This is a genomic window from Kribbella sp. NPDC005582, from assembly GCF_040605415.1.
GTDB lineage: Bacteria > Actinomycetota > Actinomycetes > Propionibacteriales > Kribbellaceae > Kribbella.
Genome location: NZ_JBEXCU010000003.1, coordinates 684,390 through 798,198, shown reverse-complemented (window position 1 = coordinate 798,198; position 113,809 = coordinate 684,390). Strand labels below are relative to the sequence as shown.

The 113,809-nt window shown below is 67.3% G+C and carries 110 protein-coding genes and 2 pseudogenes (2 of these 112 only partly in view); 54 read left to right on the top strand and 58 right to left on the bottom strand.

Annotated elements, in window-relative coordinates; translation table 11 throughout:
* From ABZS29_RS21405 to ABZS29_RS21395, 3 genes are all read left to right on the top strand, one after another.
* Positions 1–791: the 3' portion of a SidA/IucD/PvdA family monooxygenase gene (locus ABZS29_RS21405; RefSeq protein WP_355464020.1), read on the top strand. Its footprint begins 610 nt before the window's first position; 791 of the gene's 1,401 nt are visible here — the last part of the coding sequence; its start codon lies beyond the left edge, outside the window; the stop codon is at positions 789–791.
* Between the two features lie 227 nt (positions 792–1,018).
* On the top strand, positions 1,019–1,585 hold the full coding sequence (locus tag ABZS29_RS21400) for a hypothetical protein (protein ID WP_355464019.1): 567 nt from the start codon (positions 1,019–1,021) through the stop codon (positions 1,583–1,585).
* A 122-nt stretch (positions 1,586–1,707) separates the two neighbouring features.
* Entirely contained in the window at positions 1,708–2,031 is a 324-nt protein-coding gene (locus ABZS29_RS21395) for a hypothetical protein (RefSeq protein ID WP_355464018.1), read from the top strand.
* 667 nt (positions 2,032–2,698) lie between these two features.
* On the opposite strand, the gene ABZS29_RS21390 is transcribed toward ABZS29_RS21395, so the two are convergent.
* The 3 genes from ABZS29_RS21390 to ABZS29_RS21380 form a co-directional block, all read right to left on the bottom strand.
* Entirely contained in the window at positions 2,699–3,415 is a 717-nt protein-coding gene (locus ABZS29_RS21390) for a hypothetical protein (protein ID WP_355464017.1), read from the bottom strand.
* Positions 3,416–3,439: 24 nt separating this feature from the next.
* Entirely contained in the window at positions 3,440–3,634 is a 195-nt protein-coding gene (locus ABZS29_RS21385; RefSeq protein ID WP_355464016.1) for a hypothetical protein, read from the bottom strand.
* Between the two features lie 61 nt (positions 3,635–3,695).
* A complete protein-coding gene (locus tag ABZS29_RS21380) occupies positions 3,696–3,923 on the bottom strand; it encodes a hypothetical protein (RefSeq protein WP_355464015.1) in 228 nt (75 codons plus the stop codon).
* 324 nt (positions 3,924–4,247) lie between these two features.
* Between ABZS29_RS21380 and ABZS29_RS21375 the strand changes: the two genes are divergently transcribed.
* From ABZS29_RS21375 to ABZS29_RS21365, 3 genes are read left to right on the top strand one after another with little or no spacing between them, the layout of a single operon-like run.
* Positions 4,248–5,480, top strand: coding sequence for an ATP-binding protein (locus ABZS29_RS21375; RefSeq protein ID WP_355464014.1), 1,233 nt, complete (start codon positions 4,248–4,250; stop codon positions 5,478–5,480).
* On the top strand, positions 5,464–6,540 hold the full coding sequence (locus ABZS29_RS21370) for a hypothetical protein (RefSeq protein WP_355464013.1): 1,077 nt from the start codon (positions 5,464–5,466) through the stop codon (positions 6,538–6,540). The genes ABZS29_RS21375 and ABZS29_RS21370 overlap by 17 nt, the downstream gene beginning before the upstream one ends.
* Positions 6,525–7,175 carry a response regulator gene (locus tag ABZS29_RS21365; protein WP_355464012.1) on the top strand — a complete coding sequence of 217 codons (651 nt, stop codon included), beginning with the start codon at positions 6,525–6,527 and terminating at the stop codon, positions 7,173–7,175. Before ABZS29_RS21370 ends, ABZS29_RS21365 begins: the two co-directional genes overlap by 16 nt.
* Before the next feature lie 7 nt (positions 7,176–7,182).
* On the opposite strand, the gene ABZS29_RS21360 is transcribed toward ABZS29_RS21365, so the two are convergent.
* A complete protein-coding gene (locus ABZS29_RS21360; protein WP_355464011.1) occupies positions 7,183–8,289 on the bottom strand; it encodes a LuxR C-terminal-related transcriptional regulator in 1,107 nt (368 codons plus the stop codon).
* A 110-nt stretch (positions 8,290–8,399) separates the two neighbouring features.
* Here ABZS29_RS21360 and ABZS29_RS21355 point away from each other — a divergent pair, with 110 nt between their 5' ends.
* The 4 genes from ABZS29_RS21355 to larA all read left to right on the top strand — a co-directional run bounded on the left by ABZS29_RS21355 (position 8,400) and on the right by larA (position 13,373).
* The gene (locus ABZS29_RS21355) at positions 8,400–9,188 is read left to right on the top strand and encodes an SDR family oxidoreductase (protein ID WP_355464010.1); all 789 of its coding nucleotides are present in this window, start codon (positions 8,400–8,402) and stop codon (positions 9,186–9,188) included.
* A 12-nt stretch (positions 9,189–9,200) separates the two neighbouring features.
* On the top strand, positions 9,201–9,995 hold the full coding sequence (locus tag ABZS29_RS21350; protein ID WP_355464009.1) for an alpha/beta fold hydrolase: 795 nt from the start codon (positions 9,201–9,203) through the stop codon (positions 9,993–9,995).
* Between the two features lie 214 nt (positions 9,996–10,209).
* The gene (locus ABZS29_RS21345; RefSeq protein WP_355464008.1) at positions 10,210–12,102 is read left to right on the top strand and encodes a beta-L-arabinofuranosidase domain-containing protein; all 1,893 of its coding nucleotides are present in this window, start codon (positions 10,210–10,212) and stop codon (positions 12,100–12,102) included.
* Complete coding sequence (gene larA / locus ABZS29_RS21340; protein WP_355464007.1) at positions 12,102–13,373, top strand: nickel-dependent lactate racemase; 1,272 nt, start codon at positions 12,102–12,104, stop codon at positions 13,371–13,373. Before ABZS29_RS21345 ends, larA begins: the two co-directional genes overlap by 1 nt.
* A gap of 185 nt (positions 13,374–13,558) precedes the next feature.
* On the opposite strand, the gene ABZS29_RS21335 is transcribed toward larA, so the two are convergent.
* Positions 13,559–14,443 carry a hypothetical protein gene (locus ABZS29_RS21335; RefSeq protein ID WP_355464006.1) on the bottom strand — a complete coding sequence of 295 codons (885 nt, stop codon included), beginning with the start codon at positions 14,441–14,443 and terminating at the stop codon, positions 13,559–13,561.
* Between the two features lie 241 nt (positions 14,444–14,684).
* On the opposite strand from ABZS29_RS21335, the gene ABZS29_RS21330 reads away from it, so the two are divergent.
* Entirely contained in the window at positions 14,685–16,256 is a 1,572-nt protein-coding gene (locus tag ABZS29_RS21330) for a hypothetical protein (protein ID WP_355464005.1), read from the top strand.
* 299 nt (positions 16,257–16,555) lie between these two features.
* On the opposite strand, the gene ABZS29_RS21325 is transcribed toward ABZS29_RS21330, so the two are convergent.
* The 5 genes from ABZS29_RS21325 to ABZS29_RS21305 form a co-directional block, all read right to left on the bottom strand.
* Complete coding sequence (locus ABZS29_RS21325; RefSeq protein WP_355464004.1) at positions 16,556–17,554, bottom strand: family 43 glycosylhydrolase; 999 nt, start codon at positions 17,552–17,554, stop codon at positions 16,556–16,558.
* A gap of 28 nt (positions 17,555–17,582) precedes the next feature.
* Entirely contained in the window at positions 17,583–18,455 is an 873-nt protein-coding gene (locus ABZS29_RS21320; RefSeq protein ID WP_355464003.1) for a hypothetical protein, read from the bottom strand.
* A gap of 43 nt (positions 18,456–18,498) precedes the next feature.
* Complete coding sequence (locus tag ABZS29_RS21315) at positions 18,499–19,077, bottom strand: hypothetical protein (RefSeq protein ID WP_355464002.1); 579 nt, start codon at positions 19,075–19,077, stop codon at positions 18,499–18,501.
* A gap of 144 nt (positions 19,078–19,221) precedes the next feature.
* Positions 19,222–20,535: a helix-turn-helix transcriptional regulator gene (locus tag ABZS29_RS21310; RefSeq protein WP_355464001.1), complete on the bottom strand. Its 1,314-nt coding sequence runs from the start codon at positions 20,533–20,535 to the stop codon at positions 19,222–19,224.
* Between the two features lie 26 nt (positions 20,536–20,561).
* A complete protein-coding gene (locus tag ABZS29_RS21305; protein WP_355464000.1) occupies positions 20,562–21,608 on the bottom strand; it encodes a LacI family DNA-binding transcriptional regulator in 1,047 nt (348 codons plus the stop codon).
* 89 nt (positions 21,609–21,697) lie between these two features.
* Between ABZS29_RS21305 and ABZS29_RS21300 the strand changes: the two genes are divergently transcribed.
* Positions 21,698–22,054 carry a beta-galactosidase gene (locus ABZS29_RS21300; protein WP_355463999.1) on the top strand — a complete coding sequence of 119 codons (357 nt, stop codon included), beginning with the start codon at positions 21,698–21,700 and terminating at the stop codon, positions 22,052–22,054.
* A 2-nt stretch (positions 22,055–22,056) separates the two neighbouring features.
* Entirely contained in the window at positions 22,057–22,614 is a 558-nt protein-coding gene (locus ABZS29_RS21295; RefSeq protein ID WP_355463998.1) for a beta-galactosidase, read from the top strand.
* Here ABZS29_RS21295 and ABZS29_RS21290 read toward each other — a convergent pair.
* Entirely contained in the window at positions 22,593–24,095 is a 1,503-nt protein-coding gene (locus ABZS29_RS21290; protein WP_355463997.1) for a family 43 glycosylhydrolase, read from the bottom strand. The genes ABZS29_RS21295 and ABZS29_RS21290 overlap by 22 nt on opposite strands.
* Positions 24,096–24,122: 27 nt before the next feature.
* Positions 24,123–25,454 carry a right-handed parallel beta-helix repeat-containing protein gene (locus ABZS29_RS21285; RefSeq protein WP_355463996.1) on the bottom strand — a complete coding sequence of 444 codons (1,332 nt, stop codon included), beginning with the start codon at positions 25,452–25,454 and terminating at the stop codon, positions 24,123–24,125.
* A gap of 231 nt (positions 25,455–25,685) precedes the next feature.
* Between ABZS29_RS21285 and ABZS29_RS21280 the strand changes: the two genes are divergently transcribed.
* The 3 genes from ABZS29_RS21280 to ABZS29_RS21270 all read left to right on the top strand — a co-directional run bounded on the left by ABZS29_RS21280 (position 25,686) and on the right by ABZS29_RS21270 (position 30,758).
* On the top strand, positions 25,686–27,101 hold the full coding sequence (locus ABZS29_RS21280) for a BNR repeat-containing protein (RefSeq protein WP_355463995.1): 1,416 nt from the start codon (positions 25,686–25,688) through the stop codon (positions 27,099–27,101).
* A gap of 376 nt (positions 27,102–27,477) precedes the next feature.
* The gene (locus tag ABZS29_RS21275; RefSeq protein ID WP_355463994.1) at positions 27,478–29,667 is read left to right on the top strand and encodes a family 43 glycosylhydrolase; all 2,190 of its coding nucleotides are present in this window, start codon (positions 27,478–27,480) and stop codon (positions 29,665–29,667) included.
* Between the two features lie 44 nt (positions 29,668–29,711).
* Positions 29,712–30,758, top strand: coding sequence for a rhamnogalacturonan acetylesterase (locus ABZS29_RS21270; RefSeq protein ID WP_355463993.1), 1,047 nt, complete (start codon positions 29,712–29,714; stop codon positions 30,756–30,758).
* On the opposite strand, the gene ABZS29_RS21265 is transcribed toward ABZS29_RS21270, so the two are convergent.
* Positions 30,727–31,092: a helix-turn-helix domain-containing protein gene (locus ABZS29_RS21265; protein WP_355463992.1), complete on the bottom strand. Its 366-nt coding sequence runs from the start codon at positions 31,090–31,092 to the stop codon at positions 30,727–30,729. The genes ABZS29_RS21270 and ABZS29_RS21265 overlap by 32 nt on opposite strands.
* A 90-nt stretch (positions 31,093–31,182) precedes the next feature.
* On the opposite strand from ABZS29_RS21265, the gene ABZS29_RS21260 reads away from it, so the two are divergent.
* Positions 31,183–32,043 carry an MBL fold metallo-hydrolase gene (locus tag ABZS29_RS21260; protein WP_355463991.1) on the top strand — a complete coding sequence of 287 codons (861 nt, stop codon included), beginning with the start codon at positions 31,183–31,185 and terminating at the stop codon, positions 32,041–32,043.
* A 12-nt stretch (positions 32,044–32,055) separates the two neighbouring features.
* Here ABZS29_RS21260 and ABZS29_RS21255 read toward each other — a convergent pair whose 3' ends face one another.
* Positions 32,056–32,655, bottom strand: coding sequence for a hypothetical protein (locus tag ABZS29_RS21255; RefSeq protein ID WP_355463990.1), 600 nt, complete (start codon positions 32,653–32,655; stop codon positions 32,056–32,058).
* A gap of 233 nt (positions 32,656–32,888) precedes the next feature.
* Here ABZS29_RS21255 and ABZS29_RS21250 point away from each other — a divergent pair, with 233 nt between their 5' ends.
* The 5 genes from ABZS29_RS21250 to ABZS29_RS21230 all read left to right on the top strand — a co-directional run bounded on the left by ABZS29_RS21250 (position 32,889) and on the right by ABZS29_RS21230 (position 36,061).
* Positions 32,889–33,188, top strand: a complete 300-nt coding sequence (locus ABZS29_RS21250; RefSeq protein ID WP_355463989.1) for a TraR/DksA family transcriptional regulator — start codon at positions 32,889–32,891, stop codon at positions 33,186–33,188.
* Between the two features lie 35 nt (positions 33,189–33,223).
* The gene (locus tag ABZS29_RS21245; RefSeq protein WP_355463988.1) at positions 33,224–33,595 is read left to right on the top strand and encodes a TraR/DksA C4-type zinc finger protein; all 372 of its coding nucleotides are present in this window, start codon (positions 33,224–33,226) and stop codon (positions 33,593–33,595) included.
* Positions 33,596–33,840: 245 nt separating this feature from the next.
* Positions 33,841–34,479 carry a rod shape-determining protein gene (locus ABZS29_RS21240; RefSeq protein WP_355464419.1) on the top strand — a complete coding sequence of 213 codons (639 nt, stop codon included), beginning with the start codon at positions 33,841–33,843 and terminating at the stop codon, positions 34,477–34,479.
* A complete protein-coding gene (locus ABZS29_RS21235; protein ID WP_355463987.1) occupies positions 34,449–35,405 on the top strand; it encodes a HAMP domain-containing sensor histidine kinase in 957 nt (318 codons plus the stop codon). The genes ABZS29_RS21240 and ABZS29_RS21235 overlap by 31 nt, the downstream gene beginning before the upstream one ends.
* Positions 35,402–36,061 (top strand): response regulator transcription factor, encoded by a 660-nt coding sequence (locus tag ABZS29_RS21230; RefSeq protein WP_355463986.1) that lies wholly within the window; start codon positions 35,402–35,404, stop codon positions 36,059–36,061. Before ABZS29_RS21235 ends, ABZS29_RS21230 begins: the two co-directional genes overlap by 4 nt.
* Positions 36,062–36,073: 12 nt before the next feature.
* Here the strand turns inward: ABZS29_RS21230 and ABZS29_RS21225 are convergent, their stop codons facing one another.
* Positions 36,074–36,508: a universal stress protein gene (locus ABZS29_RS21225; protein WP_355463985.1), complete on the bottom strand. Its 435-nt coding sequence runs from the start codon at positions 36,506–36,508 to the stop codon at positions 36,074–36,076.
* A gap of 854 nt (positions 36,509–37,362) precedes the next feature.
* Between ABZS29_RS21225 and ctaD the strand changes: the two genes are divergently transcribed.
* Positions 37,363–39,006 carry a cytochrome c oxidase subunit I gene (gene ctaD / locus ABZS29_RS21220; RefSeq protein ID WP_355464417.1) on the top strand — a complete coding sequence of 548 codons (1,644 nt, stop codon included), beginning with the start codon at positions 37,363–37,365 and terminating at the stop codon, positions 39,004–39,006.
* 50 nt (positions 39,007–39,056) lie between these two features.
* Here the strand turns inward: ctaD and tal are convergent, their stop codons facing one another.
* The 3 genes from tal to ABZS29_RS21205 form a co-directional block, all read right to left on the bottom strand.
* Complete coding sequence (gene tal, locus ABZS29_RS21215; RefSeq protein ID WP_355463984.1) at positions 39,057–40,223, bottom strand: transaldolase; 1,167 nt, start codon at positions 40,221–40,223, stop codon at positions 39,057–39,059.
* A 54-nt stretch (positions 40,224–40,277) separates the two neighbouring features.
* Positions 40,278–41,030 (bottom strand): hypothetical protein, encoded by a 753-nt coding sequence (locus ABZS29_RS21210; protein WP_355463983.1) that lies wholly within the window; start codon positions 41,028–41,030, stop codon positions 40,278–40,280.
* A 243-nt stretch (positions 41,031–41,273) separates the two neighbouring features.
* A complete protein-coding gene (locus tag ABZS29_RS21205) occupies positions 41,274–42,506 on the bottom strand; it encodes a helix-turn-helix domain-containing protein (protein ID WP_355463982.1) in 1,233 nt (410 codons plus the stop codon).
* 178 nt (positions 42,507–42,684) lie between these two features.
* Between ABZS29_RS21205 and ABZS29_RS21200 the strand changes: the two genes are divergently transcribed.
* From ABZS29_RS21200 to ABZS29_RS21180, 5 genes are all read left to right on the top strand, one after another.
* The gene (locus ABZS29_RS21200) at positions 42,685–43,677 is read left to right on the top strand and encodes a universal stress protein (protein ID WP_355463981.1); all 993 of its coding nucleotides are present in this window, start codon (positions 42,685–42,687) and stop codon (positions 43,675–43,677) included.
* Positions 43,674–46,382 carry a pyruvate dehydrogenase (acetyl-transferring), homodimeric type gene (gene aceE / locus ABZS29_RS21195; RefSeq protein ID WP_355463980.1) on the top strand — a complete coding sequence of 903 codons (2,709 nt, stop codon included), beginning with the start codon at positions 43,674–43,676 and terminating at the stop codon, positions 46,380–46,382. Before ABZS29_RS21200 ends, aceE begins: the two co-directional genes overlap by 4 nt.
* 122 nt (positions 46,383–46,504) lie before the next feature.
* On the top strand, positions 46,505–46,960 hold the full coding sequence (locus ABZS29_RS21190) for a hypothetical protein (protein WP_355463979.1): 456 nt from the start codon (positions 46,505–46,507) through the stop codon (positions 46,958–46,960).
* Entirely contained in the window at positions 46,957–47,943 is a 987-nt protein-coding gene (locus tag ABZS29_RS21185) for a slipin family protein (RefSeq protein WP_355463978.1), read from the top strand. The genes ABZS29_RS21190 and ABZS29_RS21185 overlap by 4 nt, the downstream gene beginning before the upstream one ends.
* 80 nt (positions 47,944–48,023) lie before the next feature.
* Positions 48,024–48,389, top strand: coding sequence for a DUF488 family protein (locus tag ABZS29_RS21180; protein WP_355463977.1), 366 nt, complete (start codon positions 48,024–48,026; stop codon positions 48,387–48,389).
* Here ABZS29_RS21180 and ABZS29_RS21175 read toward each other — a convergent pair.
* Positions 48,386–48,760 carry a hypothetical protein gene (locus tag ABZS29_RS21175; RefSeq protein ID WP_355463976.1) on the bottom strand — a complete coding sequence of 125 codons (375 nt, stop codon included), beginning with the start codon at positions 48,758–48,760 and terminating at the stop codon, positions 48,386–48,388. The two genes, ABZS29_RS21180 and ABZS29_RS21175, sit on opposite strands and share 4 nt — an antisense overlap.
* Positions 48,750–48,911, bottom strand: coding sequence for a DUF2249 domain-containing protein (locus ABZS29_RS21170; RefSeq protein WP_355464415.1), 162 nt, complete (start codon positions 48,909–48,911; stop codon positions 48,750–48,752). Before ABZS29_RS21170 ends, ABZS29_RS21175 begins: the two co-directional genes overlap by 11 nt.
* A gap of 138 nt (positions 48,912–49,049) precedes the next feature.
* Here ABZS29_RS21170 and fdxA point away from each other — a divergent pair, with 138 nt between their 5' ends.
* The 4 genes from fdxA to ABZS29_RS21150 all read left to right on the top strand — a co-directional run bounded on the left by fdxA (position 49,050) and on the right by ABZS29_RS21150 (position 50,941).
* On the top strand, positions 49,050–49,376 hold the full coding sequence (gene fdxA, locus ABZS29_RS21165) for a ferredoxin (RefSeq protein WP_355463975.1): 327 nt from the start codon (positions 49,050–49,052) through the stop codon (positions 49,374–49,376).
* A gap of 4 nt (positions 49,377–49,380) precedes the next feature.
* Positions 49,381–50,088, top strand: coding sequence for a helix-turn-helix domain-containing protein (locus ABZS29_RS21160; protein WP_355463974.1), 708 nt, complete (start codon positions 49,381–49,383; stop codon positions 50,086–50,088).
* A gap of 62 nt (positions 50,089–50,150) precedes the next feature.
* Complete coding sequence (locus ABZS29_RS21155) at positions 50,151–50,456, top strand: cupin domain-containing protein (protein ID WP_355463973.1); 306 nt, start codon at positions 50,151–50,153, stop codon at positions 50,454–50,456.
* Positions 50,457–50,509: 53 nt separating this feature from the next.
* Positions 50,510–50,941 (top strand): hypothetical protein, encoded by a 432-nt coding sequence (locus tag ABZS29_RS21150; protein WP_355463972.1) that lies wholly within the window; start codon positions 50,510–50,512, stop codon positions 50,939–50,941.
* Here the strand turns inward: ABZS29_RS21150 and ABZS29_RS21145 are convergent.
* From ABZS29_RS21145 to ABZS29_RS21125, 5 genes and pseudogenes are all read right to left on the bottom strand, one after another.
* Positions 50,843–51,061: pseudogene (locus ABZS29_RS21145) on the bottom strand (hypothetical protein); the annotation flags it as partial. The gene ABZS29_RS21150 and the pseudogene ABZS29_RS21145 sit on opposite strands and share 99 nt — an antisense overlap.
* Complete coding sequence (locus ABZS29_RS21140) at positions 51,031–51,273, bottom strand: hypothetical protein (protein WP_355463971.1); 243 nt, start codon at positions 51,271–51,273, stop codon at positions 51,031–51,033. The gene ABZS29_RS21140 and the pseudogene ABZS29_RS21145, both read right to left, overlap by 31 nt.
* 293 nt (positions 51,274–51,566) lie before the next feature.
* Positions 51,567–52,034, bottom strand: a complete 468-nt coding sequence (locus tag ABZS29_RS21135) for a TraR/DksA C4-type zinc finger protein (RefSeq protein ID WP_355463970.1) — start codon at positions 52,032–52,034, stop codon at positions 51,567–51,569.
* Positions 52,035–52,203: 169 nt separating this feature from the next.
* The gene (locus tag ABZS29_RS21130) at positions 52,204–52,374 is read right to left on the bottom strand and encodes a hypothetical protein (RefSeq protein WP_355463969.1); all 171 of its coding nucleotides are present in this window, start codon (positions 52,372–52,374) and stop codon (positions 52,204–52,206) included.
* 2 nt (positions 52,375–52,376) lie between these two features.
* Positions 52,377–52,829, bottom strand: a complete 453-nt coding sequence (locus ABZS29_RS21125) for a universal stress protein (RefSeq protein ID WP_355463968.1) — start codon at positions 52,827–52,829, stop codon at positions 52,377–52,379.
* Positions 52,830–53,074: 245 nt separating this feature from the next.
* On the opposite strand from ABZS29_RS21125, the gene ABZS29_RS21120 reads away from it, so the two are divergent.
* Positions 53,075–53,650, top strand: a complete 576-nt coding sequence (locus ABZS29_RS21120) for a helix-turn-helix domain-containing protein (RefSeq protein WP_355463967.1) — start codon at positions 53,075–53,077, stop codon at positions 53,648–53,650.
* Between the two features lie 252 nt (positions 53,651–53,902).
* Here ABZS29_RS21120 and ygiD read toward each other — a convergent pair whose 3' ends face one another.
* Entirely contained in the window at positions 53,903–54,760 is an 858-nt protein-coding gene (ygiD, locus tag ABZS29_RS21115; protein ID WP_355463966.1) for a 4,5-DOPA dioxygenase extradiol, read from the bottom strand.
* Here ygiD and ABZS29_RS21110 point away from each other — a divergent pair.
* The 11 genes from ABZS29_RS21110 (at position 54,722) to ABZS29_RS21060 (ending at position 74,591) form a co-directional block, all read left to right on the top strand.
* The gene (locus tag ABZS29_RS21110) at positions 54,722–56,785 is read left to right on the top strand and encodes an FAD-dependent oxidoreductase (protein ID WP_355463965.1); all 2,064 of its coding nucleotides are present in this window, start codon (positions 54,722–54,724) and stop codon (positions 56,783–56,785) included. The genes ygiD and ABZS29_RS21110 overlap by 39 nt on opposite strands.
* Before the next feature lie 629 nt (positions 56,786–57,414).
* A complete protein-coding gene (locus ABZS29_RS21105) occupies positions 57,415–57,681 on the top strand; it encodes a hypothetical protein (RefSeq protein WP_355463964.1) in 267 nt (88 codons plus the stop codon).
* Positions 57,682–57,915: 234 nt separating this feature from the next.
* On the top strand, positions 57,916–59,043 hold the full coding sequence (locus ABZS29_RS21100) for a sensor histidine kinase (RefSeq protein ID WP_355463963.1): 1,128 nt from the start codon (positions 57,916–57,918) through the stop codon (positions 59,041–59,043).
* Positions 59,040–59,702 carry a response regulator transcription factor gene (locus ABZS29_RS21095; protein WP_355463962.1) on the top strand — a complete coding sequence of 221 codons (663 nt, stop codon included), beginning with the start codon at positions 59,040–59,042 and terminating at the stop codon, positions 59,700–59,702. Before ABZS29_RS21100 ends, ABZS29_RS21095 begins: the two co-directional genes overlap by 4 nt.
* A gap of 195 nt (positions 59,703–59,897) precedes the next feature.
* A complete protein-coding gene (locus ABZS29_RS21090; RefSeq protein ID WP_355463961.1) occupies positions 59,898–63,173 on the top strand; it encodes a LamG-like jellyroll fold domain-containing protein in 3,276 nt (1,091 codons plus the stop codon).
* A 44-nt stretch (positions 63,174–63,217) separates the two neighbouring features.
* On the top strand, positions 63,218–69,352 hold the full coding sequence (locus tag ABZS29_RS21085; protein ID WP_355463960.1) for an RHS repeat-associated core domain-containing protein: 6,135 nt from the start codon (positions 63,218–63,220) through the stop codon (positions 69,350–69,352).
* A gap of 232 nt (positions 69,353–69,584) precedes the next feature.
* Positions 69,585–70,577 carry an AraC family transcriptional regulator gene (locus ABZS29_RS21080; RefSeq protein ID WP_355463959.1) on the top strand — a complete coding sequence of 331 codons (993 nt, stop codon included), beginning with the start codon at positions 69,585–69,587 and terminating at the stop codon, positions 70,575–70,577.
* Between the two features lie 53 nt (positions 70,578–70,630).
* Complete coding sequence (locus ABZS29_RS21075) at positions 70,631–71,131, top strand: DinB family protein (RefSeq protein ID WP_355464413.1); 501 nt, start codon at positions 70,631–70,633, stop codon at positions 71,129–71,131.
* A 50-nt stretch (positions 71,132–71,181) separates the two neighbouring features.
* Positions 71,182–72,366, top strand: coding sequence for a hypothetical protein (locus tag ABZS29_RS21070; RefSeq protein WP_355463958.1), 1,185 nt, complete (start codon positions 71,182–71,184; stop codon positions 72,364–72,366).
* A 93-nt stretch (positions 72,367–72,459) separates the two neighbouring features.
* Complete coding sequence (locus ABZS29_RS21065) at positions 72,460–73,380, top strand: MurR/RpiR family transcriptional regulator (protein ID WP_355463957.1); 921 nt, start codon at positions 72,460–72,462, stop codon at positions 73,378–73,380.
* Positions 73,377–74,591: a hypothetical protein gene (locus ABZS29_RS21060; protein WP_355463956.1), complete on the top strand. Its 1,215-nt coding sequence runs from the start codon at positions 73,377–73,379 to the stop codon at positions 74,589–74,591. The genes ABZS29_RS21065 and ABZS29_RS21060 overlap by 4 nt, the downstream gene beginning before the upstream one ends.
* A 186-nt stretch (positions 74,592–74,777) precedes the next feature.
* Here the strand turns inward: ABZS29_RS21060 and ABZS29_RS21055 are convergent, their stop codons facing one another.
* A complete protein-coding gene (locus ABZS29_RS21055) occupies positions 74,778–75,491 on the bottom strand; it encodes an SDR family oxidoreductase (RefSeq protein WP_355463955.1) in 714 nt (237 codons plus the stop codon).
* Between the two features lie 65 nt (positions 75,492–75,556).
* Between ABZS29_RS21055 and ABZS29_RS21050 the strand changes: the two genes are divergently transcribed.
* Positions 75,557–75,961, top strand: a complete 405-nt coding sequence (locus ABZS29_RS21050) for a MerR family transcriptional regulator (protein WP_355463954.1) — start codon at positions 75,557–75,559, stop codon at positions 75,959–75,961.
* Here ABZS29_RS21050 and ABZS29_RS21045 read toward each other — a convergent pair.
* Positions 75,958–76,296, bottom strand: coding sequence for a hypothetical protein (locus ABZS29_RS21045; RefSeq protein WP_355463953.1), 339 nt, complete (start codon positions 76,294–76,296; stop codon positions 75,958–75,960). The genes ABZS29_RS21050 and ABZS29_RS21045 overlap by 4 nt on opposite strands.
* Positions 76,297–76,898: 602 nt before the next feature.
* Here ABZS29_RS21045 and ABZS29_RS21040 point away from each other — a divergent pair.
* Positions 76,899–78,158 carry a glucuronoxylanase gene (locus ABZS29_RS21040; RefSeq protein WP_355463952.1) on the top strand — a complete coding sequence of 420 codons (1,260 nt, stop codon included), beginning with the start codon at positions 76,899–76,901 and terminating at the stop codon, positions 78,156–78,158.
* Positions 78,159–78,173: 15 nt separating this feature from the next.
* Here ABZS29_RS21040 and ABZS29_RS21035 read toward each other — a convergent pair whose 3' ends face one another.
* From ABZS29_RS21035 to ABZS29_RS21020, 4 genes are all read right to left on the bottom strand, one after another.
* The gene (locus tag ABZS29_RS21035; protein ID WP_355463951.1) at positions 78,174–79,214 is read right to left on the bottom strand and encodes a hypothetical protein; all 1,041 of its coding nucleotides are present in this window, start codon (positions 79,212–79,214) and stop codon (positions 78,174–78,176) included.
* A gap of 103 nt (positions 79,215–79,317) precedes the next feature.
* On the bottom strand, positions 79,318–81,915 hold the full coding sequence (locus ABZS29_RS21030) for a S8/S53 family peptidase (RefSeq protein ID WP_355463950.1): 2,598 nt from the start codon (positions 81,913–81,915) through the stop codon (positions 79,318–79,320).
* A gap of 155 nt (positions 81,916–82,070) precedes the next feature.
* Positions 82,071–82,559, bottom strand: a complete 489-nt coding sequence (locus ABZS29_RS21025) for a hypothetical protein (protein ID WP_355463949.1) — start codon at positions 82,557–82,559, stop codon at positions 82,071–82,073.
* 137 nt (positions 82,560–82,696) lie between these two features.
* Positions 82,697–83,290, bottom strand: coding sequence for a hypothetical protein (locus ABZS29_RS21020; protein WP_355463948.1), 594 nt, complete (start codon positions 83,288–83,290; stop codon positions 82,697–82,699).
* 171 nt (positions 83,291–83,461) lie between these two features.
* Between ABZS29_RS21020 and ABZS29_RS21015 the strand changes: the two genes are divergently transcribed.
* The 4 genes from ABZS29_RS21015 (at position 83,462) to ABZS29_RS21000 (ending at position 86,312) form a co-directional block, all read left to right on the top strand.
* Complete coding sequence (locus ABZS29_RS21015) at positions 83,462–83,656, top strand: hypothetical protein (RefSeq protein WP_355463947.1); 195 nt, start codon at positions 83,462–83,464, stop codon at positions 83,654–83,656.
* Positions 83,653–84,000 carry a metalloregulator ArsR/SmtB family transcription factor gene (locus ABZS29_RS21010; RefSeq protein ID WP_355463946.1) on the top strand — a complete coding sequence of 116 codons (348 nt, stop codon included), beginning with the start codon at positions 83,653–83,655 and terminating at the stop codon, positions 83,998–84,000. The genes ABZS29_RS21015 and ABZS29_RS21010 overlap by 4 nt, the downstream gene beginning before the upstream one ends.
* Complete coding sequence (locus ABZS29_RS21005) at positions 83,997–85,691, top strand: SulP family inorganic anion transporter (RefSeq protein ID WP_355463945.1); 1,695 nt, start codon at positions 83,997–83,999, stop codon at positions 85,689–85,691. Before ABZS29_RS21010 ends, ABZS29_RS21005 begins: the two co-directional genes overlap by 4 nt.
* Positions 85,692–85,823: 132 nt before the next feature.
* Complete coding sequence (locus ABZS29_RS21000) at positions 85,824–86,312, top strand: pyridoxamine 5'-phosphate oxidase family protein (protein WP_355463944.1); 489 nt, start codon at positions 85,824–85,826, stop codon at positions 86,310–86,312.
* On the opposite strand, the gene ABZS29_RS20995 is transcribed toward ABZS29_RS21000, so the two are convergent.
* Positions 86,254–86,799 (bottom strand): hypothetical protein, encoded by a 546-nt coding sequence (locus tag ABZS29_RS20995; protein ID WP_355463943.1) that lies wholly within the window; start codon positions 86,797–86,799, stop codon positions 86,254–86,256. The two genes, ABZS29_RS21000 and ABZS29_RS20995, sit on opposite strands and share 59 nt — an antisense overlap.
* A gap of 201 nt (positions 86,800–87,000) precedes the next feature.
* Here ABZS29_RS20995 and ABZS29_RS20990 point away from each other — a divergent pair, with 201 nt between their 5' ends.
* On the top strand, positions 87,001–88,347 hold the full coding sequence (locus ABZS29_RS20990; RefSeq protein WP_355463942.1) for a sigma 54-interacting transcriptional regulator: 1,347 nt from the start codon (positions 87,001–87,003) through the stop codon (positions 88,345–88,347).
* On the opposite strand, the gene ABZS29_RS20985 is transcribed toward ABZS29_RS20990, so the two are convergent.
* From ABZS29_RS20985 to ABZS29_RS20940, 10 genes are all read right to left on the bottom strand, one after another.
* The gene (locus tag ABZS29_RS20985) at positions 88,344–88,976 is read right to left on the bottom strand and encodes a hypothetical protein (RefSeq protein ID WP_355463941.1); all 633 of its coding nucleotides are present in this window, start codon (positions 88,974–88,976) and stop codon (positions 88,344–88,346) included. The genes ABZS29_RS20990 and ABZS29_RS20985 overlap by 4 nt on opposite strands.
* Entirely contained in the window at positions 88,973–89,758 is a 786-nt protein-coding gene (locus ABZS29_RS20980; protein ID WP_355463940.1) for an amidohydrolase family protein, read from the bottom strand. Before ABZS29_RS20980 ends, ABZS29_RS20985 begins: the two co-directional genes overlap by 4 nt.
* Complete coding sequence (locus ABZS29_RS20975) at positions 89,755–90,810, bottom strand: aminotransferase class I/II-fold pyridoxal phosphate-dependent enzyme (protein ID WP_355463939.1); 1,056 nt, start codon at positions 90,808–90,810, stop codon at positions 89,755–89,757. Before ABZS29_RS20975 ends, ABZS29_RS20980 begins: the two co-directional genes overlap by 4 nt.
* Positions 90,807–92,432, bottom strand: coding sequence for a hypothetical protein (locus tag ABZS29_RS20970; RefSeq protein WP_355463938.1), 1,626 nt, complete (start codon positions 92,430–92,432; stop codon positions 90,807–90,809). Before ABZS29_RS20970 ends, ABZS29_RS20975 begins: the two co-directional genes overlap by 4 nt.
* Before the next feature lie 22 nt (positions 92,433–92,454).
* Positions 92,455–93,759, bottom strand: coding sequence for a hypothetical protein (locus ABZS29_RS20965; protein ID WP_355463937.1), 1,305 nt, complete (start codon positions 93,757–93,759; stop codon positions 92,455–92,457).
* A gap of 9 nt (positions 93,760–93,768) precedes the next feature.
* Positions 93,769–94,611, bottom strand: coding sequence for a hypothetical protein (locus ABZS29_RS20960; protein ID WP_355463936.1), 843 nt, complete (start codon positions 94,609–94,611; stop codon positions 93,769–93,771).
* Positions 94,612–94,638: 27 nt separating this feature from the next.
* Complete coding sequence (locus ABZS29_RS20955; RefSeq protein WP_355463935.1) at positions 94,639–95,196, bottom strand: hypothetical protein; 558 nt, start codon at positions 95,194–95,196, stop codon at positions 94,639–94,641.
* Positions 95,197–95,327: 131 nt separating this feature from the next.
* Entirely contained in the window at positions 95,328–96,605 is a 1,278-nt protein-coding gene (locus ABZS29_RS20950; RefSeq protein WP_355463934.1) for a hypothetical protein, read from the bottom strand.
* Positions 96,606–96,653: 48 nt separating this feature from the next.
* A complete protein-coding gene (locus ABZS29_RS20945) occupies positions 96,654–97,649 on the bottom strand; it encodes an alpha/beta hydrolase family protein (protein ID WP_355463933.1) in 996 nt (331 codons plus the stop codon).
* Positions 97,650–97,700: 51 nt separating this feature from the next.
* The gene (locus tag ABZS29_RS20940; RefSeq protein ID WP_355463932.1) at positions 97,701–98,762 is read right to left on the bottom strand and encodes a LacI family DNA-binding transcriptional regulator; all 1,062 of its coding nucleotides are present in this window, start codon (positions 98,760–98,762) and stop codon (positions 97,701–97,703) included.
* 111 nt (positions 98,763–98,873) lie between these two features.
* Here ABZS29_RS20940 and ABZS29_RS20935 point away from each other — a divergent pair, with 111 nt between their 5' ends.
* From ABZS29_RS20935 to ABZS29_RS20925, 3 genes are all read left to right on the top strand, one after another.
* Positions 98,874–99,953 (top strand): substrate-binding domain-containing protein, encoded by a 1,080-nt coding sequence (locus ABZS29_RS20935; protein ID WP_355463931.1) that lies wholly within the window; start codon positions 98,874–98,876, stop codon positions 99,951–99,953.
* A gap of 1 nt (position 99,954) precedes the next feature.
* Positions 99,955–100,986, top strand: coding sequence for an ABC transporter permease (locus ABZS29_RS20930; protein WP_355463930.1), 1,032 nt, complete (start codon positions 99,955–99,957; stop codon positions 100,984–100,986).
* Positions 100,987–101,098: 112 nt separating this feature from the next.
* A complete protein-coding gene (locus tag ABZS29_RS20925) occupies positions 101,099–101,896 on the top strand; it encodes an ATP-binding cassette domain-containing protein (RefSeq protein ID WP_355463929.1) in 798 nt (265 codons plus the stop codon).
* On the opposite strand, the gene ABZS29_RS20920 is transcribed toward ABZS29_RS20925, so the two are convergent.
* The 15 genes and pseudogenes from ABZS29_RS20920 to ABZS29_RS20850 form a co-directional block, all read right to left on the bottom strand.
* Positions 101,889–102,743: a hypothetical protein gene (locus ABZS29_RS20920; RefSeq protein WP_355463928.1), complete on the bottom strand. Its 855-nt coding sequence runs from the start codon at positions 102,741–102,743 to the stop codon at positions 101,889–101,891. The two genes, ABZS29_RS20925 and ABZS29_RS20920, sit on opposite strands and share 8 nt — an antisense overlap.
* Entirely contained in the window at positions 102,712–103,137 is a 426-nt protein-coding gene (locus ABZS29_RS20915) for a VOC family protein (RefSeq protein WP_355463927.1), read from the bottom strand. Before ABZS29_RS20915 ends, ABZS29_RS20920 begins: the two co-directional genes overlap by 32 nt.
* A gap of 27 nt (positions 103,138–103,164) precedes the next feature.
* The gene (locus tag ABZS29_RS20910; RefSeq protein WP_355463926.1) at positions 103,165–103,857 is read right to left on the bottom strand and encodes a DUF2461 domain-containing protein; all 693 of its coding nucleotides are present in this window, start codon (positions 103,855–103,857) and stop codon (positions 103,165–103,167) included.
* Positions 103,847–104,185 (bottom strand): TfoX/Sxy family protein, encoded by a 339-nt coding sequence (locus ABZS29_RS20905; RefSeq protein ID WP_355463925.1) that lies wholly within the window; start codon positions 104,183–104,185, stop codon positions 103,847–103,849. Before ABZS29_RS20905 ends, ABZS29_RS20910 begins: the two co-directional genes overlap by 11 nt.
* 43 nt (positions 104,186–104,228) lie before the next feature.
* Entirely contained in the window at positions 104,229–105,686 is a 1,458-nt protein-coding gene (locus tag ABZS29_RS20900; RefSeq protein WP_355463924.1) for an MFS transporter, read from the bottom strand.
* A gap of 22 nt (positions 105,687–105,708) precedes the next feature.
* A complete protein-coding gene (locus tag ABZS29_RS20895) occupies positions 105,709–106,041 on the bottom strand; it encodes a YciI family protein (RefSeq protein WP_328993734.1) in 333 nt (110 codons plus the stop codon).
* A gap of 14 nt (positions 106,042–106,055) precedes the next feature.
* Positions 106,056–106,838, bottom strand: coding sequence for a methyltransferase domain-containing protein (locus tag ABZS29_RS20890; protein WP_355463923.1), 783 nt, complete (start codon positions 106,836–106,838; stop codon positions 106,056–106,058).
* Between the two features lie 32 nt (positions 106,839–106,870).
* Positions 106,871–107,200: an SCP2 sterol-binding domain-containing protein gene (locus ABZS29_RS20885; RefSeq protein WP_355463922.1), complete on the bottom strand. Its 330-nt coding sequence runs from the start codon at positions 107,198–107,200 to the stop codon at positions 106,871–106,873.
* A 167-nt stretch (positions 107,201–107,367) separates the two neighbouring features.
* Positions 107,368–107,592, bottom strand: a pseudogene (locus tag ABZS29_RS20880) (ferredoxin family protein); the annotation flags it as partial.
* The gene (locus ABZS29_RS20875) at positions 107,592–108,836 is read right to left on the bottom strand and encodes an NAD(P)/FAD-dependent oxidoreductase (protein WP_355463921.1); all 1,245 of its coding nucleotides are present in this window, start codon (positions 108,834–108,836) and stop codon (positions 107,592–107,594) included. The pseudogene ABZS29_RS20880 and the gene ABZS29_RS20875, both read right to left, overlap by 1 nt.
* A 15-nt stretch (positions 108,837–108,851) precedes the next feature.
* Positions 108,852–109,778, bottom strand: a complete 927-nt coding sequence (locus ABZS29_RS20870) for a DUF1702 family protein (protein ID WP_355463920.1) — start codon at positions 109,776–109,778, stop codon at positions 108,852–108,854.
* Positions 109,775–110,764: a DUF1702 family protein gene (locus ABZS29_RS20865; RefSeq protein ID WP_355463919.1), complete on the bottom strand. Its 990-nt coding sequence runs from the start codon at positions 110,762–110,764 to the stop codon at positions 109,775–109,777. Before ABZS29_RS20865 ends, ABZS29_RS20870 begins: the two co-directional genes overlap by 4 nt.
* On the bottom strand, positions 110,761–112,089 hold the full coding sequence (locus tag ABZS29_RS20860; protein WP_355463918.1) for a cation:proton antiporter: 1,329 nt from the start codon (positions 112,087–112,089) through the stop codon (positions 110,761–110,763). Before ABZS29_RS20860 ends, ABZS29_RS20865 begins: the two co-directional genes overlap by 4 nt.
* A 10-nt stretch (positions 112,090–112,099) precedes the next feature.
* Entirely contained in the window at positions 112,100–113,029 is a 930-nt protein-coding gene (locus tag ABZS29_RS20855) for a DUF1702 family protein (RefSeq protein ID WP_355463917.1), read from the bottom strand.
* Positions 113,026–113,809, bottom strand: partial view of a DUF1702 family protein gene (locus tag ABZS29_RS20850; RefSeq protein WP_355463916.1) — the 3' portion only. 170 nt of this gene lie beyond the right edge of the window; 784 of the gene's 954 nt are visible here — the last part of the coding sequence; the start codon falls outside the window, past its right edge; the stop codon is at positions 113,026–113,028. Before ABZS29_RS20850 ends, ABZS29_RS20855 begins: the two co-directional genes overlap by 4 nt.

Sequence of the window (113,809 nt, the reverse complement as noted above, 5' to 3'; positions counted from 1 at the left end):
ACTTCACCCGGCTCGCGGGCCGGACCGTCGCCGTACTGGGAGCTGGATCCTCCGCTCTGGATGCTGCGGCCATGGCGCTCGACGCTGGCGCGCACGAGGTCCACGTCTTCACCCGCCGATCCGAACTTCTCGTTCAGGGACCAAGCCGCAACATCGGGCGTAACGTCGGCGCCAAGGAGAACTTTCACCGGCGCAACGACGCCGACCGATGGAGAGCCCAAGTCCTGGCAGCCCGCACCGGGCGCAGTTGCACGCTGGAGTCTGTGACGCGAGCCGTCGCCTTCCCGGGGTTCCGAGTCCACCTGTCGGCACCGTGGCGGCACGCGCGAGCCGACGGTGGCGCGGTCCGGGTCGACGCGGCCGACGGCTCACACGTGTTCGACTTCGTGATCGCCGGAACGGGCTATCAGTATGATCCACGAACCCGGCCCGAACTGGCCGAGATCGCTCCGCACATCGCCTTGTGGCGAGACCGGTACGAACCGCCGGCCGATCTCACCCACGAAAGTCTGGGCTCGTTCCCGTACCTCGGTTCCGGCTACGAGCTCGTCGAGAAAGAGCCGGGCACCGCCGGCTTCGTCGGACGTGTTCACGTCTTCACCGCGGCGGCAGGTCTCAGCTTCGGTATTCCCGCGGGAGACGCACAGAGCCTGGCGACCGGGATCCCTCGACTGGTCGATGCTCTGAGCCGAGATCTGTTCTTCGAAGACCAGGAACACCCACAACCCGCCAAGCCGCGCCCGACGGACACTCACCGATCGGTCTACGAAAACGCCATCTGGACCCCATGAGCCGCCTCGGGTGGAGATCTGAGGACACCGCAGTCTCTGTCAAAGTCTGTAGCTAGTTGGTCACGACGTAGCGCCGGTACGTCGGCCTGCCGATCCGTGCGTAGGTATCCAGTCCCGTCAACTGGGGCCTTTCGGGATCCGTCGGCGGGTCCCTTGGCCCTGACCGCGGTCCGGCCCCGACGACGACGATGGAGGCATCATCCAGATCCGTTGAAGGACCAGAGACCATGACGCTGATGGGCCACCGGCCGCACCACACCACTGACAACACCGTCGCCGCCACGACCGGCAACAAGCCGGCCCGCATCACCACCGCCGCTGCTCGCGCACTCGCCGTGCTGCGGATCGTCTTCGGCCTCACCTTCTTGTGGGCCTTCGTCGACAAGGTCTTCGGCCTGGGCTACGCCACTCCGGCCGGCAAGGGCTGGATCGACGGCGGCGACCCGACGGCCGGATTCCTGGGCAAGGGCACCAGCGGCCCGTTCGCCGGCTTCTACCACTCGCTGGTCGGTGACTTCTGGGTCACGCCGCTGTTCATGCTCGCCCTGGCCGGCATCGGTCTGGCCCTCACGCTCGGGATCGGCATGCGCATCGCCGCCGTGGCCGGCACCGTTCTGTACCTGATGATGTGGAGCGCCGCCCTTCCGCCGGAGAACAACCCGGTCCTCGACGATCACATCGCCGGCGCCGTCACCGTCGTCGTACTCGCCCTCGTTGCCGCCGGCAACACCTGGGGCCTCGGCAAGATCTGGACCGGCACCAACCTGGTCCGCCGCTTCCCCTGGCTGCAGTGACCATCTCGATCCGAGAAGCCGTGAGCCTCGCCGAGGTCACGGCTTCTCGCTGTCTCCGGCCCCTACCCCGAGGAGCGCCGCGATGAACGGAACCGTCAGCCGACTTCTGCAAAGGTGGGCCCGTGGTCGAAGGCTCGCAGGGCGGACGTGGGAGCTGGGACGAGGGGGCGCTCGAATTTGCCGGTCTGTCCCGGGTGCGTCTCGATGCCCTGTTGCAGGAGCTCCTCGGCCGCGTCGACGAGATCATGGACCACCAGGAACGCCTGCGCGCCCTCCTCGACGCGGTGGTCGGGATCGGCGCCGACCTCAATCGGAACAGCACCCTGGACCGCGTCGTCACCGCCGCGTGCGAGCTCGTCGGCGCCCGGTACGGCGCTCTCGGCGTGGTCGGCCGTGACGGCAAGCGGCTCGTCCGGTTCATCCCCGCTGCTGCAACGGAGAACTGAGAGGACCGGGGAGCAGCGCCGCATCATCTCGAGCACTCCGAGACGTTCTCGACGACCGAACCGCCCTTCGAGGTCAGGATGCACACGGTCAGGACTTCAATCCCTCTCGGTCTGGGCCAACGCACCCCGCGATGCGGATCCTCGGCCCTGCCTGGACCGCCAACCTGGTGGTCATCGTCGGCACGGTCCCCAAGGTGCTGCTCCGCGAGGCGTCGTCCGCTCATCTCCTGGTCCTGGCCCGCACGCAGGAATCGAGGCGGGCTGGCGACTTTGGTGGCAGCGCTCAGCAGGTCTTGCGATCGCTCCCGAGCGATACGGCGACCCTTGCGTGCCGGGTAATATCTGAGAAGAGGTCCCGGATTCCCGCTCGATATCCCGCCGCGATCTTCTCACTTCTGGCGTCAGTAGCCGTTACGGCGTGAACCGCGAACAATGTCCCTCTGGCAGTGAAGGGCGCAACTGGCCCAGCTTTTGCTGCTCCGTTCTTCTCAGCATAGATATTGGCGGCACCCGTAATGACCGCGGCCACGAGCACGACCACTACAGCTGGCGAAAGCCATCCGTGCCCGCGGGATCCAGAACCTCCCGTTGGTCCATTGATCCAGTCGTCATGTTCCCCCACTGTTGATTCACTTGTCCACGCGCGTCATCACGTCCGCCGCCGCCGTCACGCCGACTCAGTGCGCGGATAGGCCGTCGAGGGCATCGCATTCCACGAGGTGGGCATGGTGAAACTGGCGAACTTCTTCGGCTGTGGTCGCGGAGGATTCGAGGCCTCCAGCGCCCTGAAACCGGCCTGCTCAGCTTCGTTCAACTCTTCGTGCGTCGTGCGGTAGGCCACAGCACGAAGCATGATCGCTCGGGCGATGGCTGCCGAGTCGGCCGTCTTGGGAAGGGCCAGGTCGACAAGCAGCAGCCGGCTGGGGCTCGCGGTGCCGTCCCTCACGACGAGCCGCAGCGTTTCTTCGTCGAGCCAGCCTTGCTTGGGGCTGAAGGCAACTGAGCTGAGCCACGGGTACCGGACATGTCCGACCAGGACTGTGCCGCGACTTCGCCTCGAGGCCAGGACCTTGCTTACGGCGTTCAGCGCCAGCGCCATGCCCGGACTCCCGAACCAACCCCCGCCCTTGTCATATTTCGCACACATCATGATGAGGCGTGCATCCGTGATGAAGAGGTCCGCCTGAATGTCGCTCAACTCCATGATGCTGCGCGTTTGATTCGCACCGACTTCCCGAACGGCGATCGAGGTCGCCACCAAGTGCTGGGATCGGTCCCCGTCCAATTGTTCGCGACCGACTTTCCCGTCATCGTTGAGAGCCGGAAACATTGCCCCGTCGGCAGTCTCTCCGACGGTTCGGGTGCTGAAGACGTTGAAGGTCATCTCGCCGTCCAATCTCCGAGTGAATCACCAGAACCAGACGACGATTCGACCGCCCCGGAACAGATAAGTCGAGTACAGGCCACACAAGATCGCGGCCAGTAGCCCACCCCAGCCTGCAGCTGGGATACCTGCCAGCGCGAGGACGGTGAGAATTGCGTAATAGATCCAGGCCTTGGAACGCCGAGCGTGCGGGGTCGCCGAAATGCCATCTGATTCCATGAGTTGGTCAACTCCCAAGTCGTTGGTCGTGGTCGTGATGTGCCGTCTGCGGGCGACGGGCCTAGAGGCTCAGGCCGAGAGGATGGCCACAGACCTCCGCGATGGCGATCGTGGCGTTGCGGAGCTCATTGACAGTCGTCGACTTGCTTTTGGCGATTTTCCGTATCCCAGAAGCTGATGCCTGGACCTGCGCCGAGGCCTCATAGCGCGTGGCAGTGCCCGCGAGATCGCCGGCCGCACGGAACACTCCGTTGTCGTTGAACACTCCGCGGTAGAGCTCTTTACTCACCGAATCGAAGCTCGCGCAAAGCTCATCCTTCGTGGCGGGACCGTCCGCGACACACCCGCTCACTCCTGGTACGACCAGCGGCAGTACCAGCGCCCACACCCAAGTCATCCTGCGCCGTGTCATGTCTCCCCCTACTGACGTGGTCTGGCAATGACCACCATGTGCCGCAGGCTAAGACCGCCCGAAGGAGACCGGGGACCCCCGATCGGGGGTCAAACCCGCGACGACCGTCCGAACACACAGCGTGGTCGAATTTGCGCTCTGTCATTGACGGCGAGGTCGGCGGCCTGCATCGTGATGGTGCGGGACAGCCCAGGGGGGCAGATGATCCACCACGACAGGCTCCTTGCCGGCGCGGGAGCCGTATCAACGCGCGCGCAGGTCACCGAGAGGGTCGCCTGGACACTCGGTGCTCCCGATCGTGCACTCGATCGGTTCGCGACCTTGTACGGCGTCGCTTTACGACTTGCGACGGTCAGCCTGGGCGGGGTCGCAGCATTCATGAGCCTTGCGCCGCCGGCGTCGGCCGGCTGGTTGTTTCCTGTGATCGGTGCGCTCGGAATCTGGTGCCTGATCTTCCTCTCCATCGCAGTCAGACATGGTCTGACCCATCGTTTGGTGATTGCCGACAGCCTGATCGTTTGCGGCATCGTGCTCCTGCAAAAACACCTCGTGGCGCCTGCGGATATCCCCAACAGCTCGGCCTGGCTGATGCCGATAGCGACCGCAACAGTCCTCTTGGCGCAACTTCGGCTCCACCCGGGCATCGGGGTTCCGCTCGGCGTACTCGTCACGGCCGCCTATGTCACCGGCCAGATGCGCGCAGTGCCTCTACATCCGGCAATGCTGATCAGCGCAGGGATCCTCCTGATCCAGACGGCGCTCTCGGCGGCGACCGTGCAGCTCCTCCGGCGGGCCGGCCGAGCTGCAGAACTGGAATGTGAAGCTCAGGCAGCGGAGGATCAGAAGGCAGGGCTCGCTGCCGCCCAGCGCGCGGAGGAGCGCGAACACTTCCGCCACCTTCACGACACTGCACTCGCCACCTTGACCATGGTCGGCTCGGGCTCGGTCCAATCGGGTTCCCCGATTCTGCAGGCGAGGGCGGCATCCGACGCATCAGCCTTGCGGATCCTGTCGGGCGAACGCCCCAGGGCCAGCGGGCTGCAACGGCTCGACACCCGCCTGCGGACAGTCGTCGACGCTGAAGCAGCCGGTCTTGAGGTAACAGCTACCCTGCCGTGCGTCTCGATCCGCGGCGACGCGCTGGAGGCGATCGCTGGTTGCGTCGGTGAGGCGCTGCGGAACGTCGCACGACATGCCGGAGTCGATACCGCGACCGTCGATGTATCGGTGAATGAGGACGGACGCGTGCTGGTGGACATCCGCGATCGCGGCCGCGGCTTCGACCCGAACACTGTGGACCTCCACAGCCGCGGCGTCCGCGAGTCGATCGTCGGCAGGATGGCCGACGCCGGCGGGGACGCCGAGATCCGGTCCGCGCCGTCGGAAGGTACTCACATCGTTCTTCGATGGGGTGACGATGAGCGACGGCGTTGACCAAACCACGGTCGTCCGGACCGAATTCGCTCGGGCCCTCGATATCAGCGTCATCGCCATCGTCGGCGTCTGGCACTTCCTCTATGTTCTACCCGCACTTGTCGTCAGCGCAGACGCGTACCGGCTGCTTTCGCTCGAGATGCTCGCCTGGACAGGTCTGACGGCTCTTCTGGTAGGCGGAGCCATCCGGACCCTCGCGGGTCGCGACACCTTCACAAGTTGGTGGAGGACGCTGTCAGCGCTACTTGCAACCGGCGCCGTCGCTGTTGCAATGGTCCCTGGCGACCAGGTCACCGGGGCCGCGAACTGGGCCTTCGGCGATGTCGTCCTCGTCGGCATCCTGCTCCTTCTCCGCGAACGGCTCATGGCCTTCGCCATCCTGTTCCTTGGAAACATTCTGATCAATTTGTCCGCGATGGTGATCCTCGCCGACCACGTCGGCCTGACCATCGCTACGCGATTCATCGTGATCGCCTGCGCGGGCGGAGCCCTGGTGCCAACCGCAATTCTCCTGGCGGCCAGAGCGCTCGACAACGCGGCGGCCGACGCAGGAGCCTCGATATCGAGGCGGACCGCATCGCACGCCGAGCGGCTGACAGCGGATGCATTGCACCGGGTCCGTCGAGATCGCTACGGATCGCTCCACAGTCGGGTCGAACCACTGCTTGTCGGTCTGGCCAACGGATCCCTGGACCCGCGGTCCGCCGACGTACAACACCGCTGCGCGATCGAGGCGGCTCGGCTTCGCCGGCTGTTTGCCGAGTCCGATGATGTACCGAATCCGCTCATGCACGAGTTGCGTGCCTGTGCCAGCACGGCGGAGTGCCGCGGAGTGCTCGTCGAACTCGCCGCCGTCGGCCAACTTCCCGATCTACCTCTCGGGGCGCGGCGAACGCTCACCGAACCAGTGATAGAAGCGCTGGCCTCAACCAATGCTTGGGCTCGGCTCACTGTATTCGCCAGCCCCGACGAGGTCGTCGTCTCCGTCACAGGCGACGGCAACCACCCGAACGAACCCCGACACCCACTGTGGCTGGAGGCACGATGGCGGCACCCGTGACCGTCGCAGTCGTTGACGATCATCCGGTAGTGATCGAGGGCGTCAGCACCTGGATCGCGCAGGATCCCGCAGCGAGAGTAAGGCTGGTGTCTGCCGGTTCAAGTGTGGAAAGCGCCACCACCGGCGCCGGCTGCCATGCTGACGTGGTCGTCCTCGATCTCGAACTCGATGGCAGGCTGATGATCGAAGAACTCGCCAAACTGGTCGACGGTGGCCGCCGGGTCATCGTCTTCTCCCAGCATGCAGGCGAGGATCTTGTGCGGTCTGCTCTCGATGCCGGCGCGAGCGCATATCTCACCAAACAGGAAGGTCAGCGCTACTTGGTGGATGCGATTGTCGCTACCGCGCAGGATCGCCCCGCCGTTCCCCCAGCGATGGCCGGAGTGATACTCGCCGATCATCGCCCGAAACTGGCGCCGCAGGAAAGAACGGCACTACTGCTGTGGTTCCAATGCAGATCAAAGGCCGCCGTCGCCGAGCGCATGGGTATCCGCGAGACCACAGCAAAGCAGTACATCGACAGGGCACGAGTGAAGTACGGACAGCAAGGCAGACATGCGGCCAGCAAGGCTGCCTTGCTCGCCCGGGCTATCGAAGACGGACTCATCCGCGCCGACGAGATCGCCGATCGGTAGCCGGCTGTCAATCGCGGGGGGTGGCTTCGTCGAGGGCTCTGGCCAGCTGGATGCGGGAGTCGATGTCGAGTTTTCGGAAGATGTGGCGCAGGTGGTAGTCGACGGTGTGTGGGGAGATGAAGAGTTTCGCGGCCGTTTCGCGGTTCGTGAAGCCGGCGACGACGAGGTCTGCGACGCCGCGTTCGGAGTCGGTCAATCGTGCCAAGGCGGTTTGGAGGGCCGGCCTTCCCTGGTCGGGCGGTGAGAATCGCACAATCGCTCCGACGAGTTCGGAACCGTCGTGGATCGCTTCGCAGGACGCCATCGTCGGCCCGATCGGGAGTTGCAGAACGGCGGTGTCGCGGGAAGCGAAGCGTTGCTGCGCCCAGGCCCAGAGTGTCTCGCGGTCCGTGGATGCGACGTACTGGCTTCCCGCGGTGTTGATGTACAGCGCACTGCCGTCGACGGCCGCGATCGGGCCTCTGGTACGGCGGCGCGCCTGCAGGAAGGACTCGTACAACGCGCTCGCCCGGGATCCCCCCTCGTCGAGCAGCCGTTGCTGCGTTTCGTGAACGATGCGGCCGACCAAGGCACCCATCAGTTCCCAGTGCGCCGGATCGGCGACGGTCATGTTCACCACGCCGGCAACCTGTCCGGTGAAGGGATCGAGCACCGCCCGGGAGGCGCAGGTGATGTGCGTGAACGCGTCGGCATAGTGCTCGAAACCGCGCACGAGCGCCGCGCCTCGGGTGCTCGCCGCCATGCCGATCGAGTTCGTCCCCACGACAGCCTCATCGCAGAAGAAGCCCGGCGCCGCGCCGACGGCGTCCATCTGCGATGCCGTACGGGCGGTACGCGTCCACCGCTGAATGACGTGGACTCGACGGTCGGTCAGCAGAAGGGCGCAGCGGATGTCCGGCAGTTCCGCGCTGACGGCTGTCATCGCCGGCGCGGCCGCCCACTGCAGCTTGCTGTCGTCGTCGACGTTCGCGTCGAACGGCGCATGGATCTGATCGGGCTCGAGACCCGCCGCCGCCGAGCGGTGCCACGAGGCCAGGACTGCGGAGCTGACCGTCTCGTTGTGGAACGGGCTGTTCTCGACCCGCGCGAACACGTACTCCAGAGCGCCGGCCACCGCGTCCCCCTCTCCCCCGGTCGAGGATTCCAGGTTCTGTCCCCGAACGGCAAGAAGAACTACGCGTTCGCGTGGGGTGCCGCAGGCTCCGCGGACCCTAGCTTGACGCCATGGAGCTGAATCTCACCGGGAAAGTCGCACTCGTCACCGGGGCGAGCAAGGGTATCGGCCTGGCGATCGCCCGCAGACTCGCCGAGGAAGGCGCCTTCGTGGTCGCCGGCTCGCTCCGTGGCAGCCCAGAACTGGATCTGCTCGCGGAGCGCTGGCATGTGCATCCGGTACGAGTCGACCTCACCACCGAGACCGGCCCGGCGGCGCTCGTCGCCGAGGCGATCACGCAGTACGAACACCTGGACATCGCGGTCAACAACGTCGGCGCCGTACGTCCCCGCCCTGACGGCTACCTCTCGGTGACCGATCAGGACTGGACAGACATCTTCGCGGTCAATTTCTTCGCGGCGGTTCGCACCATGCGGGCCGCGATCCCGCACTTGATCCGGCGGCCCCGGTCCTCGATCGTGACGGTCGGCTCGGTCAACGCGTTCCTGCCGGACCCGCTGGTCATCGACTACAGCGCCGCGAAGGGCGCGCTGGCCAATCTCTGCAAGTCCCTGTCGAAGGAGTTCGGTCCGATGGGCGTCCGCGTCAACACGGTCAGTCCGGGTCCGGTGGAAACCGATCTCTGGCTCGGCAAGGACGGCGTCGCCGCCACGCTCGCCAAGGTGCAGGGAACCCAAGCCGCGGACATCCAGGCGGGTGCGGCCTCGCAAAGCGTCACGGGCCGCTTCACCCGTCCCGACGAGGTCGCCGATCTCGTGCTGCTGCTGGCGAGCGAACGGTCCGCCAACATCACCGGCGCCGACTTCGTCATCGACGGCGGCCTCATCACCACGATCTGAAAGAGGAGCACCATGCCCAGACCAGTTGTCTTCATCCATGGACTGTGGTTGCACGCCACCAGCTGGCAGCCCTGGATCGAGCACTTCACCACTGCCGGCTACGAGCCCGTCGCCCCCGGATGGCCGCACGAACCGCCGACCGTCGACGAGGCCAGGGCGAACCCGGACGCGGTCGCCGACCTCACCATCGACGACATCACCAACCATTTCGCGGACCTCATCACCGAACTCGACCAGCCACCCGTCATCATCGGTCACTCCTTCGGCGGCCTGTTCGCCGAGAAGCTCCTCGGCCAGGGGTACGGCGCGGCGGCCGTGGCGATCGACCCGGCCCAGATCAAAGGCGTCCTGCCCCTCCCGCTCGCCCAGCTACGGTCCGGACTCCCGGCCCTGGGCAACCCGGCCAACCTCCACCGCTCGGTCGCGCTCACCGAGAAGGAGTTCCGGTACGGGTTCGGCAACGCCGTCAGCGAAGAGGAATCCGCCGAGCTGTACGCCAAGTGGACGATCCCCTCCCCCGCCCGGCCGCTCTTCCAGGCCGCCGCCGCAAACTTCGTCATGCACGCCCAAGCCGCCGTCGACACCGCCAACAACGAACGTGGCCCGCTGCTGCTCATCTCGGGCACCGCCGACCACACCGTGCCCGACGTCGTCACCAGATCGACTTTCAAGCAGTACCGCGACTCCACTGCCGTCACCGAGCTCAAACAGTTCGAAGGTCGAGGCCACTCCCTCACCATCGACAACGGCTGGCAACAAATCGCCGACGCCGTCCTCGACTGGCTGAAGACCCACAACCTCAGCTGAGTGCTACGAAGAGGGCCGGATCTACGCAGAGCGAGGGGGCTCGATGAACCCCGGGGAATGTCGGCGCTGGGTTCGTCGCTCCGAACCCTGTCGGCCATAGATGGGATGTTTTGGCCGCATTGACTTCGTTCAGTCTGGACCACAGGCGGGGGCAACGCTAAGATCCTCGAAATTCATGGGACTTAGTTCCCCTCTTTGGAGCGAGGTCGCCGTGATGTCTGAAGCGAGAGTGCTGCAGACGGTCGTCGGATCGGGTGGGCAGACGAGGCTGACGGACGGACCGGCCAAGGATCGCTGGCACCTGAACGCGCGCTACCTGCGGAGTCTCCGTACCGACAACCTGCTGCGGCCGTACCGTTCGGAGGCCGGCCTGTGGAGCTACTCCGGGTCGTGGGGTACGACGGTCGGCACGGCAACCAGCGACGGACCGAAGGACTGGCACTGGGGCTGGGAGTCGGTCACCTGCGAACTGCGCGGCCACATGCTCGGACATTGGCTGTCCGCGGCGGCACGAATCGGCCGCCAGGACGCTGAGGTGGCCGCTCGAGCCGGCACGATCGTCGCCGAGCTCGCTGCGTGCCAGCGCGCCAACGGCGGCCGATGGGCCGCGTCCATCCCATCGGCGTACTTCGATCGGCTTGTCGCGGGCAAGCCGGTGTGGGCACCGCAGTACGTCGTCCACAAGACGCTGATGGGATTGCTCGACCAGTACCGGATCGCCGGCAACGAAGAGGCCCTCAGCGTGACCTCGGCCTTCGCCGAATGGTTTCACGCCTGGAGCGGGAAGCTGTCGCGCGAGCAGCTGGACGACGTACTCGACCATGAGACGGGCGGGATGCTCGAGGTCTGGGCGGAACTGCTCGCGATCACCGGCGACCAGCGCGCCGCCGATCTCGTCGAACGCTACGACCGCCCGCGGTTCTTCGAGCCGCTGCTCGCCGGCGTCGATGTGCTGACCAACAAACATGCGAACACTCAGATCGCCGAGATCCTGGGCGCCGCGCGGGCGTGGGAGGTCACCGGCGTGCAGCGCTGGCGCGACATCGTCGAAACCTTCTGGGACGCCGCCGTGGAGACGCGTGGAACCTACTGCACCGGCGGCAGCAGCTGCGGCGAGGTCTGGCAGCCGCCCGGTGAACAATCCGCGCGTCTGCACGCGGTGCAGGAGCATTGCCTTGTCTACAACATGATGCGGCTGGCCGACGTCTTGTTCCGTTGGACCGGCCATCACCGGTACGCCGACTACTGGGAACGCAACCTGGTCAACGGCATCCGGGCCCAGCAGCACCCGGAGACCGGCATGCCGGCGTACTTCTTGCCATTGGCCGCCGGAAGCCGCAAGCAGTGGGGCCGGCCGACCGAGGACTTCTGGTGCTGCCACGGAACGTTGCTTCAGGCAAACGCCTCGATCGACGAGGCCGCACTGTACGTCGACCCCGCCGGGATCTCGATCAGCCAGTATCTGAACTCGGTCACGACCTGGCCCGGGCTGTTCGGCACCAGCGTGCAGATCACCATCGCCGCGGACCTCGAGGAAGGGGTCGTGCTCGGCCAACGACAGACCGTCCACGGTGCCGCCGGAATCCAGGAACTGCTGTCCCGCCCGCTGCCGCCGCGGCGACCGAACCACCACGTCTACGTTGTCGACGTGCACTGCGATCGACCATCCAGGTTCGAGATCAGGCTTCGGGTTCCATCGTGGTCAGCCGGAGCACCAGTGCTCCAGATCAACGGCAAGTCGGCGCCGGCCGTTGCGGACAACGGCTGGATTGTCATCGCACAGGTCTGGAGCAGCCAACAGCTCCGGCTGACCGTGCCGTCAGGACTGAGCACAGTGCCGTTGCCCGATCAACCCGGCACGGTCGCGGTACTCGACGGCCCAGTGGTCCTCGCCGGTCTGACGAGCCAAGAGTCCATCCTGTACGGCGATCCTGGTGAACCGGCGAATTTCCTCACCGCCGACCAGGAACGGCACCACAGCTGGTGGCGGACCGGCACCTACCGAACCACCGGTCAGCCCACAGCCATCCGATTCGTGCCGCTCGCCGAAATCCGCGACGAGCCGTACACGGTCTACTTCCCCCTGACGGATCAGGAGACGCCTTGATGACCGACGTGCGATTGGCGTACGGCGAGAGCGGGTTACGCCTCACGGTAGACCCGGCAGTGACGACGATTGTCGAACCTGTGCACACCGTCGCGGCCACCGACCAAACGCGGGCCCTTCGCAGGGCGCTGCGGGAGCCGGTGGCGGGCCCGCCGTTGCGTGAGCGGGTTCGCCCCGGACAGTCGGTCGCCATCTCGGCCTGTGACGGTACCCGGCCACAGCCGCGGCAGTTGATGATTCCGGCCATCCTCGAGGAGCTGGACGGAATCGTGGCCCTGGAGGACATCGTCGTCCTCGTTGCCACCGGCACCCACCGGGGAAACACCGAGGCTGAACTCCGGCTCATGTTCGGTGCCGAGATCGCGAACTCGGTGCGGATCGTGAACCACGACAGCCGGGATTCGTCACAATTGGTCTGGCGTGGCACCCACGGCAACGACGTACCGGTGTGGCTCAACCGGGAGTGGACCGACGCTGACGTCAGGATCACCACCGGATTCGTCGAGCCGCACTTCTTCGCGGGCTTCTCCGGGGGACCGAAGCTGGTGGCGCCGGGGCTGGCCGGCTTGGAGACGGTCCTGGTCCTGCACGACGCGTCGAGGATCGGTGACCCGATGGCGACCTGGGGGGTCACGACGGGCAACCCGGTTCACGACGACGTCCGGGCCATCGCCGAAGCCACCGGCGTGACGTTCGCCCTGGACGTCGTACTGAACCGGGACAAGGACATCGTCGCGGCGTTCGGGGGTGATCTGCTGCCGATGCACGCGGCCGCGGCGTCCTTCGCGCGCCAGATCGCGATGCGGCCCGTCGACAGACGGTTCGACGTCGTCGTGACCACGAACTCCGGGTTCCCGCTCGACCAGAACCTGTACCAGGCCGTCAAGGGCATCTCAGCCGCCTATCAGGTCGTCCGGCCGGGCGGAACGATCATCTGTGCGGCCGAATGCCGTGACGGCTTCCCGGACCACGGCCAGTACCGCAAGACCCTCGAGGCGGCTCCTTCGCCGCAAGCGCTGCTGGCGGCGATCGCTTCCCGGCCCGTGACCGTTCCCGATCAATGGCAGATCCAGATCCAGGCCAAGATCCAGGCGGCGAATCGCGTCGTCATGCACACCGGATTCCTGACCGACGCGGAGCTCGCCGCCGTCCAGCTCGAGCAGACGCACGACATCTCGGCAACCGCCGCCGAGGCCGTCGCGACCGCCGGCCCCGGCGCGACGATGTGCGTCCTCCCGGAAGGGCCACAAACCATTCCGTACCTGGCCTGAGAGCAAGGGCCACCCGCCCAGCCAAGCCCTGGAGACACGGCGGCTGGGCTGTCGTGCGCTGACGTAAAGGCGGCCGTCGCCCCCCTGGTGCTGCCCGCCATCCTCGTGACAACTGCTCATGTCACCGTTGCCGGTGCCGTCGCTCCAGGTCCTCCGACTACCTGGCCAGGTGCTGTCTGCGATCTTCACGATCCCGACTGCGCGATGTCTGATGGGTTCATCGTCAGCGGATCACCGACAAACGAGTAGCGGCCGCTCTTCCACACGAGGATGGATTCGTCAGTCTGCTCGTTGTGCCACCAACTCTCGTCCCACGAATGCTTGTCGTCGAAAATCCAGGAGACTCGGGTGCCGGGTTCGTACTGCCGGTTGCTTGGCCAGACTCGGTCTTCGGGATCGTCGGCCGGTGTCTTCTGGGTCCTGATCAGCACCGCATGGATGTCAGGCCGCGGCTGCGTGCGCTCGCGATCGATGTACACCGGCAGGCGTGATGCCAGGACTGTGCTTGTCCGCTTGGGGATCGACCGTACATAGGCATGCACTCGCAGCCCGACGCGCATCGTGCGGAGGAGATCACCCGGGCGGAACTCCGCCCGTTGCGTGAGGGATGCGTCCAGCAATTCCGAGAACAAGAACAGCGCCGGCAACGAGTCCTGTTGGGAACTGTTGAGCTGATGGATCCGCAGCAACTGAAACCACAGATCACTCGGGCCTTTCGCGAGATCGTCGACCCAGCCGTTGGTCAGGGCGAGCATACTGATCTCCGCCCGGATGGCCGAGTCCAGTTCCGACAGCCCGATGAACGGATCGGCCTGCGCACGATCCATCAAACGGCGGTGCAGATCCCCCTGCGGCCCGTTGTCCGGCAGCTTCTCCGCGCGTTCCATCTGACCGATCAGTTTGTCCAGTACGTCTAGCCGTTCCCGGGCGATCCGGATCGACTGCCCCGCGATCTTCACCTCGGTCGCGTTGTCCAGCGCCCGAATCAACGGCCGCCGGAACACCAGCACCACCAGTGCGACGATGAGCGGCCAGGTCACCAACCGCACGATCTCGATCCAGTCCCCCACCGCCGCAGCCCTTCTCGACGACGTCACCCCCGCGACGTTCCCCTGCTCCGATGGTGGCCGTGAGACAGGGATGGCGCAATGCATGGACCCGGCTGAATCGTCGAAAGGCGATGCTCCGCATCGATCGCGAACTCCGCCCCGCCGTACGCCGTCATCCTCCGACGGCCCTGTATCAGACCCAGACCGGCAGGACTCTGAACTGGTGACTGCTTCTGTGTGCAGCAGCACTAGGGGGAACGAGATGTCTGAGGATTTCGAGGTTGTCGTTGAGGCTTTTGAGGACGAACTGACCGAGCGGGTGCAACGCCGGAGGGAAGTTCTCCCCCGTCATGACCGGGTTCGTGAGCAGTTCGGTGAGGTCGACCCAGCCGCTCTCAGGGTTCTCGGTCCCACCTTGCTGGGGCGTAAGCGTGACGAGAACCCACCGTTCGTGGCGACCGTCTTCGACCCACGGGACAACCGGTCGATCCAGGTCACCGGACTACTCGACGGCGACGACCTCGACGTGGAGCCGAGCGCGTTCCGGCCGAACCCGACCAGCGACGAGCTCGGCGCTGCTTTCGAGATACTGAGCGACGACCGCGGATTCGCCGACCTGCGAGATCGCGAGGACGTCATCGTCTACCAGCCAATGCCACCGCTGGCCGACGTCGAACGCGACGATGGAACGACGGTACGGCGGATCGCACTGGGCATCCTCGACCCGCGGGCCGAACGTCCGCACCGCTACGCCGCAGTCGACCTGAGCGAGGGTGCCGTGGAATGGGACCCGGAGCTCTTCCAGCTGCTGGAAGGGGACTGCGAGGAACGACTGCCGGTCGGCGTCAACAGCATGCCCGACGCCGGCGGCCGCGACTGGGTCCGGGTTCGCGTGCTGCGTGGCGGCGTCGAACTGTGGAACCTCGTCGTCGTCCGCCCGCGCGCGTCCGAACCCTCCCATTTCGGCAAGGGATCCGGCGTCGAGCTGAAATACGTGACCTACCGCGGCCGACTCGTGCTGTGGCAGGCGCACGTACCGATTCTCAACGTCCTGTACGACGATGGTGTCACCTACCGGGACTGGCAGAACCAGGAAACGCCGTTCATTGCCAACGGCTACGACCCGGTGGGACCGGGCTGGCGGGTCTGTACGTCGCCGCCGGCAACGATCCTGGAGTCCGGGACCGACGCCGGCAACTTCCAGGGCGTTGCGCTCTGGTACGAGGACGGCGAGCTGCGAATCGTGAGCGAGGTCCAGGCCGGCTGGTACCGGTACATGTCGGACTGGCGACTCCGCGACGACGGGACCATCGCGCCGCGGTTCGGCTTCGCCGGCACCCGCAACGCCCGGACCTGCATGCCGCACCAGCACCACGTGTACTGGCGCCTGGATTTCGACATCGACGGCGCGGGCAACGACGTCATCGAGGAACGCGGCCTGTTGTTCCCCAGCGTTCCGCTGTGGTGGAAACTTCTCCGGGAAACCCGACGGACCCGCTCGTTCTTCGCCCGTCGTTGGCGCGTCCGCGACGCCCGGACCGGCCACGGCTACACCATCAACCCCGGGCCCGCCGACGGCACTGCCGACGCGTACGGCGTCGCCGACCTGTGGTTCCTGCGCTACCGCTACTCCGAACTCGACGACGGCGTCAGCGTCGTCGGCGGTTCCCAGGCCGACACCCGCTGCCGCCTCGACCAGTACCTGACCGCGGAATCCATCGATTCCACCGACGTCGTTGTCTGGTACGCCGGCCACTTCCGCCATGACGAGGCCCATCCGTCCGTCCACCACGGCCACATCGTCGGCCCTGAACTACGCCCGATCAACTGGTAATGCCGAGAGCCCGCCGCGGGCGGCGACGTGAGCTGTTCGACGGCCTTGGTGTACCGATCGGTGATTTGCCCTTCCTGCGTCGCTCTCAAGGCCCGCGCGGTGTACACCAGCCCGGTCACCACCTGGAAAGGCCGCTGCCGGTGCGCGTCCCGGGACCAACGTCGGCAACTGCCAGTACTCCATCGATCGGGCGCGCGAGGCCCATCCGGATCCTCGAGTCGCCCGCGCCGCGGACGGCCCGCCGGGAGCGATGATCCCGGCAAGGCCGCCCTGACGCCCTTCTCCGTCTGCCTTTCTCGCTAGGCGCCCTTGACCACGCCGGTGGCGACGTCGATCGAGATCCGCTCGCGCCCGTCCATGGCCAGACTGGTACTGGATGGGAACTGCAGCGGGAGCCAGACGTAGCGGGACTCGTTCACGGGGCGATTCCAGGCGCCGGCCCACCGGTCGCCCATGTACAGGTACGAGGGGGCCTGGGTGCCCTGGATCGGAAGCACGAACGCCGTCTGCGAGCGGTATCCAGTCGAGTCGCCGACAGCGCGCCACGCACTCCAGGGACCGGCGATGTTGGTCGCGGTGGCGTACCGCTGCTGGTTCGGATTCCACCAGGTTGCACCCGAGGTGACCATGAAATAGACGCCGTTGCGCTTGAACAACGCCGGCGCCTCCCGGTGACTGCCGTCCCAGCGATACACCCGTGCCGCCACGTTGGTGTAGTCGGAGGTCAGCCGGTAGATGTGCAGATCGGCGTTGTCGTCCGCCGCGGAGATCATGTAGCCGGTGCCTTGGGTGTCGACGAAGGCGGTGATGTCACGGGACATGTGTCCCTGCGGCCGGAAGCTGCCGAGATACCGGTAGTTGCCGTCCACGGTGGACGAGACCGCGACCGCGGCCCGGGCCTCGGAGTAGTTGCTGCCGTACTCCTTGTGCATCCACATCACGAACTGCTTCGTCGCCGCGTTGTAGATCACCTTCGGCCGTTCGATCTTCGCGTAGCCGAGTTCGGGCGCGGAGCTCTCTCGGAGTACGTGGTTGCGGAACTCCCAGGTCTTCAGATCGGTCGATCGGTAGGCGGACACATACCGGAAGGAGTCGTCCGCGTTCCGGTTCTCTCCGAACCAGTAGTAGTACTGATCCACCTTGATGACCCCGCCACCGTGTGCGTGGATCGGCGCTCCAGCGGTGTCCCTCCAATCCGCGCCGTTGACGACCGTCACCGGCGCCGCCTGAGCGCCGGTAGGAACGCCTGCCACCACCATCGCTGTCACCAAGGCGACCGCTGAAAAAATCTTGTGCATCGTGACTCCTCTCACGGCTGCTCGACGGTCAGAGGCGGGATTCCCACCGGACGTTGCGGCCGGATGCGTCGGCCGGGAGCCGGTCCCGCGCGGCAGTGTCGCCGTACATGGTCCAGCGCGCCCAGTCGACAACGGTCTTCGGGAAGCGCTGGTCGCTCCAGAAGCTGGTGTGGCTGCCACCGACGAACGTCATGAACGCCTTGGGCCAGGTGATCTCGTTGTACGCCGCCCGCGCCGAGGAGTAGGCGCAGGTGGTGTCCCGGTCGCCGTGGACGAACAGGACCTTGGCCTTGACCGATCCGGACGGGTTGCCCATGTCCACGCAGGACTGCGGGTTGGCCGAGATGATCCGGCTGTCCGGCCAGCGGGTCAGCAGGCCGTGGGTGACCATGCCGCCGAGCGAGTGCCCGGAGACACCGACACCGATGGCGGTGTTGAGGTGCCCGGCCAGCGGTCCGCTCGTGTTGAGGGCGAGGGTGTTGGTGAGGATCTGCGAGACGTCCTTGGAGGTGTTGCCGTTGTTGACGTCGCTGAAGTTGTGGTTGAAGTACGGCGCCGGTACGACGAATCCCGCCGCGGCCAGCGCCTTGATGATGAACAGCGAGTTCTGCGGGCTGCTGCCGAAGCCGTGGGTGAAGTTGTAGATCGGAAAGACCCCGTTGGCGACCGGAGCGTTCGTCACCGGGTTGCCCCCGGCGGTACCGGTCGCGGGGTAATAGACGTACGTCGTGCATTTCCGGCTGCCGCGGGTCCAGTCGTACCGGCGCACCCCGACCGCGAACGGCGTGGCCGGGGCGGGGGCCAGCAGCGTGGGCGCCGCGGCGAACGCTTGCTGCGCGCCGAATGCCGTCAGACCGGCGCCTGCGGTGACCTTGAGGAACGTGCGACGTTGGATGGCCATTGATGACTCCTTGGGGCGAAGGTGGATGTGGACGAACAACCCGTTAGCCCTTGATTCCGGACGTGACCACGCTCCGGATGAAGTACCGCTGGGCGAACAGGAAGATCAGCAGAACCGGAATCATGTACAACGCAGCGCCGGCGGCCTGGACGGTCGGGATCGCGGAGCCGCGCGGATCGCGGTACCACGAGGTGATCGCGACCGACAAGGTCGTGTGGTCGACGTCGGGCAGCAGCGCCGGAGCAATGTAGTCACCCCAGGTCCAGCTCAGCGTTGCCGGCGCGCTCGGGCTGGCAGTGCTGCTGAACCGGCGGCTGAAGGCGGTCGGGCTGTGGCGGACGATCTTCTTCCTGCCCTCGGTCGTTCCTGTGGTTGAGCCGGGTGGCGTCGGTCTGGATGAACTCGACCCGGATGCCCGGGTTGGCTTCTCGAACCCCGCGATGTGTTCCTTGGTCAGCTCGTTGTTGGTGTACATCACGGTGAGCGTCACGGTCGCTCCGGAGTCGCCGTTCGCCGACGAGCCGGAGGTGCCGGCGTTGCAGCCGCTCGGCACGGTTGCCACCCCACCGGCGGTCAGTGCCGATCGGGCCAGGAACCGGCGCCGCGTGATCTCAGGGTTCATTCCGATCCTCCACCATGACACGCGGCGATCTGTGCACGTTCACACCCTCCGGTGCACAGCTGATGAAAGCGCATGGTCATCGGCCTGACAAGAGTTCAACAACGGATTTGTGCACGTGCACAGCGACTGTCAAACTTTGTCAAGTCAGGCGCGCAGGTCCTCGCGCTGGGTTCCGAGCCGCAGCCGCAGCCGGTCGAGCTCGTTGTCGACCAGGACGCTGCCGGCGGCCCGGGCCGCCGAGAGGACCGGACGAGCCAGGTCCACGGCCGCGTCCACGGCCCCACCGCACGCGTGGCTGTCGGCCAGCCGCAAGGTCAGCATCAGGCGGCTCGACGGCATGCCGGCCGGCAGGTTGGCCAGCGCCGACTCGGCGAACGTCACGGCGCGACGCGCGCTCGCCGGGTCTTCGGTCGCCTCCGCCAGGTCGCGCATGGCACCCGCGAAATGCGACGCGAGGTACGTCGCTCCCTCGGCGTCGAACAGCCACGGTGCCTCGAACCGGTCACTGTCACCGAGCCGCTCAGCGGCCCGCTGGACGTCACCTGACATCCGTGCGACCTGTTGCCGGTCCCCGAGCAACGCCAACCCGCGGAGCTCGCCAAGCCCAGCCTGTACGGCGATCCACCGGCGCCTGCCCTTGACCGCCGCCGCAGCCTGCGCGTAGGCCACCGCAGTGGCGCCGTCCCGCTCCAGCAAAGCCAAGCTGCTCATCGAACTGAGGGTCGAACACGCTGCCGCGTGGTCGCGCGACGCGGCAGCCCATTCCACGCTTCGATGCAGCCACGCCATGCCGAGGGCGCGCTGGCCGCGGTCGACCCGTAGCCACGCGGCCCGATCGGCGTACCGGGCGGCTAGCCGGAGCAAGACCGTCGCCATCGACTCGGGTGCCTTTGGCAACAAAGCCATCGTCGCTCTGAGCGTCTGCTCCAGGGGCGCGAGGAACTCGCCGCCGCGCCCCTGCAGATCCGCCTCGATCGCGACGACCAGCATCGCGGCCAGGACATGCACCGCATCGGTGCCGACTGATTGCAGTTCGCCGCCGACCATCCCGGCCAAGCCGTCGGCGGCCGTGGCTACCGTGCAACCGTCCGTCCCGTGCACCGGGCAGATGACGCCGTACGCCGGTAGCCGGAACTGCCGGGGCGGTTGCGGATACACGGTTTCGGCCAGGGCGGGCGGCCGCGGCAGTGGTACCCCGACCGGCTGCTCGCATTCGTCCTGACGCCGCGCTCGGGCATTCGTCGCCAGCGTGACCAACGAACCACCCGCACCGAGCAGCTCGTCAGCCCCGCCGGCGAAGGCGATCCGGGGTACCCGGGCACCGCTCTCCAGCTTCGAGACGTACGTGTGGCTGTAGCCGAGACGAGTGGCCAACTGGACCTGCGTCAGTCCCGCCTGTTCCCGCAGACGGCGGAGTTCCCGCCCGAACCGCTCGTCGTCCGTTCCAGCCGCGCGCATACCTCGTTATATCCCCGGCGCGGCACTCAGGCCGATTCGCGGACGACCAGTTCGGTCGGCAGAATCACGGTGGCCGTTCCCTCACCGCTGATCTGGGCCAGCAACTGGCGCACCATCGACTCACTGATCCGGTCCCAGGGCTGCCGGATCGTGGTCAACTGCGGCTGAACGGCGGTCGCGACCGGTGAATCGTCGAAACCGGCGACGGCGATGTCGCCCGGAACGTTCAGGCCGGCCCGCCCGATCGTGGTCAGCGCACCGTCGGCCATCAGGTCCGACGCCACGAAGACGGCGTCGAGGTCCGGTGTCCGGCTGAGCAGTTGCTCCATGCACGCCGCACCGCTCGCCCGGCTGTAGTCGCCGATCGTCACCAGGTTCTTGTCGTGGCGTACGCCGTACTCGCTCAGCAGTTCGCGATAGCCGGTCAGCCGTTCCAGCCCGCCGGGGGTGTCCTGTGGGCCGGCGATGGTCGCGATCCGGCGCCGGCCGGAGTCGAGCAGGTAGCGCATCATCGTGCGGGCACCCTCGCGGTCATCGGCCCCGACGTACGACACCGCGCCGTGCCGGCCGAGCGGTTTGCCGCAGCAGACGAACGGCAGGCCGGCTCGCTGCAGGTGCTCGATCATCGGATTGCCGCGGTGCGACGAGAACAACAGGACGCCGTCGACGTGGTGCGCGGAGAAGTACGGGATGATCCGCCGCCGCTCGGCCTCGGTTCCGGCGGTGATCAGCACGAGCGGTACGTCGTACTTGGCCAGCGCCTGGGTGCAACCGAGCAACAGGGTCATGAAGTTGGGATCCTCGAACAACACGTCCTGCGTCTCCGAGACCAGGAACGCGACCGTGCCGGCCCGCTGGGTGACCAGGCTGCGGGCCGCGAGATTCACGACGTACCCGAGTTTGCGAATGGCCGCGTTGACCGCGTCCTGGGAAGCCGGGCTGACGTTGCGCCCACCCTGCAGGACGCGCGACACCGTGCCGCGGGAGACTCCGGCCTCCGCCGCCAGGTCGTGGATCGTGGGCGGTCGCCCGGAACCCGCGCGCCTGCTCCGGTTCGGTGCCGTATCTGTCATCGATCCCTCGTCTGCCGGCCTGGAACGAACTTCGTCCGAACTCTACTGTGTACGTTCACAGCAGGGGTGACAAGTGAGGCGGGGGATCCATGGAACGAGATTGGCCGGTCGGGCTGGAAGCGCTGGCCTATGGTGGCGACTACACGCCGGAGCAGTGGCCGGCCGAGGCGTTCCGGCGCTGGCTGCGTGACCGCTACACGACCGTCAAGGAGCTCAACGAGGCCTGGGGCACCATTTTCTGGGGCCAGACCTACAACTCGTGGTCGCAGGTGGAACCGCCTCGGCCGGTCCCTCCGGTCGCCAATCCGAGCCAGCAGCTGGACTGGGCACGGTTCACCAGCGATGCGCTGCTGGCGAACTTCAAGCGGGAGCGCGACGTCCTGCACGCCCTCTCCCCACAGGTGCCGGTGACAACCAACTTCCACGCGGGTAACCACTCGGCCTAGCGATGGCTGCGGACATCACCCGCTCGTTGGCGGGCGGCAGGCCGTGGCTGCTGCTCGAACATTCCACCGGCGCAGTGAACTGGCAGCCACGCAACCTCGCGAAGCAGCCGGGCGAGATGGCGCGCGACAGCCTCGCGTACGTGGCGCGCGGTTCGGACGGCGCCATGTTCTTCCAGTGGCGGGCTTCGCGGTTCGGTGCGGAGAAGTTCCACTCGGCGATGCTTCCGCACGCCGGGACGGACAGCCGGATCTGGCGCGAGGTCGTCCAGCTCGGCCAGGACATGGCCGCGCTCACGCCGGTCCGCGGCAGCCGGGTGGTCGCCGGCATCGCAATGCTCTGGGACTGGCAGTCGTGGTGGGCGCAGCGTCTGGAGTGGCGGCCGAGCGCCGACCTCGACGCCCGCGAACGCGCCGACACCTGGTACGCCGCCGCCTACAACCGCCACCTGACCGTCGACTTCGCGCATCCCGGAGCCCAACCACACCACCGGCAGCGTCGTCGCCCTGGACGGGTGACGACGCCCGCCGCACCTGATGGTCAGGAGCGAACCAGGGTGTAGTCGTCGACGTTCACCCAGTTGCCGGCGTTCGCGTCGGACTGCACACCGACCTGTATCGATCCTGCTGTCACGGTGATCCCGGAGATGGTGACCTTCGTCCAGCTGCCGATCGAGCGGTTGATCGACGAGCTCAGCTCGCTGCCGCCGAAGTTCCTGGCGAAGATCGTCGCCTTCCGCTGGCCGCCGCTGCTCTTCACCCAGGCCGACAACGTGTAGGTCCCGTTCGGGACAGTGATGTTCTGGTACCGGCTGGCGCTGTAGGCCGACGACGAGCTCTGGCTGAACGACCAGCGTCCGGTGTGACCGCCGAGCTTGTTGTTGTTCGCGGAACCGGAGTTGGTCCAACCGGCCAGGTCGGTCTGCGCGACCCGGTCGGCCTCGGCGCTCGGGTTGAGCACGTAGTTGTTGCCGCTGCCGACCGACCAGGTGCCGGCCGCGGCGTCGACGTTCCACTGGCTCACCGAGTGGAAGGTCGGCGTCGTACCGTCGAAGGTGACCGGCATCCATTGGTGGTAGCCGATGCCGTTACCGGCGAAGTCGCTCCAGCGGTCGCCGCCGAACATCACGAACGATCCCGCCGAACCGGTCACGCTGAAGGCCAGGCCGGTCTGCGTGACGTGCGAGAAGTCGGCGCTCGTGCCCTTCAGCACGAACTCCGAGGAGTACGGGCCCATGATGTTGCGCGACGAGATGCAGTAGGTCTGGGACGAGTTCCAGCCGTGCAGGTCGGACGAGCAGAAGTAGTACGTGCCGGCGTTCTTGAACATGATGTTGCCTTCACGACCGCCCGCCGAGCTGTTGTAGATGTTCTTCGCGGGTTCGACGTGCAGGTAGTCCGAGGAGCGCAGCGCCGAGACGTACAGATGTGACCGGCCGCTCTTGTTGCTGAAGATCACGTATGCCTTACCGTCGTCGTCGGTGAAGATCGACTGATCACCGGACATGCCGGTGGTGACGTTCGCAATGTTCGACTGGGTACCGGCCCGGGTGAAGCGGCCGTTCGGCGTACTGCTGGTGAGGAAGACCAGGCCGCTGTCGAGCTGGGAGACCAGCACGTACTTTCCCGTGGCCGGGTTGCGAGCGACGCCGACCCGGCCGATCCAGCCGCCGTTCAGCTCCGACGACGTGATCGCGTTGCCTTCGAACTTCCAGTTCGCGAGGTCGGTCGACGAGTAGATGGTGATCGCGCTGAACCCCGTGTTGCCGTTCTTCCCGCCGGCAGGGTTGTTGTAGTAGGTGACCGCGCCGTTGTACTTGACGCCGTACCAGTAGTAGACGTTGCCGACCTTCAGCACGCCACCGCCTTGTGAGTAGATCGGGTTCCCGGCGGTGTCCTTCCAGAACACGTCGTTCTGGATGGTGGCGCTCGCGGCGAGGTCCTGCATCGGCGCGGAGGCGCCGGCGGCGCCACCGCCGGCCAGGGTCAGTGCGAGGGGAAGCGCGAGCGCCGCTGTCAGTCGTCCGGCAAGTTTTCTCAGCATGGTCAGATCCTTTTGATGGGGCGGGGGTCAGGACTCGAAGGCACCGAGATCCGGCGCGCTTCCGTGGTACGGCAGACCGACGTTCGTACCTTTGTCGATCAGCGTGCTGTTCGCGGCCGGGCGGAGGGCGGGCCGCGCCGGCAGACTGCCATCGGCTTGCCGGGGTGCGTGCCAACCGGAGGTCGAGACGCTCTGGAACTGCGCGTCGTTGAGTGTGAGGCCCAGGTTCCAGGAGTTGTAGGCGGCATTGGTACCGGACATGTTCGACAGGAGAGTGCCGCCGTACGCGATGTTGTTGCGGAGGTTGCCCTTGCCGGTCGCCGCGCCGCTCGACGTGACTCCGAGCATGTTGTAGTCGGGGCGGTTGTTGTAGCTGGTGTTGTTGAAGTAGTCGTTGGCCAGCGGGTGGTGGTTGGCGTAGACGCCCGCCGCCTTGTTGTTGAAGGCCACCGACGAGCGCAGGGTGTGCTTCGCGGCGTTGCTGACGTACTTGCCGCCGTAGCCACCGACCTTGAAGCCGTTGCCGTTGCCGGACGGCGTGGTGGTCCCCGGCAGGTAGCCGTTCCGCCAGGCCCACGAGTTCTCGATGGTGACGGACGAGTAGGCGCTGATCAGGTCGAACCCGTCGTCGGAGTTCCACCACGCCCGGCAGCCACGGAACACGTTGCCGGGGTGACCGGCGGGAATATGCGCGCCGAAGCCGTCGGCGCTCTCGCCGGCCCCGTTCGAGGTGCGCGGGTCGTAGTTGTCGTGCGAATCGGAGTTGAGCACGAGATTCCCGCCGCCGTCCTGGATGAACAGGCCGGGTCCCATGTTGTGGTGGGCGTTGATCAGCTCGAAGACGTTGTTGCTGCCCGAGATCCAGATCCCCCACGACTCGTGGTTCAGGTTGTTGTTCTGCGGAACGCCCTTGACCTCGAGACCTTTGAGGTGGATCCAGTTGCCGGTGACATCGAATCCCTTGATCCGGCAGTTGTCGCCGACCCGGGCGAAGTCGAACACCGGCGTCTCCCCCGGAAAGGCCCAGTAGCGGATCAGCTGGCCCGCGGCACCGCTCTTGTTCAGGGTGATGGCGTCCACCCGATCGGTGCCGCTCTGGCATCCACGGTTGGCTCGGGTGTAGGCATAGGTGCCACCGCGGAAATAGACGGTGTCACCAGGCTGGGCGACCGCCTGGGCATGGGCGATCGAGGCCCAGGGCGCGGACTGACTGCCCGCGGCGCTGTCACTCCCGGCCGGGGCAACGTAATAGGTCTTACCCGCCAGGGTGTTCCCGGCGGCCGGTCCAGCGCCGATCGCCGTGGTCGCCGAGACGGCGATCGCAGCGGCGACCAGCGCACGAGTCATAGCTGGTTTCATGGGCGGCACTCCTTACAGATTGTGCACGTGCACACTTTGATCACGGAGCGTTCTGCTAAGGGATGGAAGCGCATACCGGCCGAGATGACAAGGCCTGAGCGCCAGATGCTGGGAACGTGCACAAGTACGGCGTACGAACCCGGTCGAGTGTGATCGTTCGTGTTCGCAGCGTTGACCCGGCCCTTCGGCACGCACTGCCATGGACTTCCGCCCCCACTGAAGGACAGCCCCATGGACTCATCAGGAAAGCTCGGCCTCCGCACTCTGATCGCCACCGTCGTTCTTGCCAGTGCGGTGATCCAGCCTGGCGTCGCGCACGCAGGGCCGGGTGTCACCGTGTTGTCGGACACCCTGCTGGACCAGTCCGCGCTCTACTTCGTGTCGTACGACGGGTTGGTCAACAACAACGCGTTCCAGGACGCACTCGTCACCTACAACGGCTACCAGTACGCGGCGTGGTACTCGTCCAACCGCAACGCCGTGGTCGCGCGGCGCGCGTTGGGCAGCACCAGCTGGGAGAAGGCCGTGCTGCCGCACCGCCTGAGTGTCAACGACTCGCACAACGTGATCTCGCTCGGGATCTCCCCGCAGGACGGCACCCTGCACGTGGCGATGGACACGCACAACACGCGTTTGTACTACACGAGGTCGGTCGCCGGGCTCGCCACTCAGCCCGGGACGCATCCGTGGTCCGCATCGGTCTTCGGAGCGGTACAACGAACTCTGGGCGGCGCCGAGCTCGGAGACATGACCTACCCGCAGTTCGTCGTGACGCCGGAGGGCAGGCTGCAGTTCAGCTACCGGACGGGCGGATCTGGCAACGGTGTGAACGAACTGGCGGAGTACTCCGGTGGCAGTTGGCGCAAGCTCGGCGGCTGGTCGTCAGCGACCGGCAACTACACAGGCCCGAACGGCGTCGTCTCCACGGCGCGGAACATGTACTTGCACGGGCTGACCTACGACCAGCGCGGACGCCTGCACGCCGCCTTCACCTGGCGCGAAGGAAACTCCCGCGTGCTGTGCAACGCAGGCGGCCTCACCAATCACGACACCGGCTACATCTACAGCGACGACCGCGGCCGGACCTGGCGCAACGGCGCCGGCGCGATCGTGGGCACCACCGGCGGCTCGCGGGTCTCGATCTCCTCCCCCGGGGTGATCGCCGATCCTCTGGACCCGAACCACGGCCTGATGAACCAGGAGGCCCAGGCCGCCGACTCCACGAACAGCCCGCACGTCGTGATCAGCTACGTGCCGGGCCGCTTCACGCAATGCATCACGAACTACGCCCAGCAACGCGCCCAGGACGGCCGCACCTTTCACCTGGTCCGCAACACCAACGGCACCTGGACGAAGCACGAGATCCCGATCCCGCCGGGAAGCACCCAGCGAACCAAGATCGTCTTCGACCGGCACGACAACGCCTACCTGATCATGCCGCGCGGCCGGATCGTGTCCGCCAGTAAGAGCACCGGCTGGACCGACTGGACGCTCGTTCTCGACCGCCCGTCGCTCAACGCCTTCGGCGAGGTCAACGTGGACGCCTCCAGGATGGCAGCCGACGGCGTCCTCTCCTTCCAGTACCAGCAACGCTCCACCGGTACCACGCCCTCCCCAATCCGGGTCCTGGACATCCGTCTGGGCTAGCGACCCGTGTCACTCCACGGCGACCGAGCATTGTTTCAGAAACCACCTACGGAATCAGCAGCTGCGGTTGTCAAGTCTTGGCAAGGGGAATTCTGGCTTCCATTCTTGACGCATTCGGCCATTCTTTGATTCTCTGCCGCTACTCCTGTAAACGCTTTGACACAGGCGCTGCCCGCCCCCAGGACTGTGTTGCGTTCGCTCAGTCCTCCAGCCTTTCAGCCGTTCGCCGCAGGCGCTCTCGCGCCTGGCGCCCGGCCGGTGATCACCGCCCCGATCCCGCACGTGGAGGTGCTATGAGACAACCCTTCAAAGCGACGAAATTCACTGCGCCCGCCTTTGTGCTTTCGCTGCTCGCGGCCGGCACCCAGGCGGCGCCGTGGGCATCGATCGCTCGCGCACAGTCGGTTGCCAAGCCGGGCGACACGGTCTACTTCCGCGGCGGCCGGTACTCGTCCTCAACTCGGACTCGCATCACAACTACGACCTGCGCAGCAGTGACGGACCCGGTGAGAACGCCGATGGGTTCGATCTGATCTCGACGTACTCGCCGGTGCTGATCGAGAACTCGTGGGCCTGGCGCAACGGATACGTGCCGGGTACGACGACGCCGTCCGGAAACGGCAACGGCAACGGCAACGGCAACGGGTTCAAGGTGGGCGGGTTCGGCGCCGAGTCCGAGGCCAACGCGCCGAAGCACACCGTCCGGTTCTCGGTGGCATTCCTCAACAAAGCGGCCGGGTTCTACTCCAACCACCATCGAATCCACGAAGGAGAAGTCATGATGCGGACAGCGCGCAGGGCGCTGAAGCGAGGTGGCCTGATCGGGGCCGCATTACTGCTGGTGTCAGTTGCGGCGCCGAAGTACGCGGCCACGGCGGACGCCACTGCCGAGCCGCGCGCGAACGAGGTTTCGCAGTACTCCGAAGCCGCGGCCGACGAGACGCAGGTGGTACACGGGTTCAACGACCTGGTCGCCGATTACAAGACGCGCACGCCAACCAAGTACACACGCGCCTCGTGGGCTCCGTTCGCGAAGGCGCTGACCGCCGCAGACGACGTCGTCGCGAACCGGTCGGCATCCGGGCGCGACGTCGCCGCTGCGAAGACCGCCCTGATGAAGGCCGCCGGTGGACTGCAGGCCGTTGACGAGGGAACGTTCCAGACCATCACCAACAACACCTTCTGGAACGACACCAGCGGCAACCCGATCTACTCCCAAGGCGGCGGCGTCTTCAAGTTCGGCGACACCTACTACTGGTACGGCGTGCACTACCGCGGCGCCGAGCTCTATCGGGCCAACCCGACCAGGAAGTTCGACGGCGACGTCACCTTCCAGTCGATTCCCGTGTACTCGTCCAAGGACCTGGTGAACTGGAAGTTCGAGAACCGGATCGCTACACGTTCCACCAGCGTCGGCAGCGGCGCGAACCTGGGTGGCGCCGGCTGGGTCGGGCGGCTCGGGGTCGGGTACAACGAGAACACCGGCAAGTACGTGCTCGCCGTACAGATGTGGCACACGGGCAGGGGCGGTCACGGCGTTCTGCTTCTGCAGGGCGACACTCCGACCGACACCTTCGACTACGGCTACTTCCAGACCCAGATCGTCAACTCGCCGACGACCGGCACCGGTGACCAGACCGTCTTCACCGACGACGACGGCAAGGACTACCTGATCTTCTCCAACCGTGAAGGACGTTCGCGCGGCTTCGTGGCAAAGTTCCGCGAATCCGACTCGCTGCGACTCGAGGCGGCGAAGGAGATCCGCCGCGGCAGCGGTCGTGAGGGCAACGCGATGTTCAAGCTCGACGGCAAGTACTACCACGCGGCGTCGGACCTGCACGGCTGGAACACCTCGGTCAACTACGTCAACGAGTCGACCGGCTCCGGCGTCCAGGGCACCTACTCGAGCGAGTACGTCATGGCCGGCACCGAGATGGACTACAGCCACGTGACCCAGACCGGCTTCTTCGTCACGGTCAAGGGCACCAAGCAGAACACCGTGATCTACGCCGGCGACCGGTGGGCCGACTTCGCGTGGAACGGTCTCGGCTACAACCAATGGGTCCCGATCACCAAGAGCGGCACCCGGCCGCGGTTCCACTCGGTGAGCCAGTGGCAGTTCAACGCGACGACCGGTGAGTGGCGGGCCGGGCCCGCGAACAACTACATCCTCAACCCGGACATCCAGGCCGATCGCGTCATCGTCTCCGGCGTCCGCGGATTCCGCACCCTCGGCGGTTCGGTGACGAATGTCAACGGCGGTGCGAACGGATCTCGCTTCGCCCTCCAGCTGAGCAACAGCGGCCGCGTCGAGCAGCGGATCGAGTCGGTGCCCGCGGGTACCTACACCCTGTCCGTGTACGCCCGGGGCAGCGCCGGATCAGTGGTGGTCACCGGCGCCAACGGCACCAGCCGCACCCTCGGCATCCCGTCGTCGAGCGGCTGGGCCAAGCGCCAGCTCACCGGCATCGCACTACCCGGCGGGGCTGCCACCGTCACCGCGCGGGCGTCGGGATCGGGTGGCGTCGTCGTCGACCAGTTCTCGCTCGTCAAGACCGCTGGATAACTCTGCTTTCGAATCCACTCCCAGAAAGAACGAGGTACCACCCCGTGCCCAGCAAACAGATTGCCCCCGTTCTCGCCGCCGCCCTCGGCCTGATGGTCCCGGCCGTCATGACGCCGGCATCGGCCGCACCGCAGGCCCTCCCCCCACAGTGCTCGGGAAGTTCGCCGATCACCTGTCACTTCGATGTTGCGCCAGGCAACTACGACGTCACGGTAGACCTCGGCAGCACGACCCGGGCCGCGAACACCGCGATGTCGGTGGAGGCGCGCCGGCAGGTACTGAGCGCCGTCGCGACCACCGCCGGCCAGGTCGTTCGCACCGTGGCGACGGTCAACGTCCGCACCCCCGAGGGCCAGCCCACCGGCCAGGGTGGCAACGGCACGTCCGGCCTGAGTATCACCTTCGAGGGCAGCGCGCCGGCGATCGGCTCGCTGACCGTGAAGCCGGCCGTCGCCCCGCTGGTGGTGTACCTGGCCGGTGACTCGACCACGTGCGACCAGGCCTGGGCACCGTACGCGGGCTGGGGCCAGGCGTTCCCGACCCGGATCAAGGAAGGCGCTGTGGTCGCGAACTACGGCGACTCGGGCGAGAGCTCGGGCAGCTTCCTGAGCAACAGCGCGCTGTTCCCGCGGATGAAACCGCTGATCAAGAGCAAGGACCTGGTCTTCATCCAGTTCGGCCACAACGACAAGCAGACCTCGGCGACGACCTTCCGCAACAACCTCACCAGGATGATCAACGGCGTCCGCGAGCGCGGCGGCGTACCGGTCCTGGTGACCCCGCCGGTCCGTCGCGGCTTCAGCGGCGGCAAGCTGACCGCGACCGCGCGGCACGTCAACGGCGCCGGGGTCGACCTGCCCGCCCAGATGCGGTCGCTCGGCCGGAGCGCGAACGTCCCGGTGATCGACCTGACCGCGAAGAGCCAGGCCCTGGTCGAGTCGCTCGGCCCCACCGGGTCGCAGCCGATCTATCTCACCCGGGAGAAGGGCGACAACACGCATTTCTCGATGTACGGCGCGGGCCAGATGTCGAACCTGGTCGTCCAGGGTGTCCGTGAACTCAACCTGCCGCTGACCGCCTACCTGCGTTGACGTAGTCGCTGGTGTGTTGTTCGGCCCAGTCCTGCAGGTGTTGCAGTGCGGCGGTGGCGCCGCGGGCGAGGTCGGTTAGGGCGTACTGCACCGACAGTGGGCGGCTGGTGTGCACGGTGCGGGTGATCAGTCCACCGGCTTCGAGGTCGCGCAGGGTCTGCGCGAGCATCTTGTCGCTGACGCCGCCGGCCCGCCGACGCAGCTCGGACCAGCGTTGCGGGCCGTCCATGAGATCTACCAGGACCAGGGCGGCCCACCGGGCGGTGACCAGATCGAACAGTTGCCTGCCGGGGCAGGCGGGATCGCGGACGTTGCCTCGGATGCTTTCCTGCACGTGCTCACCTCACCTAAAGGTATGTACTTCCCAAGAGAAAGTAACTCGGTCAGAGTGAGTGGGTCAACCGCTGATCGTCAAGGAGTACCTGTGATAGAGGACGTTGCCGTGACCCATGCCGCGAACACCGCGACAGTGCTCGGCGGCCCCACCGCGCTGATCCACTTGGCCGGCTGGACGCTGCTGACCGACCCGACCTTCGACGCCGCCGGCACCGAGTACCAGAACGGCCCGGTCATGGTGCGCAAGACCGCCGACCCGGCGCTGAAACCCGGGGAGCTGCCCGCCCTCGACGCCGTCCTGGTCAGCCACACCCAGCACCAGGACAACCTCGACACCGCCGGGCGGACGGTGACCGCCAATTCCTCGGAGGTGTTCACCACCGTCGCCGGCGCCGAGGGTCTCGGGGGCGCAGCCGTCGGCCTCGTGCCCTGGCAGACCCAGACCCTGTCGAAGCCGGGCCGCACCCCCCTGAACATCACTGCGGTCCCCGCCCGCCACGGTCCCGTCGGCACCGAGGCCATCACGGGTCCGGTCACCGGCTTCCTCCTGCACACCGACGACGGCTCTGCACCGACGGTGTACGTCTCCGGTGACACCGTCGACCTGGACGCGATGAGCGCCCTGGCCGACCGGTACGGCGTAGACGTGGCGCTGCTGCACCTGGGCGCAGCCGCCTTCGAGGCATTCGGTGACACGCGACTGTCGCTGACCGCAGCCCTGGCCGTCGAGGCCCGCCGCCTGCTCGGCGACCCCCTGGTGGTGGCAGTACACGCCGAGGGCTGGGCCCACTACACCGAAGGCCGCAACCACGTCCAGCAGACCTTCGACGCCGCCGGCGTCCCGCTGCACTGGCCCACCCCGGGCGAGCCCATCCCCCTGCCCGATCAGCACACCCGCGAAGGGCGCGCTCCCAAGCCGCGGTCCCCGAGGTCGTCCTCGACTGGCTGAAGACCCACGACCTCAGCTGAGTGCTGCGAAGAGCGGTTGGATCAGGACTGCGTTGGGGTGGCCCAGGGGTACGGCGAGGACGGCCTGGTCGGAGTTGGTCGCGTAGATGTAGATAAAGCCGGCCTCTGACTCGGGCGGGTAGATCGAGTTCCAGTCCAGGGACAGCTTCGGGCGCTTGCAACTGATGCCCTGCTGGTTCACCTTGATGCTGCCGCCGATCGTCACGGTCTCGCCCTGGCGGACCCGGTTGACCAGGTCGGCGAGCAAGCGTGGTTCGACGACCTGCGCCGACAAGTTCACCAGGAATGTCCACCAGTCCGGCAGTTCGTCCTGGCGGCCCATGCGCGAGTCGCTCACCGTGACCGCCGGCGCCGCCTTGTGCGGGTACTTGCCGACCTCGAAATGCCAGTACGTCGTATAGGTGGTCGGGAACATGAAGCGCTTCTCGGTGACCTGCTCGACCCAGTAGCCGACCCACTCGATCTCGTCGAGTGGCATCGACCGGCGACCGTAACTGATCTGCTGGCCGTCGGCATGGAGCGAACTCCAGCCGACCTTGGTGTCGAGAACCGGGATCTGGCCGGGCTGTGGCTGCCGGTCGTGCTCGCTCACGTGATGAGCCTTTCGGGTCGGTAGGGCTGATCGCGCATGAGACGCGCGCCGGGCGCGTCTGGATCCCACAAAGCCTCAGATCCAGGAGTCTAAATGGGTGTTGGCACCTATGGTCGCTGCACGGGCGGTCGGCAATGGTTGAAGGCAGAACACAGCTGAGGCAACGGCGCGCAGTCCGCGCGCCGCGTCGGCGTCGACCTTCATTTCCGTGTTCGCGAGAGGATGGATCTGCTGTGACCGGCCTGACCATGACCGTGCAGGATGCCCGACAGCGGCTGGAGCACGAACGCAACTCGCGCCTGACTCAACTCCGCGCGGTCGAGGACGGCGCGGCCCTCGCTGACGAAGAACTCAGCAAAGCCCAGGCAGCGGCCATCCGGCGCGTCCTGACCGAGATCAGCGCCGCGGAGGAGCGTCTGGCCGACGGCTCGTACGGCGCCTGCCAGGACTGCGGGACGATCATCCCCGTCGAACGGCTGGAGATCTTGCCCTATGTGCGCTGCTGCGTCAGCTGTCAGCAGCGCGCTCTTTGACGGTCGCCTTCCCCGACACCTGAAGAGGTGAGGTCTTGAGCTACACGTTCGCCACCATCGACGATCTCGAGCTGCCTTCCGACGACCTGGCTGCGCTGCGGAACGCCCTTCACGACGAGCGCAGGTTCCGCCGCGAGCAGCTGGCCGCGCTGGCGGCAAGCCGGTCGCCGGACGGGGCGCAGCCGAACAACGATCGTGGGACGGCGCGCGCGGAGGTCCTGACCGCGCTCGCCGACGCCGCCGAGCTGGTGCTCGTCGATGTCGAAGCCGCACTCCACCGGATCGGCACCGGCCGGTACGGCGCTTGCCAGCTGTGCGATCGGCCGATCCCACTCCCCCGGTTGCGCGTCCTGCCGCAAGCCCGGTACTGCGGTCCCTGCCACCAACTCAAGGAGAGCATCTCGTGACGCTCCTTGCGCGTACGCCGCGACGCGCCGCGTGGGCGTGGGCGTTCGACCGACGTTCGGCTGGCATTGCGATCGACCTCGGTAGTGCGCACACCCGGGCGTGGATCCCCGGCCGCGCTCTGATCGAACTACCCACGAGGACCTCGTCAGGCCATCCCGTACGTCGCGGCGCCGTCGTCGACCAGCAGGGCGTCGCCGGCGTACTCGGCCAGCTCGCGGGCCGCTACTCGACAGCCGTCCTGACCATGCCTGTCCTGTGCACCGACGACGAACGCGGCGCGGCCCTTACTGCGTTGGAGATTCTCGACGCAGGCATCGTGCTGACGATCGACAGTGTGAAGGCTGCTGCCCTCGGCGCGGGCGCCGACCTGGCCGAGCCGCTGCTCGTGGTCGACATCGGAGCACACCTCACCGAGGTCGGCCTGCTGGTCGACGGTCGCGTGACGCATGCCGATCGGATCGAGATCGGGACTCTCGATCTCGGCCGGACGACGCCTGTCGCCCACCTCGTGCAGTCGGTCGTCGGCGTGGTGACCGATCTGCTGCAACTCGACTGCGGCGGGCAGGTTGTCGACGCGCTGGAACGCGGACCGCTCCTCACCGGCGGCGGCGCGCTCCGCCCGCAAATCACCAGCCAGCTGGCCAAGCGGCTCCTGGCTCCGGTGCGCCCAGCTCCCGCGCCGCACTTCGCCGCCGTCCGCGGCGCCGGTCTGGCCCTCGGTTCCGTCGGCCGGCACCGGTCCTTCACGGTCGCCTGCACCGTCGTGACCCGCCCGGCTTCAGCCCAACACCACGGTCAGGTCGGACAGAGGCATAGTGGACCTACCAAGGAACCGGAAAGGGCGACCCTGCCGTGGCGTTGTTCTGGCGAATCTTCGGGCTGAATGCCGTCGTGCTCGGCGCGGCGACCGCGTTGCTGTTACTGGCACCCGTGACGGTGTCCGTACCGGTCGCGCTGACCGAGGCCATCGTCCTCATCGTGGGCCTGGCGGTCATGCTGGTGGCGAACGCCGTACTGCTGCGGGTCGGCCTCGCGCCGCTGGAGCGCGTCACCCACCGGATGGCCACCGTCGATCTGCTCCGCCCGGGGCAGCGCCTTCCCGTCACCGGCCACGGCGGCGTTCCGGACCTGGTACGCGCCTTCAACGACATGTTGGACCGGCTGGAAGACGAACGGGCTACCAGCAGCGCACGGGCCCTGTCGGCTCAGGAGGGCGAGCGACAGCGGATCGCCCGCGAGCTCCACGACGAGGTCGGCCAAAGCATGACCGCCGTACTGCTCGAACTGAAACGAGTCGCCGACCGCTCCCAGGATCCACGCGTGCGCACTGACCTACAGCAGGCTCAGGAAACCACTCGCTCGAGCCTGGACGACGTACGGCGGCTCGCCCGGCGACTGCGCCCCGGCGTACTGGAAGATCTCGGTCTCATCAGCGCACTCACCACCCTTGCGACAGACCTGTCCACCCACACCGGGCTGGCCGTGCACCGCCACTTCGACTCCGACGTGCCTCCGTTGGACCAGCAGACAGAACTGGTCCTGTACCGAGTTGCGCAGGAAAGCCTGACGAACGTCGCCCGCCACGCCGAGGCAACCGAGGTCACCTTGCGGCTGTCGCGTGCCGACGACAGCGTCCAGCTCGTGATCTGTGACGACGGCCGCGGTATCGGCCTGGCTCAAGAGGGCGCGGGCATGCGCGGTATGCGCGAGCGCGCCCTCCTCCTCGGAGCGACCCTCGACATCGAGACCGGTCCACACGGAGGCGTCCAGGTCAGCCTGTCGGCACCGGTCCCCCATTCGAAGGGATGACCGTGCCGCAGCCCATCCGCATCCTGCTCGCCGACGACCACGCGCTCGTACGGCGCGGCGTACGGCTCATCCTCGACAACGAACCCGACCTCACTGTGGTCGCCGAGGCCGGCGACGGCGCTGAAGCGATCGCCGCCGCGCAACAGCAACCGATCGACCTCGCCATCCTCGATGTCGCGATGCCCCGGATGACCGGCCTGCAGGCGGCCCGGGAACTGTCCACGCATCATCCCGAGCTGCGGATCCTGATGATGTCGATGTACGACGACGTGCAGTACCTCTTCCAGGCACTCCGATCCGGTGCCTCCGGCTACATCCTCAAATCGGTCGCCGACCGCGACCTGGTCGAAGCCTGCCGCGCCGCGATGCGCGGCGAACCGTTCCTCTACCCAGGCGCGGTCACCGCCCTCGTCCGCGACTACCTCGACCGGGTCCGCCGCGGGGAGAACCTGCCCGCACAGGTCCTCACCGCCCGCGAGGAAGAAGTCCTCAAACTCGTTGCTGAGGGCAACTCATCGAAAGAGATCGCCGAAACACTGTTCATCAGCGTCAAGACCGTCGAACGGCACCGCGCCAACATGCTTCACAAACTCGGCATGCGCGACCGGCTCGACCTCACCCGCTACGCCATCCGAGCCGGCCTCATCGAACCGTGACGCCATGCCCGCTCAAGAGTTCACCATCGGCGGAACGATCACCACTGGCACACTTGCCTGCTGGGCGATCTGCTGGCTGACCGAGCCGAGCAGGAGCCCGGCGAAGCCGCCTCTTCCGCGTGAGCCGACGACGAGCAGTGCAGCACCACGTGCGGCATCGATCAGCGCGGGCGCAGCTGGGCCTTGGAGGAGTAGTAGTTCAGGCTCGCTCGCGAGGTCGCTCTTGTCCACCGCTGCTACAGCATCGGCAAGTATCATCCGCGCCGTCTCCGCGAGTGAGCCGGGGTCGGCCAGCATAGCGCCGTACGGCGACATCGCAGCGGCGGGCGGCTGCCACGCATGAACCACGACAAGACCCGCGCCGCGCATTGAGGCTTCCGCCACCGCCCACTCGAGTCCTCGCTGCGCAGATTCACTGCCATCGATGCCAACCACGACCTTCTTCATTTCGCCTCCAGCCGATCCGTTGGGGCGGCTGTGGATCTTCGACGGGAGACAGTCGCCGGTGGTCTGGCTGAGGCTTGTCTCTTGATCCGGTGCGCCCGAGCCGCAAGCCGGACAGTGATGATGAAGACCGCCACTCCGAGCGCCATCAGAAGGACGCCACCGCTTCCGTTCAACGCTTCCATGCTGACCATCTGGTTCTCCTTGGGGATTGCCTGGCAATTTATCGCTACAGTAGGTGGAGCGTATTTGGATGGTGATCTATTCCCGGCAGACCGATACCGGACCGACGAAACGACGGATCCGACCCAGTGATCGTCCGAAGCGGCGATGTGCTGGTTCCGTTGCCGATGTCCGGCAAACCTGACCTCCTTCCCATGCCGGGGCGGACCGTAGCCAGCCACGAACTCCACGGGCAGGGTGGTTTCGGATGGGGCAACGATGGCCGCCAGACAGACTGCCGTGCTGCCCCTTGGCAAGGAGGTCGCTGTGACGCAACGCAGACAGGCTGTCTCACCGAACGACCATCAAGAGCAGCGAGTCCGCGGAGGAGATGCGCTTCGCGGAAGGCTCGAACAAGATCGGCGATCTCGGATCGAGCAACTCAAGGCGTTCGAGGACGCCAGCCGTGTCCTCGCTGCCGACATCGTTGAGGTGTGGGGATACGGTTCGTTCCCGGCTAGCGACCCACCGGCGAACTGGTGAGGCGGCAGCGCGGCGTCAACCGAGCACAGGGCACTGACGACGCTGATTCCCTCACGGAACAACTGACAGGCATCACCGCCCACAGGGAACGGATACGGTCACAGACCAGCCGCGGCAAGCCGAGGGCGGCACTTGGAGAAGTCCGCCGTCCACTGGGCAGGGCCGCAGTGAAGTGGTTGACGACAACCGATCACAAGCTGATCGGTCACCTGTACCTGATCACCTCGTTCGCGTTCTTTCTGATCGGCGGCCTGATGGCGCTGCTGATCCGCGCCGAGCTGGCCAAGCCGGGTCTGCAGATCGTCAACGAAGAGGTCTACAACCAGCTGTTCACGATGCACGGCACGATCATGTTGTTGCTGTTCGCAACACCGCTGTTCGTCGGCTTCGCGAACGTGATCATGCCGGTCCAGATCGGCGCCCCCGACGTCGCGTTCCCCCGCCTCAACATGTTCAGCTACTGGCTGTTCCTGTTCGGCGGACTCATCGCCTTCAGTGGCTTCTTCACGCCGGGCGGCGCGGCGAGCTTCGGCTGGACCGGTTATGCCCCACTGTCGAACGCGGTTCGCGCGCCGGGTGTCGGCGGTGATCTGTGGATCATGGGGCTGTGGCTGGCCGGCCTCGGCACCATCCTGGGCGCGGTCAACTTCATCACCACCGTGATCACCATGCGGGCCCCCGGTATGACGATGTTCCGGATGCCGATCTTCACCTGGAACGTCTTCATCACGTCCATGATGGTGCTGATCGCATTCCCGATCCTGGCCGGCGCGCTGCTGATGCTGGAGGCGGATCGAGCTCTGGGGGCTCACATCTTCGACGCGGCCAATGGCGGTCCACTGCTCTGGCAGCACCTGTTCTGGTTCTTCGGGCATCCCGAGGTGTACATCATCGCGCTGCCGTTCTTCGGCATCGTCACCGAGATCCTCCCGGTCTTCAGCCGCAAACCCATCTTCGGCTATATCGGCTTGGTCGGGGCCACTCTCGCGATCGCCATGTTGTCGGCCACGGTCTGGGCGCATCACATGTTCGTCACCGGAGCGGTGAACCTGCCGTTCTTCTCGTTCATGTCCTTCTTGATCGCGGTCCCGACCGGGGTGAAGTTCTTCAACTGGATCGGCACCATGTGGGGCGGTGCGGTCTCCTTCGAGACTCCGATGCTGTGGTCGATCGGCTTTCTGACGACCTTTCTCTTCGGCGGCCTGACCGGCGTCATCCTGGCCTCGCCCGTCCTGGACTACCAGGTCACCGACACATACTTCGTGGTCGCGCACTTCCACTACGTCGTCTTCGGCACCGTGGTCTTCGCCATGTTCGCCGGGTTCTACTTCTGGTGGCCGAAGATGACCGGGAGAATGCTGAACGAGCGACTCGGCAAGCTCCACTTCTGGATGTTGTTCATCGGCTTCCACATGACCTTCTTGGTCCAGCACTGGCTGGGCGTCGAGGGCATGCCGCGGCGCTACGCGTCGTACGGGGCGAACGAGGGCTTTACGACTCTCAACCAGGTCTCCAGTATCGGCGCCTTCATCCTCGGCGCCTCCACGTTGCCGTTCCTCTACAACATCTACAAGTCCCGCAAGTCGCCGCCGGTGAAGGTGGAGGACCCGTGGGGCTGGGGCCGCTCACTGGAGTGGGCTACCAGCTGCCCGCCGCCGCGGCACAACTTCATCGAACTGCCGCGGATCCGGTCCGAGAGCCCCGCTTTCGACCTGAACCACCCGGCGCTGGCGCTTGCCGAGTACCCGGCCAACCAAGCGTCGGCGGACAACCTGCTGGACACCGACGCCGACTGATCTCACTACAGCTCGCAGCCGGCGTCGAGATCGTGAAGGACGATACGGGTTCAGCTGCGTCGGGCGTGCCGGCGTCGGGAGCCATCCCGGGAAGGATCCTCGCGGGTGCGGCCAGAAGCAGGCGCGGCTGCCGCGAGCTTCGTCAGATCCGCGAGCACCCCACGGTATGCCTGGTCGAACTTGGCGATGCCGCTCTCCTCGAGGGTCCTGCCGACGGCGGTCATGTCGACGCCGATGTCGGCCAGGCGGAGCATCAGGTCGGCTGCCTCCGGCACACCGTTGTCGAGAGTCCGGGCCATCGTTCCGTGATCCTCGAAGGCAGCAATGGTTGCCTCGGGCAAGGTCGTGACGGTGTCGGGACCGATCAGCTCCTCGACGTAGCGAGTGTCGCGGTCGCGGGGGTTCTTGGTCGATGTCGACGCCCACAGCGGCCGCTGGACATCCGCTCCCAAAGCGGCGAGCCGATGCCAGCGCTGGGTAGCGAACTGTTCTGTGAACATTCGGTAGGCCAGCTTGGCCTGCGCGACTGCAGCTTGGCCGCGCAGGCCAAGCGCCGCGTCTGTACCGACCGCCTGGAGTCGCTGGTCGACCTCAGTGTCGACCCGGCTGACGAAGAACGACGCAACGCTACTGACCATGGACGGATCGCCGCCACGTGCCGTGAAGGTCTCCAGCCCGGACAGGTACGCCTCGATGATCTCGGCGTAGCGGGACAGGGAGAACAGCAGCGTGACGTTGATGCTGGCGCCCTCGGCCGTCAGTGTTTCGACGGCCGTGACGCCTTCGGCAGTCGCCGGAATCTTTACCAGCAAATTCGGCTTGGCGAGACGCTCGCGCAGCAGCCGCGCGGCGGCGATCGTCGCGAGTGAGTCGTGTGCAAGTTCCGGAGACACCTCCACCGACACGAATCCATCGATGCAGTCCCCTCCGTCGAAGACTGGGCGCAGTACGTCGAGCGCCTGGCCCGTGTCGGTGATGACCAGCTCCCAATAGGCGTCGTCCACCGACTTGCCGGCGGCGATCAGAGCCCAGAGCTCCTCGTCGTAATCATGGGAGCCGAGAATGCTTCTGGCAAAGGTCGCCGGGTTCGCCGTGATGCCGCGAACTCCATCTGCGACCATACGCTCCAGGCTGCCGTCACGCAGGGCGGCGCGGGTGAGATTGTCCAGCCACGGACTCTGACCGTAGTAGCCATAGAGGTGTTCCAACTTGGTCATCATGCTCTCGGTTTCTCTGGCATTCGCCAGTTGCGGCTGTCGACCAGTGGTCGCTTAGTTGCCGGTGTCGTGGAGCAGTTCGTCCCAGTCGATCGGGGTACGGCCCGCCGCGCTGTCTCCTAGCACGTACCTGCTGGGGTCGCCGGCTGCTCTCGGTCCGGATGCCAGCCACGCAGCCATCCCGTGAGCGGTGCGGCGCTCGATCTCGTCGAGATACCCCCTGCGCTCCTCCACGATCCGTAACCGTTGCATCGACGACCTCGCGTTCTGCAGAGCCGAGAAGCTCGACCTCCATGCCAAGCAGAGGGATTCGTCGCTCAGATCTTCGGGACTGATGTGATGCCTTGGCACCTGTTCCGGTTCAGCATCCAGAGTCGTTGCCTGCGCAGGCGATATAGAGCGGTCGAGGCGAACCGGCTGGACAGGCGCAGGGGACGAACCAGCGAGGTGGCCGTGTTCGGTGAGCCAGCGAACGCAGTAGTGGATCACGGAAGGCGATCCACCGACCAGAATCCCCACCAACAGTACGGCGGTCGGAGCACCCAGGAGGGTGCCCAGCCCGATGAAAGAGACCGTTCCGGCACCGGTGAAAACGGTGCTGCGGATCACGATCCGTCGTCGTTCCCGGGTAGATCTGGTGCCCTTGGCCGGGTCCGTCAGAGCGACCATGGCCACGACTGCACCTGTGAAGGCCCCGAGAACAAGCAGCATGAGAACAACCGAGAGCGACCAGGTGAAGGCCGTGAAGGCGCCCACGGCGCCGACGAAACCAGACAACAGCAGCCAGCAGAATCGATAGGCTCTCATCGTGCGAACTCCCGTCCCACACCGTCGGGCGCATCGATGCGGCCCGTGACTCGGCCCGTTTGCACGAGCATCAGTCCAGCGCGGGCCGGTTTCAGGTGTGCCGAACTCCAGGATCGTGCTCGTGCAGCTACGACTTTGCCGCGAGACGGCGAGGACGGCTACGGCAACGGTCGGCGAAGCTGGGGCCGGTGTGTTGGCCGACGCCCGGCAACGATGTTCTCCTGAAGAACGGCCGCGAGCCGGTCAGGCGTTGGCCTTCGTGCCGACGGCTAGGTCGGTGGCGGGCCAGTCAAGAAGTCGCGCACCGAGCACTGCGATGTGCAGCGTGAACCGCTGCGCCGGGTCGCCCGGGTCGTGTCCGGTGAGAGACTTGACCTTGTCCAGCCGATAGGTGACGGTCCTGACCGACATGTTCAGGCGCCGCGCTGCCTCGGTGGCGACTTCCCCGGTCGCGAAGTACGCCTCGAGGGTCTGCAACAACGGGTCTGCGCCGCCGCGAGCTTGGGTCAGCGGGCCAAGGACGGCATGGATGAGATCGACGATGGCGGCTTGGTCGCGGATCAGGACCCGATACACGAGCATGTCTTCTGCATCGACGACAGCAGCGTCGAGCCGCAACCGGTCGGCAAGCGTCAGTGCTTCCCGGGCCTCCTCGTAGGAGCGGGCGATGCCGTAGGAGCCGGGGTAGGGCCGGCCCGTTGTGACGCGCCATTCGCGACCCGAGCGGTGCCGGATCAACTCGTCGTGGATCAGGTGCCCGACACTCTTGTTGATGGTCCGCGGGACCGTGCTCGGGGCGGCCGCGGGGATCAGCACGACGAGCAGACCCTCTTTCGTCGCGACGAGCACCTCGCGGTCGCCGAAACGGTCAAGGATGAACAGTTCCAGCATGTTCGCGCTGGTGTCGCCATCGGGGAGACCATCGGCGGGACGAGCCAGAACCACCTGGTGCGGCCGGCCGAGGTCGAGCCCGAACGGCTCGGCGCGCTCGACCATTCGGGCGACATCCGGGTCGCCGCGCAGCAGGTCGTCGACCAGTTCCCGCCGCAGCGCTTCCTCCTGCCTCACCAACTGCTGAGTGGCGACCTGATAGCTGTCGACGAGGACGGCGATCGCTTCGCCGACAGCCCGGAGCACGGCCTGCGCGGAGGCCCGGACCGTGTCGCGGTCGCGGTATGGCACGACATCCGGGAGGTCGCGCCACATCCGCCATGCTGCGGACAGGTACAGATCTACCACCCGCCCGGCCGGGATGCCTTGTTCGGCAGCACGACGTCCGAGTTCACGCACGATCGCCAGCTCGTGCTCGCGTGGCCGGCGCCCCGAGATGGCAGCGTCGGCGAGGAGGGTGAGGTACTCGACGAGTAGCTCCAGCGGCGCCTGTGAGTCTCCAGCGGCCGCCTGCGCGATCGCTGTCAGCCAAGCTTCATCCGCGCTGTTCGCGGCGCCCGATCCCGGCCAACGGGACTCACTCATGCCACTCTCCTCGCACTGAGTCGATGCACGTGCTGGACCATGTTTCAGTAGAGCATCGTTGCCGGACGTCGGCCATAAGCGCCGTCACAGGTTCGCCGATCGCCGCAGTACCTGTCTCGCTACCGGAACGGCACAGTCGACTGCGCAGACCTGTCCCTAGCTGATGCGGAGCGGCGAGATGACGAACACCCTTGCTGTCGACAACACTGGTCGACGGCCGGTTCTTGTCGGTGTGGACGGCTCGGCGTCCGCGCAAGCCGCGCTCGCGTGGGCGGCTGCCGAGGCGTCGTTCAGGCGTTGTCCGCTGCGGATCGTTCACACCTTCACCTGGCCGCTGATCGCAGACCCGTTCGGCCTGAACGTCATCGAGCCCGTGAACGATGGCTTGAAGGCGGCGGCCCGCTGGGTCCTTGGTGAGGCGGAGAGCCAGGCGCACCACGCTTTTCCCGACATCAAGATCGAGGCTGCGCTGTTCGCCGCCGGCGCCGCACCGACGCTACTGAGCCAGGCTCAGGACGCCGATCTGGTCGTGCTGGGTAGCCGGGGCATCGGCGGTTTCCGCGGCCTGCTGGTCGGCTCTGTCAGCTCCACGGTGGCCGTGCACGCGCCGTGCCCTGTGGTCGTCGTCCACCCGCACCGAGAAGGCACCGCATTCCCCGCCTCCCCAACCGGCCGGATCATCGTCGGCGTCGACGGATCGGACGTCTCGGCTGCAGCGATCAGGTTCGCGTTCCAGGAGGCCGCGCACCGACGAGTCGGGATCACCGCCGTGCACGCCGCGATGCCGACCCGTCAGCATCCATCGCTGCGCGTCCCCGCGGACATCGTCGAACAGGTCGACCGGCAACTGTTCGCCGAAGCGATGGACAGTGAGCGGATCCTTGTCCCTGGCATCGACGTGGAGACCAAGCTCGTCCACAATCACCCGGTCCAGGCGCTCCTCGACGAAGCCGACGGGGCCGAGCTGCTCGTGGTCGGGTCACACGGGCGCGGTGGATTCACCGGCATGCTGCTGGGATCGGTCAGCCAGGCCGTGCTGCACCACGGCTGCTGCCCGGTAGCGGTCGTCCATCCCCAGCGGGCCAAGGCCAAGAATCCCGCGCCTGGGCAGCAGCCCAAGCTCCAGATCGCCGCCTGGAACCGCCTCGCGGACTTGAAGGAGCTGTCATGACACCGACACCGCAAGGCTTGCCAGAAAGCCTTGGGCTGCAGAGCCAACTTCTGGATCTGGACCCGTCCGAGACTCAGGAGTGGCTGGAATCGATTGACCAGGTCGTCGACCATGCCGGTCAGAACCGAGCCCGCTACCTGCTGCTCAGCATCCTGCAGCGAGCCCGTGATCGCCGCGTCGGCGTCGCGAATCTCCGCAGTACCGACTATCTCAACACGATCGCGCCCGAGGCCGAGCCGGCCTTCCCCGGCGACGAGCACATCGAACGGCGGATCCGGGCCTACAACCGCTGGAACGCCGCGGTCATGGTCCACCGCGCGCAGCGACCCGGTGTCGGCGTCGGCGGGCACATCTCCACCTACGCCTCGGCCGCGGCGCTCTTCGAAGTCGGGTTCAACCACTTCTTTCGCGGCCATGACGCACCCGGCGGGGGCGACCAGATCTACTTCCAGGGCCACGCCTCCCCTGGCATCTACGCGCGCGCGTTCCTGGAGGGCCGACTCACCAGCGACCAGCTCGACGGTTTCCGCCAGGAGTTCTCTCACGCCGGCCAGGGCGGTGGGTTGCCGTCATACCCGCACCCTCGACTGATGCCGGACTTCTGGGAGTTCCCAACAGTCTCGATGGGGCTCGGTCCGCTCAACGCGATCTACCAGGCCCGCTTCAACCGGTACCTGCACGACCGTGGCCTGAAGGACACCAGCCGGCAGCGGGTCTGGGCGTTCCTCGGCGACGGCGAGATGGACGAGGTGGAGTCGCTCGGTGCGATCGGCGTAGCCGCCCGCGAGGAGCTCGACAACCTGACCTTCGTCGTCAACTGCAACCTGCAGCGCCTCGACGGGCCGGTCCGTGGCAACGGCAAGATCATCCAGGAACTCGAGTCGTACTTCCGCGGTGCCGGCTGGAACGTCATCAAGGTGATCTGGGGCCGCGAATGGGACCCGCTGCTGGCCGCCGACACCGACGGCGCACTCCTCAACCTGATGAACACCACCCCCGACGGCGACTTCCAGACCTACAAGGCCGAATCCGGCGCCTTCGTCCGCGAGCACTTCTTCGGCCGTGACCCGCGCACCGCCGCAATGGTCGAGCATCTGTCCGACACCGAGATCTGGAACCTGAAGCGCGGCGGCCACGACTATCGCAAGCTGTACGCCGCCTATCGCACCGCGACCGAGCACACCGGGCAGCCGACAGTGATCCTGGCCAAGACCATCAAGGGCTGGACACTCGGCTCGCACTTCGAGGGCCGCAACTCCACCCACCAGATGAAGAAGCTGACCCTCGACGACCTCAAGGGATTCCGGGACCGACTGTTCCTGGACATCCCCGACTCGGCGTTGGATGCGGTGAAGCCGCCCTACTACCGGCCGCCGGAGGACTCACCGGAACTGGAGTACCTGCACGACCGGCGGAGCGCCCTGGGCGGCTACCTGCCTGCGCGCAAAGTCCACAGCTCGCCTCTTACGCTGCCCGGCGCGGCGGCGTACGAGGTCGCGCGGCGAGGCTCGGGCCGGCAGGAAGTGGCGACCACGATGGCATTCGTGCGGCTTCTCAAAGACCTGATGAAGGACCCGCAGATGGCTCACCGCTTCGTGCCGATCATCCCCGACGAGGCCCGCACCTTCGGGCTGGATTCACTGTTCCCGTCCAAGAAGATCTACTCCCCGCACGGACAGACCTACTTGTCGGTGGACCGCGAGCAGATGCTGAGCTACCAAGAAGACACCCGGGGTGTTCTGCTGCACGAGGGCATCACTGAGGCCGGCTCAGCGGCGTCCTGGACTGCGGCCGGTACGTCGTACGCCGCTCATGGCGAGCCGATGATCCCGCTGTACATCTTCTACTCGATGTTCGGGTTCCAGCGCACCGGCGACCAGCTCTGGGCCGCGGCAGACCAGCTGACCAGAGGGTTCCTGCTCGGCGCCACGGCCGGCCGTACCACTTTGAACGGTGAAGGGCTGCAGCACCAGGACGGCCATTCGTTGCTGCTGGCATCCACCAATCCCGCCTGTATCGCCTACGACGCCGCGTACGCATTTGAGCTCGGCCACATTACCGCGGACGCACTACGCCGCATGTACGGCGAACCGCGTCCTGGCGAGGACCAGAACGTCTTCTATTACCTGACCCTCTACAACGAACCGATCAGCCAGCCGGCCGAGCCCGACGACGTCGACATCGCAGGAATTCTGGCTGGGATGCACCACTACTCGCCCGCACCGACCGGTGATGGTCCGAAGGCACAGATCCTTGCCTCCGGCATCGCCATGCCTTGGGCGTTGGAAGCGCAGCGCCGCCTGCACACCGACTGGGGCGTCCAGGTAGACGTGTGGTCAGTGACCTCTTGGACCGAACTGCGGCGTGACGCGCTGGCCGCCGACGAATGGAGCCATTCGCACCCCGACCAAGCTCCCCGCGTTCCCTATGTCGCAAGGCGGCTGGGAGCAACCGCGGGGCCGGTTCTGGCAGTCTCGGACTGGATGCGCGCGGTACCCGACCAGATCGCTCCGTTCGTCCGCCGGCCATGGACATCCCTGGGCACCGATGGATTTGGCCGCTCCGACACCCGCACCGCCCTGCGCCGCCACTTCGGAGTCGACGCGCAATCGATCGTCGTACGGACGTTGCAGCAGCTGGCCGACAACGGCGAGCTCGACGAATCTGTACCGCGGTCGACCAGGACGACCTACCCAGCTGGGTGATATCCGGAGCTTGCCGATCATCGGCAACCCGAAAGGGTCCAAGTCAGCCGACCGCGCGCGGTGTCAGTCCGGAGCCGTCGGACAAGCATAGAAGGACACCGACGCTCGAGAAGGAGCAGATCATGAGCACTGAGGGGCGCACCGCCCGCACACCAAGCCGGGAGACACTGTCCGACCCTTCCTACCAGGCATTCCTGGTCCTGCGAACCGTCTTCACGGTGGCCCCGATCCTGTTCGGCCTCGACAAGTTCGCCAACTTGCTCACCGACTGGCCAGGCTATTTGGCCCCGTGGATCAACAACATCGTCCCCGGCTCCGGCCAAGACGCCATGTACATCATCGGCGTCATCGAGATCGTCGCCGGCATCGCCGTCGCCATGATCCCCCGCTACGGCGCCCTGGTCGTCGTGGCCTGGCTCGCCGGCATCATCCTCAACCTGCTCACCCTTTCAGGCTTCTACGACGTCGCACTGCGCGACTTCGGCCTCCTGGTCGCCGCTCTCGCGCTGGCCCGGCTCGCCACCAAGTACGCACCAGCAAGGCACACCACGGGCGACGTCTCGGCGGAGAAGAAATGATCATCCTCTACCTACTACTCGCAGCGTCGGTCGTCGGCCTGATCGGATCGGCAACGTGCGTCCGTGTGGTCAAGCAGTTCGAACGCGGGGTCGTGTTCCGGTTCGGCCGGGTGCGGCCCGCGATCCGGCAGCCAGGTCTTGCCTTGCTGGTCCCGATCGCCGACCGGTTGCAGAAGGTCAACATGCAGATCATCACGATGCCGGTCCCCGCGCAGGACGGCATCACCCGTGACAACGTCACGGTCCGCGTCGACGCAGTCGTCTACTTCAACGTGATCGACCCGGTTCGGGCGGCCGTCGACGTCGAGGACTACGTCTCGGCCATCGGCCAGGTCGCACAGACATCACTGCGCTCGATCATCGGCAAGAGCGAGCTGGACGACCTGCTGTCGAACCGGGAACGCCTCAACCAGGGGATGGAGCTGATGATCGACAGCCCTGCACTCGACTGGGGCGTCCACATCGAACGGGTCGAGATCAAGGACGTCGCACTCCCGGAAACGATGAAGCGGTCGATGTCACGCCAGGCCGAGGCCGAACGGGAACGCCGCGCACGCATCATCACCGCGGACGGCGAACTGCAAGCATCAGAAAAGCTGGGCCAGGCCGCAGAAGTGATGACCGAACACCCAGCCGCGCTGCAACTTCGGCTGCTCCAGACCGTCGTCGAAGTCGCCGCCGAGAAGAACTCCACCCTGGTGCTGCCCTTCCCGGTCGAGCTGCTCCGGTTTCTGGAACGATCGACACCGCCGGAGCCCGCGAAGGCAACCGACACCACTCGAGCAACGACCACGGACATCCCACATCTTCGCGAGATCGAGCGATCCCAGCGAAACGGACAGGCCACACTCGATTCGTTGACGGCATCGTCCGCGGTGCCGGCCGAACAAGCCACCGCGACTGTCCCCGAAACGGCCGGGTCGGCACAACCACAGTGGGGCGGACTCCCCACCGGTTGTGCCGACCCGGCGTGGCAGCCGTGAGGACGCGGGACCACACGGCGAACGGACACCGTTGCGGCTCTGTACGCTGCTGGCTGGAGCGACGCCTCTGGAGGTGCGGCATGACACAGCACGGTGTCCGGGTCCACAGGATCTACGATCCGGCCACGGCCGACGACGGCATCCGCGTCCTGGTGGATCGTGTGTGGCCACGTGGAATCCGAAAGGAAACGGCCGCCATCGACGAGTGGCTCAAAGACGTTGCCCCCTCGACGGAACTCCGCAAGTGGTACGGCCACGTCCCGGAGAAGTTCGCACAGTTCGAGGCGCGCTACCGCGACGAACTGGCAACACCGACCGCAAGGACTGCAGTGAACCACCTGCGTGTGTTGGCGAGGCGGGACACCGTAACCCTGCTGACGGCGACCAGGGAGGTGGGCCGCAGCCAAGCGGCAGTCCTGGCTCGGCTGTTGCAGGAGCCGAGCTAGCGACCAGGCCGTTTGCTGATCTGCAGGCCGGGGCGGCGACGATGAACCGTCAGGTAGGTCAGGCCGCTGTCGCCGGCGGTGATGTTGCGGGTCGAACCGTGGGGCAGCCAGACGATGTTGCCGTCGGCAAGCGCCTGCCGGCCGTTCGCCGTACCGACGGTGCCACCACCCGCGACAACGACGAGCAGGACGTCGAGATCCGGCTCGATATGGGTGTCCACGCGCTGCCCGGCCGGTAGATGAATGACGTTCGCATCGAGCTGGCGTCCCGGCTCGGCGAGCGTCCATCGCGCACCCGACGGTACAGCCGGTTCGTCAACGAGCACGCTGATCTCGGCCAGCACACGCACCACCGGCTCCTCAGGCGTCATCAGCGACCCGCCCGATCCGGACGCGCCATTCCTCGGGCCCGGCCTGCAGATAGTCGCAGCTGAACGCGCCTGCATGGATCGCTTCGAACTCCCGCCGCAATGGTCTGGGGTCGTGACTGTTGACGAGGACGAACGCCTCTCCGGGTGCCAGCCATCACGTCCGGGTCGGTACCGGTCGCCGGGATGAAGATCTCCGAAGTCGCCATCGTCGCCTCGCCTCCTGACTGTTTTCACTGATTATTACATGTGATATTTGTAGTAAATACAAGCGCTCGTGAGGGAGTCGACTGTGACCTACGTGATCGCGTTGCCGTGCGTGGATCTGAAGGACCGCGCCTGTGTCGACGAATGCCCGGTTGATTGCATCTACGAAGGCGGCCGGTCGCTCTACATCCATCCTGAGGAGTGCATCGACTGCGGCGCGTGCGAACCGGCGTGCCCGGTCGAGGCCATCTTCTACGAGGACGACCTGCCCGAGCAGTGGAAGGACTATCAGGCCGCGAACGCCGGGTTCTTCGACGATCTCGGGTCTCCCGGCGGCGCCTTCAAAGTCGGCGCCCTCACACACGACCATCCCCTTGTTGCGGCGCTCCCACCGCAGGAGCAGGCAAGCTGACCCCATGACCAGGACCGACCAGACAAGAGGCGACCAGCCGCGCCGGCAGGCACTGCTGGATCTCCTCCGCGCCTCCGGCACCCCGCTCGGCATCACTGATCTCGCGGAGCAACTGGGGATCCACCCCAACACCGCCCGCTTCCACCTCGACGCACTCGCGACGCAAGGACTCGTCGACCGTCAGCTCGAGCAACCAACCGGGCGTGGCCGGCCTCGGACGGTGTACACACCGCACCCCGGAATGGACCGGAGCGGCGGGCGTCAGTACCACCTGCTGGCCAAAATCCTGCTCGGCCAACTGTCCGCGAGTCCCGACGCGAGCACTGCCGCCGAAACAGCCGGCCGCAACTGGGGCGGCTACCTGATCGCCCCCGTTCCTCCGCACCGGCAGCCCGGCGTCGCCGAATCGACTCAGCGGTTGACCGCGATGATGACCGATCTGGGATTTGCCCCGGAACCCGACGGCGGACAAGCGGACCGGATCAGACTGCGGCACTGCCCCTTCCTGGAGCTCGCGGAGGAATACTCCGAGACTCTGTGTCCGCTGCATCTGGGCCTGATGCGCGGCGCCCTCGCCGAGATTCGGGCACCGGTCGAGGCGACCGGTCTCGAGCCGTTCGCCGAACCCGACGCGTGCATGGTTCATCTCGCACCCGTCCGAAGCCTCGGCGGCAACAGCCGCGGGGACCGCCCTCGCGAAAGGAATGCCTGATGTTCCTCACCAGGATCGGCAGCACACCACGGAGGCGCGCGCCCGTCCCTGGCGGTCCTGCGATGGAAGTACTCGTCGCCGCCGAGACCTCCGGCAAGATCGCCATGGTCCAGGTCTGGATCCCGCCCGGTGGCGGCCTGCCCGAGCACGATCACGGCCCGTCCGAGATCGTCCTGGTCCACCTGTCCGGTTCGATCGACCTTCGGCAAGGAGACCAGCACCACAGTCTGGCCCCTGGAGCCGTCGCGCACATTGGCACTGGTGAACGGGTCAGTCTGACCAACCCGGGGAACGAACCCGCCGTCATGATGATCGTCGCCTCGCCGCCGGAATTTGTCGCACGCATCGCCGGCTGGCCGACTGCCTAGCCGGGCCCTGCCCTCTGAGTACCGATGCCCGCCACGAATCAGAAGGAGCAATCTTGAACGCCGTACCAGCTGCGGTTGCGACCGCCATGGTCTTCATCTGGCTCGGCATGGTGCTCGCGATCTCCTTCGTGGAGACGCCCCTCAAGTTCCGCGCACCCGGCGTCGACATTCCCACTGGGCTGGGCATCGGCCGCATAGTCTTCCGCGCACTCAACCGCATCGAAGTCGCAGCGGCGTTGGTGACGCTCACGGCCGTCGTCCTGGGGCAGCCGAACGGTCCAGTGGTCGCTCTCACCGCGACAGTCCTGGTCATCTTGACCGTTCAACTCGCCGCGGTCCGTCCAAGCCTCAACCGGCGCACCGACCGCGTCTTGGCCGGTCAACCGTCACCCCGCTCGACCACACACCTGTACTACGTTGGTCTCGAGGCAGCCAAGGTAGTGGCGTTGGCCGCGCTCGGAGTCTCGCTTCTCGTCGAGGGGTGACGCGTCGCCGCTAGACCGCGCGATCTGCTCGGTCAGCGGAACTGAGATGTCTGCAAGGCGATCCGGATCCGCCGGGCGCCGGCTGCGGATCAACTCTTCGACGAGCGCGATGCCGTCGTCCCAGCGATTGACGTGCGTCCCTGCGACGACTCGGCCATCAGCGAGCCAGAACGCATGGACGCCTGCCCGTCAACGTCGCCGCGAAAGACGAGGCGGTCGTAACCGGTCCGGCCGCTCCGCTCGCCGGTGTCGAGTTCTACTTGATGGGCAACAGGAACTCCTGGTGGACGTAGATCTTCGCCCGGATCGTCGGTGCCGATCATCATCGCCATGCCGCGCACTGTGTTCTACGGGTCGAGACTGGGTATCCACGAGGACACGCCGTACCGATCGAACTTCGGCCAAGTCAGACTGAGCTGACTACTGAACCAACATCGAGTCGCCTGCCCCAACTGCCTCGCCTTCGACGTCGCCGGGTCCTGGTTGTCCTCCGTCGAGCACAGCCTCCAGAACACCAGTCGGCCGATCCCGCCGCGTCAGCCGCCTGCGCCTCCATGCCAAGAATCTCGTCGAATGCCGTCCCCCGAAGGCTCACGTCGCGTTTCGCCAGACCTCCCCCGCCGGCTCACCAGTTCGACGGCGGGTCGCTGGCGGGGAACGAGTCGTCGCCCCAGACGTCGACGATGTCTCGCCGCGGTCGCGGAGGCGACATCGGTGGGATGGTGCCTGTGCGCCAGGGTTGCCGAGAGGGGTCCGACTCTTTGCGGAGCTGGCAACGTAGGCAGAGACCGGTCATCGGGACAGCGTGCAGCCGGTCCTCGGGGATGGCGCGACCGCACTGTTGGCAGTCTCCGAAGCGACCGATCGCGAGCCGGAAGAGAGCCGCATCGATGTCCGCCAGCGCAACTCTGGCCGCTCTCGTCAGCGTCGCTGTCACCTCGGCCAGAGCATCGCCGGAGCCGGCCTTCGCGTCGTAGGCGAGCTGAGTCAGCTGATCAAGGCGGAATTGCCGCTGCTGCTCCAACTCCTGGCGATACCACTGCAGGTCGACCGGAGCCGCGTCGTACAGTGCCGCCTGATCCAGGTCGGTCATCGAAACCTCCTCGTCAGCACGGATCGTTCAGATCCGGTCAGTTCCAACGATGCCGACTCGTCCAGGGGTGGACCAGGTACCTGATCGGCGAACGCCGCGCTTGATCGTTGCCATGTATCGGCAATCTCGACGACGCGGGTGACCTTGGTTCTCTCCATCACGACAGACATCAAGGCTGCCGCCGATCGGTGGTCGATCGTCCGACGGGGACGTGAGATTGTTTGGCCAATGCTTCTTGCTTGAGGCGGTACTCGCGTGCAGCGACTCGGATCGTCATGATGACGACCGTCACCCCGAGCACCATCAAAAGCACCATGTCGCTTCCACCCGGTGCCGTCATGTTCAGTACTCCTCTTCAGGAGTGGCCCGGACCGGCGGGATGATGACGACCGGAACAGTGGCCTCCTGCGCGACCCGCCGGCTGACCGACCCCAGCAGCAGGCCGGCGACCCCGCCCCGGCCGCGTGATCCGACGACGAGCAGGGAGCCGTTCCGTGCGACTCCGAGCAGAGTCGATGCGGTGGCACCTTGGACAAGCCAGGGCTGGGGTTCGCTCACGAGTCCGGTGACGTCGACCGCCGCAAGGCTTTCGGTCAGCGTCCGCCGGGCCGACTCTTCGATCACGGCCGGGTCGTCGAGGACCGGCGCGTACGGCGACATCAGGGCCGCCGTGGGTTGCTGCCACGCGTGGACGACGATCAGGCCGGCACCGCGCAACCTGGCCTCGGCGACCGCCCATTCGAGGGCCTGCCGAGCAGTCTCGCTTCCGTCGACCCCGACAACGATCCGCTCCATCTCATCCCTCCTCAGGAGTTGTTCCTGCGCGGTCCACGCGCTTCCTGGCCGAGGCGCGCTCCTGCGCCCGGTAGGCAAGCCCGATACCTCCGACGCAGATCACGGGCACTACCACCGCGACAGCGATCAGCAGAGCCAGCTCAAAGGTGCTGAACGACAACGTGTTCACCCTTCCTCTTTCTCACTTTCGACACAATTGATGTAGCGTAAATCTGTACACTTCCGTTCCCGGCAGACTGGACCCCATGCCCCACACCACCAGCCACCGCGGCCGCCCACGGCTCGAGTCGACCGACCAGCGCATCTTCCAGGCCGCGCGCGAACTGCTCCGCCTGAAGGGACCAGCCGCGGTGAACATCGATTCCGTCGCAGCCCGCTCCGGCGTCGCCCGGACGACGATCTACCGCCGCCACCGCAGCCGGGACGAGTTGCTGCAAGCCATCCTGGAGCACCTCATCGACCCGGGCCCGCTCGCGCCGGACCTTCCGGTCGAGGAGAAGTTGCGATGGGTCATGGACCAGATCAGCGAGATTCTGGAGAACCGGCTCGGACCGGGCGCCACCGCCGCGATCATCGCCGACAGCGACCCCGAGTTCACGGCGGCCGTCCGGTCACGGTTAGCCGGCCGCTTGAGCTCGCTCGCCGACCTGATGAACGTCGACATCAAGGCCGGGCTGCTGCAGCCGACGACCGATCCCGACACGGTCCTCGGCGTACTGGTCGGCGCCTACCTCGCGGAGGTTCTCAGATTCGGCTCGCCGCGCGCGGGCTGGACGGACCGCGCCGTAGCGCTTCTGGCTCCAGCGGTCGTCAACAACTGAGCCACGGGACCTGCCACTCAAGAACGCCTGCCCGCGCCAGACCTCGGGCTTGTCCCGGTACGCGCGCGCAGCGACCCGGACCATCACAAACACCACGCTCGCACCGAGGAGCAGCAGCAGCACCGCTTCAGTCGCGCTCGAGATCGTCATACCCACATCCCTTTCTCTCGTATGATCCCTGCATTTTTCGATACATGCAGTGTAGCGTAAATGATCGCGGATCTATTCCCGCACGATCGGGTCAGGCCTGGTTCAGAGGTTGCTCTCGGTCGCAGGGAAGCCGTCAGGCAATGGGGCGGCCGGCCCTGCATCTGCGCCGGCGGGTGAATCACAGTTCAACCCGAGGGTGTAGGCGGCCATCGAGATCGATCCGGCGGCGTGCCCGTCGACCAAGAGATCGAACGGCTCACCGTCGGCGAGCCCGGCAGCGTAGAGCAGCGGCAGAAAATGGTCCGGCGTGGGCACCGCGCGGCCGAAATCAGGGTGGGCATCCAAGGCCGCCACCTCCGCCGGCGAGCCCTCGAGCAGTTCGCGGGCGGCCTCGTCGAACCGCAGTGCCCAGTCGTACCCCGAGTCCGGTTTGCGGTAATCGACGGCGCGCAGATTGTGGACGATGTTGCCGCTGCCGACGATCAGCACGCCCTCGTCGCGCAGCGGGCTCAGTTTACGGCCGAGTTCGAGGTGGTGATCGAAGTTCTTGAACGCATTGAGGGACAGTTGGACGACCGGGATCGACGCATCCGGGAAAGCATGGAGCAGTACTGACCAGGTGCCGTGGTCGATTCCCCAACTGTCGATGTCCTGTCCCACCCATCTGGGTTTGCAGACGTCCGCCACCAGTTCTGCGACCTCCGGCGCTCCCGGCGCCGGGTACTGCACATCGAACAATTCCTGTGGGAATCCGTAGAAGTCGTGGATGGTGCGCGGCCGGGGCATGGCAGTGACCGCGGTCGCATTCGTGTACCAGTGCGCCGAGACGACCAGGATCGCGCGGGGCCGGGGCACCGCGGCGCCGAATGCCCGCCACGCCTGAGTGTAGCGGTTCGTCTGCAGCGCGTTCATCGGATTGCCATGACCGAGGAAGGCAACGGGCATGCGGGTCTGGTCCACGGTCATCTCCCGTCTCGATCCAACCGACTTTACGCCGGTCGCAGCACGCCCGGAATAGATCCCACAAGTTTTTCGCTACAGTCACTGTATCGCAAAGCTTCGGAGCCAGGGTGCCCGATGCACAGCTGCCTTTCCGAACAGGAGGGCAGGACCCAACGGATCGTGGAGGACCTGATGGTTGACAGTTCGACTCAGCAGCGCGGATCTATCGGCAGCGTGACCCAGCTCGGCGTCCCGGACGAGGTGGACGTGGCAATCGTCGGCACGGGCGGGGCCGGGCTGATGGCGGCCCTCACCGCTGCGAAAGAGGGAGCTCGGGTCGTCGTCGTGGAGTCCCGGGAACTCGTTGGCGGCGCCACCGGTATCTCCGCGGGCGCGGCCTGGATCCCGAACCATGGCTTCGCCACCGCGGACCTCAAGGTGACCGACGACCTGGACCAGGCCCGGCGCTACATCTATGGCGAGGGCCGGGACAAGATCCTCGACCACGACATGGTGGAGCAGTTCCTGCGCACCGGCCCCGAGGTTGCCCGGTATATCGAAGAACACACCGCCTTCGGATGGATCCCGACGATCTGGCCCGACTACCGCTCCGACATCGACGGCGCGTCCGTCGGACGAGCTCTCTTTCCCGGCCCCTACTCCCCCGCCGGACTCGGTGGAGCCGCCAAGTACGTGCGACCGGCGCTCACGACGGGCATGGCGAAGAACCCGCTCCCATTCTGGCTGCTGGGCGGCATCGGCATCGAGGACGTCTGGCTCGCAGGCCCAGCCCTGGTCGGAGCTCTGCTCGAGGCCGGCCTGCGTCATGGAGTCGACGTTCGCGTCGAGGCGCCCGCGGTCCGGCTCATGACGGACGGGCCGGCCGTGCAAGGGATCGTGATCCGGTCCGACGGCGTCGAACACACTGTGCGCGCCACCAAGGGCGTCATCCTGGCCAGCGGTGGGTTCGAGAGCTCGCCCGAAGTCACCACGACCTACCTCGGCGCGCCCCTCGGCGTGCAGGTTTCGCCCGAAGGCCACGACGGCATCGCGATGCAGTTGGCTCAGGAGGTGGGCGCCGACCTGACCGGGGTGGAGGACGCGTGGTGGATGCCGGGCGTCCAGCTACCCGGTGAGGAACTGGAGGGTCGCCCGCTCAGTCGAGTGTTCCTGGGTGAGCGCGCGCTGCCACACAGCATCATGGTGAACAGCAAGGGTGAGCGCTTCGCGAACGAAGCGCTTCCGTACGACCAACTCGGCAAGATCATGCGTGAACTCGACAGTGAGACCGGCACAATGCCGAACGCCACGGCCTGGCTGATCTTCGACCAGACCTACTGGACGAAATTCGGGATCTTCGGCGTCCCACCCGGCGGAGACGTGCCCGACTACCTCCACCGTGCCGGAACCCTCTCGGAACTCGCCGCCGAGATCGGCGTCGACGAGGCAGGGCTGCTTCGCACCGTCGACCGCTTCAACCCCGAGGCGGCAAACGCTCGGGATCCGCAGTTCAATCGCGGTGACACGGTGTTCGACCGCTACTTCGGTGCCTTCTACCCCAGGCTGGGCAAGTACTCGCCCGACGCGCGGTTCCCCGCCGCCACCGCGAAGGTACGGACGCGCATCGCCGCGGCGATTGGACCGATCGTCAGCAAGCTCGCCGGACGAGTGGCGACGAAGGACGATCCCGACCGCGTGCGTTCGATCCTGGTCGGGCCGCTAGCGAGAATCATCCGGCCCGTGCTGAACAGCCCGAAGTCGAGCGTGCTTGGCCCCGTGGAAACTGCGCCGTACTACGCGCTCAAGGTCGAGGCCAGCGCGCTCGGCACCGTAGGCGGCCCGAAGACCGACGCGCTGGGGCGCGCCCTCGACACCACCGGAAACGTCATTCCTGGCCTGTACGCCGCTGGCAACGCGGGTGGTGCACCTACGAAGGGTTTCTACGGAGGCGCCGGCGGCACGATCTCACTGGGCCTCGTTTTCGGCCACCTCGCGGGACGGGAAGCCGCGCGGCGAAAGCACGAGGTCCAATCCGTGGGCTGACGAGAACGTTGATGTGCGGGCCGCCTCCGGAGTCGAACTCTTCGCGAGTGTCGCGCAGTGAGCCGAGTCCCACGGTGCGGGTGTGCAGTACCTCAAGGTCCAACCGATCTGTAGCGACAGGTCGCATGGCGTCGACGAAGTCCTCGTGGTTGTAGGCCAGCGACCCGACGATTGTCAGTTCACGGCTCTTCCAATCGGCGTAGATGACCGTGGACTGCACCGTGGGTAGCCGAGCGGGGCGAGAGCACGTAGACCGGGATCGCAGCGCATCGGAAGCAACGAGGTGGGCGAAGCCAAGCATCTTGGCGATATCGCGCCGGCGGTCGCCGCCCTTCGAGTGCTTCTCGGGCAGGAACCGAGGGAAGAATATCTTCACCCCGGCCAGGCGGTGCAGCGGGCCGGACGGGCCAACTAGTTTGAGACTCGCCGCCGAACCGGGATAATCCGTTGGAACGCGCCGACACCAACGGCCTCTTGCCGGACATAGATACTGACCGATCGGCGGCCGCGCACCCTGCGGCACACCAACCGTCAGCTGAGCGACTCGATGACACCGGCAGGCGAATCCATTGCCTTCGACAATCAAAGGACCCCTACGAGCAAGCCACCCTCCGCACCAGAGACGACCGATGAGCAGCCTCGGCCGCCGGCGAGGACCGTCCAGGAATCATGAATGGAGGACCGGCACCTGGGCCAAGGTCGGGCCCGACCTTTCGCTGCCGTTCCGGGATCTCCGCCTCGGCGCGACCTATGTCGGCGAGGTAGTCGCCTTCCTCGCCTTCGGCATCGCGTGGCTTGCCTCCAGCAAGGATCTGGAGCCCGGGACCTTCTCCCAACGCGTCGGCCGGATGGTGAAGTCTGCTGCCGGGACTCTCGGCATTCCGCAGAAGACGTGACCGCCAGCTCAAGACCGATCAGCCGAGCCTCGCTCTGCGGTGCCTGTCAACCATGGGAGTAGTGCGGATTGTCCACTGTGGGCGGATGAACCAGCTGTCGTACTGGGCCAGGGTTAGAGGTCCAAGCTGCGGGATTGGTGCTGGCGGCAACCTTCGCCGTACTGGCCGGGGTGGAGGTGGGTGTGGTGGTAGCGTCGGCGAGGGACGGAGCTGGGGATGGGGGCGGTGGCCTTGATGGGAGCGCGGCGGTGGGGAATCGGCAGGGTCGACCTGCTGCTGACCGCGGCGCTGCTGGTGCTGCCGGCGGCTGCCGTCCTTCTCCTGCCACGGCAGTGGCTCGCCGACAAGCACCTCGACGCTCTCGGGTTCGCCCTGATCGTCCTGGCGACCCTGCCGGTTCTCGTCCGGCGCCGTTACCCGATCCAGGCGCTGCTCTGCTGCGTGGCCGTCCAGATGGTCTACCACGCCTTGAACTACACCCACGACATCATGCTGCCGGTCGCGGTCGTTCTCATCTACACGGTCTCTCTGACCACCTCCCGCACCTCAACGCTGGCGCTGGTCGGAATTAGCGTCGCCGCAGTGCTGGTGAGCGCGAGCGTTCCTCAGGACGGATCGATCGGCGCGGAGATGATCAGCCCGCTCGGCTGGTTCGCGGTCGCTGCCGTCGGTGGTCAGGCGATGCGTCTGCACCGCGCTCTGCTGACGGAAACGAGCGAGCGCCGGGTCGCCGAGGAGCGGCTGCGGATCGCGCGTGACCTGCATGACGTGCTGGCGCACCACATCGTCGTGATCAACTCGCATGCCGGTGTGGCCGCTCATCTGCTCGACGAGCGCACCGACGATCCGACGCTCGCGCCGATCTCGCAGTCGCTGCACACAGTGGCTGACGCGAGCAGCGGCGTACTGGCCGAACTGCGAACCACCCTTGACGTCCTCCGCGGCAACGAGGTCGACGCGGAGCGGCACCCGACGCCGGACCTCGCCGGCCTGGCCCGGCTCGTAGCGGTCACCACCGCACTCGGAGTACAGGTCGAGCTGCGAATCATTGGCACCAGCCGGCCGCTGCCGGCAGCCGTCGAGATCACCCTCTACCGGATCGTTCAGGAGGCCCTGACCAACGTGGTGAAGCATGCGCACGCTCGACAGGCGCTGGTGCACCTCGAGTACGACGCCGACGAGGTTCGCGTCGAGGTCACCGATGACGGGCTGGGCGGGTCCGACAGCGGCAGCACAGCCGGCTACGGCATCGCGGGGATGAACGAACGGGCGCAATCCGTCGGCGGTCAGCTGGTCACCGGCGACGGCCGGTACGGCGGATTCCGGGTCGCCGCGACCGTACCTACTTCGGGCGCCCGATGATCAGGGTGGTGCTGGCCGACGACCAGGAGCTGGTCCGGAGCGCCTTCGCGATGCTCGTTCGCTCCGCACCGGACATGGACGTCGTCGGTGAAGCTGCCGACGGCGACGAGGCGGTCCAGTTGGTCCGGTCGACCCGCGCCGACGTCGTGGTGATGGACATCCGGATGCCGGGGACGGACGGGATCACCGCCACCGGCACGATCGCGGCCGACGAGGATCTGAGCGGCGTACGGGTGCTGATCCTGACCACGTTCGAGAGCGATCACAACGTGGTGGCGGCGTTGCGTGCGGGAGCGAGCGGGTTCCTTGTCAAAGACACCAAACCCGCGCAGCTGCTGAACGCCATCCGCACCGTGGCCGCCGGCGAGGCGCTGTTGTCGCCGGGCGCAACCCAGGCACTGATCGAAAGAGTGCTGAAACAACCCGAACCGGCAGGCCCGGCACCCGGCGTACTGGCCACGCTGACCAAGCGGGAACGCGAGGTACTGACGCTGATCGGCCGCGGCCTGAGCAACAGCGAACTCGCCGAACACCTGGTGATCAGTCCGCTCACCGCGAAGACCTACGTGAGCCGGTTGCTGACCAAGCTGGACGCCCGCGACCGGGCCCAACTGGTGATCGCCGCCTACGAATCCGGCCTCGTCCGCACCTCCGGCTAAGGAGGCTCCCTTTAGCGGTGCCGGTTGGCACGCGCAGGGGTGTTGCTGGTACGCGCAGGATCGCGGGAAGCGTCGTGGACGTGACTGGGCTCAGGCGTGTCTTTTGGCATGGAGGACTCAGATCTTCTTCGTCGCCGGGAGGCCGTCATGCCGGGCAGGTCCAGTTTGTTGTCTCGAGATCGTGTTGTGGGCTGTGTGCTTGCTTTGCTTGGAGGGTTGCTGGTCGGCGTCGCACCGATGCCGGCTGCCTCCGCGACCGTGTCGACGGTGTTGGGCGAAGCACAGGCTCGGGATGTTGCCGCTAGGACGGGGCGGCAGGTTGAGGTTGGCGCGCTGACCACCGAGACCGGGCAGGTGTTTGCCAATCCGGATGGTTCGTTCACGCGGCACGAGTCGGCGTTGCCGGTTCGGGTACGGCGGTCGCCCGGGTGGGTGCCGGTGGACATGACGTTGCGGGTCGGTACGGACGGGACAGTGGAACCGACTGCCGGTCCGCTTGAGCTCTCGTTCTCCGGGGGCGGCGAGACGCCTTTGGTGCGGCTTCGCCGGGACGGGCGTGAACTGGCTGTCGGGTGGCCGGGCAAACTCCCCCAGCCGGTGTTGTCCGGCGACACGGCGACGTACCGGGAGGTCTTTCCCGGTGTCGACTTGGTGCTGACCGCCTCGACTGCCGGCCTGTCGCAGGTCCTGGTGGTCAAGAATGCGGTGGCGGCGACGAATCCGGCGCTCACCAAACTGCCGTATCGCCTTACCACCAAGGGTTTGGCGGTTCGTTCCACGGCGGCGGGTTTGACCGCGACGGACCCGGACGGCGAGGTCGTGTTCAGTGGGCCCGCGCCGTACATGTGGGATTCGTCCGGGCGCGGCTCCGCCGTACAGCCTGGCGGCCGGGTGACCGCGGTCGGTGCCCGGGTCGCCGGGGATCAGTTGTCGCTGGTGCCTGATCGGACGTTGCTGACCGCCAAGACGACGCGGTTCCCCGTCTATATCGACCCGTCGTGGTCCGGCGCCAAGCAGGCCTGGACGCAGGTGTGGAGCAACTACCCGACCACATCGTTCTTCAACGGCGCGAACCTCGGTACGTCGGAGAAGGTGGCCCGGGTCGGCTATGACGGCGAGGACAAGAAGCGCACCCGCTCGTTCTTCCAGTTCGACACCAGCGGTGTGAAGTACAAGCACATCCTCAAGGCCACCCTGCAGACCTTCTCGAACTGGTCGTGGTCCTGCACGGCACGCGAAGTGCAGGTGTGGGCGACCAACCCGATCTCCTCCGCGACGACGTGGAAGAACCAGCCGACCTGGGCGTACCAGATGGAGAAGAAGAGCTTCGCGAAGGGCTTCTCGTCGTCGAGTTGTCCGGCCGGCGGCGTGGAGTTCAACGTGACCAGCCAGATCACCAACGCCGCGGCCAACGGCTGGTCCAACGTCACGCAGGGACTTCGGTCGTCGACGACGGCGGAGAGCAAGAGCGATGCGAACTCGTGGCGGAAGTTCGCCAACAACCCGAGCGTCACCATCGACTACAACACGATTCCCGACAGCCCGGCGAACCTCACCACCGAAGGATCGGCGTCGTGTGTGACGGGTTCCGATCGGCCGGTCGTGTCCACGGTGACGCCGACGCTGCGAGCGACTCTGCACGATGTGGACAACTCCGTGCAGGCCCACTTCGAGTGGTGGACAGCCGACGGTACGGCGCCTGCCGGGGAGTACCTCTCGCCGGTCGTCGCAGGTGCGACGCCGACGATCGTGGCGACCTCTGTTCCGTCGGGTGCCTTCGGCAACGGTGTGGTCGGCAAGTGGCGGGTGCGCGCCGAGGACGGTATCGACTTCAGCGCATGGAGTCCGTGGTGTGAGTTCGCCGTGGACGACGCGGCGCCTGAGGCACCCACGGCGGTGTCGTCGGGCTTCCCGGACAACGGGACTGGCAACGCGGTGATGGGGACGAGCCTGCCGGTAACGTTCGGCGCGAACGGCGAGTCCGACGTGGTCAGGTACGAGTACACCCTGAACGGGACCTCGACAGCACTGGACCTGACCGCGACGCCGTCGCAGGCGGGTGGCGAGGTGACGATTTCGGTGCTGCCGGACCGGTACGTGAACTGGGTGCACGTCCGCTCGGTCGATGCCGCAGGCAACCGTTCCGCCGTGGTGACGGCGGTGTTCTACGCCCGCCCCGCGCCGGGCCCGGTCGCGGACTGGGGGCTGGACGAGACCGGTGACGGCACAGTGGCGGTCGACTCCGCACCGGGCAGACACAGCGCCACCCTGGGTGGCGGCACGTCCTGGGGCGACGGCAGGCAAGGCGGTGCCCTGACACTCAACGGCACCACCGGGTACGCCGCCACGACCGGGCCGGTGGCCGACACGCTGAACTCGTTGTCCGTCTCGGGCTGGGTGCGGCTGACCGACATCTCGCACAACGCCGTGGTCGCCACCCAGGTCGGGAGCCAGGCCGGCGCCTTCACGTTGTCCTACTCGAGCTCCTCCCGGCGATGGATCTTCCAACGCACCTCGGCCGACGTCGCCTCGCCGACGTACACCAAGGCGATCTCCACCACGGTGCCCGCGGCCGACGGCAGGTGGGTGCACCTGACCGGTGTGTACGACGCGCCGAACGCCCAGATCCGGCTGTACGTCAACGGCGTTCTCGAGGCGACGACGGCGTACACCACGCCCTGGAGCGCGACCGGCTCGTTCCAGATCGGGCGGTCGAAGGTCAACGGCGCCTACGGCGAGTACTGGCCGGGTGATCTGGACCAACTGCAGGTGTACAACCGGGTGCTGCTGCCGGGCGAGATCCAGCAGGTGGCCCGGCGCGACGGTCATTGGCTGATGGACGAGAGCTCCGGTACGACGGCCGCCGACGCCACCGGGGCGCATCCGGCCACGTGGTCGGCCGGCGTGTCACGCGTGACCGGCAAGACCGGCAACGCGGTGCAGCTGAACGGCACCACCGGCGTACTGACAGCGTCGGGGCCGGCTGTTCGCACCGACGGCAGCTTCACGGTCGCCGCCTGGGTGAAGCCGTCCGCGGTCGGCAAGAACGAAGTAGTGATCAGTCAGGACGGCTCGCAGGTGAGTGGTTTCCGGCTGGGATACGGCTGGGACGACCTGTACGGCGGCTATCGCTGGTCGGTGACGATGCCGGTCGCGGACTCGGCGTCGGCGGAGGTGCACACGGCGGTCGGCCCGTTCGACGAGCCAGTCGCTGGTGAGTGGACGCACGTCGCCGGTGTGTACGACGCGAAGGACCAGACGTTGCGGCTGTACGTGGGTGGCCAGTTCGTGGCCGAGACCTACCACCGCAGTGCATGGCACGCGGCCGGGGCGACTCGTTTCGGAGCGGGCTGGACATCGGCGTCCGGCCTCCGTGACTTCTTCACCGGCGCCATCGACGACGTACAGCTGTACTCCGGTGTGCTCACGGACCAGCAGATCGCCGACCTCTACTTGCCGTCCCAGCTGTGACCCAACCGCCCCATACTGCACCGTTTATTGAGAGGAGTGGCGCCATGCTGGTGCCGTTCACCGGAATAGTCACGGCCATAGCGCTCGCTGCCGGCAGCCTGGTCGCCGTGCAACCCGCGCAGGCCGATGTCCGTACGTCGGACGCATGGCGGCCGAAGGCGCAGACCGAGTTCTCGGTCCCTGGGCGCGATGACGCGCCGAGGGCGCGTCTGGCCGATCCGAAGGCCGCGTCCGTACTGCGCCAACCACCACAAGTGAGTCGACCGGAGCCGGGTGCGGCGGAGGTGTCGCTCCCTGGCGACGGCACCATGACGCGGGCCGGCGGGTTGCCGGTTCGCGTCGGCGCGGCCCGGGTTCAGGGCGTTGCGTCGGCGCGCGTGAACCAGGTGCGCGTTCAGGTACACGACCGTGAGGCTGCCGCCAAGGTCGGCGCCTCGGGAATGCTGTTCACCGTCGGCCGCAGCGATTCGGTGGCGAGCAGCGGCCAGGTGAAGGTGGAGGTGGACTACTCGGCGTTCCGTTCGGCGTACGGCGGTGACTGGGCGAGCCGGCTGCGGCTCGTGCGACTGCCGGCGTGTGCGTTGACCACACCCGACAAAGCCGGATGCTCGGACGGGCAGGTGCTGAAGTCCAGTGCGACCGGCGACAACCGGATCGCTACCGAGATCGCCGCGTCGAGTCAGGAGACGGTGCTGGCATTGTCGTCGGCACCGGCGGGCAGCGCCGGGAGCTACAAGCCGACCGCGTTGTCGGCCTCGGCGTCGTGGAACGCGGGCGGCTCGTCGGGCGCGTTCACGTGGGGTTACCCGATGGACAGCCCGGAGAGTCTGGGTGGCCCGGAGCCGGACCTGGATCTGGGCTATTCGTCGGGTGACATCGATGGCCGGGTCGCGTCGACGAACAACCAGTCGTCGTGGGTCGGTGAGGGCTGGGGCCTGGACGAGGGGTTCGTCGAGCGGCGGTACACGTCGTGCGCCGATGAGGTGACGACGACGCCGAAGCCCTACGACCTCTGCTGGGAGACCGACAACGCCTACCTGGTGCTGGGCGGGACCGCTTCCGAACTGGTCCATGACGACGCCACCGGTACCTGGAAACTGCGGGAGGACGACGGTTCGAGGCTGGAACGGCTGACCGGTGGAGTGAACGGCGACAACGACGGTGAGCACTGGCGGCTGACGTCGCGCGACGGCACGCAGTACTACTTCGGGCTGAACCGGCTGCCCGGCTGGGCCGCGGGCAACGAGGAGACCGGTTCGGTCTGGACCGCGCCGGTGTTCGGCAACGACACGGCTGAGCCGTGCCACGGGTCGACGTTCGCGACGTCGTACTGCACGCAGGCGTGGCGCTGGAACCTGGACTACGTGGTCGATCCGAACGGCAACGCCATGTCGTACTTCTACGGCAGCGAGACGAACTACTACGGCCGGAACCTGACCGCGACCGCCGGCACCCAGTACGTGCGCGGCGGCTACCTGAAGCGGGTCGACTACGGCCAGCGGTCCACCTCGATGTACTCGGCGCCGGCTCCGATGCGGGTGTCGTTCACAGTGGACGAGCGCTGCGCGGCCGGCGCGACCTGCGGCACCGGCGACATCACGTCGGCCAATGCCGCGAACTGGCCGGACGTGCCGTACGACCAGAACTGTTCGGCGGGTGCGAAGTGCACGGGGCTGTACTCGCCGACGTTCTGGACGCGCAAGCGGTTGACGACGGTGACAACGCAGCTGTGGGTGTCCGGGACGACGTACCGGGATGTGATGTCGTGGGCGCTGGGCTACGAGTTCCGCGACCCTGGTGACGGAACCTCGCCGGCGTTGTGGCTCGCGTCGATCACTGCGACCGGCAAGGTCGGCGGCACGGCGTCGCTTCCTTCGGTGTCGTTCCGGGGCGTGCAGCTGGCCAACCGGGTGGACGCCGCGGAAGGGATTCCGCCGATGTACAAGTGGCGGTTGACCGACGTGTACGACGAGGCCGGCGGACACACCCACGTGAACTACTCGGCGACGGAATGTACGGCGGATTCGTTGCCGACTCCTGCTCAGAACACCAAGCGGTGTTTCCCGCAGTACTGGCAGGCCGACGAGTCGACGTCGTTGACGCAGGACTGGTTCCACAAGTACGTGCCGGTCACGGTGCTGGAAGACGACCAGGCCGGCGTGGCCGGGACCGAGCGCACCGACTACGAGTACGTCGGCGGCGGTGCGTGGCACTACGACGACAACGAGCTGACCCCGGTGAAGTACCGCACGTGGGGACAGTGGCGCGGCTTCGCCCGGGTCCGGGAGCTCCACGGCAACCCCGGGGAGACCCGCTCGCAGGAGGAGACCCTCTACCTGCGCGGCATGGACGGCGACAAGCTCCCGAACGGCGGCACCCGCGCGGTGACCGTCACTGACTCCCTCGGCGGCACGATTGCCGATCACCCCGCGCTGGCCGGGTTCGAACGTGAGTCCCTGACCTACACCGAGGCGGGCGGCAGCGTGCTGGAGGGCGAGATCACGGACCCGTTGATCTCCTCCCCCACCGCCACCCAGGTCACCCGCAACGGCACACTCAAGGCCTACAGGGTCGACAAGGCCGCCGAACGGTCCCGCGAAGCGCTGTCGGCCGGTGGCTGGCGTAACACAGAGACCCGCACCAAGTACGACGACTACGGGCTCGAGATCGAGGAGAACGACCTCGGCGACACCGCCAAGACCGGCGACGAGGAATGCACCCGCACCACGTACGCCCGCAACACCTCGTTGTGGCTGATCGATTTCGAGGCCCGCGAGCAGACCGTGTCCGTGGCCTGCACCGCGACACCGTCGTACCCGGCGGACGCGGTGTCGGACGACCTGACCTACTACGACGGGTCCACCACTCTGGGTGCGGCGCCGACCAAGGGTGACGAGACCCTCAGCAAGGAACTCGCCTCCTACTCGGGCACCACGCCGGTCTACACCCAGGAAGGACGCACGGTCTACGACTCCTACGGCCGGCCGATCGAGACCTACGACCAGCTGGACCGCAAGTCGTCGGCCGTCTATGCCCCGGCCAGTGGCGCGGCCGTCACCACCATCACCGTGACCAACCCGGCCGGACATGTCACCACGACGACCGTCGAGCCCGCATTCGGTCAGTCGATCGCCGAGGTCGACCAGAACCAGCGGCGTACCGACCTGACGCGGGACCCGCTCGGCCGGCTCACCGCGGTGTGGCTGCCGGACCGGTCCAAGGCGGCCGGAAAGACCCCGAACACCAAGTACTCCTACCTGATCCGCCAGGACGCGCCGTCGGTGATCACCACCGAGGAGGTCCGCGACGACGGCACCTACGAGGCCGGCTACGACCTGTTCGACGGGCAGCTGCGCGAGCGGCAGACCCAGGATCCCGCGCCGGACGGCGGCCGGGTCGTGACCGACAAGTTCTACGACTCACGCGGTCTGGAGGTGAAGTCCAACGGCTCGTACTGGAACAACGGCACCGCCGGTACGACGTTGCTGACCGGGGTGACCGACGCCGCCGTACCCGGCCAGGACCTGACCGTCTACGACGGCGCCGAACGCGAAACGGTGGAGATCTTCCGTTCGCACGCGATCGAGAAGTGGCGCACCACCACGACGTACGGCGGCGACCGCATCAGCGTGGACCCGCCGGACGGCCAGACCGCCACCACGTCCATCACCGATGCCGACGATGCTGAGGTGGAGCTGCGTCAGTACACCGGGGGCTCGCCGACCGGTTCCTACGACGCGACCACCTACACCTACAACAACCGCGGCGACATGGTCGCCACGACCGACCCGGCGGGCAACACCTGGAACACGGTCTACGACCTGCGCGGCCGTGTCACCCAACGGGAAGACCCTGACACCGGAACGAGCAAGTTCACCTACGACAACGCCGGCCAGCTGCTCACCAGCACCGACGCACGCGGCACCACGCTCGCCTACACCTACGACGCTCTGGGCCGCCGTACCGGCATGTACGACGGGTCCACCTCCGGCACCAAACGCGCCCAGTGGACCTACGACACGCTCGTCTCGGGCACAACCGTCAACGGTCAGCTCGCGACGTCGACCCGCTTCGTCAACGGCAAGGCCTACACCAAGTCGGTCGACGCTTACGACATCCGGTACCGGCCGCTGACCAAGACCGTCACGATTCCCACGTCCGAGGGCGCCTTGGCCGGGTCGTACAAGACCAACTCCGGCTACACCGCCACCGGGCTTCCGTCGCTGATGTCCTACCCGGCAGCGGGTGGGCTCGCGGCGGAGACGCTGCGGTACGGCTACGACGCGGCCGGCCGGTTGCAGACCGCGAGCAGTGGTCTCGGCGCGATGCTCACCGCGGCGACCTACACGCCGTACGACGAAGTCTCCCAGTCGACCCTGTCCGCCGCGGCCGGCAAGCAGCTCGTCCACTCCGCGTTCTACGACGACGCGACCCGGAGCCTGGATCGGGTGCTGGTCGACCGCTCCACTGCCCCGGAACACCTGGCGGACGTGAAGTACACCTACGACCCGACCGGCAACATCACCAAGATCGCCGACACGCCGCAAGACGGTGTGAGTGATGTCCAGTGCTTCAGCTACGACTACCTGCGGCGGCTCACCGAGGCCTGGACCCCTGCTGCCGACTGTGCCGCACAGCCCAGCGCCGGCGCGCTGGCCGGTGCCGCGCCGTACTGGCAGGGCTGGAGCTACGACAAGACCGGCAACCGGCTCAGCGAGACCAACCATGATCCGGTCACTGGTGCGGCCACCACCTCCAACTACACCTATCCAGCCGCCGGAGGAACCCGGCCGCACGCGCTGACCAGCGTGGCCACCGGCACCCGGACGGACAGCTTCACCTACGACGCCGTGGGCAACACCCTCGCGCGCAACGTCGCCGGGAAGGCCCAGACTCTCGACTGGGACGCCGAAGGCAATCTGGCCTCCCTCACCGAGAACGGCCAGGCCACCAGCTACCTGTACGACGCCGACGGTGAGCGGCTCATCGCCCGCGACGCCGACGGCACCACCCTCTACCTCGACAACTCCGAGCTCCACCTCAGCCCCACCAACATCGTGACGGCCACCCGCTCCTACGACCTCGGCGCCGCCGACGCCGTACGGAACGAGTCAGGTCTCACCTTCACCGTCGCCGACCATCACGGGACCAACACCCTTTCGGTCGACGCCGTCGACCTCAGCTCGGAGCAGCGCCGCTTCACTCCCTTCGGCGCTGCCCGCGGCGCCAAGCCCACGACCTGGCCCGACAAACACGGCTACGTCGACGGCGTCGACGATCCCACCGGACTCACCCACCTCGGCGCTCGCGAGTACGACTCTGCCCGCGGACGCTTCATCTCCACCGACCCGATCGCCGACTTCGACAACCCGCAACAGCTGAACGGCTACGCGTACGCCGACAACACCCCGGTCACGGCCAGCGACGCCGACGGCGAATGGCGCGTCCTGCCCGGCGGCCACTACTGCGACGGCTGCGGCGGCTACAAGCACGCGCCCAAGAAAAAGAAGAAGAAGGCCGCGGCCAAGAAGCACTCGAAGGCCAGCCACTACTACTGCGACAGCTGCGACTACCAGCGGTACCTCGCGAAGAAGAAGAAAGAGAAGATCGCGGCGGCCAAGCGGGCCGCCAAGAAGGCCGCGGCCAAGAAGGCGCGCGAGAAGGCGGCCAAGCTCAAGAAGAAGAAGGCCAAGAAAGACGCCAAGAAGCCCAAGAAGAAGGACCACCGCAAGCGGCCGAAGAAAGGTGGATCATCGGTCCTCGGCGGTGAGGTCTACACCTTGGTGAAGGTCGCCGGCACCGGATACGCGATCTGCCGGTTCATCAGGGGCACCCCGGCCAACACCTGCGCCGTCCTCGGCACGGCCCTCGCGAAGGGGAAGACCAGTGGCGGCGGGTGGTACTACGCCTTCTGGTACGTCGGCGCCCGTGGCACCTGGACCCTCTACCGAACCGGCGAGATCTGGAGGAAGGGCGGCATCACCTCGAGGGGGCAACTCGGCAAGATCAAGGGCGAACTCAAGGCCGATCGAACGGCAACCAGACGAGGCGTCGGTCTCTGGATGCTCTACGAGATGCTGAGCGGCGACACCCGTTCTCCCCATCGGCTCGACGGGGAGAAGAAGAAGTGCGGCTGGGCGTGGCGGGCCACGTGGCACAGCCTCTTCAGTACCTGCTGAACATCTGAACGCGTTCCGCGACGGCACCGTCGTAGCCGGAGGAGATTCTCTCCGGCCGCGGCGGTGTCGCCCTGCTCACCGGTCCCCCGCGGGGCTTAAGGCGCGGTAAGGATGCGGCGGTGGGACTGGCGGGAACTGAGGATTCTTCGAAAGAATCCTTCCTAGCTGACCAGTCAAGCTGTTAGAAGTGACCGCCCCCGGCTCTTCCCGCCCGACCAAGGTGAGGCCCCCCATGACAACCGCGCCCCCGGTTTCGTCCTATTCGATCGACTCGTGGACAACGGACGACGTCCGGCCACCGGAACGTGTCGAGTACTGGATGAGCGTCGTCAGCGCGGCGACCCGCTACCGGGTGGATCCGACCTGTTCGCCGGGCAGCTTCCGGGGCCGGATGCTCCGCATCGGCACAGTCGCCTACACGCTCGGCCGGGCATCGGCCGACTGTGCGCAGGGACACCGAACCGCCGCGATGGCCTCCGCGGATCCGCACGACACCCGCACACTCATCTGGACGATCCGCGGTGAACTGCTGGTCAGCCAAGATGGTCAGGAGTTGCGCGCCGGCCCAGGCGCGGCATTCCTGGCCTCGTCAAACTCGCAGTTCGAAGCGAAGCTCGACCATGCCGACATCGCGCTGCTGACGATTCCCCGGGCGGAGATGGACAACCGCCTGCGCCCCGCGGCCCGCCGGTCCGGACCCCGGATTCTCGACCTCAACCGCGGCCTGGGCCGGGTCCTGACGGGCATGCTGGCCGAGCTGTTCGCTCAACGGGCGCACCTGTCAGCAGCCGAGTTCGACGCGGTCTGCGACCGGCTCGCCGACCTCCTGTGCATGCTCGCCGTCGGCGACGACCGGCCGGACATCGAGGGCGGCCTGGTCGAGGTCGAAGCGATGGTCAGACGCTACGTCCGCGAGCACGCCCCCGATCCAGGACTGACCGGCGCCACGATGGCACGCGCCCTGGGCTGGTCCCTACGACAGGTCCAGCTGGCACTGCAACAGGCCGGTACGACGCCCCGCGAACTGATCCGCGAAGAACGACTCGCCCTCGTCCACGAACGCCTCCGCAGCCCAGTTCACATCGTCATCGGCGACCTCGCCCAAAGCTGCGGCTTCTCCTCCAACAGCGTCCTGAGCGCCGCATTCCGCCAGCGCTACGGCATGAGCCCGCGCGAATTCAGAGCGCACTATCTGCTGGTGTCCAGGTCACATCGCGTGGCTTAGCAGCCAGGGATTCGCTCGTGCGAGTCGTAGTGGGGTTGACTGCTGGCGTGGAGATGGACACGGACGAGATCACGAAGCGCGAGCTGCTCAAGTGGCTCGATTCGCAGCGGGCGCATGTTGTGGAACAGGTGAGAGCTATGCCGGCCGAGGCTCGGCGGCGTTCTCAGGTCCCCTCGGGCTGGACACCCCGAGGTGTCGTCAGACACTTGACGCTGGATGTCGAGCGCGTGTGGTTCCGGGCTGTCATGGCAGGCGAGCGCCCTGACCTGCCCAACGGGTACGAGGGCTGGACAGCGCCTGAGCTCCTAAGCGACGAGGAGCTTCTCGAGCAGTACGCCGAGGAGTGCAGGCTGGCAAGCGCGGCAGTCGACGACTTGCGGCTGGACGCGGAACCGCGGTGGTGGTTCGAGGACAGCGGCGTACCGCCGTACTCGTCGCTGCGGGAGGTCTTGTTGCACGTGATCGTCGAGACCGCCACGCATGCCGGACACCTGGACGTCTGTCGCGAGTTGGTCGACGGCGGACAGCGGCTGGTCCTCGACGAGCCGGACTAGGTAGAGACCGGAAGCTGCCAACCGCCGGAAGCCCATGGGAGACTCGCGCGATGAAAGCGTTGCGCTGGGGACTGATCGTCGTGACGGTTCTGATGGGCCTCACCGGAACCTGGCGCCTCGTCGGACCGCGACCGGACGCGGAGGTTGGAGCCGTCAAGCAACTGCATTTCCTGCGGGCCGCGATCGAGGACGGCGCCGACCATCAGGCACAGGGCCTGTTCCCGGAGGGCTACTTCTTCCTGAACGTGTTGTACGGACTCACTTGGGTGCAGGTGGCAACAGCCCGCCCGGAATACGAAGCAGAGGCCGTCCGGGAGGCGCGCTGGTCTCTCGACCGCCTGCAATCGACCGACGGTACGGCGCCCTTCACTCGCCACCTCGATCCGCCGTACGGGATCTTCCACGCCGGCTGGACCAACTGGTTGCGCGGCGCGATCGCCACCCTCGACTCGACCGCCATGGCGGAGTACACCCGGTCCTCGACAGAGATCGCCAAAGCCTTCGAGGCCTCGGATTCCCCTTATTTGACGGCGTATCCTGGCCAGGCGTGGCCGGTCGACTCCACCGTGGCGATCGCCTCGCTGGCGTTGCACGATCGCATCACCACGCCACACTTCACGCAGACCAGAAGTCGCTGGCTCGAGTTGGTCCGCCAGCACCTGGACCCTGCCACGGGGCTGATGCCACACCAGGCTGAGCCGGGACCGACCGGTGCCCGGGCAACCTCGCAAAGCATCATCCAGCGATTCCTGCCGGAGATCGACCGCGAGTTCGCACAGTCGCAGTACCAGCTGTTCCGGGACAAGTTCGTCATCGGCTACGCGCCCGGTGTCCGCGAGTTCCCGAAAGGACAAAGCGGTTCAGGCGACGTCGACTCGGGACCGTTGGTGCTGGGCATCAGTTTGTCCGCCACGGTAGTGACGGCCGGCGCAGCCCGCCTTCAAGGCGACCCCCTCGAAGGAGCCCTGCTGCGCGTAGGCGAGATCGTCGGAGCCCCGATCACCGGCCTGACCACCAAACGCTACGCCTTCGGCGTTCTCCCCACCGGCGACGCGTTCCTCGCCTGGTCGACCACCGCCCGAAGCCCAGGATCACCAACCGCGGACTCCCCCGCCGTCCACCGCCTCACCTGGTGGTGGCCCCTGCCATGGCTGCTGCTCTGCTGGCTCCCGGCGCTCCTGGTGGCCGGAGTGATACACCTCCGCAAGCGCACCAGCCGGACGCCACTTCATTGACAACTCCCTATCCGCGGATGAGTTGTCTAGAGCAGCCGCAACGACCTCACGACATGGAAATTCTTTCCATCCATTGACGGCCGGTGACAAATGATGGAAATTGCTTCCATCATGGTTGCTCCCGGACTCCTTCAGCGGCTGCGCGCCGGTCAGTTGACCGGCGCGCTGGAACAGATCTCTGCCTACCTGCTGGCCGAACCGGCCGAGGCGATGCGCTTGACCATCAGCGAGCTCGCCGAGCGGACCGGCACGTCCGCCGGGACCGTGACCAGGTTCTGCCACCAGGTGGGCCTGCCGGGGTTCGCCGGGCTGAAGGTTGCTCTCGCCGAAGAGGTCGGCCGGGCGGCGCCGAGTCGCTGGACCACCGACATCGGCCGCTCGATCCAGCCCGGCGACGATCTCGATCAGGTGCTCAAGGTGATCGTTGCCGCCAGCACCCAAGCTGTCTTCGAGACCGCCGACCAGCTCGACCTCGCCGAGATCGACCGGGTGGCTCACGCACTCACCGACGCCCGCAACATCTACCTGTTCGGGGTCGGGACCAGCGCCATCTCCGCCGACGAGCTGCGAATCCGCCTGCAGCGCATCGGGTTCTCGTGCTGGCTCTGCACCGATGTCCACAGTGCGCTGATCTCCATCGCGCTGGCCGGCGAGCGCGACCTCGTGTTCGGGATCTCCCAGTCCGGCCAGGTCACCGAGACGATCGACGTCCTGCAAGCCGCTGCCTCGCGCAGTGTCCGGACCGTTGCTGTCACCAACGATCACGCCTCGACGCTGGCCGCGGCAGCCGATCTCGTGCTCACCACCGCACGAACCGGTACGGCGCAGGCCGACGCCCCGGCGGATCGCCACTCACAGCTGCTCGTCCTGGACGTCCTCTACGCCCGAATCGCCCAGCTCACCCACGTCCGCACCGTGGCCGCGCTCAAGACCACCGCCGCAATGATCGATCCGCGCCGTACGCCGAAGCCCGGCCGGCGTCGTGCCCCCGCCCAGCCGAAGGAGCCGTCATGATCGCGTCCCGCCGTACCGTGCTCGGGAGTTTTGTTGCCCTCAGCACCGGACTCGCCGTACCTGCCACCGCTCACGCCGGCCGAGGCGGTCGACGGATCGCCGAGGCCTCGGTCGCGAACGCCTTCGCCTTCCTGGCCGAGAAGATCGACCAGTACGGCAGCGGCACCACGTTGCGCGTCCCGCAGAGCTACACCGGCGGCTACTTCGCCGGCATCAACTTCGTCTCCTCGTTCCTGTACGACGACGCCCTCACGATCATCGCGCTCATCCAGGACGGCTCACCCGCTCAAATGGCGCGCGCGAAAATGCTCGGCGACGTGCTGCTCTACGTCCAGGCACACGACCCCATCGGCGACGGCCGGACCAGAGCGTCGTACCAGCCGAACCCGCTGATCACCGCCGACGGGAGCCCGTACGTCGGCTCGCCCGCGGCGTACAGCGGAAATCAGGCCTGGGTCGGGATGGCGCTGTGCCACCTCTACAAGTGGACCGGTCTCAGCAAGTACCTGACCGGCGCTCTCACTGCCGCCAACTGGATCCAGTCCAAGACCTGGTCGAGCGCCGGCATCCCGGGCTACACCGGCGGGCGGAACGCCGACGACCAACCGCTGACCTTCAAGGCGACCGAGCACAACATCGACATCGGCGCGTTCTTCGCGATGCTGAACCAACTGACCGGCGACGGCATCTGGTCGACCCGGTCTCAGCAGGCGTTCGCGTTCGTCCGGGCGATGTGGGACAACGCGGGCCGGATGATCTGGACCGGCACGAACCCGGACGGGGTGACGATCAACCGCGCCCCGATCCCGGCCGACGTACAGACGTGGGCCTACCTGGCCACCAAGGACGCCCGCTACAGCCAGGCCGTCGACTGGACGATCGCCCACCTCGCTGCATCCGACAACGGTTTCACCGGCATCAGCTTCAGCAACACCGACACCAGCAAGGTCTGGTTCGAAGGCACCGCCCACTTGGTTGCCGCGCTCAACCTTCGCCAGGCCGCCGGGGATCGCGCCCGGATCGACAGGTACCTGGCCGGCCTGCGTGACGCCCAGCTGCGCGCACCCAACAACGACGGCAAGGGCATCGTCGCGGCCTCCAGTGACGGCCTCGACACCGGCTTCGGCGACCTGTACTACGCCTCCCTGCACACCGGCGCGACCGCTTGGTACCTACTCGCTGCGACCGTCGCCAACCCGTTCCGGCTGTAATCGCGGCCTGCTCTCGGGTACTGCAACCTGAGGATGTCGGGCTGCCTCGCGGAGAGGCGACGCCGGACGGGTGGTGGTGCGGTTCGGTGCGATGCTCGCCCAGCCGATGTCGAACGTGCCGGACTGGCCGGGTGCGGCCGCGGAGCAGCGCGCGGTCTTTCTCCGCGGCATCGCACCCGCTGACGGTCAGGCCCCGGCGAATTGGGCGTAGAACTGCGCCGGGTCGCCGCCTAGGGACGACTTCACCATCGCGGTCCAGTCGTCGACGACCACCTCGATCGAACCGGCGGCCAGGCCGTCGAGCGCGCGGCGTACGACGTCCCGCGGGTCGACCTTGGGGCCGTCGTACCCGGCCATCATGTCGGTGTCGGCGGCGCCGAGGAGGACGCCTTCGACGAACGTGCCTTGAGCCGCGAGCTCGAGGCGTACGCCGTTGGTCATGTTCCACTCGGCTGCCTTCGCGACGGCGTACGCTCCGGCGCCCGGGAAGGAGAACCACGACAGCGCCGAGAGGACGTTGACGATGGCGCCTCCGCCGTTCGCGGCGAGCATCGGGCTGAACTCCCGGATCACGTCGAGCGTTCCCCAGAAGTGTGTGTCCAGCTCACGACGGACCTCGGCGAGGTCGCCGGTGACGAGCCCGGCGCCGGTGGTGATGCCGGCGTTGTTCACGAGCAGGCTGACATCCCCCGCGGCGGCCGCTGCCGCGACGACGGACTCGTGATCGAGAAGGTCGAGTCGCACCGGTACGACGCGGGCGTCGTCGAAGTCGAGGGTCTCGGTACGGCGGGCGCTCGCGTACACCTTGCGCGCTCCCCGTTCGAGGAGTTCGAGGACGAACTGACGGCCGATGCCGCGGTTGGCTCCGGTGACGAGGGCTATCTGATCGGTGACGTTCATTCGGCTACGCTAAAACTTGACGTTGACGTGAAGGTCAAGTCGAGGCCAGTTCCGAGGGAGGACGCATGCGGATCGGCGAGCTCGCGCGGCGAGCCGGGGTCAGCACCAGGGCGCTGCGGTACTACGAGGAGCAGGGGCTGCTCGCCTCCGAACGCACAGCCAGCGATCAGCGCGTCTACGCCGAGGCGGCTGTCGAGCGGGTCCGGCTGATCCAGCAGTTGTTCACCGCCGGCTTGCCCAGCCGGACCATCGTGCGGCTGATGCCCTCCATCGAGACCGGGGACGCTTCACCCGAGTCCTTCGAGCTGCTCGCGGCCGAACGCGACCGCATCACCACCGCGATGGCGGAACTCGCCGCCGCCCGGGACGCGCTGGATCGCATGGTCGCCATCGCGAACCACCCGACTCCCGAACACTGCCCCGCGCTGCGGGAGCCCGCCTGGGCGCCGTACGAGTCTGCCGAGGTCTAATCCTGGTAGAAGCAGCAGGTGGCGGTGGCACCCATGGTGAGATTGATGACGTAGTAGCCGCCGAGGCCGTCGTGGACCATGATCGGACCCCAGGTGAGGAGCCAGTTCTCGGAACCGTCGTCGGTGGGGAATGCTTCGGGCACAGGCTGGATGCGGCGTTGCAGGACCCATGGCTGGTGGACCGCCTCGGTGAGGCGGTCGGACCAGGTGTCGGCGTCGGTCTGCCAGCCCAGCAGAACACCTTCGCCGCCGTGGAGGGCGGCCGCTTGCGGACCAGGTCGGTCTGGTTCTCCTTGGCGTAGTCGAGAAGATCGCCGCGGACCATCCGGGTCCACGGGACCAGGCGGTCGATCGCCGCTTGCTCCTCCGGGCGGAAGCGCGAGCGGTTGGCTTCGTCGGAAAGGATCGCCAGTGCGCTCTTGCTGCCGTAGAGCTCCGCGTCGAGTGGAGTGAAGATCGCGACGTGCCCGCGCTCGCTGGCTCGCAGTACCGGCTCCAGTAGTTCCACCCGCGCCGGGCTTCAACAGATCTTCGATCGTGAACAGCCGGAAGCCGTGCTCGTCGCGGTACAGGTCGGCCCGCCCGAAGCGGCTCGGCGCGGCCCGCGTCTCCGGCTGACCGGGTCAGGCAGCGCCCGGCGTATCCGGTGTTGTCCAGCCGGGGCTCGGCCGCCGCGCGGAGTTCGCTCGGCCTCGGTCCCTGATCAGCCGCCGCCGCGAGAAGCACTCCTCCCCACCGGCCACCTTGAACGTCCCGCGCCGCGAAATAGTCAACGGGATCTGGATGGCCGTGGCCCGCAGAGTAAGCGCGCCCAACCAGCGGCCGGAAGGGCATGGCCCTGCTCTGCTCTTCTCAACTGCGCTTGGGCGGGTCATCATGGTTCGGTCGAAGCGCTTCGACATCGGCCGCCGCCCCAGACCGACGTTGTGGAGAAGCCATGGACCGCAAAGACTTGAACTTGCCTTCGGTACGTCGCCGGTCGTTGCTGGCCGCGGGTGCGGCGTTGCCGGTGTTGGCGGTGACCGCGCCTCGAGCGGCGGCGCAGACGCGGGTGGTTGTCGAACCGGCGATTGTGCAGCAGAAGATCCAGGGGTTCGGCGGGATGAACCATCCGGGCTGGATCGGTGATCTCACGGCCGAGCAGCGGGAGACGGCGTTCGGGACCGGTGCGGGGCAGCTGGGGTTCAGCGTGCTGCGTATTCCGGTGCCGGAGAACCGTGACGACTGGAGTCGCCAGGTCGCCACCGCGAGGCGTGCCAGTGAGCTTGGAGCCAAGGTGTTCGCGTCGCCGTGGAATCCGCCGGCGTCGATGGCCGAGACCTTCTCCGGAGGCAAGCGGCTCCGCTACAACTCGTACGGCGCCTATGCGCAACACCTCAACGATTTCGTCACCTACATGCGCGACAACGGAGCTGCCCTGTACGGCATCTCGGTGCAGAACGAGCCGGACTACGCGCACGACTGGACCGCGTGGACGCCGGCCGAGATGGTCAAGTTTCTGCGGGAGAACGCCGGTGCGATCAACACCCGGGTGATCGCGCCCGAGTCGTTCCAGTACCGCAAGGCCGCCTCGGACCCGATCCTGCAGGACTCGGCGGCGCTGGCGAACCTGGACATCCTCGGCGCTCACCTCTACGGCACCAAGCCCGCCGACCTCCCCTACCCGCTGTTCCGCGAGAAGGGTGGCGGCAAGGAGCTGTGGATGACGGAGGTCTACTACCCGAACAGCGATGCCGACTCGGGCGACCTCTGGCCGCAGGCGATCGATGTTGGTGAGCACATGCATCGCGCGTTGGTGGACGGCCGGTTCCAGGCATACGTGTGGTGGTACATCCGCCGCTCGTACGGACCGATGCGCGAGGACGGGCGGATCAGCAAGCGCGGCGCCACCATGGCGCACTTCGCCAAGTGGGTTCGGCCCGGCTACCTCCGGATCACCGCGAGCGCGAAACCGGAGACGAACGTCTTCATCACCGCGTTCAAGAGCGGATCCCGGATCGTGATCGTTGCCGTCAACAAGAACTCGTCGGCGGTCGACCAGCCGTTCACGATCCGGGACACCACGGCTACGACGGTCTCGACCTGGGTGACCACGGCGAGCCGCACGCTCGCCGCGGATCCGAGCATCACCATGACGAACGGCTCCTTCGACACCCAGCTACCGGCGTACAGCATCAAGACCTTCGTCGCGGGTTGATCGGTTGCCGGTGGGTCAGTGCAACGGTATGACGAACACGTGGCTCATGTCGGCCCTGTGCGTGGTGGTTCCCTCGAAGGTGTCGTTCAGGCCTCTGGCGCCGCCTTGGACCCCGCCGGTATCACCACCCTTCCAATCGACCCGGACGTACGCGTTGAACCGCGGGATACAGCCCGGGGCGGTGCTGATCGCGAAGTCGCCCTTGTTCAGCGGCACGTAGGCGTGGTGCACGTAGTACGGGTAGGTCTCCGTCCTGGAGGTGGTCTGGCTGGTCTGGCACAGGCCGCCGTCCAGCTTCCACTGGTTGATGATCAGTGTGAACTGCGCCGTGGAGGAGCCGTATTGGTCGTTCCTGCAGGGTGGTACGGAGAAGCAGATCTGGTATTGCGTCTCGCCGAAAACGCTCAGCGTCTTGTATCCGGCCGGAAGGTCGAACGTGTCCAGCGCAGGCACCCGCGCGATGGAGGTCGAGTCGACCTTCGCCAGCGAGCCGACTTCCGGGCTCTGCTGCAGCGGCTTGCCGTCCGTGGCGTTGCCGACGTTCTGGTCGGCGATCCAGATCCTCCCGCCGACCAGACGGTACGTGGCGTCGACGCCGACCATGAGCGAGTGCGACCGGACGTTCGCCGTACAGGTGACCTTGCCCGCCGTCGGGGACTGGACCAGGTACCTGGTGGCCAGGTTGACGTCGGTCCACTCCTTCGCGGGGTGGGTCCGCTCGTAGACGTTCTGGCCGATCACCGCGTTCTTGCTGGTGCCGTCAGGCAGCTTGCAGACGATCTCGTTGTCGAACAGCGAGCGCTGTGTCGCGTCGTTCGCGTGCATCACCGACAGGACCCACGCCGTCTGCCCGGCTGCCATCTCGAGGTCGACAGAGCCGACCGGTACGACGTTCTGCGGCACTGCCGGCTCGTTCTTCTCCGCGATGTGCGGCGCGAAGATCGTCTGCGGAACGAAGTCCTTCGATGTCGCGGCCTGAGCCGGTGCCGCGGCGGTCGTCGTCGAGCCGGCCACGATGGCTGCGGTCGTCAACAGGGCAAGAATTCTGCGGTTCATCTGTCTCTTCTGCGTGGTGGACCGGATCAGTCTCGGTCCGTCCAGCCCGCGGGAACAGGTACATACTGGTACAACCCCAGAGAAGTTGCGGTACCCCCGAGCCCTAGTGGAGGTCGCGGTTCGGGAGCGGAGGGACCACTCGGAGTTCGGTGCCAGTTGCCTCGTCGGGGCGGGTGATCTGGACGATGTAGGGACCTGGCTCCAGGCCTTCGATGTCGAGGAGGAGGCGGTCGCCGAGCGTGCGGGCTTCGCGGATGACCTCGCCGGTGCGGTCGATGAGGCCGATTCGGAGGTCCACGCCGGGGTCGGCGAACGCCAGTGCGGAGCCCTCGCCACGGTCTTCGCCGAGTTCGTGGAGGTAGTGTGTGACCGGGTCCTCCAGGTGGAGCGGCGGCGGGTCGCCCCACCACTTCGGGAACACGTGCAGCTCCTCCTGCCATGGTCCCGGGATGATGTGGCTGTCGGTCTCCATTCGGGTGGAGATGCGGTAGCGGGTGACCTGGCTGCCGGTCACGCGCAGGTAGCAGGTCGACTTCGGTGGCGGGTAGAGCTTCACGTGGCGGAGGTTCGTCCGGGCGTCGATGACGTTGCGGTGCTCGTCGTACAAGGTCACGTCGACCACTTGGTCGGAGTCGAACACGGCCACCGCCGGACGGCTGAAAATCTTGCGATCCGGCACGTCCAGGCGGAAGTAGTCGACGTTGACCGAGCCCTTCGTGCCACCGCCGATGTACGGCGAGTACAGCACGTCGCGGTGCAACGTCGCGTCGTACGTTCCCGGACCCCACGTGCGCGTGAAGAACGGGGTCCATTTGTTCGTCTCGAACAGCATCACCGCGGCCGACTCGAACGAGTCGTTCTTCTCGAAAATATCGCGTGGCAACGACGCCGGCCGTTGGGTCACCCGCAGGCTGTACGCCGTGATGCCGCCGCCTGTGACGCGGATCCGGTAACCGCCGGGAGGTAGCAACCCGGTCAGCGTGAGGCCGCCGGCGGTGTTCGTCCTGGTCAGGTCATCGGGACCGCGGACATCGGGATCTTCCCCCTCGACGAGAACGCCCAGTGTGCTGAGGCGTTCGTACCAGTCGACGGCCACGGTCACCGTCGAGAACCGCTCCACCCGGAACTTCCAGTAGTCGGTGTCTCCCGACTTCGACCGCGTGGTGAACGGGCCGAGCCCGGGCTGCAGCGCCCCACCTGGACCAGTCGCTATGAGCCGGCCAGCGGTTGCCGGGGTGTTGTTCGGCTCGTTGTTGTCGGGGAGCGCCGCACCGATGGCGGCGAACACTGCGGCGAAGGCGTCAAGTCCCTTGGTCACCCGGCCGGTCCCCTGCCAGCCGGTCTCGACCAGGATGCGGCGGATGTCGTGAGCGCTCAAACTCGGGTTGGCGCTGCGCATCATCGCGGCGACACCGGCCACGATCGGCGCGGCGAACGACGTACCGTTCTTGGTCGATCCGAGCGGAGCGGCTCCGTCCGGCGCGACCGGGATCGCCGTACCGGGCGCCCAGAGGTTGACCGACGAGCCGTAGTTCGAGAAGCCTGCAGCGTTGTCGGAGGCGTCGAGTGCGCCGACCGTGAGCACGCCGGGAGTTCTGGTCGCGGGCCGCACGTGATCGTCGGCGTTCGGAAGGTCGAGGGAACTGTTGCCGGCGGCAGCGATCATCACCACGCCGTTGTCCGCCGCGAACCGGAACGCCTTGTCCCACGCAGTGGTCGGGAACCAGATCTCGGCGTCGCCCCAGGTCCCGATCGACATGTTCAGTACGTCGAGGCCCCAGGCCGCGCAGATCCGCGCGGCGCGCATCAGCTGGTCGACCGAGATGTCGGTCCGGAACAGCATCGGCGTGGCGACCGTGCCGCCGCTGCCCGCTGCCCCGGCCGCGTTGTTCAGGATGCCCGCGCCCGCGCTGGCCACCGAGTTGCCGTGCCAGCCGTTCGACGGCGACATTCCACCCGCGGGCGTACCTTCGGCCATCAGGTTGAGCTGCATCACCCCGGCGCCGAGGTCCGACGCGGTCTGCCCGCCGGCGACGATCGGTGCGCCGTTGCCGTCGAGCCAGAAGCCGTTGTCCAGCACCGCAAGGACGACGAACGGGTTGCTGCGCATCCGCTGGACCGAGTCCATCAACTGCCAGGCCTCGACCATCCGGGTCCGGCCGGCGAACGCGGCGTACGCGAACGGATTCGCGCCGGCGCCCGGTATCGCACTTTCGGTTGCCGTGGACAACGGCATGGCGAACGGTTCGCCGTACAGGTTGAGCCCGATCGGCCTTCCGTCGAAGGCGAACCGGGCCGTCATCGCCGCGACCGCCGCGCCCATCTCCGAACTCACGAAGACCTCGCCGGGCCGGTCGCCGACCGCCTGTTCCAGCAGCCCGTCCTGATCGTCGACCGCGGGTACCTCGCGAAACTTCAGCCGTACAGCGACCGGGCCGCGCAATCCTTCTTCGCGCACCTGGATGCCTTCCGGCGGCTCGGGCAGCTCCCGGTCGTCGATCGGCTCCGCGCCGTACCGGCCGACGAGTTCGTCGATCAGCTCACGGTCCTCCTCGTCGACGATCACCTCGTTCGCGACGTACGGCATCGCCGTCAGATCCGCCGGGCCGAGCGCCGCGACCGATCTCCCCACCGTGCGGCTCCGCCAGTCGGCGTAATGAGCGAGAACTCCACCTTCGTCGACACGCACTCGTCCCGCCATGCCATCCCCCACGTCCCTACGGCCCCGGCTTCGGCACAGCCGAGAGCACCCCCGTGACCGAGTCTGCCCCTCGAACGGCCACCCGGCCAGACCTCAGCCCGATCCGGTTGGCACCAGGTCATACCTGGGTCAACCGGTCGGTTACACCGCGACGATCAGGTGTAGGGGTTGTCGAAGTAGGCGGTGCCGCCGCCGGCGAGCTCGCCGGCGGTGATGCCGTCGACGGAGCCGCCGGCGCCGTCGCGCTCCTGGAGCATCACCCAGACGCGGTCGATGCGCTTGGTGGTGGTGGCGGAGAAGGAGGCACGGTGGATGACGCCGTTGTCGCAGCCGTTGGTGTCGGCAACTACCGCACGGTCGGTGCGGGTTCCGTCGCGGAACTGGATGCGAAGGAAGACGTAGGCGCCTTCGCCGTCGCCCTTCGGGCCGCTGGAGGTGGCGCGGCAGTAGTCGATGACGTTCGTGTCCCGCAGCGTGATGGTGGAGGCGCCGGTGTAGCGCAGGTAGGTGGTCATCCGGGCGGCGCCGTCGTTGTCGTCGCTGGGTGCCTTGGTCGTCGACCGGTTGGCGATCAGCTCGGCGGCCTGAGCCGAGGTCGGTGCCAGGACTGCGGTCCCGAGCGCGACGGCTCCTGCGAGCGTCATCGCCCCTGCTGACCTGCCCATGGTCCTGATCATGTGCCCCTCCAAAGATCGTCGCCCGCTCACCCGTTGCGGCCGGCGCACGGGCAGAAGCTTCGCACAGGCGCAGGCCACCGAAGCTTGTCAGCCGTTGGCCGGGGCTATTCGACCGGCGTCGGCGCCGGAACGCCAAGCCCTGCTTGCCGGATGAGCTCGGAGACCAACTCCTGCGCCTGACCCATCGTGGTGTCGAGGATCTTCATCCCGGCCTCAGCCCGGCCGCTCTCCAGAGCCCACCGCGCCGCCGCCATTCCTTGCACGATCGAGTCGTTGATCTCGATCGCCTGCCGGTAGAGCAGTGCTGCGGCCTCTGCCCGCAGCCTGTCGTCCTCAGCTCGGCGCAGACGGTCCGAAGCGTCACCCAGCAGGTACCCGAGCAGCAGGAGCGGCGCTGCCCTCGAAATCCAGCCAACAGGACTCAGCGACGCGCTGGTCACGACTGCCCACACTCCGATCAGCGCGATCCCGGTCACCCCGGCGAGCACACCGGCCCGCCATCCGAAGGCGAGTGCCGCCAACGCAACCGGGAGCACGTAGAGCATGCTGGACGCGTCGGCTACCGGCCGCATCAGCAGCCGCACCAAGAGGATGGCTGCGAAGAGCACGCCGATCACCACGACCGTTCCGGTCCGGTGCCCACGGAACCAGGGCTCCCGCACGACCGCAGCCTGCCCCGTGTGCGTCGTCGTACTCATCTGCCAAGGGTGCCTGCGCGAGCCCGACGCGTACAGGGCCGAGTGGCGCTTCCGGCCGGGCCTTTCGGCCTGCGCGCTCCGGGCTGATGACGACTTGCATATTTCTTCAATTCGCTAAATGATGAAGTCACCAGGTTCTGGACGGCGGAACCTTGGCTGGGCGGAGGCCTGATGGACAGCGGAGAATTCGCCACCGATCTGCGACGCCGGGTGTTCGAGGCCCGGCAGGCGCTGGCCGAGGCCAAGGCCGACGACGACCTGTACGCCGCCGACGTGCGGCTCGGCGAGCTCGACAGCATGCTGCGGCTGGCGATGGAGCACGGGATCGAGCTCGGTGACGATGCCGACCGGGTGCTCGAGCGGTGACGGCCCCGGTTCCGCTGTATCAGGCGAAGGCGGAGTTCTTCCGGGTGCTCGGGCATCCGGTCCGGATCCGGGTGCTCGAACTTCTCCAGGACGGTCCCCGGCCGGTGCGTGATCTGCTGGCCGAGATCGGCATCGAAGCCTCGAGCCTGTCGCAGCAACTCGCCGTACTGCGCCGCTACGGGATCGTGGTGTCGCGGCGCGAGGCGTCGAGCGTGGTCTACGAGATCGCCGGTGGTGACATCGCGGAGCTGATGCGGACCGCGCGCCGCATCCTGACCGAGTTGCTGGTCGGTCAGAATGAACTGCTGGCCGAGTTGCGAGAGGCCGAGGCCGTCAACCGATGAGCACGGCCTCTGACGTCCGGCAGCGGGCGCTCGCCCTGCTCCCCGCCCGCGACGATCTTGCGGCGATGCTGCGTCGGCCGAGACGAGATCTGGTGGCCGGACTCACGGTCGCGATCGTCGCGCTTCCCCTCGCGCTGGGTTTCGGCATCTCGTCCGGGCTCGGCGCTGCGGCCGGGCTGACCACCGCGGTCATCGCTGGTGCGTTGGCTGCCGTCTTCGGCGGATCGGGCCTGCAGGTGTCGGGACCGACGGGCGCCATGACGGTGGTGCTGGTACCGATCGTGCATGCCCACGGCGCGGACGGCGTACTGGCTGTTGGTTTGCTGGCCGGTCTGATCCTCGTCGGTCTGGCGATCGCTCGCGCCGGCCGGTACATGGCCTACGTCCCCGCGTCGGTCGTGGAGGGATTCACGCTCGGCATCGCGTGCGTGATCGGGCTGCAGCAGTTGCCCTCCGCACTCGGCGTCGCCCCGGCCGACAGCGACCAGGTTGCCGTGGTCGCCGCCCGCGCTGTTGCCTCGTTCGCCGCGCACCCGCATTGGACCGCGGCCGCGATCACAGCCGGGGTGGCCGCGCTCATCCTTGTCGGCGCCAGGATCCGGCCGACCGTACCGTTCTCGATTCTGGCTGTCGTCGCGGCCACCGTTCTCGCCGACGCCGCGGGACTCGACGTGCAGCAGATCGGCGAGCTGCCGTCCGGCCTCGCGGCTCCGTCGCTGGCGTTCCTCGACCTGTCGACGCTGTGGACACTGGCCGGTCCGGCCGTCGCCGTCGCCGTACTGGCTGCGCTGGAATCCCTGCTGTCCGCAGCGGTCGCCGACGGGATGGGCGTCAACCATAAGCACGACCCCGACCGCGAACTGTTCGGCCAGGGCCTCGCCAATCTGGTCACGCCTTTGTTCGGAGGCGTGCCAGCCACGGGCGCGATCGCCCGGACCGCCGTCAACGTCCGGTCCGGAGCCGGCTCGCGGCTGGCAGCGCTCGTCCACGCCGCTCTGCTCGCGGCGATCGTCTACACGGCCGCACCTCTGGTCGGGCGGATCCCGTTGTGTGCGTTGGCGGGTGTTCTGCTGGCCACCGCCGTACGGATGATCGAGGTGGGCTCGATCCGGGCGATGGCGCGAGCCACCCGATCGGATGCGATCGTGCTCGCCCTCACTGCCATCGCAACCCTCGCGCTCGACCTGGTCAAGGCCGTGATCCTGGGACTCGTCGTCGCGGGCGCGCTCGCGCTGCGCGCCGTCGCCCGCAGTGCGCGCTTGCAGCAGGTGCCGCTCGACCACGATCTGCCGGGTGACCACACCGAGGAGGAACGGTCGCTCCTGGACGAGCACATCGTTGCCTACCGCATCGAAGGACCGTTGCTGTTCGCCGCCCATCGGTTCCTGCTGGAGCTGTCCGAGGTCGCCCACGTCTCCGTCATCATCCTTCGGATGTCAGCGGTCAGCGCGATCGATGCCAGTGGTGCTCTCGTCCTCAAGGACGCCATCGAGAAGCTCCAGCACCGCGGCATTACCGTCCTCGTCTCCGGCATCCGACCCGGCCACCACCGGCCCCTCGACGCCCTCGATGTGATCAAGCACCTGCGCGCCGAGGGCCGCGTCTTTCCCAGCACGCCCGAAGCCATCGAGTCGGCACGCGCGCACCTCCACCAGCGCGGCATCCTCCGCGACAACGACGTCCTTCAGTAGCAGTCGGCAACGCCACGCCGTCGTCAAACTGTGACGGTGTGCAGCGTCCTCGAAGTCAGGGACTTTCGGCCCTACTGCGGGCCTGGTTCAGCGCGCGATCGTAGCTGGAAGTCCACGAGAACGGAGACCGTGATGACCGCGGCGCCGCAGTTCGACCACTCCCGGCTGGAGATCCTCAGCCCGGCGGAGTGCTTGCGATTGCTTCGGTCGGTCGCGCTCGGGCGGCTCGTCTACACCCTCGGCGGACTGCCGGCGGTGCGGCTGGTCAACTTCGCACTCGCCGACGACACCATCGTCTTCAGTACCGGCCGAGGCGAAAAGTTCTCCGCTGCTGAGCGCGGTGACGTGGTGGCCTTCGAGGCCGACGACGTCGACAGCGAACTGCACACCGGCTGGACCGTGACGGCGATCGGGCATCTGTCCGTCGTCAGCGCCGACGAGGCCACGGATCTCCGCCGTACCGTGCCGATTCATTCGTGGCTGCCGATGGACGAGCCCAGTCTCGTCCGGCTCGGCGTCGAATCGCTGCACGGCCGACGCCTGCTGCCATGGGCCCAGCGACCTAGGACACGGATGCATCACGGTGTGCCGGCAGTTGGGCGCGGTCTACTGGGCGGCTGACGTCGGTGGTGTGGACGAGGGCTCGGGTGGCCAGCAGGCTGTGGACTTCTTCTGGGGTTACCCGGAGGGCGTCGGAGGCCTGGGCCAGGGTGAGCCAGTTGTCGCGGCGGGCCTTGAGGGTCTCGACGTCGCTGCGGCGGAGCGGGAGCGAACCGCCGTACCAGGTGAGCAGGTGGCAGGCCGTGAAGCGGTGGACCGCGGTGGTCGACTCGCCGAGGATCGTGGCGGCCTCGGCCACGGTGATTCGCGACGGGGACTTCGCCCAGGCCAGGACATCCGACAGCCGCAACAGCCGAGTGGACAGCTGGCCGTCGGGGCGGTCGTTGCGGGGCAGGGCGCCGGACCGCATCAGCCCGCGTACGGCGGCCGCCGTGAGACCGAGGACCGTGGCTGCTTGCCTGATGTCGATCAGCGGGTCGGGAGCGAGCAACGGCTCGCCGAGCAGGTCTTCGAGGCGGATTCGTTCGAGAGCTGACAAACCGGTCATGGAGACCCCCTGGTGACGCTGCTACGTCGTCGGATGCGTGGGGAACTCAGTCTCGACGCTCGTTCGCAGCGTCCACCAGGGTCTTTCGTCCCTAGTACGACGGCCTTCTCCCGCCTATTCTCGAAGCAGGGGGCGGGTTGCCGGCGTTCGCCGGTGGGGAGGATGGTTCCGTGTCCTAACGGGGTTCTCCCGGGGGATCTGATGACATGGGTGCTCGACCTGGGCGTTGGTACACGGACCAAGGCCATCGCGCGTGCGATCTGCCGGGCGCGCGCCGACATGCGACTCGTCACGGCGCCGCAGCCCGAGCTCACCGGCGTCATCGTGTGCTCGGCCTCCTCGTCGGCACTCGAGCAGACGCTGGTCGCGGCGGCGTCGGCCAACGCGCATGTGATCGTCGTGTCCGAAGCAGACCATCGCCTCGAAGCCTGGTCGCTGCTGGCGCACGGTGCGACGGATCTGATGATCTGGCACGACGACCCGCGACCGATCATGGCTCGTCTCGCACGACTCGTCGAGGTGGAGAACGTCGTCGAGTCGGCACCTGTCGCCGACATGATCCGGGGCACCAGCCCGGCGCTGCGGCGGGCGCTGCGAGACCTCGTCACGGCCGCCAGATTCGGCACGGGTCCGATCCTGATCACCGGTGAGACCGGCACCGGGAAGGAACTCGCCGCGAGAGTCGCGCATGCTGTCAGTGCCGCCGGCCGATCGGGTCACCTCGTGGTCGTCGACTGTACGACGATTGTCCCGAACCTGTCGGGGTCGGAACTGTTCGGCCACGAGCGTGGCGCGTTCACGGGCGCTGTGAGCGTGCGGACCGGGGCCTGCGCCGCTGCCAACGGCGGAACGCTCATGCTCGACGAAGTCGGCGAGCTGCCCCTGGAACTGCAACCCGAACTGCTGCGGGTCGTCCAGGAAGGCATGTACAAACGCGTCGGCGCCGACACCTGGCAGCGCACCAGATTCCGGTTGATCTGCGCGACGAACCGCGTCCTCGAGGACGACGTCACGGCCGGCCGGTTCCGGGCCGACCTCTACTACCGGATCGCCGCGTACGTCGTACGGCTGCCGCCGCTGCGGGACCGGCCCGGCGACCTGATCCCGTTGTTCCGCAGCTTCCTGTCCGAGGCGCAAGGAGATGCCGAGCCGGCCGAGGTCACTCCCGAAGTGGAGGCGGCTCTGCGGCGTCGCACCTACCCCGGCAATCTGCGTGATCTCCGGCAGCTCGCACATCGAGTGGCATCCCGGCACGTCGGTCCGGGCCCGGTCACTCCCGGAGATCTCCCGCCCGACGACCGGCCGCTGCTGCCGGCGGACGGTACAACCGATGACTCGGCGCCGACGCTGATGGACGCGATCAGGCACGAGCTGCGGCAAGGCAGGACGCTCCGGGAAGTGCGCGACCTCGTGGCCGATCTCGCCGTGACCGCGGCAGTCGAGGATTCCGGCGGTAGCATCCGCGCCGCGGCGCAACGGCTGGGCGTCACCGATCGCGCGTTGCAGCTTCGGCGGGCCAAGGGCCGCACCACCGCGGACGATTCCTAAGCAGCCATCGCCTCCAGCTCGGCGGCCAGTTCGGCGTACAAGGGGTCGCGAAGTTCGTTGGCCAGCTCGCGATAGAAGTCGGCGAGTTCGGTGTACATGAGGTCGGGAGCGTGTCCGGGTCCGCCCAGCGGCGTCCAGGTCTTCTTCGGCGTCTTCAGCGTCACGATGTTCATGACCTGCCGCTGCACGACCGGCTCGACGGCCCAGCCGAACGCCGGCGCATGGTCGACCGGAGGGTGCTCGAGCTTGTCCGGCAGCGGCGCCAGACCGAGGTAGTGCCACTGGGCCGGGCGGCTGTACTGCAGCACGGTGGGAGTCGGCGTGACCGTCAGATCCACGAGTACGGCGTAGATCCGCACGAACCGCGCCTTGCCCTTCTTGACCGGCGCGGCCCCGGGACCGACGCCGAGGTAGGTCGCCAGCACACCACAGGTGAGGTTGGCCTTCTTCAGCCGGCGCGCGAGCTGCGTCAGGCCGGACCGGATCCCGCTTCGGGTGTGTGGCTTGATCTCCACGAAGCCTGGCTTGTCCAGCACCAGCTTGGCATGGGCCTGCCCGCGAGGCGGCGCAGCTGGGACGAGATCCGTCGCCCAGTTCCGTGCCTCGGATTCCGCTGTCGCGATACTCATCGTGATGACCTCCGGGTTCGGCTTGGCAGTGAACGAAACGCGCGGCGAGCGGTCCGGGTCAGGCGGAGCAGATTCCCGCCGAGAATCAGAGCGGCGTCCGGGACCGCGAGGTGCAGGGCCTTGATCTTGCTCAGCTCGACCGCCGGATGCAGGAACGGGCCGTCGGATCCGAACAGCACCTTGCCCGGTCCGGCGCGGGCAACGGCATCGGCCAGTACGTCGAAGTACCGCACGCCGGCCGTGTCCGTGAAGAGATTCGGCAACCGGACAAGCTGATCGACGAACGCGATCTGCGCCTTCCAGTCGTCCGCGAACGACGACAGGTGCGGAATGATCCACGCGACCTCCGGATAGGCGGTCGCGGCCATCTCCACCGTCGCCGTGTCTCCGGCGGGGTCGTACAGGATCGGGAGGTTCCGGCGACGTGCGGTCTCGGCGATCTCCCGGGTGATCCGCCCGTCCCGCCAGTGCACCTTGATACCGCAAGCGCCCCACCCTCGCGCCTCGTCGACGAGGTCGGCGATCCGGCCCCGATCGGCGACCGGGTTGACGAAGGCGAAGCCGAAGTACCGCGATGGTTCGGCCTGCACCATCCGGCCGACCGCACGGTTCGCCAGCGAGTAGTCCGAGGTGAGCGGCGCCAGCAACACTGTCCGGTCGATCCCGGCCTCCCGCGCTCGCTTGCGATAGCTGTCGAGCGAGGCGTTGGTGTCCCAGGGCCCGGTGAGCCCGTCGCCCAGACCGGCGTGACAGTGCGCGTCGATGATCAGCGGGCGTCTCATGCCGCACCCCGCCGGCCGGCGAGCCCTCGCAACGCCGCGGTGAGCCGATCGAGATCGCCGTACGAGTGATCGGTGCGCACGAGAACAGTCAGCATCAGGCCACCACGGCACCGCGACGGCTGCAGTACGGCGTGGATGCCGTGAGACCGAAGGTGGGTCCACCACCTGGTCGCGGTCGGTGCCGGCACCCTGATGCTGACGACCGGAAACGGCAGACCGTTCACGGCCAGATCGAGCTCGGCCAAGTGATCGCGCAACCGGAGTACGTTCGCCCGCAGCCGGGAACGTCGGGCACGGTTGCCGGCCGGATCGCGCAGAGCCATGGTCGCGGCCGCGAGATCCGCCGCTGACGGTGGGCTGCTGTGCACGCGGTGCCCGCCCTCCACCGCGAGCCGCCCGATCGGCGTCCGGTCCCCCGTCGTCATGGCCAGCGGTGCGCCGTACGCCTTGGCCAGCGAAGCGACCCAGACAATCCCTGCGGGATCCAGCCCGAACCACGCCGATGTCCCGGCCCCATCACCGAACGGGTCGCCCTCCATCCTGTTCCCCAGTACGCCGTACGCCAGCGAGTCGTCGACGATCAGCGCACCGCCCGTCTCGGCGGCAAGTCGTTGCAACTGCGGTAGCGGAGCCGGCCGATTGCAGCCCGGACACCACCCGTCGGTCAGCACGAACAACCGACGACCCGGCTCGGCTGCGATCGAGTCCGGGCGGTGGTGCGGATAGCTGCGAAGCACCGCTCCGTTGGCTGCTGCCCGCAGCGCGGCCCACCGCGCGATCGGATAGGCCGAGGCGTCGATCGCGACGACGTCTCGGCGTTGCGGAAACATCCCCATCACATCCATCAGTGCGTGCATGGCCGAGCGGCCGACCACACCGGCTTGCGCACCCTGCGCGGCTGCGACGGTCTCCGCGATGCGGTGCGCGGAGGTCGTCGTACCGAGGACTGCGGGGACGCCGGTCGTGAGCGAGCCCCAGGACGGCAGCGAGTCGCTGCCGTGATGCAGGCCCAGGAACAGCGACGACGTGAAGTCGACGGCATGACCGGTCACGCCCGACGGACCTGGCGGCCGCGGCGAGCCAGCAGTACCGAGGGCATGGTCGCGTCGACCGTCGTCGCCAGATCGACTCCGGTGACCGTGCGGTAGGCGTGGATGTAGCGCTGGATCTCGTTGCGCCACGTCAACGCCCAGTTGGACGCGTCCTCACGGGTGCGGCTCGACTCGTTCCAGCGGCCGTGCCGGATGGACAACAGGATCTGCTCACCGTGGACGGCCAGCTCGAAGAAGTGCGTGATGCTCGCCTCGGGCCAGCCCTGGATGTTCTTCATCGTGTCGACCCGATCCATCCAGTCCTCCTCGTACGGGACCATCGTCGGCCCGCCGAGGAACTCCCGCATCTCCGGCTGCGCGAGGATCCACTGCATGGTCAGCATCTCCGCGCGGGCCACCAGCGGAAGGTCCGCGAACTGGTTGTGCGCGCCATGGGCGAGGACGAGATGGACCTCGCGCAAGCTGCTCAGCAACGGGAACGCGTCGGCGTCGACGGTCTTGTCGTCACGTTCCTTGAAGAACTCGTGAGCCGCGTGCAGCAGCGCGTGGAAGCCCTCGAGGAACTGCGTTCGCCGATCCACCATCGTGTGCGACGGCGGTACTGCCCGGCCGACCAGCGGCAGCCCGTACTGCACCATGTACTCCGCCGCGCGCCGGCGCACCGTCAGCCGACTCTGCTCGTCCTCGGTGAAGCCCCACAGCAGGTTGCGCAGCGGCAACAACGGATTCAGGTCGAAGCGCGCCAAGGCGTCGTACCGGGGACCGATCCGGCGGTTCTGGAACCGGGCCAGGATGTGGTTCATCGTCTGCACGAGGCCGCCCTCCTCGTGCCAGTAGTTCCAGATCAGCTCGACGAACGGGACGTTCGGCAGCGGGAACTGTGCCGCCGTCGCGGCGGTACCGGCGCGGCCGATCACAGGACCGCTGCGGACCGGTACGTCGGCTGCGAAGCGCAGGAACGGCTGAGCCAGATCGTCGCGCTCGCTGCTGACGTAAGAACGCGCGAGACCGCCGGTGACGGTGCTCTCCGAGATCTCGTGCTTCAGCAGCCGCTTCCGCTCGATCGCGCGCAGCGGATCGGCGGCGGCCTCGACGAAGGTCTCGGCGGCCCGGAACAGCCGGCGGTACGCATCGGTCCCGAACCACTCCGGCCCGGACAGACCGGTGAGCTTGGGCTGGACGAACTCGTGGAACTCCTCGAACCGCAACTGCTGAGTGAGTTCGCGGATGAAGCTCCAGAGCACCTCGTCCTCGCTCTGCGGCGGATCCCCGGCCACCAGCGCGACGGTCTGGGTCGGCACCTGCGGCACCGCAGCAGCCAGTACGCCGATGGAAACGGTCGCGACCTCCACATCGGTCTGATGGAGTTTGGGGGTGGCCGTCTTGACGGCGGTGAGCGTCTTGGCGCCCTCGGTCAGGAAGCGGATCTCAGGCTCGAAGTCGTTGCCCAGCTCCATCTTCTGCTCGATCTCATGACTGGTGCCGCCGAACGGCTCCTCGCCGGACGACAGGCCGGTGAACGTGAACCGGTACCTGCCGGTCGGGTCGATGTCGTCGAGCAAGATCCTCAGCACGGCCACCTGGCCGGCCCGGATCGGATCCGGTGTCCACGAAACTTGCACGGTCGTGTCCTTTCGATTGGTCCTACGACGCCCGCCGTACGGACGCTGCGTGGTTGGGGTGAGAGCGCTGGACGACGTCGAGACTGCTGCGGACCGCCCACGCCTTGAGCAGGGCCGACAGCACGCGGCTCTCGGCTTCCGGGCTGATCAGGTCGGCGATCTTCGCCTGGCCGATGACCGCGAAGACCAGCGTCGGCGGTTGCCGCGCCATCACCGCGAGATCACCGCGCCAGTCGTGGTGCAGCCGGAGCAGCCGGGCCGGCCGGCGTTCCTGATCCGGCCAGATGTCACCGAGCCGCTGACCTTGCAGGGCCGGCGAGCGGTGGGTCAGCAGAAGCTGGACGAAGTCCGGGATCGAGGCCTCGAGCCGCTCCAGTTCGGTACGCCGCTCAGCCGGCAACTCGCCGGTCGGATAGAGCTGCTTCCAGGTCTGCCGCATCGCTGCCCACTGCGGGGCGGGATAGATGGCCTCGCCGATGGCCGCACTGAGCAGAACCCGTAGATAGGGAACCGGATGCGGATCACCGCCGGACGGACGGAAGACGAAGAAGGACGGCAGGCTGACGACCGCGAGCAGGCCGACGGTCGAGGTGATTCCGAGCTTCCCGACCGACCAGCAGTCCGCGACGATCTCGCTGATCCAGTGGTTCCAGGTCGGCCAGCACCCCTTCGGGTCCTGACGCGCCGCCCGGACCAGGTCGGCCCGGAGCGACTCCACCAACTTCAGTTGGGCGGCGCCCTGATGCCCCACCTCGTGGACGAGCGAGCTGGCGATACCGCTGCCGACCATTCGTTCCCGGGGTACGCGGATGATCGCGACCGGGTTCGACGCACCGCCGGGCAACCGCGTGCGGGCCCGTCGGATCGCCGCACCCGGACCTCTCGCGAGATAGCAGACGGCCGGGTCCGGCTCGTAGCCGTCCAGGTCGAGTCGCAGCGCGTCGCGGGCCAGCGTGTCGAGACCCGAGAGCCAGACACCCGTCTCGTGCTCGCTGCGTTGGGTGATCACCTCGGTGAACAGGTCGAACTGGGACAGCACGTCGTTGAAGCCCAGCCGGATCAGGACGAAGCGGCGCTGCTGCTCCGCCGCACCCGCACCGCTCCCCCGCCCGTGGAGCCAGTCGAGATAGGCCCGAACCTTCTCCCGCAGCCGGGTGCGGCCGGCGTGCAGGAAGCGCTCGATCGCCAGCTGCGCCTCGTACGGCAGGGCGGCGGCGAGCACCATCGTCTCGTGCAGAGCGAACGGCCGTACCTGGTCCAGACGGGCCAGTAGCCCGCGCGCCTCGTGTTCGAGCAGGCGGGTCGCCAGTTCTCCGGGGGCGGCCATCAGATGCTCTCAGGCACCCAGCAGGACAATGCGGTTACCGCGCCGGACCCACCGGCCGGACGTCGCCCGTGAGCTGCCGGAAGCACTGCTGGGCTGCCGGGTCTGCATTCCGCCCGCTTCCGACTCGCCGGATTCGTAGTCGTCTCCGTGCCACCATTGGTCGGGTTCGTCGCCGTAGTCGCCTCCCGAGTAGTCGCCACCGCCGTACCAGGGCACGGGCTCGGCGTACTGGAACGGACGCCGGGACCGGCCACTCGACCGGCGCCGCGACCGCCAGGGCGACATGCCCTGATCGGACGTGAGCAGGCTGGGGGCATAGCGCCTCGCGGCGCTGATGCCGGCGGCCCGGACAACTGCCCTGGTCGGCACGTTGCGCGGTGCCCGCGAGGCATTGGCGTACGCGCCGCGCGCGAAGCGGACATAGCGGCTCGCCGCCTCCCACTCGGCCTCGACCTCGCCCATCGCTTCGGCTTCCTGCGCCTCGAGCAGGCCACCCGCCATCGAGCCCAGCTTGGCGCCGATCGCGGTGCCCGCACCGGGCAGGACCAGCGAACCGAGGGCGCCACCGACAGCGGGCAAGGCGGTCTTGGCGACATTCTTCAGTACGCCGCCGAGCGCCTTGCCGATCGGCGACTTGATGAACGCCGACGCCCCTTTCATCACACTGCTGGCCAGCTTGCCGAGGAACTGGTCGAGCTCCGCCTCGGTGGTGATCTCCATCAGTTCCTGGACGAGCTCCGCCTCCATCGCCTCGGCTTCGCTCTCCTGGCTCTCGCCCGCTTCCCACTCGGACTCGGCCTCGCCGGAGTACTCGTAGCTCTCCCCCGGGATCTCAAACGCCGTCTCGTACATGCCGGTTTCCTTCCGTTGTCGGCTGTCTCATGCGTCGAACACGATGATTCGATTGCCACGCCGGACCCAGCGGCCCTCCCTGCCGTGGCCGTGGCCCGCTGGTCCCGGGGGCCGGATCAGCCCGGGAAGGTGTCGCTGCGCGGCCGCGGCGGCGGCCTGCTGGGCGACCTGACCGAGCGGCTGACCAGGGGCCGCTTCGGCTACCCGGTCGGCGGTCTCGTCGGCGAATCGGACGAAGGCCCGAGCGACCTCGTACTCCTCGTCCTCCGCGGACAGACCTTCCGTCTGCAGCCCGAGCTTGCCGACCGCCTGTCCCAGGTGCGGCAGAGCCTGCTTCGCGACCGATTTCAGTACGCCGCCAACCGCCTTGCCGGCATCGGATCCGGCGAAGCCGCGGGCCGCGGTGAGTGCGCCGCTGAGCAACTTGCCGAGGAACCGGTCGAGCTCCGCCTCGGTCGTGATCTCCAGCAGTTCCGAGGCCAGCGCCAGTTCACGTTCCGGTGGCTGCCCGAACTCCTGGTACTCGTCGTGCTCGCCTTCGCCGAAGGCTTCGGACTCGAACAGCGCCCGGTCGATGTCGTGCATGGAGGTCTCCTTCTCCGCGTGGACTCACCTCACCTACTGCACAATTCGTGCCAACTCCGTGGAGCGCAGGCAGGCGGGAGCAACCGAAGCGCCCTTCGTTCCGGCGCCCGGCCAACTCCGCGCGGGCGAAGTCAGCTTCGGCGCAGTCCACCAGCGGCGATGCCCAGCTCGGCCCGGTACTTCGCAACCGTCCGGCGAGCGACGACGTGCCCGCCGTCTGCGAGTGCTCGACACAGCTGGGCATCGCTGAACCGGCCAGTGGTTGCCAACTCCACGAGCCGGGCCTTGATCGCCACGGCACCACCGAGCAGATCCGCGAGTGCGATCAGCTTGCCGTCGGGACGCCGTACCGTCTTGCCGGTAACGCAGCGGCTGACCGTCGACGGATGCAGCCCCAGCTCGTGCGCGACGGCAGTCCGGGTGAGCGGGACATGCGCCGCCACACCTCGCTCGAAATAGCCGGTCTGACGATTGACCAGGTACGTCGCCACCCGCCGGAGCACGCCGCTTCGGATATCGATCTGGCGCAGCAGACCCTGAGCGGCTCGTTCGTGGTCGGCAAGCCAATCCGACGCGGCCGCATCTGCGCGCACCGCGGGCTGCACATCGGCCACGCGCAAACCGAACCAGGCGCTGTCCGGAACCTCGACCGCGAGACCGCCCGCCAGCGTGCGATCGACGAATACGTCCGGGAATCCAGCCGGCTCGGGCGATCGCTCGGCAACCTCGACACCGACCATCGGCCGCAATCGAGTGCGCACCAGCCGAAACCCTGCGCGCACCGCCTCCGGTGAGATCCGCAAAGCCTGTACGACGGCCGCCACGTCATCGCCGGCGACGGCCTGCAGATGATTCCTGACCAACTCGACGAACCATGACTCGGCGTCGCCAGTCGCCACGAGTTCGCGAGCCTGCACGAGCAACAGGTCGCCAACCGAGGTTTCCGCGACTCCAACCGGACCGGCCACCTTGATCGCCCGAATCGCCTCGGCCACCAGGCTGGGAGCGAGATTGTGCAGCACCGCAAGGCGTTCTGGCTCGGCATCGAGCAGGCCACGGCCGGTCAGGTGCGCGATGACGATCGGCAACGCAGTGCGGCAGTCCGACCTGACCTCGCAGGCGGCTGCCGCCTCCAACGTGTCGAACGGCATGACCGCTGGATCAGGAACGTCGTACCGGAGCAGGCCTGCGCACCGCGGACACCTGCTCGTGCTGCGATAGCAACCGCAGCTCGGGCAGGGCGACGCCGGCGATCGCTCCAGCATCGGATTGTCGATGAGCGCGCGCTCGACGGCACTGGTGAGGGCCTCGTGGCCGAGCGGCACCAACCGCAGAGCCTGCAGCAATCCCGGCACAGCGCGCAGCTCGGCCCGAGTACGAAATTCCAGCCCCACCGCCGGCGACCCCACCTTGCAACAGTAGGTACCGCCCACCTCTGAGACGAGGGGCTGAGGTCTTCAGACGACGTTCAGTGCTTTCAGCAGCATGGGGAGCGAGGTGTGGAGTTCGCGTTGCCAGTAGGGCCAGGCGTGGGTGCCGGGGCCGTAGAAGTTGGTGGTGAGGTGTTTGGCGCCGGCTTGGGTGAGGGCTGCGGCCAGCGCGTGGTTCTGGCGGTTGAAGTCGGCTTCGAGGGCGTCGGTCTTGCCGGGTGAGTCGAAGGGGCCGGCGGTGCCGTCGCCGCAGGCGAGGTAGACGGGGAGCGACTTGAGTCTGTGCGCCAGGTAGTAGGGGTCGTGCGCTTCCCAGATGTCTCGCTGCGCCACGGGGTCACCCCAGACGCGGAGCGGGTCGCCTCCCTGGCCGCCGAAGAAGCCCATGATGCGGTTGACCGACTCGCTGTTCAGTAGCGGGTGGGCCGATCCGGAGTACGCCGCCGCTGCGCGGAACATGCCGGGGTGGCGGGCGGCGTACAGGAGTGCGCCTTGGCCGCCCATCGACAGGCCGGCTACAACGCGGTTGCTGCTGGCACCCCAGCCGCGCTCGAGCAGTTGGCGTAGTTCGACGGTGTGGAAGGTTTCCCAGGCGGGATCGCCGCCCGCGCCGTGGTTCCACCAGTTGCTGTACCAGCCGTTCCAACCGGCCTCGGGCATCACGACGAGCACCTTGCGAAGGCTCTCGATCTTCGCGATGTCCGTGCCCGACCAAGCCGTGTAGTCGCCGCAGCAACCGGCGAGCAGCCAGAAGGTCGGCCAGTGCTGACGGCGGTCCGCCGGGTTCCACCCGTCCGGTGTCAGCAGCCGCACCTTGACCACGCGATTGCCCAGTGCGGGCGACCGGACCGAGAGATCCGTCAGCCGCTCCCCCACCGCGGTGACCCCGACAACCTCGGCACGGCCGGACACCGCCTGCGCAACCGGTACGGCGTACTCGGTGGTGGCGGTTGCCGGAGCGAGCGGCAGCCAGAGAAGCAGGGCGAGAGCGAGTCCTAACCGTCTGATCCACGACCGTGCCATCGGGTTTCACCTCTCAGGGGCGGGGAGAGCGAATAAAACCAACGCTGTTCATTAAACAGGCCGCCGGCGGATCTCACCACTCCCCCGCTGCACCAGCGTCGGCTCGAGTACGACGTGCTTCGGCGGCGCGGTGTCGCCGGCGAGACGAGTGAGCAGGAGCCGACCCACCTCGGCGCCGATGCGCTGGACGTCCTGCCTGATGACCGTCAGGGCAGGCTCCACCAGGTCCGCCATCGGGAAGTCGTCGAAGCCGACCAGCGCGACCTGATGCGAGAGACCTGCCGACCGGAGCGCCCGTACGGCGCCGATCGTCAGGATGTTGCGTCCGGTCACGAAGGCGGTGGGCGGATCGGGCAGGGCCAGGAGCCGGGTGACGACCTGAGTCGCCTCGAGCTCGCCGCGGACGCTGGGAACGAGGAGTGCCGGGTCGCCGGGAAGCCCCGCAGCATGGAGAGCCGCCCGATACCCGGCGATGCGTTCATGAGCGGTCTCGATCTCTTCGAGGTCACTGAGCATGGCGATCCGGCGATGCCCACCGGAGATCAGGTGCTCGGTGGCAAGCCCGGCGCCGCGGCGGTTGTCGACGGTCACCGAGTCGCAGTCGACACCATGCGGGCGACGGTCGACGAAGACGATCGGCAGGCCGGCGCGCTGCTCGCTGACGAGATATTCATGGCGGTTCGAGGCCGGCATCAGCACCAGCCCGTCGGCGCGGCGGGCAACCAGGTCGGCGACGATGCCACGCTCGCGATCCGGCTCTTCGTCGAGACTTGCCGCGAGTACGGACAGACCCGCCGAGCGCAGCGAGTCCTCCAGAGCCCGCAACAAGCCGGCCGAGAAACTGTTGCCGACATCCTGGAGCAGCGCACCGACGATGCCAGAGCGAGAGTCTTTGCGGCGCAACGTGCTGGCGCCGAGGTTGTGCCGGTAGTCGAGCCGCTGCGCGGCCTGCAGGACACGCTCGCGCACTTCGGTCGAGGCGCCCGGCTCCCCGTTCACCACCCTCGACACCGTTTTCGCGCTGACCCCGGCCAGCAGCGCCACGTCCTTCATGGTGGCCCTGGCCGGCCGCTCACGGTCCCCGGAGCCGGGCTGCGTCAACGTTGTCGTCACGATCGCAGTATTTCCGATCGACCTCTTGACCACAAGGCCCGCACAGTGATCCTCTGTTCTACGTCAACGTTGACGTAAGGATATTTTCTCCGCTGCCCCGGGAGGGCACTCATGCGTTTCAGCACTCGCGCGGCACGCCTCGGCGTCGCCTGCGCCGCACTGACCGGACTGCTGGCCCTCGCGGCCTGCGGTGGCTCCGACGGCGGCACTGCCTCGTCGACCGACAAGATCGGCGTCTCGCTGATCACCAAGGACTCCAGCAACCCCTTCTTCGTCGCGATGCAGAAGGGCGCCAAGGAGGAGGCCGCCAAGAACAACGTCGACCTCACCGTCGCGTCCGGCAAGGCGGACGGTGACGAGCAGGGGCAGGTCCAGGCGATCGAGAACGCGATCGCGCAGGGCCAGAAGGGCATCCTGATCACCCCGAACGGCCCGGGCGTCAACAGCGCGATCAAGAAGGCGCGCGACGCCGGCATGTTCGTGATCGCCCTCGACACGCCGCCGGACCCGGCCGACACCGTCGACATCACCTACGCCACCGACAACTTCGAGGCGGGCAAGCTGATCGGTCAGTGGACCGCGAAGCAGCTGGGCGGCAAGCCGGCCACGATCGCGCTGCTCGACCTGTTCAACGACAAGGTCGTCTCGGTGGACTACAACCGCGACCAGGGCTTCCTCACCGGCCTCGGCGTCGACACCAAGGACGCCAAGAAGAACGGTGACGAGGAGAAGACCGGCTCGTACGGCGGCGGCTCGTACACGATCGTCTGCAACGAGCCGACCCAGGGCGCGGAAGACGGCGGCCGCTCCGCGATGGAGAACTGCCTGACCAAGAACTCCAACATCAACGTCGTCTACACGATCAACGAGCCGGCCGCGGTCGGCGCCTACAACGCACTCAAGGCGGCCGGCAAGACCGATGGGGTCCTGGTGGTCTCCGTCGACGGCGGCTGCGCCGGGGTGAAGTCGGTCAAGGACGGCGTCATCGGCGCGACCTCGCAGCAGTACCCGTTGAAGATGGCGGCACTCGGCGTCGAGTCGATCGCCAAGATCGCCCGTGGCGGCGAGAAGCCGAAGAACAGCGACGGCCTCGACTTCTTCAACACCGGCGTCGCCCTCGTCACCGACAAGGCCGCTGAGGGAGTCACCAGCATCGACACCACCAAAGCCACTTCACTGTGCTGGGGATGAGATGACCGCACAAACCACCAGTCCAGGCGCGGCCGCCAAGGAGCTGGCGCGCCGCGAACACACCCTGAGCCAGCGGATCCAGCATCTGCTGCACCAGCATCCCGCGCTCAGTCCAGCCATCATCCTGCTGCTCACCGTGGTGTGCTTCACCATCGTGAACAGCCGCTTCTCCAACCCGGCGGCGCTGTCGCTGCTGGTTCAGCAAACCGCTGTCATCGCGGCCCTCGCGGTCGGCCAGACGTTGATCATCCTGACCGCCGGCATCGACCTGTCGGTCGGTGCGATCACGATCCTGTCCACGATGGTGATGGCGACCCTGGCCGCCGAGAACGGCTGGCCGGCCGGCCTCGCACTGATCGCGGGCGTCGTCCTCGGGCTCGCCGCCGGCGTACTGAACGGGCTCCTCGTGACGCGGATCGGCCTACCGCCGTTCATCGTCACGCTCGGCACGCTCAGCATCTTCACCGCGATCGCCCTGCTCTACTCGGGCGGTCAGAGCATTCAGAACAACCGCCTGCCCGACCTGCTCAACTGGACCGGCGAGGGTTTCGCGATCGGGCGGTTCCGGGTCACGACCGGCGTACTGATCGTCATCGCCCTGTACGTCGTGGTCGGGTTCGCGCTCAGCCAGACCTCCTGGGGCCGGCACGTGTACGCCGTCGGCGACGACCCGGAGGCCGCACGACTCAGCGGTGTCCGGTCCAGACGAGTCCTGTTCAGCGTGTACGCCGTGGCCGGGCTCATCTACGGAATCGCCGGTTGGGCCCTGATCGGCCGCGCCGGTGCGGCCAGCCCGAACGCCATCGTCGATGCCAACCTGGACAGCATCACCGCGGTCGTCATCGGCGGCACCAGCCTCTTCGGTGGTCGCGGCGGTCTGCTGGGCACGCTGCTCGGTGCCCTGATCGTCCAGGCATTCACCGTCGGACTGTCGCTCGCCGGCGTTGACGCGCAGTACCGGCTCCTGGCGGTCGGCGTACTGGTCATCGTCGCGGTCTCGGTCGACCAATGGATCCGAAAGGTGCGCTCATGACTCTACGATTTGCCACGCTCCGCGCGGCGGGTCCTGAGGCCTGGTTCCCTTTCTTCCCTCGTCTCTCCAGTCGCTGCGCTCCCTCCGTTCCTCAGTCCAGAAAGGGGGCCTCATGACCGCTACAGTCGACAGTGCCGAAGCAACCAACCTCCGCGTGCCGATCCTCTCCGCCCGTGGCCTGGTCAAGACCTTCGGCCGGGTGGTCGGGCTCGACGGCGTCGACCTCGACCTGTACGCCGGGGAGGTGCTCGCGGTCATCGGCGACAACGGCGCCGGCAAGTCCACCCTGATCAAGTGCCTCACCGGCGCGCACATCCCGGACGCCGGGCAGCTAACCCTGCAAGGGAATCCGGTCTCGTTCCGCGGTCCACAGGACGCCCGGGCCGCGGGCATCGAGACCGTCTACCAAACCCTCGCGGTCGCGCCCGCCCTCGACATCGCCAGCAACCTGTACCTCGGTCGCGAGGAACGCCGGCGCGGTCCCCTCGGGTCGATCTTCCGGATGCTCGACCACCGCGGTATGCGCGAGCGAGCCACGGCGGCCGTGCGTGATCTGGGCATTCAGACAATCCAGAACATGCAGCAGACAGTCGAGACCCTGTCCGGTGGTCAACGGCAAGCCGTCGCCGTCGCTCGCGCAGCGGCCTTCGGCAGCAAGGTCGTCGTACTGGACGAGCCGACGGCCGCACTCGGTGTCAAGGAATCGAACCAGGTCCTCGAGCTGATCAAGGGCCTGCGCGAACGCGGGCTGCCGGTCATCCTGATCAGCCACAACATGCCGCACGTCTGGGAAGTTGCCGACCGCATCCATATCCAGCGCCTCGGCCGGTGCGCCGGCGTCATCACTCCCCAGTCGCACAGCATGAGCGACGGCGTCGCCATCATGACCGGCGCGACGACGCTCAGCTGATCGGCCGTAGCCAGGTCGGCGGTTCCGGGAACGGCCGGCCTAGCGCGATCAGTCTGAAGGCTTCCAGTTCACGAAGGTGAGCGGCGTGGAGCAGCGGTGTGATCGCGGCTCTGACGGCGGCGTTGCAGAGGCCTACGCCGGCCTCGTAGACCGGGTGGTCGTCCGGGGCCGGCGCATCGGGAGCGATGCCGAACTGGGCGCAGAGCGTTCGCGCGGAGGTCCGGGCGAACGACCGCACGGTGGCCTGCAGGGGTTCGTTGAGCAGCTCTTCGAGATCCCACAGGTCGCCGCGATCCGGGCCTCGCCCGCACGACAGCCTGTCGACGACGTTGCGCAGGGATTCGCGACGCCAGGCAAAGGTGGCGTGGTCGAGGGCGAAGAGTCCGGACTCGACGAGAGCTTCCACGGCCGGCCCGGCATCGTCCGCACCTGGATCCTGGCCGGCGTCTTCATCGACGACCTGGTCGATCCGGTCGCGCCATTCGACCGAGTGCGCACCCGTCGGCCACCCGTGCTGGAAGCTCACGCAGTCCTTGATGACCGGCCGGTCCTGCAGGAGCCAGGCGGCCTGCAGGAAGCCGGTCGCGGCGTACCAGACGACTGGCTCGACCCGGCCGAGCCAGTCTGCCAAGCGGAAGAACGCGTCTTCCTTGGAGCGGTCACAGGCGGCGGCGGTCGCCAGCTGGAGGACGGCGCGGCGCAGGCCCGGGTCGACAGCGTCGAAGAGATCGCGGCCCCACGCGTCCAGCACGGGTGAGTAGTTCCCCGGGCTCGTCAGCGCTTTGGAGTAAGCCTGGCTGAACGGGTGGACGACCTCAGTCCATCCCGAGACGCTGCTGGATCTCACGGAAGTGCGGGTGCACGTCGAAGCACTGGATGAAGTTGCCTTCCGGGTCCTCCGCGCCGAAGGTGAACCCCTTGCCCATGTCGAACACCTCGGTCCGCAGCGGGACGTCCCCGCGCGCCTTCCAGGTCTCGTAGTACTCCGCCGCGCTGTCGACCTCGAAGCCGATCATCACGCCGCCGCTCTGGTCGGGGATGTGGGCGACCGTCGGCCGGTCCGCCTTCTCGCGGGCGTTGAACAGGGCGATGCTGGAGCTGCGCTTCTTGGAGCGCAGCCAGGAGAAGTGTTCACCCCGGGAGAACTCGGCCACTTCCTCGAAGCCGAGCAGTTCGCAGTAGAAGGCCTTGGTACGTTCCATGTCGTAGGTCAGCAGGGTGACCAGATCCAGATGGGACATAACAGCTTTCCGCCAATCAGCTAAGGGTCATCGGGGGCGGCGCGCCGGTGTCGTGCTCTCCCCCACGTAGGTGGTGATCCAGTCGGTCAGCGGGGCGGCCCCGCTCCACACCTCCCGGACCTTGCCGGCCGCACCGGCCTTGTACATCCACGCCGCCTGCTCGAACTCCTTCACGACGACGGCGCCTTTCCACCGCAGGACGTCCTCCCGCGGGTGATCCTTCGGATAGCCGGCCGGGATCCGCTTGAACGGATCCTCGCGGCCAGGTCCGACGGTCAATCCCTTGCGGGCAAGGCGTTCGCGCAGCTCGTCGAACTCGGCTCCACTCGCCGCGTTGTCGATGGCGGCCCGGAACCGCTCCAGCTGGTCGCTCGCCATCACCATCGAGCCGCAGGCCAGCCGGATCGCGCCGGACTCGATCCGCAGGAAGTACCCGATCCCCCCGACCGCGCGCTCGCTGGTGGTGACCCCGACCCAGGTCTTGTACGGCGACTTGTCCTTCGAGAACCGTACGTCGCGGTTCGGCCGGAACGTCCGCAGCGGACCGAACTCGGATTCCAGGTCGGCCATCAGCGCCTCGACGGGCTCCCGAACCTCGGACTCCCAGGTCGCCTTGTTGGCGTCCCAGTAGGACTTGGAGTTGTCCTTCTCCAGCCCTTCCAGGAACGTGAACATCGCCCGCGGGAACCCGCCGAACCGGGTTGTCCTGCTAGTCGCCACTTCCGGTCACCTTCTCGTTGTAGTCGAGTGCTTCCTCGAGCCACGACGCCAGGGCCTTGTCGGACTCGACCTTCTCGGCCTCGACGACGACCCAGCCCTTGCTCATCTTGCGGCCGCGCATCACCGGCCAGTCCGCGCCGTCCCGCGTCAGCAGTTCCTCGACGCGGGACGGGTCGCACCGGATCATCAGGTCGCCGTGGGTGTTCGCGGTGGCGGTCATCTTGTCGTTGACCATGAAGGTCAGACCGCCGAACATCTTCACCTCGCGCACCGCCAGTCCCGCGAAGACATCGCGAATACGGTCGGCCAGATCCCGGTCGTACGCCATTGCACAATCCTTTCGTTCTGCCCTGGTGGTCAGGAGCAGGATGCTACGGAGTTCCGGTCGCCGCGGCGTGGTTCGTTCCGGGCGCGGCCGGCGCCGTACCGGGGACCGGTCCGGGCAGCCGGCCGCGCACCATGGTGGCGGCCGCGACGACGAAGGCGAGGATCGTCGCACCCGCACAGATGTAGAAGACGGTGTGGAAGGCGTCCACCATCGCGGCCGGTCCGCGCGCGGTGGAGTCGTCGGTCCGGCTGACCACGATCGTCCCCAGTACGGCGGCGCCCGCGGTGAAGCCGGTGATCCGCGTGGTGTTGATCATCGACGAGCCGAGGCCGGCCCGCTGCGGAGGAGTCGAGGCCATCACCGCCAGGGTCAGCGGTGCGAACATGCAGCCGATGCCGATTCCGACCAGCGCAAGCTTCCACCAGACGCTGCCGAAGCCCGAGGTGGGCTCGATGGTCGACAGCAGGAAGAAGCCGAGCGTGGACAGCAGCGCGCCGACCATGATCGGGATCCGCGGACCGGCCTTGCCCGCGATCCGGCTGGCCGGCGGCGACAGGAAGAAGATGCCCAGGGTCAGCGGCAGCAGGCGCAGACCGGTGGCGAGGGCGTCGTGCTGCTGCACGGCCTGGAAGTACTGCGCCATGAAGAACATGACACCGACGATCACGAACCCGAGCAGGGACGCGATCAGGCAGGCCGTCGCGAAGGTGCGATTGCGGAACAGCTCCAGCGGCAGCAGCGGCTCCTTGCTGCGCAGCTCCACCGCCAGGAACCCGCCCAGCAGGACGACGGCTCCGCCCAGCAGGGCAAGGATGGTCGGCGAGGTCCAGCCGTCACGCCCGGCCTCGATCAGACCGAGCACCAGGCAGAACAACCCGCCCGCCGCCAGGACCTGACCGGGCAGGTCGACGTTGCGGGCGGCCGGGTTCTTGGAGTCGATCAGCCGCGGTACGCCGAGCAGCAGCGCGATGATGCCGATCGGCACGTTCAGCAGGAAGATCGCCTGCCAGTTGAAGGACTCGATCAGGATGCCGCCGAGCAGCGGGCCGAGCGCGATCGAGACACCGGACACCGCGGTCCAGATCCCGATCGCCTTGGCCCGTCCGGGCGGATCGGTGAAGGTCGACACCAGCAGCGACAGGCTGCCGGTGCTGATCGCACCGGCGCCAAGTCCCTGCACGACCCGTCCGAGGATGAGCAGCCCGACCGACGGCGCAAAGCCGCACAGGGCCGATCCGAGCACGAACAGGACGAGGCCGGTGAGGAAGACCTTCTTCCGGCCCAGCCGGTCGCCGAGGGTTCCGGCGGTCAGCATCAGCGCCGCGAACGGCAGCGTGTACGCGTCCACCGTCCACTGCAGCTGGGACAGCTCACCGCCGAGATCCTTCTGGATCTCGTGCAGGGCCACGAAGATGATCGACCCGTCCAGGAGAACCATGAAGGATCCCAGACTGGTGACCAGCAAGGTCAGTAATCCGGTACGGCGTGAGGTGGTGTTCATTTCCCTGAGCTTTCGATGGGGGCTAACCGGCGACAGGTTCGGGCCGGTACTTGGGGAAAAGGCTGAGGAACTGCGGTGGAACCAGGAACGGGTGGACCTCCACCCGGTTCCAGACCTTGTTGAGGATGTAGGGCTCGTTCGCGAGCCACTCGTCGATCTCGGCACGGCTCTCGAAGTCGACGATCAGGACACCGCCGGCCATCTTCCCGGCGCCGTCGAGAATGCCGCCGCCGAACAGGAACGAGCCGTCCTGCATCATCTTTTCGCCGTTGGCCATGTGCGCCGGGCGCACCAGCATCCGGCGCTCGAAGGTGCCCGGCTCGGTGCCGTCGTACGCGATCACTACGTAGAGCATGGTTCGGTCTCCTTCTACTCGCCGGTGCGCTGTGCCCACACCGACACGGTGGTCGGTGTGTAGATGACGGTGTCCGAGGGCTGCTCGAGCTGGTCGAACGCGGCCTCGATCTCCTTCTGGCCCATCAGGCCGGCGGTGACGATCATCGGCGCCAGCTTCGCCAGGCTCATCGAGATCGTGGCGACCTCCGGCGTACCGGCCTGGACGGCGGTCAGCTGGCAGTCGGTGCCCAGCACCTTCAGCCCGGTACGGCGTACCGCCGGCAGCAGGTTCATCCCGTAGCCGGGATCGGCACCGCCGAAGTAGAAGAACGTCTCCAGTGCGGCCGCGGCCCGGGTGAGCAGCGGCGACGGCGGATAGACGCGCTGGATGCTGCGAATGTCGGCCTCCTCCACCAGGAGGTAGCCGCCGGGTTTGAGCGCGCGGGCGAACTCGCCGATGACCCGCTCGCGGTCCGCGAGGTGCATCAGCAGGATCTTGCAGTGCACGAGGTCGTAGGCGCCCTCCTCCAGCGGAGTGGTGGAGATGTCCTGTTCGCGGATCTCCAGGTTGGGTGCGCTGATCCCGTCCATGAAGGCCGGGTCGATGTCGATGGCGTGGACCTTGCCGAAGTGGCCCACCCGGTTCGAGAGCCACTGGGCGATCGAGCCGGCGCCCGCGCCGACCTCGGCGCAGATCCAGCCCTCCCGCACGCCGATCTCTTCCAGGTAGCGGATGGTGGCCGGGTCGGTCAGGGCGGCGATCCGCTCCAGGCGGGTCTTCTCGGGGTCTGTGGTGGCTTCGGTCAGCTGCGGCACGATGCTCAACTCCTCTGGTGGGTTGTTCGCCGTCAGAAACCGGTCCGGAAGAGCTTCGGCACCTTCATCGCGAGCATCATGTCGCCCTTGACCTTCAGCTTCCCGGTCATGAACGCGCGCATGGCGTCCTGCCGGCCCTCGGCGATCGCCATCCAGGTGTCGCCGGTGGTGGTGAAGGTCGTGTCGGGCGCGTCGACGCCGCCCGGGATGAGGCGGCCCTGGCCGTCGGTGATCTCGAAGGCCCACACACCCGGGTCCTCATCGGTGATCTTCCATTGCAGGGTCCGGTTCAGACCGGCAGCGGCAGCGCTGTCGAACCGGGTCGAGAGGGCTTCGAAGAGTTCTCCGACGGTCATGGTCATGGCCTTGCTTCCTTCCTCCAGGTCGTCACGACCTCGAGCGCACACGGCGCGCCTCAAGGATGACGGTAGGACCGGTAACTTCCGGCTGGCTTACTCGACGTGTTAGTCGGTTCGACTCAGGTGTTACAGGCCGGGCCGGCGAAGTACTCGCGGTTCACCGCGAGCGCGTCCGCCCACTCGTCCGGTACTTCGTCCTCGGGGTAGATCGCCTCGACCGGGCAGGCCGGCTCGCAGGCGCCGCAGTCGATGCACTCGGTCGGGTCGATGTACATCTGCTCGTGGTCGGCGAACTCGGCCCTGTTCGGGCTCGGGTGGATCGCGTCGGCCGGGCAGGCGTCCCAGCACGCGGTGTCCTTGCTGCCGACGCAGGCTTGCGTGATCACGTAGGTCATCAGACTGCCTCCGCCAGCTCGAACTCCGCCGTCAGGCCCATCAGCGCCGACAGGTTGGCCGGCGCGAAGAACTCGTCCCAGGGAACGGTGTTCTGGATGACGCCGAAGAACTGGTTGATCGCGTCCTGGTTGCCGCGCATCGCCGCCAGGACGTCCTGGAATCCGTCGTCGAAGGGCTCCATCGCCGCGTGGTCGACGATGAAGTCGTACAGCGGTTTGAGCGCCTGGTTGCGCTTGTACTCGTAGGTCCGGAGCGCGGTCTCGATCGGCTTGCGTCCGGAGAAGCCGGCGTCGATCGCGTCGGCGAGCAGCTCCGCGTCGCGGAACGCGTCGGTGATGCCCTGGGCGGTGATCGGGTCCTTGTGCACCCCCGCGTCACCGACCAGTGCCCAGCCGGGACCGTACGGCCGCCGGAAGAAGTTCGGCCGGTTGCCCGCGCCCTTCAGCTTCTGCACCAGCCGGCCGCCGGCCATCCGGGCGCCCAGATCCGGAGCGATCTCGTTGACCGTCCGAACGTACCCAGCGTGCGCGTCGGTCTTGAAGTCGGCGAAGTCCCGCTCGGGCCGCTCGATGAAGATCGCGGCCTCGTGGTGGTGGGTCGGGAACGCGATCACAGTGGATCCCGGCCGGGTGAAGAACTCCAGCCCGGCGAGCTCGACGTTCTCCCAATAGGTGTAGTACCCGAAAGCCTTCGGCGGTACGACGAAGTACTCGGGCGCATCGACCGTCTCGGCGACGACCGAGCGCAGGCCGTCGGCGCCGATCACGATCTTCGCGTGCTCGGTCACCATGATCCCGCTGGACCCCTTACCGCGGATGCCGACCACGCGGTCGCCGTCCATCAGGACCTCGCGCACCGAGAAGCCCTCCCGGACGACGGCGCCGGCCGCGGCGGCTGCGTCGACCAGCATCTTGTCGAGCACGGTCCGCTTCGGCGCGTAGATCGCGCCGAACCCGTCCTCGTCCGGGTACGGGAACCCGGTGAGCGTGAAGTGCCCGTACCGCGGGAAGTCCAGATCGAGCACGATGTTGCGCACCGGCGGGCAGCCGGACGCCTCGAGCTGGCCGAGCATGCCCCAGCGCTTCAGGTAGGCGCTGCCGTCCACGGTGATCATGTGGGTCGAGACGGTGTCGCTGGGGAAGGTGGCGCGATCCAGCAACAGGACCCGGTACCCCTTCTTGGCCAGCAGCATGGCGGTCGGAGCGCCGGCGACCCGGGCGCCGATCACGATCGCGTCGTACATGGCGGTTCCTTTCGATTAGGCGGCGAGCTTGCACTCGGTACGCCGGCGCCAGATCTCGTAGACCGGCTCGACACTGATGACTGGCAGGTCGTGCGCGGCCTCCTCGAGTGCGACGGCCGCCTCACGGCCGTCGCGGCCGCAGTAGATCTGGCACGCGAGGTCGGTGTGCGCGGCCTGGTTGCCGGCGTGCTCGCGGCCCCACGCCGCGGTCGCGGCGCCCCGGGCCAGCTGCGGCTGGAACAACCGCATCCGGTCCAGCAGCGACCGCAGTTCGTCCGGTTCGGCACCGCCGCCGTACGCCGACGCGAGGCCGACACCACTCCACAGGTCGGCGTGCCGCGCCACCTGGAAGCCCGCGATCTGCTGGACCACGCGATCTACCGAGGCCCCGCTGGAGAACCACAGCGCCCGGCCGACGCCCTGGTCGAAGAACCGGCGGCCGTAGTGCGACAACCGCGTCGGTACCGCGTGCTGGTCGACGTACTTGCTGCGCCGGAAGAACGCCTCGTGGAAGCCGTAGCCATCAGCCGTAACCCAGCCCAGCAACGGATCCAGGCCGGCCAGCTTGGCTTCCGGCGTACGGCGAAGTCGCGCGTAGGCGAGCCCGACGCCGACATAGACCGGGTAGATGTGAGCGGCCCCAGGTCCCTCGACAAACTCGTTCAGCCGGTTCTTCCACGGAGCCACCGCGTCGAGCGCGGCCAGCCCCATCCCGGCGCCCTCGTACGCGAAGCCCCGGAACTCCGGCTCGACTGCCTCCAGCCGCCGCTCCAACGACGACAGCCGCGGATCCTCCAGCGTCGCGTGATAGCCCTCCATCAGGTTGATCGCCACCGGCGCGAAGCGGTCCCACGCCGCCGGCGCGAACCCTGGACGGGAGAACACCGCCTTGGCCGACGGAATCCCGAACATCCGCCGCCGAACCCGCCCCACCGCGCTCACGCCCCCACCTCCGTCGCAGCCGGCCGGACAACCGGCGTACGGCTCCAGACAGCGCCGATCTGCCGTCGCCACAGCTCGTACGCCGGCTCCGGGCCGTCGTGGACAAGCCCCAGACCGGCCTGGTGGGCGATCGCAGCGACCGCGTTCGCGTCCTGGCCCCAGATCACGTCGCAGGCCAGGTCGGTGTGCGGGGCGTGCTGGCCGGACTGCTCGCGGAAGATCGACGCGATCGCGGAACCGATGGCGAAACTGCTCTGGTGGCGGCCGGAGGCGGTGAACAGGGTCTCGATGGCACCCCGGTCCAGCACGCCGGCGGCGTACGCGCAGGCCAGGCCGATACCGCTCCAGATGTCACCCTGCCGGTCGGCCGGGAAGCCGTTGATCGTGGCAATGATCCGCTCGACGTTCGCACCGGTCGAGAACCACAGACTGCGGCCGACACCTTGATCGAACCCGCGCTTCGCGTAGCCGCGGACCGACCTCGGTACCTGGTGCTTCTCGACGGTCTCCTGCCAGGCGAAGAAGCTCTGGTAGAAGCCGTAGCCGTCCATCACCAGCCAGCGCAGCAGCGGATCCTGCTGGGCGAGGAACCGCTTCGGGCTGATCGGGACCCGCGGGAGCACGAGCCCCGCGCCGATGTAGATCAAGCACCGGTACGGCGCTCCCGGGCCGTGGATGAACTCCGGCAGCCGCTTCTTGAACGGGAACAAGCTGTCCAGCAACATCAGCCCCATGCCCGCGCCTTCGTAGGCGATCCCGCGCAGCTCGGGCTCGATCGACTCCAGGTGCGGCACCAGCACGCTGTGCCGCGGGTCGTCGAGGGTCGTGTAGAAGGTGTCGACCAGCGTCCGGGCGACCGGCTCGAAGGTGAGCCAGGTCTTGTCCATGTCCTCCTGGGCGCCGAACCGCTCGGCGGCCATCTTCGGGAACGCCTCCGCGGACAGCGGGAAGACGGGCTTGAGCAGCTTTCCGAGTGGCAGTCTCATCGTTCCGCTCCCCTGGTCGCCGGCGCGAGCACCGCCGGTACGTTGCTGTCGGCAACCACCGACGGAGCGTCGGCGGTCTCGGACGCGGGGCGGAAGCGGCCGTAGAACTGCTGGAACAGCGGCGTCGCCATCAGGGTCGTGATGATCGCCATCATCACCAGGATCGTGAACAGCGTCGGCGTGATCAGGCCGGCCTGCAGCCCGATGTTGAGCAGGATCAGCTCCATCAGGCCGCGCGCGTTCATCAGGCTCCCGATCGCGAGCGCTTCGCGCTGCGGTTCCTTGTTCAGCCGCGCCGCGATGTAGCACGCACCGCCCTTGCCGAGGACGGAGGCGGCCAGGACGACCAGGCCGATCACGAGCAGGCCGACGCTGTTGACCAGCCCGATCTGCGTGTTGAGACCGGAGAAGACGAAGAACAACGGCAGCAGGAAGTTCGTGACGAGCGGTTCCAGCGAGCGGCGTACATCGGTCGCGACCACACCGCGCGGCATCGCCACCCCGAGCACGAACGCCCCGAAGATCGCGTAGATCCCGACGAAGTCGGTGAACCAGGCCGCGCACATCAGCAGCATCAGGATCACGGCCAGCATCGGCGAGCTGACGCCGCCCTGCCGCTCGGCCCGCTGCCCGACGTGGCGCGCCAGCAGGCGCCGGCCCACGGTGAGGACGGTGAGGACGTAGAACACCCCGCCACCGATGGCCAGGACCGCGATCATCGGGTCGTGCTTGAACACGGCGAGGACGATGGCGAACAGGCACCACGAGATCGCGTCGTCGGTCGCTCCCGCGGCCAGTGCCAGGGTGCCGAGCGACGTACCGGACAGCTTCCGTTCGAAGATGATCCGGGCCAGCATCGGGAACGCGGTGATCGCGATCGCGGCTCCCATGAACAGCATCGCCTGCCAGGTCTGCACCCCACCGGCGAAGAACTTGCCCTCGTCCCGGACCAGCAGCAGCGCGACCAGGCAGCCGAGGACCAACGGCGTGGTGACTCCCGCGAGCGAGATCGAGATCGCGCTCGGCACCCGGTGCTTGATCAGGTTGGTGTCGAACTCCAGACCGATCAGGAACATGTACAGCACCAGCCCGATCTGGCTGGCCGCGTAGATGATCGCCATCGACGGCCCTTTGGGAAACAGTTCCTGTTGCCAGTGCGGCGCGAGCAGCCCGAACAGCGACGGTCCGAGCAGGACGCCGGCGATCATCTCGCCGACGACTTGTGGCTGGCCGATCTTGCGGGCCAGCAGACCGACCAGCCGGCAGACGGCCAGGATGATCGCGAGCTGTAGGAAGAAGTGAATGGCCAACTCTGATTGCGTCATGTCGGATCCCCTAGGACGGATTCGGGAACTGGGAGCGGATGCGCTGCCGCCAAAGTTCGTAGGCAGGCTCGATGTCGTCGGTCGGTAGGTCGTCGAGGGCACCCCGCGCGATCTCGGCGGCTTCGGCACTGCTGAGTTCGCAGATCACTCGCGACGCGAGCTCGACGGTGTCGCCCGCGTTGCCGACCTGGTGGCGCGCCCGGGCGGCGACGACGACTCCTTCGGCCAGCCGCGGCAGGTGCCGGCCGGCCAGCGTGCGCAGCGTGTCGAGCGCCTGCTCGTCGACGCCGCCGGTATACCCGCAGCCCAGCCCGATCCCGGCCCACAGATCCCCCTGCCGGTACGGCGGGAAGGCGTCGATCGTGGCGTGGACCCGCTTGGGATCGGCGCCGGTCGCGAACCAGAGACCACGCCCGAGCCCGTGGTCGAAGGCCCGGAGCGCGTAGCCGCTCAGGTGCCGCGGAGTGGCTCGCTCCTGCACGTGCTTGCGGTAAGCGAAGAACGCTTCGTGGAACCCGTACCCGTCGAGCACAGCCCACCCGAGGACGGGATCGTCGAGCCGGCGGCGGAACGGTTCGGGATTGCGGCGCAACCGGGCCAGGCCCATGCCGGCGCCGAGGTAGACCGCGAAGATGTAGTCGCGCGCAGGCCCGTCGACGAATGCTCGAGTGCGCTGCTTCCATCGCAACAGGTCGTCGAGCGCGGCCAGCGCGACCCCCGCGCCTTCGTAGGCGAACCCGAGCAGCTCCTCGGGGTAGGCGTCGAGCTTGGCGACCAGCTTGGCGCGCCGGGTCATCAGCGTCAGCTCGCAGCACTCGGTGACCGTGAACACGACCTTGCTCAGCCGCTCGGTGGTCGGACCGTCGCCGCTGGTCAGCACCGGCACATCGGTCGGTGTCACCTCGAAGACCGGTCGCAGCAGTGTTCCCACGACGCTCATGCCGACTCCCCCAGGCTCTGCTTGGCCGGACTGAACACGGCTTCCAGCCGCTCCTGCAGTACGCCGTACGCCGGGCGCGCGGGACTGTCCGGCAACTCCCGGAACGCCTCGTCGACGTGTGCGGCCGCCTGCCGGCTCGTCATGCCGCACAGCACCTCGCAGGCGAGCTCTGTGCCGGGGATCGGGTTGCCGGCGCGGATCCGGCCTTTGGCGACGAACGCCGTACCGACGGCGACGCGGGGCAGATGCCGGCCCGCGGTCTCCCGCAGTTCCTCGACAGTGGCCCGGTCGACACCGCCGACGTACCCGCAGGCGACCCCGACGCCGAGCCACAGGTCGGGATGCCGGTGGGCCGGGAAGGCCGCGATCTGTCGTGCGATCTCACCGATGTCCGCACCGGACGCGAACCAGATACTGCGCCCGACGCCCTGGTCGAAGACGCGTCGTCCGAACGGCGACAAGTGGGACGGAACGCGCTGTGCCTGAACGAACTTGGCCGGCTTGAAGAAGCCTTCGTGGAAGCCGTAGCCGTCCATCACCAGCCAGCGCAGCGCCGGATCGGGCAGCTTGGCCAGGAACGGTTCAGGCTTGCGCTTCAACCGGCCCAGAGCCTCGCCGGCACCGATGTGCACCATGTAGATGTGCGGGCTGCCGGGGCCGTCGACGTACCGCTGGAAGCGAGCGCCCGGCAGGAACAGGTCCATCCCGGTCAGCCCCATCGCCGCGCCCTCGTAGGCGTAGCCGCGGAACTCGAGCGGAGTCTGGTCCAGCCGCGGGATC

Excerpts from the sequence above, each read along its gene's own strand:
- ABZS29_RS21060 (WP_355463956.1), top strand. The coding sequence starts at position 73,377 with ATGATCGCGTCCCGCCGTACCGTGCTCGGGAGTTTTGTTGCCCTCAGC.
- ABZS29_RS20930 (WP_355463930.1), top strand. The coding sequence starts at position 99,955 with ATGACCGCACAAACCACCAGTCCAGGCGCGGCCGCCAAGGAGCTGGCG.
- ABZS29_RS21225 (WP_355463985.1), bottom strand. The coding sequence starts at position 36,508 with ATGAAGAAGGTCGTGGTTGGCATCGATGGCAGTGAATCTGCGCAGCGA.
- ABZS29_RS21020 (WP_355463948.1), bottom strand. The coding sequence starts at position 83,290 with ATGAGTACGACGACGCACACGGGGCAGGCTGCGGTCGTGCGGGAGCCC.
- ABZS29_RS21035 (WP_355463951.1), bottom strand. The coding sequence starts at position 79,214 with ATGAACCGCAGAATTCTTGCCCTGTTGACGACCGCAGCCATCGTGGCC.
- ABZS29_RS20925 (WP_355463929.1), top strand. The coding sequence starts at position 101,099 with ATGACCGCTACAGTCGACAGTGCCGAAGCAACCAACCTCCGCGTGCCG.
- ABZS29_RS20990 (WP_355463942.1), top strand. The coding sequence starts at position 87,001 with ATGACATGGGTGCTCGACCTGGGCGTTGGTACACGGACCAAGGCCATC.
- ABZS29_RS21390 (WP_355464017.1), bottom strand. The coding sequence starts at position 3,415 with ATGACCTTCAACGTCTTCAGCACCCGAACCGTCGGAGAGACTGCCGAC.
- ABZS29_RS20945 (WP_355463933.1), bottom strand. The coding sequence starts at position 97,649 with ATGGCACGGTCGTGGATCAGACGGTTAGGACTCGCTCTCGCCCTGCTT.
- ABZS29_RS20960 (WP_355463936.1), bottom strand. The coding sequence starts at position 94,611 with ATGTACGAGACGGCGTTTGAGATCCCGGGGGAGAGCTACGAGTACTCC.
- ABZS29_RS21075 (WP_355464413.1), top strand. The coding sequence starts at position 70,631 with ATGGACACGGACGAGATCACGAAGCGCGAGCTGCTCAAGTGGCTCGAT.
- ABZS29_RS21230 (WP_355463986.1), top strand. The coding sequence starts at position 35,402 with ATGACCGTGCCGCAGCCCATCCGCATCCTGCTCGCCGACGACCACGCG.
- ABZS29_RS21105 (WP_355463964.1), top strand. The coding sequence starts at position 57,415 with ATGAGCAGCCTCGGCCGCCGGCGAGGACCGTCCAGGAATCATGAATGG.
- ABZS29_RS21300 (WP_355463999.1), top strand. The coding sequence starts at position 21,698 with ATGGAACGAGATTGGCCGGTCGGGCTGGAAGCGCTGGCCTATGGTGGC.
- larA (WP_355464007.1), top strand. The coding sequence starts at position 12,102 with ATGACCGACGTGCGATTGGCGTACGGCGAGAGCGGGTTACGCCTCACG.
- ABZS29_RS21030 (WP_355463950.1), bottom strand. The coding sequence starts at position 81,915 with ATGGCGGGACGAGTGCGTGTCGACGAAGGTGGAGTTCTCGCTCATTAC.
- ABZS29_RS21180 (WP_355463977.1), top strand. The coding sequence starts at position 48,024 with ATGACACAGCACGGTGTCCGGGTCCACAGGATCTACGATCCGGCCACG.
- ABZS29_RS21100 (WP_355463963.1), top strand. The coding sequence starts at position 57,916 with ATGGGAGCGCGGCGGTGGGGAATCGGCAGGGTCGACCTGCTGCTGACC.
- ABZS29_RS21305 (WP_355464000.1), bottom strand. The coding sequence starts at position 21,608 with ATGACAGATACGGCACCGAACCGGAGCAGGCGCGCGGGTTCCGGGCGA.
- ABZS29_RS21135 (WP_355463970.1), bottom strand. The coding sequence starts at position 52,034 with ATGACCGACCTGGATCAGGCGGCACTGTACGACGCGGCTCCGGTCGAC.
- ABZS29_RS21240 (WP_355464419.1), top strand. The coding sequence starts at position 33,841 with ATGCCTGTCCTGTGCACCGACGACGAACGCGGCGCGGCCCTTACTGCG.
- ABZS29_RS20955 (WP_355463935.1), bottom strand. The coding sequence starts at position 95,196 with ATGCACGACATCGACCGGGCGCTGTTCGAGTCCGAAGCCTTCGGCGAA.
- ABZS29_RS20885 (WP_355463922.1), bottom strand. The coding sequence starts at position 107,200 with ATGACCATGACCGTCGGAGAACTCTTCGAAGCCCTCTCGACCCGGTTC.
- ABZS29_RS21120 (WP_355463967.1), top strand. The coding sequence starts at position 53,075 with ATGCCCCACACCACCAGCCACCGCGGCCGCCCACGGCTCGAGTCGACC.
- ABZS29_RS21290 (WP_355463997.1), bottom strand. The coding sequence starts at position 24,095 with ATGCTGAGAAAACTTGCCGGACGACTGACAGCGGCGCTCGCGCTTCCC.
- ABZS29_RS21370 (WP_355464013.1), top strand. The coding sequence starts at position 5,464 with ATGAGCGACGGCGTTGACCAAACCACGGTCGTCCGGACCGAATTCGCT.
- ABZS29_RS21160 (WP_355463974.1), top strand. The coding sequence starts at position 49,381 with ATGACCAGGACCGACCAGACAAGAGGCGACCAGCCGCGCCGGCAGGCA.
- ABZS29_RS21080 (WP_355463959.1), top strand. The coding sequence starts at position 69,585 with ATGACAACCGCGCCCCCGGTTTCGTCCTATTCGATCGACTCGTGGACA.
- ABZS29_RS21040 (WP_355463952.1), top strand. The coding sequence starts at position 76,899 with ATGGACCGCAAAGACTTGAACTTGCCTTCGGTACGTCGCCGGTCGTTG.
- ABZS29_RS21295 (WP_355463998.1), top strand. The coding sequence starts at position 22,057 with ATGGCTGCGGACATCACCCGCTCGTTGGCGGGCGGCAGGCCGTGGCTG.
- ABZS29_RS21185 (WP_355463978.1), top strand. The coding sequence starts at position 46,957 with ATGATCATCCTCTACCTACTACTCGCAGCGTCGGTCGTCGGCCTGATC.
- ABZS29_RS20875 (WP_355463921.1), bottom strand. The coding sequence starts at position 108,836 with ATGTACGACGCGATCGTGATCGGCGCCCGGGTCGCCGGCGCTCCGACC.
- ABZS29_RS21110 (WP_355463965.1), top strand. The coding sequence starts at position 54,722 with ATGACCGAGGAAGGCAACGGGCATGCGGGTCTGGTCCACGGTCATCTC.
- ABZS29_RS21400 (WP_355464019.1), top strand. The coding sequence starts at position 1,019 with ATGACGCTGATGGGCCACCGGCCGCACCACACCACTGACAACACCGTC.
- ABZS29_RS20905 (WP_355463925.1), bottom strand. The coding sequence starts at position 104,185 with ATGGCGTACGACCGGGATCTGGCCGACCGTATTCGCGATGTCTTCGCG.
- ABZS29_RS21355 (WP_355464010.1), top strand. The coding sequence starts at position 8,400 with ATGGAGCTGAATCTCACCGGGAAAGTCGCACTCGTCACCGGGGCGAGC.
- ABZS29_RS21280 (WP_355463995.1), top strand. The coding sequence starts at position 25,686 with ATGGACTCATCAGGAAAGCTCGGCCTCCGCACTCTGATCGCCACCGTC.
- ABZS29_RS20865 (WP_355463919.1), bottom strand. The coding sequence starts at position 110,764 with ATGAGACTGCCACTCGGAAAGCTGCTCAAGCCCGTCTTCCCGCTGTCC.
- ABZS29_RS20980 (WP_355463940.1), bottom strand. The coding sequence starts at position 89,758 with ATGAGACGCCCGCTGATCATCGACGCGCACTGTCACGCCGGTCTGGGC.
- ABZS29_RS20900 (WP_355463924.1), bottom strand. The coding sequence starts at position 105,686 with ATGAACACCACCTCACGCCGTACCGGATTACTGACCTTGCTGGTCACC.
- ABZS29_RS21350 (WP_355464009.1), top strand. The coding sequence starts at position 9,201 with ATGCCCAGACCAGTTGTCTTCATCCATGGACTGTGGTTGCACGCCACC.
- ABZS29_RS20895 (WP_328993734.1), bottom strand. The coding sequence starts at position 106,041 with ATGCTCTACGTAGTGATCGCGTACGACGGCACCGAGCCGGGCACCTTC.
- ABZS29_RS21315 (WP_355464002.1), bottom strand. The coding sequence starts at position 19,077 with ATGAACCCTGAGATCACGCGGCGCCGGTTCCTGGCCCGATCGGCACTG.
- ABZS29_RS21310 (WP_355464001.1), bottom strand. The coding sequence starts at position 20,535 with ATGCGCGCGGCTGGAACGGACGACGAGCGGTTCGGGCGGGAACTCCGC.
- tal (WP_355463984.1), bottom strand. The coding sequence starts at position 40,223 with ATGACCAAGTTGGAACACCTCTATGGCTACTACGGTCAGAGTCCGTGG.
- ABZS29_RS21155 (WP_355463973.1), top strand. The coding sequence starts at position 50,151 with ATGGAAGTACTCGTCGCCGCCGAGACCTCCGGCAAGATCGCCATGGTC.
- ABZS29_RS21125 (WP_355463968.1), bottom strand. The coding sequence starts at position 52,829 with ATGGAGCGGATCGTTGTCGGGGTCGACGGAAGCGAGACTGCTCGGCAG.
- ABZS29_RS20985 (WP_355463941.1), bottom strand. The coding sequence starts at position 88,976 with ATGAGTATCGCGACAGCGGAATCCGAGGCACGGAACTGGGCGACGGAT.
- ABZS29_RS21000 (WP_355463944.1), top strand. The coding sequence starts at position 85,824 with ATGACCGCGGCGCCGCAGTTCGACCACTCCCGGCTGGAGATCCTCAGC.
- ABZS29_RS21210 (WP_355463983.1), bottom strand. The coding sequence starts at position 41,030 with ATGAGAGCCTATCGATTCTGCTGGCTGCTGTTGTCTGGTTTCGTCGGC.
- ABZS29_RS21385 (WP_355464016.1), bottom strand. The coding sequence starts at position 3,634 with ATGGAATCAGATGGCATTTCGGCGACCCCGCACGCTCGGCGTTCCAAG.
- ABZS29_RS21140 (WP_355463971.1), bottom strand. The coding sequence starts at position 51,273 with ATGGCGATGATGATCGGCACCGACGATCCGGGCGAAGATCTACGTCCA.
- ABZS29_RS21330 (WP_355464005.1), top strand. The coding sequence starts at position 14,685 with ATGTCTGAGGATTTCGAGGTTGTCGTTGAGGCTTTTGAGGACGAACTG.
- ABZS29_RS20915 (WP_355463927.1), bottom strand. The coding sequence starts at position 103,137 with ATGTCCCATCTGGATCTGGTCACCCTGCTGACCTACGACATGGAACGT.
- ABZS29_RS21095 (WP_355463962.1), top strand. The coding sequence starts at position 59,040 with ATGATCAGGGTGGTGCTGGCCGACGACCAGGAGCTGGTCCGGAGCGCC.
- ABZS29_RS21200 (WP_355463981.1), top strand. The coding sequence starts at position 42,685 with ATGACGAACACCCTTGCTGTCGACAACACTGGTCGACGGCCGGTTCTT.
- aceE (WP_355463980.1), top strand. The coding sequence starts at position 43,674 with ATGACACCGACACCGCAAGGCTTGCCAGAAAGCCTTGGGCTGCAGAGC.
- ABZS29_RS20855 (WP_355463917.1), bottom strand. The coding sequence starts at position 113,029 with ATGAGCGTCGTGGGAACACTGCTGCGACCGGTCTTCGAGGTGACACCG.
- ABZS29_RS21015 (WP_355463947.1), top strand. The coding sequence starts at position 83,462 with ATGGACAGCGGAGAATTCGCCACCGATCTGCGACGCCGGGTGTTCGAG.
- ABZS29_RS20965 (WP_355463937.1), bottom strand. The coding sequence starts at position 93,759 with ATGGCCGCCCCCGGAGAACTGGCGACCCGCCTGCTCGAACACGAGGCG.
- ABZS29_RS21205 (WP_355463982.1), bottom strand. The coding sequence starts at position 42,506 with ATGAGTGAGTCCCGTTGGCCGGGATCGGGCGCCGCGAACAGCGCGGAT.
- ABZS29_RS21175 (WP_355463976.1), bottom strand. The coding sequence starts at position 48,760 with ATGACGCCTGAGGAGCCGGTGGTGCGTGTGCTGGCCGAGATCAGCGTG.
- ABZS29_RS21055 (WP_355463955.1), bottom strand. The coding sequence starts at position 75,491 with ATGAACGTCACCGATCAGATAGCCCTCGTCACCGGAGCCAACCGCGGC.
- ABZS29_RS21070 (WP_355463958.1), top strand. The coding sequence starts at position 71,182 with ATGAAAGCGTTGCGCTGGGGACTGATCGTCGTGACGGTTCTGATGGGC.
- ABZS29_RS21085 (WP_355463960.1), top strand. The coding sequence starts at position 63,218 with ATGCTGGTGCCGTTCACCGGAATAGTCACGGCCATAGCGCTCGCTGCC.
- ABZS29_RS20935 (WP_355463931.1), top strand. The coding sequence starts at position 98,874 with ATGCGTTTCAGCACTCGCGCGGCACGCCTCGGCGTCGCCTGCGCCGCA.
- ABZS29_RS21065 (WP_355463957.1), top strand. The coding sequence starts at position 72,460 with ATGGAAATTGCTTCCATCATGGTTGCTCCCGGACTCCTTCAGCGGCTG.
- ABZS29_RS21375 (WP_355464014.1), top strand. The coding sequence starts at position 4,248 with ATGATCCACCACGACAGGCTCCTTGCCGGCGCGGGAGCCGTATCAACG.
- ABZS29_RS21325 (WP_355464004.1), bottom strand. The coding sequence starts at position 17,554 with ATGCACAAGATTTTTTCAGCGGTCGCCTTGGTGACAGCGATGGTGGTG.
- ABZS29_RS20860 (WP_355463918.1), bottom strand. The coding sequence starts at position 112,089 with ATGACGCAATCAGAGTTGGCCATTCACTTCTTCCTACAGCTCGCGATC.
- ABZS29_RS21345 (WP_355464008.1), top strand. The coding sequence starts at position 10,210 with ATGTCTGAAGCGAGAGTGCTGCAGACGGTCGTCGGATCGGGTGGGCAG.
- ABZS29_RS21320 (WP_355464003.1), bottom strand. The coding sequence starts at position 18,455 with ATGGCCATCCAACGTCGCACGTTCCTCAAGGTCACCGCAGGCGCCGGT.
- ABZS29_RS21005 (WP_355463945.1), top strand. The coding sequence starts at position 83,997 with ATGAGCACGGCCTCTGACGTCCGGCAGCGGGCGCTCGCCCTGCTCCCC.
- ABZS29_RS20995 (WP_355463943.1), bottom strand. The coding sequence starts at position 86,799 with ATGACCGGTTTGTCAGCTCTCGAACGAATCCGCCTCGAAGACCTGCTC.
- ABZS29_RS21285 (WP_355463996.1), bottom strand. The coding sequence starts at position 25,454 with ATGAAACCAGCTATGACTCGTGCGCTGGTCGCCGCTGCGATCGCCGTC.
- ABZS29_RS21130 (WP_355463969.1), bottom strand. The coding sequence starts at position 52,374 with ATGACGGCACCGGGTGGAAGCGACATGGTGCTTTTGATGGTGCTCGGG.
- ABZS29_RS21190 (WP_355463979.1), top strand. The coding sequence starts at position 46,505 with ATGAGCACTGAGGGGCGCACCGCCCGCACACCAAGCCGGGAGACACTG.
- ABZS29_RS21050 (WP_355463954.1), top strand. The coding sequence starts at position 75,557 with ATGCGGATCGGCGAGCTCGCGCGGCGAGCCGGGGTCAGCACCAGGGCG.
- ABZS29_RS21025 (WP_355463949.1), bottom strand. The coding sequence starts at position 82,559 with ATGACGCTCGCAGGAGCCGTCGCGCTCGGGACCGCAGTCCTGGCACCG.
- ABZS29_RS21365 (WP_355464012.1), top strand. The coding sequence starts at position 6,525 with ATGGCGGCACCCGTGACCGTCGCAGTCGTTGACGATCATCCGGTAGTG.